Annotated in this window: 79 protein-coding genes, 1 other RNA gene and 2 riboswitches; of the genes, 23 read left to right on the plus strand and 57 right to left on the minus strand. The window is 41.0% G+C overall.

Annotated elements, in window-relative coordinates:
- Window positions 1-117: 117 nt before the first annotated feature.
- Window positions 118-594 (plus strand): response regulator, encoded by a 477-nt coding sequence (locus tag HMPREF9449_RS06340; protein ID WP_009136421.1) that lies wholly within the window; start codon window positions 118-120, stop codon window positions 592-594.
- A gap of 66 nt (window positions 595-660) precedes the next feature.
- Here the strand turns inward: HMPREF9449_RS06340 and HMPREF9449_RS06345 are convergent, their stop codons facing one another.
- The 7 genes from HMPREF9449_RS06345 to HMPREF9449_RS06375 all read right to left on the minus strand — a co-directional run bounded on the left by HMPREF9449_RS06345 (window position 661) and on the right by HMPREF9449_RS06375 (window position 12,239).
- Window positions 661-2,850: an alpha-galactosidase gene (locus tag HMPREF9449_RS06345; protein WP_009136422.1), complete on the minus strand. Its 2,190-nt coding sequence runs from the start codon at window positions 2,848-2,850 to the stop codon at window positions 661-663.
- Between the two features lie 160 nt (window positions 2,851-3,010).
- Window positions 3,011-3,682, minus strand: a complete 672-nt coding sequence (locus HMPREF9449_RS06350; protein ID WP_009136423.1) for a thiamine diphosphokinase — start codon at window positions 3,680-3,682, stop codon at window positions 3,011-3,013.
- Window positions 3,683-3,692: 10 nt separating this feature from the next.
- Entirely contained in the window at window positions 3,693-4,256 is a 564-nt protein-coding gene (gene pnuC / locus HMPREF9449_RS06355) for a nicotinamide riboside transporter PnuC (protein WP_009136424.1), read from the minus strand.
- A 41-nt stretch (window positions 4,257-4,297) separates the two neighbouring features.
- Window positions 4,298-6,586, minus strand: coding sequence for a TonB-dependent receptor (locus HMPREF9449_RS06360; RefSeq protein ID WP_009136425.1), 2,289 nt, complete (start codon window positions 6,584-6,586; stop codon window positions 4,298-4,300).
- Between the two features lie 25 nt (window positions 6,587-6,611).
- Window positions 6,612-6,708, minus strand: a riboswitch (TPP riboswitch).
- Between the two features lie 142 nt (window positions 6,709-6,850).
- Complete coding sequence (locus HMPREF9449_RS06365) at window positions 6,851-7,153, minus strand: hypothetical protein (RefSeq protein WP_009136426.1); 303 nt, start codon at window positions 7,151-7,153, stop codon at window positions 6,851-6,853.
- A gap of 237 nt (window positions 7,154-7,390) precedes the next feature.
- Window positions 7,391-10,930: a pyruvate:ferredoxin (flavodoxin) oxidoreductase gene (nifJ, locus tag HMPREF9449_RS06370; protein ID WP_009136427.1), complete on the minus strand. Its 3,540-nt coding sequence runs from the start codon at window positions 10,928-10,930 to the stop codon at window positions 7,391-7,393.
- A 130-nt stretch (window positions 10,931-11,060) separates the two neighbouring features.
- Window positions 11,061-12,239 carry an AAA family ATPase gene (locus tag HMPREF9449_RS06375; RefSeq protein WP_009136428.1) on the minus strand — a complete coding sequence of 393 codons (1,179 nt, stop codon included), beginning with the start codon at window positions 12,237-12,239 and terminating at the stop codon, window positions 11,061-11,063.
- Window positions 12,240-12,609: 370 nt separating this feature from the next.
- Here HMPREF9449_RS06375 and HMPREF9449_RS06380 point away from each other — a divergent pair, with 370 nt between their 5' ends.
- Window positions 12,610-13,803, plus strand: a complete 1,194-nt coding sequence (locus HMPREF9449_RS06380; RefSeq protein WP_009136429.1) for a C1 family peptidase — start codon at window positions 12,610-12,612, stop codon at window positions 13,801-13,803.
- 459 nt (window positions 13,804-14,262) lie between these two features.
- On the opposite strand, the gene rho is transcribed toward HMPREF9449_RS06380, so the two are convergent.
- The 5 genes from rho to HMPREF9449_RS06405 all read right to left on the minus strand — a co-directional run bounded on the left by rho (window position 14,263) and on the right by HMPREF9449_RS06405 (window position 22,268).
- Window positions 14,263-16,074, minus strand: a complete 1,812-nt coding sequence (gene rho / locus HMPREF9449_RS06385; RefSeq protein WP_009136430.1) for a transcription termination factor Rho — start codon at window positions 16,072-16,074, stop codon at window positions 14,263-14,265.
- Window positions 16,075-16,444: 370 nt separating this feature from the next.
- Complete coding sequence (locus HMPREF9449_RS06390; protein WP_009136431.1) at window positions 16,445-17,908, minus strand: glycoside hydrolase family 125 protein; 1,464 nt, start codon at window positions 17,906-17,908, stop codon at window positions 16,445-16,447.
- Window positions 17,909-17,980: 72 nt separating this feature from the next.
- Window positions 17,981-20,257, minus strand: a complete 2,277-nt coding sequence (locus HMPREF9449_RS06395) for a GH92 family glycosyl hydrolase (RefSeq protein WP_009136432.1) — start codon at window positions 20,255-20,257, stop codon at window positions 17,981-17,983.
- A gap of 297 nt (window positions 20,258-20,554) precedes the next feature.
- A complete protein-coding gene (gene rsmG, locus HMPREF9449_RS06400) occupies window positions 20,555-21,208 on the minus strand; it encodes a 16S rRNA (guanine(527)-N(7))-methyltransferase RsmG (protein ID WP_009136433.1) in 654 nt (217 codons plus the stop codon).
- Window positions 21,209-21,245: 37 nt separating this feature from the next.
- A complete protein-coding gene (locus tag HMPREF9449_RS06405) occupies window positions 21,246-22,268 on the minus strand; it encodes a lysylphosphatidylglycerol synthase transmembrane domain-containing protein (RefSeq protein ID WP_009136434.1) in 1,023 nt (340 codons plus the stop codon).
- Window positions 22,269-22,430: 162 nt separating this feature from the next.
- Between HMPREF9449_RS06405 and rsmA the strand changes: the two genes are divergently transcribed.
- The 4 genes from rsmA to menA all read left to right on the plus strand — a co-directional run bounded on the left by rsmA (window position 22,431) and on the right by menA (window position 27,062).
- On the plus strand, window positions 22,431-23,207 hold the full coding sequence (gene rsmA, locus HMPREF9449_RS06410) for a 16S rRNA (adenine(1518)-N(6)/adenine(1519)-N(6))-dimethyltransferase RsmA (protein ID WP_040611242.1): 777 nt from the start codon (window positions 22,431-22,433) through the stop codon (window positions 23,205-23,207).
- Window positions 23,208-23,231: 24 nt separating this feature from the next.
- Window positions 23,232-24,596: a magnesium transporter gene (gene mgtE, locus HMPREF9449_RS06415; protein WP_009136436.1), complete on the plus strand. Its 1,365-nt coding sequence runs from the start codon at window positions 23,232-23,234 to the stop codon at window positions 24,594-24,596.
- Between the two features lie 228 nt (window positions 24,597-24,824).
- Window positions 24,825-26,114 carry an arginine deiminase gene (locus HMPREF9449_RS06420; protein WP_009136437.1) on the plus strand — a complete coding sequence of 430 codons (1,290 nt, stop codon included), beginning with the start codon at window positions 24,825-24,827 and terminating at the stop codon, window positions 26,112-26,114.
- Between the two features lie 51 nt (window positions 26,115-26,165).
- Window positions 26,166-27,062, plus strand: a complete 897-nt coding sequence (gene menA / locus HMPREF9449_RS06425; RefSeq protein WP_009136438.1) for a 1,4-dihydroxy-2-naphthoate octaprenyltransferase — start codon at window positions 26,166-26,168, stop codon at window positions 27,060-27,062.
- 27 nt (window positions 27,063-27,089) lie between these two features.
- Here the strand turns inward: menA and ubiE are convergent, their stop codons facing one another.
- Both ubiE and HMPREF9449_RS06435 read right to left on the minus strand, forming a co-directional pair.
- On the minus strand, window positions 27,090-27,782 hold the full coding sequence (gene ubiE / locus HMPREF9449_RS06430; protein ID WP_009136439.1) for a bifunctional demethylmenaquinone methyltransferase/2-methoxy-6-polyprenyl-1,4-benzoquinol methylase UbiE: 693 nt from the start codon (window positions 27,780-27,782) through the stop codon (window positions 27,090-27,092).
- A 61-nt stretch (window positions 27,783-27,843) separates the two neighbouring features.
- The gene (locus tag HMPREF9449_RS06435; protein WP_009136440.1) at window positions 27,844-28,140 is read right to left on the minus strand and encodes a DUF3276 family protein; all 297 of its coding nucleotides are present in this window, start codon (window positions 28,138-28,140) and stop codon (window positions 27,844-27,846) included.
- A 256-nt stretch (window positions 28,141-28,396) separates the two neighbouring features.
- Between HMPREF9449_RS06435 and HMPREF9449_RS06440 the strand changes: the two genes are divergently transcribed.
- Window positions 28,397-28,612 (plus strand): hypothetical protein, encoded by a 216-nt coding sequence (locus HMPREF9449_RS06440; RefSeq protein ID WP_009136441.1) that lies wholly within the window; start codon window positions 28,397-28,399, stop codon window positions 28,610-28,612.
- A 141-nt stretch (window positions 28,613-28,753) separates the two neighbouring features.
- Here the strand turns inward: HMPREF9449_RS06440 and HMPREF9449_RS06445 are convergent, their stop codons facing one another.
- The 5 genes from HMPREF9449_RS06445 to trpS form a co-directional block, all read right to left on the minus strand.
- Window positions 28,754-29,233, minus strand: a complete 480-nt coding sequence (locus HMPREF9449_RS06445) for an S-ribosylhomocysteine lyase (protein WP_009136442.1) — start codon at window positions 29,231-29,233, stop codon at window positions 28,754-28,756.
- Window positions 29,234-29,289: 56 nt separating this feature from the next.
- Window positions 29,290-29,973 carry a 5'-methylthioadenosine/adenosylhomocysteine nucleosidase gene (locus tag HMPREF9449_RS06450; RefSeq protein ID WP_009136443.1) on the minus strand — a complete coding sequence of 228 codons (684 nt, stop codon included), beginning with the start codon at window positions 29,971-29,973 and terminating at the stop codon, window positions 29,290-29,292.
- Window positions 29,974-30,047: 74 nt separating this feature from the next.
- The gene (locus tag HMPREF9449_RS06455) at window positions 30,048-30,683 is read right to left on the minus strand and encodes an MBL fold metallo-hydrolase (protein ID WP_009136444.1); all 636 of its coding nucleotides are present in this window, start codon (window positions 30,681-30,683) and stop codon (window positions 30,048-30,050) included.
- A 73-nt stretch (window positions 30,684-30,756) separates the two neighbouring features.
- Window positions 30,757-31,335, minus strand: a complete 579-nt coding sequence (gene ruvA, locus HMPREF9449_RS06460; RefSeq protein ID WP_009136445.1) for a Holliday junction branch migration protein RuvA — start codon at window positions 31,333-31,335, stop codon at window positions 30,757-30,759.
- Window positions 31,336-31,416: 81 nt separating this feature from the next.
- Window positions 31,417-32,400, minus strand: coding sequence for a tryptophan--tRNA ligase (trpS, locus tag HMPREF9449_RS06465; RefSeq protein WP_009136446.1), 984 nt, complete (start codon window positions 32,398-32,400; stop codon window positions 31,417-31,419).
- Between the two features lie 462 nt (window positions 32,401-32,862).
- On the opposite strand from trpS, the gene HMPREF9449_RS06470 reads away from it, so the two are divergent.
- The gene (locus HMPREF9449_RS06470; protein WP_009136448.1) at window positions 32,863-33,207 is read left to right on the plus strand and encodes a DUF3276 family protein; all 345 of its coding nucleotides are present in this window, start codon (window positions 32,863-32,865) and stop codon (window positions 33,205-33,207) included.
- A gap of 36 nt (window positions 33,208-33,243) precedes the next feature.
- Here HMPREF9449_RS06470 and HMPREF9449_RS06475 read toward each other — a convergent pair whose 3' ends face one another.
- The 3 genes from HMPREF9449_RS06475 to HMPREF9449_RS06485 are packed head-to-tail and all read right to left on the minus strand — an operon-like array spanning window position 33,244 to window position 35,984.
- The gene (locus HMPREF9449_RS06475; RefSeq protein WP_040611244.1) at window positions 33,244-33,978 is read right to left on the minus strand and encodes a tRNA threonylcarbamoyladenosine dehydratase; all 735 of its coding nucleotides are present in this window, start codon (window positions 33,976-33,978) and stop codon (window positions 33,244-33,246) included.
- 52 nt (window positions 33,979-34,030) lie between these two features.
- On the minus strand, window positions 34,031-34,690 hold the full coding sequence (locus HMPREF9449_RS06480) for a TatD family hydrolase (RefSeq protein ID WP_009136450.1): 660 nt from the start codon (window positions 34,688-34,690) through the stop codon (window positions 34,031-34,033).
- 1 nt (window position 34,691) lies between these two features.
- A complete protein-coding gene (locus HMPREF9449_RS06485) occupies window positions 34,692-35,984 on the minus strand; it encodes an L-cysteine desulfidase family protein (protein ID WP_009136451.1) in 1,293 nt (430 codons plus the stop codon).
- Between the two features lie 402 nt (window positions 35,985-36,386).
- On the opposite strand from HMPREF9449_RS06485, the gene HMPREF9449_RS06490 reads away from it, so the two are divergent.
- Window positions 36,387-36,944, plus strand: a complete 558-nt coding sequence (locus HMPREF9449_RS06490) for an SPOR domain-containing protein (RefSeq protein ID WP_009136452.1) — start codon at window positions 36,387-36,389, stop codon at window positions 36,942-36,944.
- Here the strand turns inward: HMPREF9449_RS06490 and HMPREF9449_RS06495 are convergent.
- Both HMPREF9449_RS06495 and HMPREF9449_RS06500 read right to left on the minus strand, forming a co-directional pair.
- Window positions 36,881-37,873: a GSCFA domain-containing protein gene (locus HMPREF9449_RS06495; protein WP_009136453.1), complete on the minus strand. Its 993-nt coding sequence runs from the start codon at window positions 37,871-37,873 to the stop codon at window positions 36,881-36,883. The genes HMPREF9449_RS06490 and HMPREF9449_RS06495 overlap by 64 nt on opposite strands.
- 99 nt (window positions 37,874-37,972) lie before the next feature.
- Complete coding sequence (locus HMPREF9449_RS06500; RefSeq protein WP_009136454.1) at window positions 37,973-39,463, minus strand: sulfatase family protein; 1,491 nt, start codon at window positions 39,461-39,463, stop codon at window positions 37,973-37,975.
- Window positions 39,464-39,664: 201 nt separating this feature from the next.
- Here HMPREF9449_RS06500 and HMPREF9449_RS06505 point away from each other — a divergent pair, with 201 nt between their 5' ends.
- A complete protein-coding gene (locus HMPREF9449_RS06505) occupies window positions 39,665-40,222 on the plus strand; it encodes a manganese efflux pump MntP (protein ID WP_009136455.1) in 558 nt (185 codons plus the stop codon).
- A gap of 5 nt (window positions 40,223-40,227) precedes the next feature.
- On the opposite strand, the gene HMPREF9449_RS06510 is transcribed toward HMPREF9449_RS06505, so the two are convergent.
- The 4 genes from HMPREF9449_RS06510 to HMPREF9449_RS06525 are packed head-to-tail and all read right to left on the minus strand — an operon-like array spanning window position 40,228 to window position 43,854.
- Entirely contained in the window at window positions 40,228-41,061 is an 834-nt protein-coding gene (locus HMPREF9449_RS06510) for an SDR family oxidoreductase (protein WP_009136456.1), read from the minus strand.
- Window positions 41,062-41,063: 2 nt separating this feature from the next.
- Window positions 41,064-41,861: an SDR family NAD(P)-dependent oxidoreductase gene (locus HMPREF9449_RS06515; protein ID WP_009136457.1), complete on the minus strand. Its 798-nt coding sequence runs from the start codon at window positions 41,859-41,861 to the stop codon at window positions 41,064-41,066.
- A 6-nt stretch (window positions 41,862-41,867) separates the two neighbouring features.
- Window positions 41,868-43,073 (minus strand): NADH:flavin oxidoreductase, encoded by a 1,206-nt coding sequence (locus HMPREF9449_RS06520; RefSeq protein WP_009136458.1) that lies wholly within the window; start codon window positions 43,071-43,073, stop codon window positions 41,868-41,870.
- Window positions 43,074-43,092: 19 nt separating this feature from the next.
- Window positions 43,093-43,854 (minus strand): DUF1295 domain-containing protein, encoded by a 762-nt coding sequence (locus HMPREF9449_RS06525; RefSeq protein WP_009136459.1) that lies wholly within the window; start codon window positions 43,852-43,854, stop codon window positions 43,093-43,095.
- A 141-nt stretch (window positions 43,855-43,995) separates the two neighbouring features.
- Between HMPREF9449_RS06525 and ssrA the strand changes: the two genes are divergently transcribed.
- Window positions 43,996-44,393: a transfer-messenger RNA gene (gene ssrA / locus HMPREF9449_RS16205) on the plus strand.
- 92 nt (window positions 44,394-44,485) lie between these two features.
- Here the strand turns inward: ssrA and HMPREF9449_RS06530 are convergent.
- The 6 genes from HMPREF9449_RS06530 to HMPREF9449_RS16855 all read right to left on the minus strand — a co-directional run bounded on the left by HMPREF9449_RS06530 (window position 44,486) and on the right by HMPREF9449_RS16855 (window position 49,356).
- Window positions 44,486-45,523 carry a radical SAM/SPASM domain-containing protein gene (locus tag HMPREF9449_RS06530; protein ID WP_009136460.1) on the minus strand — a complete coding sequence of 346 codons (1,038 nt, stop codon included), beginning with the start codon at window positions 45,521-45,523 and terminating at the stop codon, window positions 44,486-44,488.
- Complete coding sequence (locus HMPREF9449_RS06535) at window positions 45,501-45,914, minus strand: hypothetical protein (RefSeq protein WP_040611245.1); 414 nt, start codon at window positions 45,912-45,914, stop codon at window positions 45,501-45,503. Before HMPREF9449_RS06535 ends, HMPREF9449_RS06530 begins: the two co-directional genes overlap by 23 nt.
- Window positions 45,898-46,311 (minus strand): hypothetical protein, encoded by a 414-nt coding sequence (locus tag HMPREF9449_RS06540; RefSeq protein WP_009136462.1) that lies wholly within the window; start codon window positions 46,309-46,311, stop codon window positions 45,898-45,900. Before HMPREF9449_RS06540 ends, HMPREF9449_RS06535 begins: the two co-directional genes overlap by 17 nt.
- A complete protein-coding gene (locus tag HMPREF9449_RS06545; protein WP_009136463.1) occupies window positions 46,295-48,871 on the minus strand; it encodes an NACHT domain-containing protein in 2,577 nt (858 codons plus the stop codon). Before HMPREF9449_RS06545 ends, HMPREF9449_RS06540 begins: the two co-directional genes overlap by 17 nt.
- 83 nt (window positions 48,872-48,954) lie before the next feature.
- Window positions 48,955-49,191: a hypothetical protein gene (locus HMPREF9449_RS16850; protein WP_232211410.1), complete on the minus strand. Its 237-nt coding sequence runs from the start codon at window positions 49,189-49,191 to the stop codon at window positions 48,955-48,957.
- 24 nt (window positions 49,192-49,215) lie between these two features.
- Window positions 49,216-49,356, minus strand: a complete 141-nt coding sequence (locus HMPREF9449_RS16855) for a helix-turn-helix domain-containing protein (protein ID WP_009136465.1) — start codon at window positions 49,354-49,356, stop codon at window positions 49,216-49,218.
- Between the two features lie 146 nt (window positions 49,357-49,502).
- Here HMPREF9449_RS16855 and HMPREF9449_RS17000 point away from each other — a divergent pair, with 146 nt between their 5' ends.
- The 3 genes from HMPREF9449_RS17000 to HMPREF9449_RS06565 are packed head-to-tail and all read left to right on the plus strand — an operon-like array spanning window position 49,503 to window position 50,551.
- Window positions 49,503-49,730 (plus strand): SymE family type I addiction module toxin, encoded by a 228-nt coding sequence (locus tag HMPREF9449_RS17000; protein WP_040611246.1) that lies wholly within the window; start codon window positions 49,503-49,505, stop codon window positions 49,728-49,730.
- Complete coding sequence (locus HMPREF9449_RS06560) at window positions 49,727-49,981, plus strand: hypothetical protein (protein ID WP_009136466.1); 255 nt, start codon at window positions 49,727-49,729, stop codon at window positions 49,979-49,981. Before HMPREF9449_RS17000 ends, HMPREF9449_RS06560 begins: the two co-directional genes overlap by 4 nt.
- A 3-nt stretch (window positions 49,982-49,984) precedes the next feature.
- On the plus strand, window positions 49,985-50,551 hold the full coding sequence (locus HMPREF9449_RS06565; RefSeq protein WP_009136467.1) for a hypothetical protein: 567 nt from the start codon (window positions 49,985-49,987) through the stop codon (window positions 50,549-50,551).
- A gap of 86 nt (window positions 50,552-50,637) precedes the next feature.
- On the opposite strand, the gene mobV is transcribed toward HMPREF9449_RS06565, so the two are convergent.
- The 8 genes from mobV to HMPREF9449_RS06605 form a co-directional block, all read right to left on the minus strand.
- Complete coding sequence (gene mobV, locus HMPREF9449_RS06570; protein WP_040611247.1) at window positions 50,638-51,957, minus strand: MobV family relaxase; 1,320 nt, start codon at window positions 51,955-51,957, stop codon at window positions 50,638-50,640.
- A gap of 181 nt (window positions 51,958-52,138) precedes the next feature.
- A complete protein-coding gene (locus HMPREF9449_RS06575; RefSeq protein ID WP_009136469.1) occupies window positions 52,139-53,023 on the minus strand; it encodes a toprim domain-containing protein in 885 nt (294 codons plus the stop codon).
- 168 nt (window positions 53,024-53,191) lie between these two features.
- A complete protein-coding gene (locus HMPREF9449_RS06580; RefSeq protein ID WP_009136470.1) occupies window positions 53,192-54,244 on the minus strand; it encodes an AAA family ATPase in 1,053 nt (350 codons plus the stop codon).
- A 3-nt stretch (window positions 54,245-54,247) separates the two neighbouring features.
- Window positions 54,248-54,550 carry a DUF3853 family protein gene (locus tag HMPREF9449_RS06585; RefSeq protein WP_009136471.1) on the minus strand — a complete coding sequence of 101 codons (303 nt, stop codon included), beginning with the start codon at window positions 54,548-54,550 and terminating at the stop codon, window positions 54,248-54,250.
- A 352-nt stretch (window positions 54,551-54,902) separates the two neighbouring features.
- On the minus strand, window positions 54,903-55,745 hold the full coding sequence (locus HMPREF9449_RS06590) for a hypothetical protein (RefSeq protein WP_009136472.1): 843 nt from the start codon (window positions 55,743-55,745) through the stop codon (window positions 54,903-54,905).
- A 5-nt stretch (window positions 55,746-55,750) separates the two neighbouring features.
- On the minus strand, window positions 55,751-57,028 hold the full coding sequence (locus HMPREF9449_RS06595) for a PDDEXK nuclease domain-containing protein (protein WP_009136473.1): 1,278 nt from the start codon (window positions 57,026-57,028) through the stop codon (window positions 55,751-55,753).
- Window positions 57,029-57,073: 45 nt separating this feature from the next.
- Window positions 57,074-58,366: a site-specific integrase gene (locus HMPREF9449_RS06600; protein WP_040611693.1), complete on the minus strand. Its 1,293-nt coding sequence runs from the start codon at window positions 58,364-58,366 to the stop codon at window positions 57,074-57,076.
- Between the two features lie 301 nt (window positions 58,367-58,667).
- Window positions 58,668-61,208 carry a glycoside hydrolase family 31 protein gene (locus HMPREF9449_RS06605; protein ID WP_009136475.1) on the minus strand — a complete coding sequence of 847 codons (2,541 nt, stop codon included), beginning with the start codon at window positions 61,206-61,208 and terminating at the stop codon, window positions 58,668-58,670.
- Window positions 61,209-61,527: 319 nt separating this feature from the next.
- On the opposite strand from HMPREF9449_RS06605, the gene HMPREF9449_RS06610 reads away from it, so the two are divergent.
- The 4 genes from HMPREF9449_RS06610 to gpmA all read left to right on the plus strand — a co-directional run bounded on the left by HMPREF9449_RS06610 (window position 61,528) and on the right by gpmA (window position 64,827).
- Complete coding sequence (locus HMPREF9449_RS06610) at window positions 61,528-62,598, plus strand: metallophosphoesterase (RefSeq protein ID WP_009136476.1); 1,071 nt, start codon at window positions 61,528-61,530, stop codon at window positions 62,596-62,598.
- Window positions 62,599-62,630: 32 nt separating this feature from the next.
- Window positions 62,631-63,020 carry a VOC family protein gene (locus tag HMPREF9449_RS06615; protein ID WP_009136477.1) on the plus strand — a complete coding sequence of 130 codons (390 nt, stop codon included), beginning with the start codon at window positions 62,631-62,633 and terminating at the stop codon, window positions 63,018-63,020.
- 19 nt (window positions 63,021-63,039) lie between these two features.
- Window positions 63,040-63,867 carry an alpha/beta hydrolase gene (locus HMPREF9449_RS06620; RefSeq protein WP_009136478.1) on the plus strand — a complete coding sequence of 276 codons (828 nt, stop codon included), beginning with the start codon at window positions 63,040-63,042 and terminating at the stop codon, window positions 63,865-63,867.
- A gap of 213 nt (window positions 63,868-64,080) precedes the next feature.
- The gene (gene gpmA, locus HMPREF9449_RS06625; protein WP_009136479.1) at window positions 64,081-64,827 is read left to right on the plus strand and encodes a 2,3-diphosphoglycerate-dependent phosphoglycerate mutase; all 747 of its coding nucleotides are present in this window, start codon (window positions 64,081-64,083) and stop codon (window positions 64,825-64,827) included.
- A 97-nt stretch (window positions 64,828-64,924) separates the two neighbouring features.
- On the opposite strand, the gene HMPREF9449_RS06630 is transcribed toward gpmA, so the two are convergent.
- Window positions 64,925-65,977 carry a class I fructose-bisphosphate aldolase gene (locus tag HMPREF9449_RS06630; RefSeq protein WP_009136480.1) on the minus strand — a complete coding sequence of 351 codons (1,053 nt, stop codon included), beginning with the start codon at window positions 65,975-65,977 and terminating at the stop codon, window positions 64,925-64,927.
- A gap of 300 nt (window positions 65,978-66,277) precedes the next feature.
- On the minus strand, window positions 66,278-67,045 hold the full coding sequence (locus HMPREF9449_RS06635) for a sulfide-dependent adenosine diphosphate thiazole synthase (RefSeq protein WP_040611694.1): 768 nt from the start codon (window positions 67,043-67,045) through the stop codon (window positions 66,278-66,280).
- A 58-nt stretch (window positions 67,046-67,103) separates the two neighbouring features.
- A riboswitch (TPP riboswitch) is annotated at window positions 67,104-67,202 on the minus strand.
- Between the two features lie 158 nt (window positions 67,203-67,360).
- Between HMPREF9449_RS06635 and HMPREF9449_RS06640 the strand changes: the two genes are divergently transcribed.
- From HMPREF9449_RS06640 to HMPREF9449_RS16570, 3 genes are read left to right on the plus strand one after another with little or no spacing between them, the layout of a single operon-like run.
- A complete protein-coding gene (locus tag HMPREF9449_RS06640; RefSeq protein WP_009136482.1) occupies window positions 67,361-67,675 on the plus strand; it encodes a YtxH domain-containing protein in 315 nt (104 codons plus the stop codon).
- Between the two features lie 6 nt (window positions 67,676-67,681).
- Complete coding sequence (locus HMPREF9449_RS06645; RefSeq protein WP_009136483.1) at window positions 67,682-68,119, plus strand: phage holin family protein; 438 nt, start codon at window positions 67,682-67,684, stop codon at window positions 68,117-68,119.
- Complete coding sequence (locus HMPREF9449_RS16570; protein WP_147640031.1) at window positions 68,043-68,405, plus strand: hypothetical protein; 363 nt, start codon at window positions 68,043-68,045, stop codon at window positions 68,403-68,405. Before HMPREF9449_RS06645 ends, HMPREF9449_RS16570 begins: the two co-directional genes overlap by 77 nt.
- Before the next feature lie 8 nt (window positions 68,406-68,413).
- Here HMPREF9449_RS16570 and HMPREF9449_RS06650 read toward each other — a convergent pair whose 3' ends face one another.
- The 11 genes from HMPREF9449_RS06650 to HMPREF9449_RS06700 form a co-directional block, all read right to left on the minus strand.
- On the minus strand, window positions 68,414-69,835 hold the full coding sequence (locus HMPREF9449_RS06650; RefSeq protein WP_009136484.1) for an NADH-quinone oxidoreductase subunit N: 1,422 nt from the start codon (window positions 69,833-69,835) through the stop codon (window positions 68,414-68,416).
- Window positions 69,836-69,892: 57 nt separating this feature from the next.
- Window positions 69,893-71,386: a complex I subunit 4 family protein gene (locus tag HMPREF9449_RS06655; RefSeq protein ID WP_009136485.1), complete on the minus strand. Its 1,494-nt coding sequence runs from the start codon at window positions 71,384-71,386 to the stop codon at window positions 69,893-69,895.
- Between the two features lie 60 nt (window positions 71,387-71,446).
- Window positions 71,447-73,342, minus strand: coding sequence for an NADH-quinone oxidoreductase subunit L (gene nuoL / locus HMPREF9449_RS06660; RefSeq protein WP_009136486.1), 1,896 nt, complete (start codon window positions 73,340-73,342; stop codon window positions 71,447-71,449).
- A 17-nt stretch (window positions 73,343-73,359) separates the two neighbouring features.
- A complete protein-coding gene (nuoK, locus tag HMPREF9449_RS06665) occupies window positions 73,360-73,668 on the minus strand; it encodes an NADH-quinone oxidoreductase subunit NuoK (RefSeq protein ID WP_009136487.1) in 309 nt (102 codons plus the stop codon).
- A gap of 22 nt (window positions 73,669-73,690) precedes the next feature.
- The gene (locus HMPREF9449_RS06670) at window positions 73,691-74,194 is read right to left on the minus strand and encodes an NADH-quinone oxidoreductase subunit J family protein (protein ID WP_009136488.1); all 504 of its coding nucleotides are present in this window, start codon (window positions 74,192-74,194) and stop codon (window positions 73,691-73,693) included.
- 42 nt (window positions 74,195-74,236) lie between these two features.
- Entirely contained in the window at window positions 74,237-74,710 is a 474-nt protein-coding gene (locus tag HMPREF9449_RS06675; protein WP_009136489.1) for a NuoI/complex I 23 kDa subunit family protein, read from the minus strand.
- 1 nt (window position 74,711) lies between these two features.
- The gene (gene nuoH, locus HMPREF9449_RS06680; protein WP_009136490.1) at window positions 74,712-75,788 is read right to left on the minus strand and encodes an NADH-quinone oxidoreductase subunit NuoH; all 1,077 of its coding nucleotides are present in this window, start codon (window positions 75,786-75,788) and stop codon (window positions 74,712-74,714) included.
- A gap of 61 nt (window positions 75,789-75,849) precedes the next feature.
- On the minus strand, window positions 75,850-77,472 hold the full coding sequence (locus HMPREF9449_RS06685; RefSeq protein WP_009136491.1) for an NADH-quinone oxidoreductase subunit D: 1,623 nt from the start codon (window positions 77,470-77,472) through the stop codon (window positions 75,850-75,852).
- Between the two features lie 57 nt (window positions 77,473-77,529).
- Window positions 77,530-78,087, minus strand: coding sequence for an NADH-quinone oxidoreductase subunit B (locus HMPREF9449_RS06690; RefSeq protein WP_040611250.1), 558 nt, complete (start codon window positions 78,085-78,087; stop codon window positions 77,530-77,532).
- Entirely contained in the window at window positions 78,078-78,428 is a 351-nt protein-coding gene (locus HMPREF9449_RS06695) for an NADH-quinone oxidoreductase subunit A (protein WP_009136493.1), read from the minus strand. The genes HMPREF9449_RS06690 and HMPREF9449_RS06695 overlap by 10 nt, the downstream gene beginning before the upstream one ends.
- A gap of 81 nt (window positions 78,429-78,509) precedes the next feature.
- A complete protein-coding gene (locus HMPREF9449_RS06700) occupies window positions 78,510-78,866 on the minus strand; it encodes a hypothetical protein (protein WP_009136494.1) in 357 nt (118 codons plus the stop codon).
- 204 nt (window positions 78,867-79,070) lie between these two features.
- On the opposite strand from HMPREF9449_RS06700, the gene fldA reads away from it, so the two are divergent.
- Together fldA and HMPREF9449_RS06710 are read left to right on the plus strand one after the other, a co-directional pair.
- The gene (gene fldA, locus HMPREF9449_RS06705; protein WP_009136495.1) at window positions 79,071-79,580 is read left to right on the plus strand and encodes a flavodoxin FldA; all 510 of its coding nucleotides are present in this window, start codon (window positions 79,071-79,073) and stop codon (window positions 79,578-79,580) included.
- 78 nt (window positions 79,581-79,658) lie between these two features.
- The gene (locus HMPREF9449_RS06710) at window positions 79,659-80,021 is read left to right on the plus strand and encodes a DUF2023 family protein (RefSeq protein ID WP_009136496.1); all 363 of its coding nucleotides are present in this window, start codon (window positions 79,659-79,661) and stop codon (window positions 80,019-80,021) included.
- Window positions 80,022-80,519: 498 nt separating this feature from the next.
- Here the strand turns inward: HMPREF9449_RS06710 and HMPREF9449_RS06715 are convergent, their stop codons facing one another.
- Both HMPREF9449_RS06715 and HMPREF9449_RS06720 read right to left on the minus strand, forming a co-directional pair.
- A complete protein-coding gene (locus tag HMPREF9449_RS06715; protein ID WP_009136497.1) occupies window positions 80,520-81,131 on the minus strand; it encodes a hypothetical protein in 612 nt (203 codons plus the stop codon).
- A gap of 104 nt (window positions 81,132-81,235) precedes the next feature.
- On the minus strand, window positions 81,236-81,631 hold a 396-nt coding region (locus HMPREF9449_RS06720), incomplete at its 5' end, for a hypothetical protein (RefSeq protein ID WP_009136498.1).

Consider the following 81,631-nt stretch of genomic DNA (forward strand, 5'->3'; position numbering starts at 1 on the left):
AAAAAACGTACCTTTGCTACCCCTATTAATGTAATAATACTGATTACTTTAAAAGAGAATGTGTGTGTGTAAACAAATTATAATTTTTCCGGTCTTTTCTATAAATGAAGCTCTTCTATGGCAATCCAAATGAACGACAATGAAAAATCTCTTTTCGTTTCTCCTTCTGAACAAGAAGCTGTAGAAAGCAAAATTGTATCCCCTATTTCAACCGGAGAAAACAAAACTTCTTCTTCCAAACCTGTTCTCCTGATTGCCGAAGACAATTCAGACAATTACCTGTTGTTAAAATGTATTTTACAAACAAACTTTCAGCTGATTCATGCCTGGGACGGCGAAGAAGCCGTAGAACTTTTCAAAAAACACCAACCGCAATTGATATTAATGGACATCCGCATGCCTAAAATGAACGGATACGAAGCTACTGCAGAAATCCGTAAAATCTCGGTTACGGTTCCCATTATTGCGGTTACAGCTTATGCTTATGCCCAGGATATTGAGCAAATACTGAAAAGCGGATTTAATTCCTATCTTTCAAAACCGATAAATATCGTCGGTGTAAAAGAAAAAATACAGGAAGTATTAAAAAAGTAAACTCCCTTTCAGATTCTCCAGAATTGATGAATTCCAACCCACCCCAAGCTAAACTATTCCTCTAATTTATTCTGCCGTAATCTCAATCATCCGGCTAGTAGTCGGTTGGGTGGTAAAAACAGCTAAACCGATTTTCATCAGATAATCTCCGGAAAATACATTTCCATTTTCTGAAAATTTCGATTTCTGTTCCGGCATAAGATTTATTTCCTCCACTCTGTACTGAAGGGCCGGATCCAAACCTTGCAGCCGGACCGGAAAAAGTTTTTCCCCGAAACGGGGGTGAATATTATAGGCATACAGCACTGCTTTTTTCTTATCTTTAGCCACATAAACCAAAGCAGCATGTTCTGTTTCATAGGGAGAAACCAACCGAAACAAATCCCCACCTAAAATAACCGGTTTCAGACGTTTAAAATTTGCCACGGCTTCCCGGCAGAATGCCTGTTCTGCAGCACTCCTATCTGCCATACTGATATCGAACCCCAGTTTCCCCATCATAGCGACATCTGTCCGGAATTTCAGAGGTTGTTTTCCCCAGCTGGTCACATGTGCACACAAAGTATTGGCCGGAAAAAACTGAGAAAACCCCCATTGGATAAATATCCGTTCTACGGGATCTGTATTGTCACTTGGCCAAAATTCCGTAAAATATTTCAACGCCTCATAATCACAACGGCCTCCGCCGCCCGAACACAACATCATCGGCAAATGAGGATACTTCACCTGAATACGCTCTAAAACTTTATATATCCCCCGTACATGATCTATATACAATTGAGATTGTTTCTCTTTCAAATAAGGGGAATAAATATTTGTAATCGGACTGTTACAGTCCCATTTAAAAAAGGCTATTTCCGGATGAGCTGTCATCAGCTTATCCACTACCCCGTAGACATAATCCTGAACCTTCGGATTACTCATATCTAAAACCAATTGATTCCGAAAATAATAGGTCTCCCGATTGGGCTGATGAATCACCCAATCCGGATGTTTTTCAAATAAATCGCTCTTCGGATTCACCATTTCCGGTTCTATCCAAATTCCAAATTTTACTCCGGCTTTTTCTGCTCCTTTTATCAAGGCTCCTATCCCATTCGGCAGCTTATCACGCATCGGTTCCCAATCTCCTAAACCGGCCTTATCGTGATTACGGGGATAACGATTTCCAAACCAGCCGTCATCCAATAAAAACAGATCTACTCCCAATTGCTTTGCTTCCTGCATCAAATCGAGTAATCTCTCTTCATTAAAATGAAAACCCGTACTCTCCCAGTTATTCAATAAAGTGAGGCGGTCTTTCTCTCCGTCTTTTACCTGATAACGACGGGCCCAATCGTGGAAATTACGACTGGCTTCTCCTCTTCCTTTTTCACTCAGGGTAAAGATAAATTCCGGCGTCTTGAATATTTCTCCCGGCTTCAGTTCATAAGGAGAAGCATAAGGGTTAATGCCGGATATTATACGTAAATTTCCCTCATTGTCCACTTCAAAAGTAAACCGGAAATTTCCGGTCCAGCCGAGGGTACCCAACAACACATTCCCCTGGTTCTCCGCTATCGGTTGTCCGAATCCCAATTGAAAAAACGGCGAAGTATGCATAGCAGCCCGTGAACCGAGTTTCGTATCCAGAACTTTCTTTCCGAAGAGCAGTTCCTGAGCATTCATCACGACTTCTTTCGCCCAGTCCCCGCTGAATTCCGTCAGATAATAATGCGGACTCTCAAAATAAAGCATAGCGGAAGCATAACGGAATAAAGTCACCGGCTTTTTTTCCTGATGCCGGATCTCCGTCCAGGTTTTGATAATATTTTCCTTTTTAAAAGTCCTGTAATACAGTTTCACTTCTATAGGATAGACGTCGTCCCTCAGTATAATACTCGTCTCGGAAACATTTTCATCTATTTTTCGTGTTTCAGAAGATACATATTTTAAAAGCGTCGTCATATTTCCGTCCTGATGGATAATCCCCAAAGCCGGTTCGAAATAATCCTCCATTCCCGAAGCCGGATAAGTTTCCCATCCCTGCTCAGCAATACGACTACCGGAACCGCCACGGGAAAAAGCCGGGAAATGTTGCATATCGGATTCGTTAAGCAAACGCGGTCCCAAATAAGACTGATAGAGCCGGCCATTAGAAGCCACCCGAAGGATCAAATCCGTCGCATCGGTCGATATTCTCAAAACTCCCTCCTCTGCATACGATCTCACGAATCCCGCACAAAAGAACAAAAATAATAGCAGCTGTTTTCTCATAAAACAAGGCTTTAGATTTACAGTTTAAACGACGATAAAGGACGACACATATCCTCATTCCACCTCATGAGGGCAAATATAATAATAAAGAATGAAGCAAACGATCTCCTTTTCGAAATCCCGGAAACAATTTCTAAAAATACAAAACCGACTTCCTTTTTTACTTTTCAACATTCGGGAAATTTTCTTTTTCAGCACCATACACCCGGTATACCCATAACCGCTTATCGGCATAAATCTTAAATGTTCCGGCCAGGGCCTCATTCAAAGTTCCCTGCCACCAATTGGTAAAGGCAGAAAGAGGATACACCAGGCCTTCCCCTGAAAGAGAGCGACAATCCCGGTTGAATACAGAAACCTGTTGTCCCGGAAAGCATTCAAATTCGGCATCTCCGCATACCGGCGTAAACAGTCCGTAATCGGTCAGCATTTGCACATCAGCCTGTGCCTGATAATCCGATAAAAGACTGATATTTCCCATCGTATGATCTTCCCGTTTTCCTGTCGCTCCTAAAATAAACAATTTTTTCCATCCTCTTTTCAAACAATACCGAAAAGCCTTACTTAAATCATTGGTTTCCTGTTCCGTTTCCCGATGAATCAAAGCGGCATAACGCTCCCGCAAGGCAAGATTCAGAGAATCGCCATCCCCTACAATGGCTTCAGGTTCCCGTCCCCATTGTATCAACGCCTCTGCAGCCCCATCACAACAAACAATTCGCCGGCAACGGTACAAAAACGACAAAGGTAAAGGATGTACCGGAAAACTCCCGTCGGCTAATATGACGGCTTCCGGTTCTGCTACCGTCTTTACTAAAGGATAATAATTCATCATGAACACTTTAAAATGAACGGACAATCATCTTCCGCCACTTCAGATAACCAAAGAAAGCGATAAAAGTATAAAAACCATATAAACCTGCATAAAAAGGCAAGCCTTTATACACATATAAGGCGCAACTCACTATATCGACCACTACCCACACCAGCCATTGTTCCGCCTGTTTATAAGCCAGCATCCACATGGCTGTAATACTCAAAGCTGTTGTGAGGCTATCCAACCAGGGAACTGTGCTATCCGTAAATCGAATCAACACCCAGGCAATCCCCAGAAACAAGAGAATAGAAACAGCGGTTAACGGTAAAATCTGCTTCAAAGGAGTGTGTATGACCGGCCGTTCTTTTTTTCCTCCAGCCCCTTTCAGCCACAACAGCCAGCCATAAATACCGGCTAGTAAATAATAAATATTGATTCCAAAATCAGCATACAAGCCGGCCTGGTAATATACCATCAAACTTAGAACAGGCATGATTATACCTGCCGCCCAAAGCCAGATACTGGCTTTATATTCGAACCAAAGGTAAAATAAACCGACAATCGTTCCTGTAATCTCTAACCAATCCATGCGATACAATTAAAAAGCGGAAACTCTTTTTCCCAGTTCTATTAAAAACGTAATGTTAAATACGCCAAAACATTGATCCCTGCATTGGGATAATAAGCCGCATCAGAAATAAGTTCCGGTTTCACGCCGGCCGGTTTTGTACCGTCTGTCGTCGGATATACTGCCGTACAACTAGCATAACCGTTACTCTCGTATTCCTCGTCAAACAGATTATAAACGGATATACCGAGGGTGACAGCCTTTGCCAAAGGCAATTGAAAAGTATAATTCAAATTCAAATTGTTTACGAAATAAGCCTCCAACATACATGCTTTATCTCCGGAATTATTCAGATACTGTTTACTCACATATTGCGATTGAAAAGAAGCATCCCATCCTTTACAATGAAAGGAAATCAGACTATTTCCCATAAAATCAGGAGAAAATGAAATCGGGCTACTTCCCAGATAACGGGTCGTCTGAGAAATTGTACCTTCTGCCGTATACAAACCCTCCCCGTTCAGATCCACATCGTTTCGATATTCGGTATAATGTTTGATCCGGTTCCGGCTCCAGGTAGCATTTACATCCCAACGAAGCCAGTCGGTAAAACGAACGCCAGCCGAAAATTCCGCACCTGCCCGATAACTCTCCTTTACATTTGCTGACACCGCTTCTCCGATCTCATTTAACTGACCGGTTAATACCAATTGATTCCGGTAATCCATATAATACAAATTTATACCGGCAGAAAACCGGGCCGAACGGAAAGCATACCCCCATTCATAATCCAACAAACGCTCAGCCTTGGGCAATTCCGTAAAAAAGCCATCCGTATAATTATTCCGGGTAGGTTCCTTCTGGGCAACAGCAAAGGAAGCATACATACTGTGCTGATCAGCTATCTGCCAGAATAAACCCGCTTTCGGATTAAAAAAATCAAACGTCTCATCCAGATCCAAAGGTTGCATCCGCCCGGCATTCCAATCCCATTTATCGTTCACTCCCCGAATCGTATAATGAATACGACGGTATTGCAAATCAGCATAGAAATACAAACGACGCACAATCTCATAATTTATACGTCCGTAAACATTCGCATCCAGCTTCCTCCCAGTATTTTCATAAAACTGGTGATCCGGAGCCAAATTCCCCATATAATTTTTCACCCATATTACCTTTCCGTCATGATCATTTTTATATTTATTGACTCCTCCTCCCAGCGACATCTGTAACTTATCCGAATGATAATTCAGGGAAAATACCATTCCTCCGAAATCACTCTCCACATTTTTCTTCCGCACCAAATCGCTCTTTTTTACAGGCTCCGAAATTCCCGGTATTTCATAAGGTTTCAACCCATATTCTATCAGGCTACGTTTGTTTTTATATTCCTGATAGTATCCCTTTCCGCGGGTATAATGAAAAGCAATATTCAGGTTCCACCCGGGACTGAAAATGTGATTAAAAAGCAATTGATAATGAGTTTGCCGATATACATCCAACTGATCTTTATAAAAACCGATTACCTCGCCCTCCTCATTTTCAATTTTTCCATTCGGATTGTAAGTACGGTTTGTATCCAAAGTTTCCCGGGGAATGCCATCCCAGGCGTGATAAGTCTCTTCCTCGCCACTGAAAGTGATCAATTTCAGAGTAGTATGATCTCCGTAATAACCGGCTTGCGCGAAATAGGATTTTAATTTAGCAGAAGCCCTGTCCCGGTACCCGTCACTTCCGATATGAGAAAGCCGCAAATCAAAAGCCCAGCGATCGTATAACAAACCCGTTCCGAGCTTTACCATCTCTTTCTGAGTATTAAACGAACCATAGGAACCGCTCAGTTCGGCAGAAGGATTTATAGCGGTATTCTCCGTCTGCATATTGATACTTCCTCCAAAAGCTCCCGCTCCGTTCGTAGAAGTTCCGGCTCCTCTCTGTATTTGAATATCCTGCAAAGAAGAAACCAAATCCGGAGTATTTACCCAGAAAATAGAATGACTCTCTGCGTCATTCATCGGTATTCCATTAGCAGTCACATTGATACGGGTTGCATCCGTCCCCCGGATTCGTATTCCGGTATAGCCGATTCCGGCTCCGGCATCTGTAGTCGTCAATACAGAAGGCGTCATTGTCAAAAGGAAAGGAATATCCAAGCCGATATTCTGCTTTCTTAAACTCTCCTTATCCAAATTGACAAAAGCAACAGGAGTCCGGGCCGTAGCCCGCGTAGCCAATACCTGCACTTCTTCCAACTGAACATGCCTCAAGGTATCCGCCTCTCCATTTTCAGCAATAGCTCCATAGCTCATCCCCAACAAAGCTATTGTTAATCCAATTTTTTTATTCATTTTCTGCTTTATCATAACAGAAAGGCGCACATCTGTTACATTTCCCTCCGCCGGCATTATCCGGAACAGGTTCAATGGGTATGATCTCAGCCCGTCGTGTTAAGGCACCCCTTCTGATGGTTAATAACGGCCACGAAGATAATCTATTTTCATGGGATTACAATATTCTCCCTTCCCTATTCTAAAAGTGTGCCCAAAGCCCCCTTTTCACTTCAGACACACTTCTGTTTAAAATATGTTAGCCCAGCAATTACTGTTCCTTTGTCAAAGCGTGACAAAGGCTGCTAATGCTCCGAATACGACCAATAACAAGATAATACCTATCAAAGAAATCACCAATCCTGCTATGGCTAATCCCCTCGGCGGCTTAAACATACCACAAGCAGAAAAAATAAGTCCCAGCAACCAGATAATCCAGCCTAAAAAGGGAACCCAACCTAAAAACAAAGCGATCAAAGCCAGTACAAAACCCGCTGTCCCCAACCCATTGGAACGGGGAACGGGTTGCTGATTAATGACAATCGTCTGTTTCGGTTGATCCTGATTTTTTGTTTCTAATACTTCCATAAACTTTTTTTATAAAAAATAATTGTTTCCTCGATGTATTCGAATTTACGAACGTTTTTTATTTATAAATCCTCTCATCTTATTTTTTACGTCAAACCCCGATAGAAGTTCAAATGTAATAAAAAAACTTATAGGTTGTATATTTATGTAAATATTTCTATGACTCTCCTCAAAAAGAAAGCCCGTCCCAAACCGGAAGCAGGTTTAGGACAGGCTTTTCTTGCGTCTCTAGAAAGATTATTGTTCGCCGTACTTCATTTCAGCATGACGTTTATATCCTTCATATCTCCATTTTGCATTTGCTTCTGTCATTTCGAACAGTTTTTCTGCATCTTCCGGAGCAGCTTTCACCAATGAGTTGAAGCGTACTTCCCCCATCAGGAACTCGCGGAACTTAGAATAATCCGGTTCTTTGGAATCCAGTTGGAACGGATTTTTTCCTTCTGCTTCCAGCAGTGGATTATAGCGATACAATTGCCAGTAACCGCATTCTACAGCCTTTTTCTCTTCTGCCTGTGATTTGCCCATACTGGCTTTTAAGCCATGGTTGATACAGGGAGCATAAGCGATAATCAAAGAAGGACCCGGATAAGCCTCTGCTTCTTTAATGGCTTTCATATACTGAGCTTGGTTCGCACCCATAGATACCTGGGCTACATAAACGTAACCATAAGATATTGCCATCATACCCAGATCTTTTTTGCGAACACGCTTTCCGCTGGCTGCAAATTTAGCCACAGCTCCTGTAGGGGTGGATTTTGAAGACTGACCTCCCGTATTCGAGTATACTTCAGTATCCAACACCAGAATGTTCACATCGTGTCCGCTGGCCAATACATGGTCTACACCGCCGTAACCAATATCGTACGCCCAACCGTCACCACCAAAAATCCACTGAGACTTTTTAGTGAAATAGGGTCTTAAATTCAATATTTCTTTAGCTACAGGAATACTTTCTTTTTCCAAAGCAGCAGCTAATGCATCACTGGTAGCGACGGTTTTTTCTCCATCTTCATAAGTTGCTATCCATTCATTTACGGCATTCTGAGTCTCCGAAGAGAAAGAATTGATATTTTCGTCCAACAACCTCTTTACTCTCTCTCTCAAGCGATTTGCTCCTTCAGCCATACCAAAACCGTATTCTGCATTATCTTCAAACAGAGAGTTTGCCCAAGCGGGTCCACGCCCTGTTTTATAATTCGTACAATAAGGTGTAGAAGGGGCAGAAGCTCCGTATATAGAAGAACAGCCTGTCGCATTGGCCACCATCATCCGTTCGCCGAACAACTGAGTGATCAATTTAATATAAGGCGTCTCTCCACAACCAGCACAAGCTCCGGAGAATTCGAATAAAGGCTGAATAAACTGAGAATTCTTGACATTGGTCGGTTCAACAACTTTCTTATAACCCACTTTTTTATCCATGTATTCCCAGCGTTCGATTTCTGCAGCCTGGCTTTCCAAAGATTTCATGATCAAAGCCTTATTCTTAGCCGGACAAACATCAGCACAGTTTCCGCAACCGGTACAATCGAGCGGAGATACCTGAATTTTAAACTTATAGCCAGCCAGTTCCTTACCAATAGCCGGTTTAGCTACCGTTCCGGCAGGTGCTGCCGCCAACTCTTCCTCTGTCATCAAGAAAGGACGGATAGAAGCGTGAGGACATACATAAGCGCACTGATTACACTGTATACAATTCTCTACCTGCCATTCCGGAACATTTACCGCAATCCCCCGTTTTTCGAACTTTGATGTACCACTGGGGAAAGTACCGTCTTCTCTGCCCAGAAAAGCGCTGACAGGCAGATCATCACCCTTTTGAGCATTCATGACGTCCACTACTTTGCGAATGAATTCCGGACGGGCTTCGTTCTGTGCAAGCATTTCATCCGGCAGATTTTTCCAGTCAGCCGGAATTTCCACCTTTATCAGATTTTCTTCCTTTCCTCCGGCATCAACAGCCGCATAGTTCATGTTGACAATCGCTTCTCCTTTCTTACCGTAAGTCTTCACAATCGCAGACTTCATTTCCTGAACAGCCAGCTCGTAAGGAATTACATTGGTAATTTTAAAGAAAGCACTCTGCATAATGGTGTTGGTACGATTCCCTAATCCTAATTCCTGCCCAATCTTCGTACCGTTAATAATATAAAAATTGATATCGTTGTCAGCCATATATTTTTTCATATGGTTCGGCAAATGCTTTTTCGTCTCTTCCGCATCCCATAAAGAATTTAACAGGAAAGACCCTCCTTTTTTCAATCCTTTCAATACATCATACTGATTGATATAAGCAGGCACATGACAAGCTACAAAATCGGGCGTCGTAATAAGGTAAGTGGAACGAATCGGTTCGTCTCCGAAACGCAGATGAGAAGCAGTGAAACCACCAGATTTTTTAGAATCGTATGCAAAATAAGCCTGACAATACTTGTCGGTAGCCCCTCCGATAATTTTAATGGAATTCTTATTTGCCCCTACCGTACCGTCAGAACCCAAACCATAAAATTTAGCTTCATAAGTGGTGTCGTGCGTTACCTTTACTTCTGCTTCCAAAGGCAGGGATTTGAAAGTAACGTCATCTACAATACCGACTGTAAATTGGTTTTTAGGTTCGTTCATGGCCATATTTTTATAAATGGCTATAATCTGTGCAGGAGTCACATCTTTAGAACCCATTCCATAACGTCCGCCAACAATCAGCGGTGCATTCGGCTGGCCATAGAAGATATCTTTCACATCCAGATAAAGGGGATCGCCATTTGCTCCCGGTTCTTTTGTCCGGTCGAGCACTGTAATCCTTTTCACCGATGCCGGAACAGCCTCCATAAAATATTTAGGAGAGAAGGGACGATATAAATGCACGGCAATTAACCCCACTTTCTCCCCTCTGGCCATCTTATAATCGATCACTTCCCGTATGGTATCGGTAATAGATCCCATAGCAATAATAATATTTTCGGCATCCGGAGCACCGTAATAGTCGAACGGACGGTATTTTCTCCCGGTGATTTCAGACATCTTGTCCATATAATAGGCGACAAGATCCGGAACGACTTCGTAAAATTTATTCGAAGCTTCTCTTCCCTGGAAATAAATGTCAGGGTTCTGAGCCGTTCCCCGGGTAACCGGAGTTTCGGGATTTAAAGAACGTTCCCGGAAAGCCTGCAAAGCTTCCATATCCACCAAGCTTCTGAGATCTTCCATATCCACAGCCTCAATTTTCTGAATTTCGTGGGAGGTACGGAAGCCATCGAAGAAACTGACAAACGGAACACGGGATTTAATAGCCGTCAAATGAGATACAGCAGACAAATCCATCACTTCCTGCACAGAACCGGAAGCCAGCATGGCAAAACCGGTTTGACGGGCAGCGTAAACGTCAGCATGGTCTCCGAAAATATTTAAAGCATGAGCTGCCAATGCACGTGCACTCACATGGAAGACACAAGGCAATAACTCCCCAGCTATTTTATACATATTGGGAATCATCAGTAATAATCCCTGAGAAGCTGTATAAGTTGTAGTTAAAGCTCCAGCCTGCAATGAACCATGAACGGCACCCGCAGCACCGGCTTCCGATTGCATTTCAATCACACGTACGGTTTCCCCGAACATGTTTTTACGTCCCTTGGCGGCCCATTCATCTACGTTCTCAGCCATAGGCGAAGACGGAGTAATGGGATAGATGCACGATACCTCACTGAACATATAAGCAATATGTGCAGCAGCAGCATTACCATCACAAGTCAAAAATTGTTTTTCTTTTGCCATCTTTATAAAATTAAATGAATCTTACTTCCATTGAAAACCGAAAGTGAGAAAAGGAAATAATAAATTTACTTTTTCCATTTCTACTTTCTGCATTCTCTGTTTATTATTTAATACTAATTCTATTTTTCTCTCAATATACAAATCCAGCCAACCATAAAGGAATAATATTTCCCTTTCCCCGTTCTGCCATATCCTCCATGACAATCCCTTCCCGGCGGTTTCTGCTCCTCTCTCCTTCCCGACAAACGTTTACATTATACGTTCCGTCAATCAGAAAATCAGCATTTTCCGAATAATTAATGCGGTGCACAGGGCACAATTGACTCAATAAAAATGTTTTATGCATAACCCCTGTATCCACTTCATCTAAACATACGGCATTCAACAGATTCGGGTTATGAATATACAATTTATTCGGTTTCCGCCCACTGTCTTCCCCGTCCTCCTCCGGTAACAATAAAGTAAGTAAACGGGCATTTTTCATATAATACAGATAATTCAATACGGTCGCCCGGGAAACCCCGATCTCACTACTCAACTTACTGATATTAACCGTACAATTCCCATCTCTGGCGACAATATAAAGTAATTTTTTGAGCTTAGTCAGGTACTTCAATTCAATTTGATTGTTATAGGGAATATCAAATTCCAAGGTCAAATTAATATTTTTTAAAAGATAATCGATATGCGATTTTTCCTCTAGATAAATCGGATAATACCCATAGCGAAGATAATTTCCGAAATAAGCCAGCGGACGGATACGACACAAAATATCATTTACAATCTTTTCGTGATTTTCTACAATCTCCTGAAAGGAAAATACCGGAAAATGGATACCGGTTTCCAATTCCAAAAATTCCCGGAAAGACAGCCCACTTAAATTGTACATCTCTACAATTCCTTTCAAATACTCATTCGATTTAACCCGTACAATAGAAGAAATCGTAAACACGATCTGCAGATCCGGAAAAGAACGGTAACAAGCCAATAACTCCTTATCCCAACCCGGATATTTATGCACCTGATCCAATAGTAAAACTTTTCCCCCCAATTTGTAAAAACGTTCGACAAAATGATAAAGTCCTTCAGCCGCAAAAAAAAGATTGTTGATGTTAATGTACAAACAAGAATTGTCTTCAGCATAATATTCCCGACAATACTCCAATAAAAAATTGGTTTTCCCCACTCCCCGGCTCCCTTTAATAGCAATTAAACGACCGTTGCGGTTGATCTCATCCGAAAGCCCCCGGCGTATCGCTGAAGTACGCTCCTTTAAAAGAGTAATATGTGTGCTGCGTAAACTATCCATTTTTCCTTTCTTGCCACGCAAATATAATAGAAAAACAGATAATTTGCAATATAGAGATTACAATTTTTATTCTAAATTATTATTTAGACTTATTACAAATTGGCTATAAACTAAAAATAGAGGTTGATAAACGGCATTTCCCAGCAGTACAAGGAAAAGTAACGAAAACGTTTACATGAATTTATAAAATAAAAAACGTCCGTAAATCCAAATACCAAGGTGGAACAATTATTTTTTTAGATATAAAACGTCCGTAAATCCAGATGCCAAGGCGGAACTATTACTTTTTAATAAAAAACGTGCCTTCTGCTAGTTAAGTTCTTCAATAAAGTTAGTACCTTGCCGAAATAAAATTTCAAATCTAACTTCTATGATAAAATCAGTATTTTTCAGTCTAGGGATTTTCTTGTCTTTAGGAATTTCCACCCTTTGGGCACAACAGAATGCCCCCCGTTCGGGTTATCAGTTTAAAGAAATTGCCGATCTAAAAGCGACGCCGGTTAAAAATCAGGCCAACAGCGGTACTTGTTGGTGTTATGCGACACTTTCTTTTCTGGAATCTGAATTACTGCGGATGGGCAAACCGGCTTACGATTTATCAGAAATGTATACGGTCCGGAATGCCTATTTTGAAAAAGGAATGCGTTATTTTCGTTTATACGGCAAAAATAACCTGAACGAAGGCGGACAAGCTCACGATGTGGTGGAGATGATTGCCAAATACGGGATTGTACCGGAAGAAGTATATCCGGGATTAGAATACGGTGTAGATCAGAACAACCATAGTGAAATGGTCAGCGGCCTGATTGGGTATATGTCGGGCATTACAAAAGCCAGAAATATCACCACAGCCTGGCCCAAGGCTTTGATGTCCATTATAGAAAGCTATCTGGGAAAAGCTCCGGAAAAATTTACTTTCCAAGGGCAGGAATATACGCCCCAAACTTTTGCTCAGGAATTGGGTATCCGCCCGGAAGACTACATTGAGCTCACGTCTTATGAGGCTTATCCGTTTTACGAACAGGTAGAGTTGGAAATTCCGGACAACTGGATGCACGCCCGTTATTATAATGTACCTTTGGACGATCTGATCGCCATTATGCAAAATGCCCTGAAAAACGGTTATACGATTGCTTGGGACGGAGATGTCAGCGAACAAGGATTCAGTCATGCTAAAGGTCTGGCCATTCTCCCGACCAACGAACCCCAAAATATGAGTGGTAGCGACCGGGCTCGTTTTGAGAAATTACCAGAAGCTGAAAAAAACAATCTCTACTCCTTCGTTGCCCCAGTGCCCGAAATGCAGGTAAACGATCAGAACCGGCAGAAAACATTCGATAAACGGAAAACGACAGACGACCATTTGATGCATCTGACCGGATTACTACAAGATCAGAACGGAACATACTATTATAAAACCAAAAATTCCTGGGGTACGGAAAGAAATCCGTTTGGAGGTTATCTGTATATGTCAGAACCCTATGTCAAAATGAAAACCGTAGCTATTCTCCTCCACAAAGATGCTATCCCGCAAAACATAAAAGAGAAATTAAAACTGAACTAACAGTATTCCCCCAATACCTCATTATTTTACACATTAGGGACGTGCCCTAATGTGTAATTTTTATATGTAAAAAAAATCGTTCTACCCACTTATCTGCATTTACGGACGTTATTCATAAAAAATAAATATTCCACCTACGGATATCTGTATTTACGGACGTTTTTTACCCTAACCCCTCAAAAGCGCCCCCTTTGCCTAAAGTTTCAAACCACTCTTACCTTTCCTTTCAGTTTCTCTCAAAACTCTGATTTATCTTTTCCCCAACAAAAAAGAAAAAACCCAGATTTCAATTAAATTCAAATTAATGCTTCTCTCCGACGCCGTTTATCGGAACTAAAATTTCCGATAAATTTTTCCATCAAAACGGAAATTCTTTCATCAGCGAATCGTCGGACGAGCTTTAATCCGGCATGAAATGCCATTAACTAAAATCTGAGTCTCTTCTTTATAGGATCTCCTCTATTGGTCGTTCATAGAGATGAGGAACTCTTCATTGGATTTTGTCTTTTCAAGCCGATCTTTTACAAATTCCATCGCTTCTATAGAATTCATATCGGTCAGGTAATTCCGGAGTATCCAAATCCGGTTTAAGACATTGGCATCCAACAACAAATCCTCACGGCGGGTACTGGAAGCTGTAATATCGACAGCCGGATAAATCCGCTTATTCGACAATTTACGGTCAAGCTGTAATTCCATATTTCCTGTGCCCTTAAATTCTTCAAAGATTACATCATCCATCTTAGAACCGGTTTCTGTCAGTGCCGTAGCCAAAATAGTCAAAGAACCACCGTCTTCTATATTCCGGGCTGCTCCGAAGAACCGTTTCGGTTTATGCAAGGCATTGGCATCCACTCCACCGGAAAGCACTTTTCCGGAAGCCGGAGAAACCGTATTATAAGCCCGGGCTAAACGGGTTATTGAATCCAGCAATATCACTACATCATGCCCACATTCAACCATACGTTTCGCTTTTTCCAATACAATATTGGCCACCTTTACATGCCGTTCTGCCGGTTCGTCAAAAGTAGAAGAAATAACCTCGGCATTCACACTGCGAGCCATATCAGTAACTTCTTCCGGACGTTCATCTATCAATAATATAATCAGGAACACTTCCGGATGATTAGCTGCAATAGCATTGGCAATCTCTTTCAATAATACCGTCTTACCGGTTTTGGGCTGAGCCACAATCAATCCTCTCTGTCCCTTTCCGATAGGGGCAAACATATCTACTACGCGGGTAGAAATGGTAGCCTTTCCATTTCCTGTAATATTGAACTTTTCATTCGGGAAAAGCGGCACCAAATGATCGAAAGGGATACGATCCCGCACGGCCTCCGGCGATTTGCCATTGATTTTTTCCACCTTGATTAAAGGAAAATATTTCTCTCCTTCTTTCGGAGGACGCACCGTACCTTCTACTGTATCCCCGGTCTGCAAACCGAAAAGCTTGATCTGACTCTGAGAAACATATATATCATCCGGAGAATTCAGGTAATTATAATCTGAAGAACGCAAGAAACCGTATCCGTCCGGCATGATCTCCAATACGCCCGCATTATTAATAATTCCTTCAAACTCATAATATTTATCCCTTTTGTCAAACTTCATTTTCCCGGGATTAGTATAAGCATTTCCGTTGCCGTTATTGGTATTTCCGCTTTCTTTTTCTTTACGTTCTTCCTCCTGTTCTTCACCTGTCTCCACCTGCATCGGAACTTCCGGTTGTATATTTTCTGCGTCAGAGGGATAATCGTAATCATTTTTTCCATATTCTTCCTCCGGTTCCATTTCCCCAAAATCCAAATCTTTTTCTAGGATATCCCTATGGGAAAAATGTACATTCTTCTCCTTGACGGGACGTTCTTGATAACGAGGACGTTTTTGTTCCTTGCGTTCCTGCGGACGTTCGGCCTGAACTGTCTCTTCAGCCACAGCAAGTGGTTGCTCCGGACGGACTTCTTCCCGTTTCACGTCTTCCCGCTTAGCAAATTTAGGTACTCCACCTTTGGAATCTCCCACCTTCTCTACTGAACGTACGACACGAACCCGAGGTTTACGTCCTCTCTTCCCAGCTCCTTCCGGTTGCTTAGCTGTTGACTCTGTGGCAGCAGGACGTATCTCAGCCGCCGCAATTGCTTGCTGATCCAAAATTTTATAAATAAGTTCTTGCTTTTTATAAGCTTCTATACGCTTAATGTTCAATTCCTTCGCAATTTGCCGCAACTCGGTCAGCAATTTGTCATTCAATTCTAAAATGTCGTACATATAACGATTTAATGGGTATTTAATTTTGTAGAAATATCACCTGGCATGAACCAGATGGAAATGAATATGGTACAAAATTAAGAATAAAAATTTTTATAACAAAATTGTTAATATCATTTCTCACTTTTAAAAGTTTAAAAATGCTTTATCACTGAATTTATGCTTTCTTTCGGAATTAGCCAATATTTTATAATCGAACTAAAGTTCCTAACGAATTCTCTTTTTATCAGCACGAAAGTTCTCCCCGCAAAAGTCAGAATGTCTTTGTCAAACTTGCTTGACAAACCATGTGTCTCTTTTTGAAAAACTTTTTATAACGACCTGTCTCTTTCGAATATTTTTCGTATCCGGCTATTGCACTTGCCAAACATCATTCATTTAAAAGAGCTATTTTTTTTATTTCGATTAATTTTAAGATAAGCTCTCCGAACAAGGTATTGGCCCAGGCAAACCAATGGCGGGTAAATTTTTCCGGATTATCTTTGTGAAACGATTCATGCATAAAACCGGTATCCCCGTCTGTATTCCGCAACATTTTTATACATTTCCGGATTTCGTCGTCTTCACAACTCGTCATCGCCCTCATAATAATGCTCATAGGCCAAATCATATCGTATCCGATATGAGGACCTCCGATTCCTTCTCCCGCCGTTCCGCGAAAAAAATAAGGATTATCCTTACTCCAAACCATACGACGAGTATTTTGATATATGGGATCTTTCAGGGATACGGTTCCCAAGTAGGGCATCGCCAACAAACTAGGGACATTCGCATCATCCATAAAATAATAATTTCCGAATCCATCGGTTTCAAAAGCATATACTTTTCCATATTTCGGATGCCGGACAACGGCATAACGCTGAACAGCCGAGTATACCTCTTTACTTAACAGCCGGCAGTCAGTAGCCAACTGACGGTTATTCCTTACTTTCTCCACTATTTCTGCCATTTGTCGCAAAGCCAGTACGGCAAATAAATTAGAAGGAATAAGAAAACCGAAAGTAGTAGCATCGTCCGAAGGCCGGAAGCAGGAAACAATTAAACCCACCGGGTTGACGGGATTTCCCCATCCGTCATTACTTAAAGTATCCAATTGCCGTTCTGTCTTCCGCTGAAATTTATAGGGTCCTCGGTCAACCTTTCGTTGTTGCTCCTTAAATGTCTGTACAATAAGAGTCATTGCCTTTTCCCAATCCCCGTCAAATACGGTCGTATCTGCCGTCGTCTTCCAATACTGATAAGCCAGGCGCACCGGATAACAAAGGGAATCTATCTCCCATTTCCGCTCGTGTATATAAGGCTTCATTTCTGTCCGGTCCGAAGCCCATTCACTGGATTCACTTCCATGCGTAAAACTGTTTGCATAACGATCCAACAAGATACATTGAGTCTGTCGCCGGATAACACCGGCTATTAAGAGACGCAAAGAGTCATCTTTTTTACACAAGGGTAAATAAGGCCATACCTGCGCCCCGGAATCCCGCAGCCACATCGCATTTATATCCCCCGTAATCACAAAAGTATCGGGCTTTCCGTCTACCATCTTAAAATCGACAGTGGTATCCAAGGTATTCGGGAAACAATTTTCAAACATCCAGCTCAGCTTCGGATCTTTCAACTGCTTTTTTACCTCCGAAATCGTCTCTTCTACGGCTTCTGAGGTGAAATGCCGCTCTCCGGCAGCTACCCGTTGGGTCTCAAAATTTTTTACAGAAATCTCTTCTGCCTCCAGCAGAGCCCCTTTTCCCATCAAACGCCCCAGAGGTGTAGCAGCCAAAGCAGTGGCAGCAAGAGCCATTCCCCCTTGCTTGATAAAATCCCGTCTTGTAACCATACTCTATTTTTCTTTGTTCAGACAACCTTAGAAAACGACTGCCTTCTCTCCGATCAAACTGTTTTTAACTATTTATTCACTGTAAGAATAGGGATATGCCTGTATCCCTATGCCCCTTTTCCGATCCGGTTTATTATCCATACGGAAATTCAATACTGCTCCTTTCTGTAAATCTCCGTACCTCAAATAATTTTTTCCATAAGTCTTTCCATTCAATTTCAACTCTTTGACATAAGGCGTATCTGCTCTATTATCCGAAGCCGTTATCACAATTTCCTTCCCATTTTCCAAATGAATCCGGGCCTTCCGTATCAAGGGCGATCCCAATACATACTGATCGCTCCCCGGACAGACTGGATAAAACCCCAAACTGGAAAACACATACCAGGCAGAAGTCTGTCCATTATCCTCATCCCCGCAATATCCATCCGGAGTAGGACGATACATTCGATCCATGGTCTGACGCAGCCAGTACTGGGCTTTCCAAGGTTCCCCTGCATAATTATACAAATAAATCATATGTTGAATCGGCTGATTCCCGTGAGCATAATTTCCCATGTTCATAATCTGCATTTCCCGAATTTCGTGGATCACTCCTCCATAATAACTGTCATCAAAGAGAGGAGGAACTTGAAAGACGGAGTCCAACATTCCCACAAAATTCTGATTTCCTCCCATCAAACGGATCAATCCTTGCACATCGTGGAAAACACTCCAGGTATAATGCCAGCTATTTCCTTCTGTAAAAGCATCTCCCCACTTCAGCGGATTGAAAGGAGACTGAAAAGTACCATCTTCATTTTTCCCCCGCATCAAATTGTGTTCCGGATCAAAAAGATGACGATAGTTCTGACTTCGTTTTAAGTATAGGTCTATTTCCGCCTGTGGACGTCCCAATTTTTTCCCGACCTGAGCAATGCACCAATCGTCATAAGCATATTCCAATGTACGGGCAGCACTCTCTTTTATTCCTACATTATAAGGAACATATCCCAGTTTATTGTAATATTCGTAACCATAACGGCCAGTAGATTTTATTTTAGGATGGCAACTGTTAGCGGTAGCCAGCATAGCTTCATACAGAGGTAAATGATATTCCCGGGGAGTAATGTCTTTTAAGATGGCATCGGATACCACAGAAGCGGAATTATTCCCGACCATACATCCTCTATGTCCGGGAGAAGCCCATTCTGGAAGGAAACCGCTTTCCTTATAAGTATTTAATAAACCCTCTTGAATCTTAGCATTCATAGCCGGATAAGCAAAATTCAACAAAGGGAAAAGACAACGGAAGGTATCCCAAAAACCGGTATCTGTAAACAGATAGCCCGGTAATATTTTTCCGTTATAAGGGCTGTAATGGATAGGCTTCCCGTCCGCCCCGTATTCGTAAAACATGCGCGGGAACAAAACCGACCGGTATAAACAGGAATAAAACGTACGCATCTGATCCAAATCTGCCTCGATTTCAAAAACGCCCAACACTTTGTTCCACACTTTTTCTCCTTCTGCTTTTACCCCATCAAAATCCAGCTCTCCCAATTCCTCCAGATTACGTTCCGCCTGTTCAAAACCAATAAAGGAAGAAGCCACCCGGGCATGTATTTTTTCGCCCCGACGGGTTTTAAATCCGATAATTGCCCCGACATGATTATCTGTCAATTCCTTCCCTTCACAAAGCTTGCCATCCTTCCATACAGCATAATATTCCAAAGGCTTATCCAATAAAATGACAAAATAATTTTTAAAATTCTGAGGTACCCCTCCACTATTGCGGGTAGTATAACCTATTATTTTATTTTCTTCGGGAAGAATACGAATATAGGATCCCCGGTCAAACGCATCTATCACAATCCGGCTTTCGTCGGATTCCGGAAAAGTCATCCGAAAAAAGGCAGCCCGCTCCGTAGGAGTAATTTCCGTTAGAATATCGTGTTCTGCCAGGTAAACGCTATAATAATAGGGTTTAGCGATTTCCGCCTTATGAGAAAACCAGCTGGCCCGTTCTTCCTCTGTAATTTTATTTCCCACGACGGGCATAATTGAAAACTGACCGTAATCATTAATCCAGGGACTGGGCTGATGAGTTTGTTTAAATCCTCTTAAGCGATAATGATCGTATACATACGCCCATCCATTTCCCATTTTACCGGTCTGGGGCATCCAGAAATTCATTCCCCAGGGACGGGCGATTGCCGGATAAGTATTGCCTGTAGACAACTGAATTTCAGAAAGTGTACCCATTAAAGGATTTACATAATCCGCATACTTTTTTTCGTGCGGGACAGCTCCCCACGTACCAGCCCCCCAACAAGCCAGTACTAAAAGTAAAATAAATTGTTTTCTCATTTACTTGAAGATTATCACATACTTTTTTAGAAAACGCTTAAAAATTTACATTTATAAACGTTTTTATCGATTCGTGAAGATAACGCCCTCTTCCGAAACCTCCAAATTTTATCTTCCCTTTTTATCTTTATACTTTAAAACCTTTTACAGCCTTGTCTCATAAAATAATCAAAAACCAAAGACCTATTTCTTCCGGAAATGTCAACTGCATTTCCGTCCCGACACAAGAGACCATTTTACCTTGTGGCAATTAAACTTTTCGGATATTCAAACATCAGGACGAGATCAAATACAGAATCAACACCTACCGCTGTCGCCGAAAGTAGTGGGATGTAAGAAAATTACTTTTTTGGTTTCAAAGAAATCTTCCTCAAAGAAGTCAGAAACCGGATAGATTCTTAAATCCGAAGCAAAAGGTCGGATTTCTTCTTCAAAATCGCCTCCCTTCAGGTATAAAATTCCATTGGGTAAAGTATTCCGGTCCGACCGGGCCAGTTTATCCTTTACCAAAGCGACGAAAGCCGGGAAGGCGGTCACGGCCCGACTGACGATAAAATCAAATTTTTCCGTTACATTTTCCACCCGCTTTTGTTCAGCCCTCACATTTTTCAATCCCAAGGCTTTTACCACTTCTTCTACAACTTTTATTTTTTTACCGATCGAATCTACCAGATAGAACTGCGTATCGGAAAATAATATTGCCAAGGGTATACCGGGAAATCCTCCTCCTGTCCCTACGTCCATCACCCGGCTTCCGGGAGAAAAGCGCATCACTTTTGCAATCGCCAGGGAATGCAATACATGATGAACATATAAATCCTCTATATCTTTCCGGGAAATGACATTTATCTTTTCATTCCATTCTCGGTATAGAGGGCCTAATCGTGCAAATTGCTCTCGTTGTTCTGTTGTAAGTTCAGGAAAATATTTACCAATAATCTCAAATTCCATGATTATGATTTATTTTATTCTCTTGTCCGGTCGTTTTTTATCTCTGCTTTTTAGGAGCTTTCTTTCTGGAGTCGGCATTGTATAGCGGCATCACCAACAAACACAAGGCTCCAACCACAATATAGAGTAAAGTCATCGTTCCGTGCGTCAACAGGGCAAATGTTTTACTCATACTCTCCACTCCTGGCGTATGAGGAAGATAAATCAACAAAGCGGCAATTACCATAAAATGCCAGGCTCCGATCCCTCCCTGCACCGGCGCTACCATACCATAACTGCTCAACACAAATATCGTTAAAGCCACCAAAGGCCCTAAACCGGAAGTAAATTCAAAACAAAAAAAACAGACATAAAACATAAGATAATAAAGCAACCAGATAAAAAGAGAATAAAAGATAAATAATCCCTTGTGCCTCACTCTTTTTATCGTCAATATTCCTTCTTTCAAGCCTTTTCCAAAACCTTTTAAGCGCTGATAAAAAGCCGAATGCCTCAGCAATCTCCACACCAGATAACAAACGGCCAGCAAACCGGCTAATACAAACAAAATCCAGCCGGAATGGAAAAGAGAGAGGAATTTATCCTCTATGCCTTTATTTTCCTCCAGAAAAAAAACGATTTGTTTGAATTGAGTCAAAATTACGACGAAAGTCAAACCCAATAATATCAACATATCGATCACCCGCTCTGTAACAACGGTTCCCAATAATTTTGCAAAAGGTATATCCTCATACTTACTCACCACTCCGCAACGGGTAAATTCTCCCATTCGGGGTAAAGCGATATTGGCAAAATAACCGATCATGACTCCCATAAAGCTATTTGCCAAACGAATCCGATAGCCCATAGAAGCCGTGAGCAATTGCCACCTCAGGGCCCGGCAAATATGACTCAATATTCCCATTCCAATAGCCACCCAGATCCAGGTATAGTCGACATCCTCCTTTAAGGCTTTTACCAAATCACTCCAATTCTGATCCCGGTATACCAACCAAAACAAAAAAGAGGTTATTCCCAGAAAAAGGAAAAATTTTATAATCCGTTTGTAAATAAGAGACATAAATACTGATTTTTTATCCAGGAAAACCGACCTGTCCGAAAGCCTTTTTCCTCTCCTGCTTCCTTTTAAGAATCATCCGGAACATACTTTTTCTCTCACAAAAGTATATAAATTAATTGAGGGGCTTTACAATTTTCGACCTATTTTATGTACTTTTGTCCCATGAGCATTGTAAAAGCAAAAAAAAGTCTGGGTCAACATTTCCTCAAAGATCAGAATATTGCCCGCAAAATAATAGACAGTTTATTACCTGTTACGGCTGAAGTATTGGAAATAGGACCGGGTATGGGTGTGTTAACCCGGCATTTACTGGAACAGGGAATTTTCGCTGTAAAAGCAATCGATATCGACCAGGAATCCATTGCTTATCTGCACAACGAATTTCCCTCATACCACGACAGGATTATCTTCGGTGATTTCTTGAAAACCGATCTCTCTGCTTGGTATTCGGCCCCTCTTTCTGTAATTGGAAATTTACCTTACAATATATCTTCTCAGATTTTTTTTCGTATCATCGAAAACCACCAGCTTGTCAGGCAGGTCGTTTGTATGATACAGAAGGAAGTAGCAGAAAGAATTACAGCGACGCACGGGAATAAGACTTATGGGATACTGAGTGTCTTTTTGCAGACATTCTACAACATCGAATATCTGTTCACAGTAAGCGAAAAAGTATTCGATCCGCCTCCCAAAGTGAAATCGGCTGTTATACGTCTTACCCGCAATGCGAGAGAACATCTGGAATGCGATGAAAATTTGTTTTTCCGGATAGTAAAAGCCGGGTTCAATCAGAGGCGGAAAACGCTCCGGAATTCATTGCGGCAAATACTTCCGCCCGGTTTTACGTCGGATGAACTGAGTTTACGTCCGGAACAACTGAGTGTGGAGGATTTTATCCGTCTGACTAGTGAAATCGGGGCATTCCAACAAAAAATATAATTTTAAATTTTAATCGTTCTTCATATGCATCAGTTTGAATTAACCCATGAATTTTTAAGTCGGCTGGAAGAATTAGTAGATGCCGGCAATAAGGAGCAGGTACAAGAGATGTTGCAGGACCTGCATCCGGCGGATATTGCCGAAATTCTGGAAGAACTGAATAATGAAAGGGCACAGTTCGTATTCCTTTTGTTGGATAATGAAAAAGGGAGTGACGTACTAGCTGAAATCGATGAAGAAGAACGAAACCGCTTTCTGGCGTCTTTTCCTCCGGAGATTATCGCCAAACGATTTATCGACAATATGGAATCGGATGATGCTGCGGATCTTGTGGGTAGTCTCTCCGATGAGCAGCAGCACGAGGTGTTGTCGCATATGGACGATCTGGAACAGGCAGGGGATATTGTCGACCTGTTGCATTACGATGAAGATACCGCAGGAGGTCTGATGGCCAAGGAGCTTGTCGTGGTGAATGAAAACTGGACCGTCCTGACCTGCCTGAGGGAATTGAGCCGGCAGGCAGAAAATATAGATGAAATTTACAATGTATATGTGGTAGACGACGATAATAAACTCAAGGGACGTTTGTCTCTGAAGAAAATGATTCTCTCTCCGACTTCTGCTAAAATCAGTAATTTGTACTACGAGGATATCACTTCCGTCAAAACCGACGAACCAGCAGAATCCGTTGCCCGCATTATGCAAAAATACGACTTGGTAGCGATTCCCGTTGTGGATTCGCTGGGACGACTGGTTGGCCGGATTACGATAGACGATGTGGTGGACGTCATTCGCGAAGAAGCAGAAAAAGACTATCAGATGATGTCCGGTATTACCCAGGATGTCGAAACTTCCGACAGTATCTGGTCGCAAACCAAAGCCCGGCTCCCCTGGTTGATTATCGCCCTGTTCGGAGGCATGGTCTCGGCTTATATGATTTCCCGTTATGAAGCGGAAATCGCCCTGTTTCCGGTCACAGCCATGTTTATCCCCGTGATCACGGCCATGGGAGGAAACGTAGGAATACAATCCTCCGCTATCGTTGTACAAGGTCTGGCTTCCAATTCTTTAAGTCTGAAAAACGGCTTCCAAAATATACTGAAAGAAATCGGCGGTGCTTTGATCAATGCCACCATCTGTTCTTCCATCATCTTTGTACTCACTTTATTTTTCGACCTGAATTCTCTGGCCATGCCCATTACCGTGACGCTTTCCCTGTTCATTGTCATCTTATTTGCCTCGGTTTTTGGTACGGCATTCCCGCTACTGCTCAACAAAATGCACATCGACCCGGCTCTGGCAACAGGCCCTTTTATCACCTTGACCAACGACATTATCGGACTAAATATTTATCTGCTTACCGGAAATGCTATTTTATCCTGTTTCTAACGAATAAAAGCATGACGGAAATGTTTTATGCTTTTTACATTCTTCTAAATTTGAATAATAAAGCTCGATATTATTCCGGCAAACGGCTAAAATAACCGTACCTAAGGGGTTCTGTGTGCATATTTATTTTCGTCAATTGCATAATTATAAGGTGTAATTATAAGGTTATTAGCATATTATACACTAATTTTGCGGCATTGATTTTAAAAGACAACTCAAAAATATTATATGGAAAAAGTAATTGAAGTAAATGTTCAATCGGAAATCGGAAAATTAAACGGAGTAATTATCCACACTCCTGGTGAAGAAGTGGAAAATATGACGCCGGAAAATGCCGAGAGGGCTTTATATAGCGATATTATCAATCTTTCTATCGCCAGGGAGGAGTATAAGCAGATCAAAGGTGTTTTATCAAAGCTGACCAAGACATTCGAAGTGAAAGATTTGCTCTGCAACATCCTGAAGGACGAAAAGATAAAAGCGGAAGTACTGAACCGGATTGAAAAAATCGAACCTTTTATCGGTGAAGAAGCCCCTAAAGGAAGTTTGAAAGAACAATTGATGGAAGAAGATGCGGAAAATTTATCCCGTATCCTCATCGAAGGGGTAGAAATGGTAAAAGATAATCTGACCAAATACCTGAGCAAGGATTGGTTCGCTATGCGTCCGATGCATAATTTATTATTTACCCGTGATGCTTCTATGAGCATCAACAATGAGGTTTTGATCGGACGCATGGCTAATGCTATCCGCGACCGGGAGTCGGTGATCATGCGTTCAATTTTCGATTTTACCCCGGAATTCAAAACGTCTACTCTGTCTCTTCCTGCTACTCCGGGAGCCACCTCCCGTATACAAACGATAGAAGGAGGAGATGTACTGGTAGCCCGGGAAGATATTCTGGTAATCGGGAACGGAGCCCGTACAAGTACACAGGCGATCGACTTACTGATGTATGAGTTTATCCGCCGGAAGAGCGAAAAGACACAGCATATTATTGTTCAGCAATTGCCCCATAGTCCGGAATCCTTTATTCACCTGGATATGGTATTCACCCTGCTGGATCGCGATAAATGTATGGTCTTCGAACCCCTGATCATGAATCCGGGAAGCTATCAAACCGTACATATCAAAATTCAAAACGGCAAATTACTCGGTATCCGGAGTGAAAAAAATCTGCTGAGTGCTTTGAAAAAACTGGGAATGGAACTGGAACCTGTGTTGTGCGGGGGTAGCGATGAGTGGAACCAGGAAAGGGAACAATGGCATAGCGGAGCAAACTTCTTCTGCGTAGGTCCCGGACAAGTACTGGGATACGCCCGGAATAATTATACCATGGAAGCGATGAATAATGCCGGTTTTGAAATTATCAAAGCCAACGACATTATTGACGGATCGACCGATATTTCCCGCTATCAGAAATATGTCATTACCATAGATGGTTCCGAACTTCCGCGGGGAGGCGGGGGAGCGCGTTGTATGACGATGCCCATCAACCGGACAAATATCGAATGGTAACCGTACAAAACATCAGGATTTACTTTAATTTTGCAACCACAAATAAGAGCGATGAAAAAATTAAAGTATTCTATCCGTAGTTTTCGTTTAAGAACTCTTCCCTTGTCTGTAGCCGGCATTATATTAGGTTCAATGCTGGCCGCAGGCGATGGTTTTTTTAATACCCCCGTATTTTGCCTGGCCATCTTTACCACTTTGTGCCTGCAAATTTTAAGTAATATTTCCAATGATCTGGGGGATGCTTTGAAAGGGACGGATAATGAACAAAGGGTAGGTCCTATCCGGGCTTTACAAGCCGGCGTACTGACTACCTGTGATTATCGGCGTTTGATCCGGATCTTCGCCCTGCTTTCGGTCATTTCCGGACTTACGTTAGTATGTATCGCTTTCCGTTCACTCACCTACAAAAGTATTTTAATGCTCTTCCTGGGAGGAACCGCCATCGTCGCCGCACTGAAATACACGATGGGGAAAAATCCTTACGGCTATCGCGGATTAGGAGATTTATTCGTATTCTTATTCTTCGGTTTATTAAGTACCCTGGGAGCTTATTTTTTAATGCGGCATTCGCTCGGAATCCTGCTGTTATTACCGGCTACGGCCCTAGGCTTTCTGACCACAGCTGTATTAAACGTCAACAACATCCGGGATATGGAAAACGATGCCCGTTGTGGGAAAAATACAATCCCTGTAAAAATAGGAGAAAAAAAGGCGAGAATTTATCATTGTATACTGATTTGCGGAGCTTTTATTTGCATGACATTCTACACTCTTTTCCACCCGAACGGAATAGGAGGTTTTCTGTTTTTTCTCTCCCTTCCGCTTTTCAGCATACACCTCTCTAAAATGCTCACTTTATCTGGGAAATCACTGGATCCTCAACTTAAATTTTTATCCATAAGTACGCTGTTGTTTGCCCTCCTTTCCGGAGTCGGACAAATTTTCTGAAAAGTTTAACTCCCGAGTTTAGAAAACTTATTTATGAGCCGTATACAAGCTGGCGATACCAAATGTCAACTTTTTTTGCGAGGGCTGCTGAAACCCGCAACGGGATAAAATCTCTAAGAATTCTTTCCCTTGAGGAAAACGGGAGACTGATTCAGGCAAGTAAGTATAAGCTCCTTTATTTCCAGACACCCAACCGCCGAGAACCGGCAAAATATGTTTAAAATAAAAACGATAGAGTTGTTTCATCGGAAAATGCTCCGGCATAGAAAATTCCAAAATGATGACTTTTCCACCTTTTTTTAAAACCCGGTGCATCTCTTTTAATCCCCATTCCAAATGTTCAAAATTCCGGACTCCGAAGGCTACGGTAATCACATCAAAATCCTGATCAGGAAATTCCATCCGCTCACTATCCCCGTATTGTAAAGTAATCTTTTCCTGTAACCCCATTCCCATTATTTTCCGACGTCCGATTTCCAGCATCTTTTCCGAAATGTCAATCCCCACCACCTGTTGCACCCCGCCCCGTACGGCAGCTATCGAAAAGTCTCCTGTCCCACAGGCAACATCCAACAAGCGTCCTTTCTCTTGTTCTGCAATCCGCTTTATAGCCACACGCCTCCACCTTTTATCTATATTCATCGACAAAAAGTGATTCAACCGATCGTAACTCGGAGCAATGTCATTAAAAATTCCTTTTACTGCTTCCTTTTTCGCCATGCCTTCACAATTGACCCGGGCAGAAACGGAAAAATCCGGTCTCCCTGTCGTTTCTGTTAAATTACGCGGGTAATTTCCCTTCCAAAGCTTCCTTCACTATCTTTACCGCTTCATCCAAGCCTTCTTTAAATTTCTCAAAATCTTCTTTGTATAAAAAAAGCTTATGCTTGGAATAACTTACGTTACCTGCATCATCATACTTTTTCTTACTCTCTGTGATCGTCAGGTAATAATCCCGATTACGGGTAGCCCTTACATCCAGGAAATAGGTTCTCTTCCCGGCCTTTACTACTTTCGAATATACTTCTTCCCGATCTTCCATCCTACCGGAAAGCTCATCATTTTCATATACTCCCATAAGACTGTTCATTAAGTTTCATGATTCAAATGTAGAAAAAAGCTAATAAACATATTGTTTTTTTAAGTTTTTTTTTCAGAAAAACAGTTCCGTCTTATCCAGAATAGCCGTATTTTTGTAAAAAGGAAATTTCTAAAGCCCTTTTTTAAAGACTGTCAGTATTCAGAGAACTACCTTAAACGGTCGGAGATAACCCACTACCGAGCATTCGGAGTGAAAATGGATTTTGAATAAGATACTCTAAATTGAAAAACAAATGCTAGTTAAAGTTTTTATCATCGTCCTTATTCTGATAGGATTAGCTTTAGTCGCCTTGAGTATCGGTATTTTATTAAAAAAGGGAGGCCGTTTTCCTGAAATACACATCGGCCGTAACCAACGTCTGAAAGACAAAGGGATCCATTGCGCAAATACCACCGATGCTTTGGAACGTGAAAACTACAAACCGGTAGATAATAAAACAGAGGAATAAACCGAACATCAAAAAGAATTCTCTCTTTTTCTCTTCCATATCTATATAAAAAAGGACTGCCTGCAAATATTTTCCGGCAGTCTTTTTCTTTATTTACCCTCCTATCAATAACCGGCAAAACCGGTTTCAATTTTTACCCAATCATTGCGGGTAAACCCTGTTTTTCTCCTCCATCTTTTCCAGCACTTCTTCCAGGTATCTTGCAGCTTCGTATTTAGCCATCGGTAGATCGTGCAACAAATAATTTCCACAATCCCGCGGAGCTGCTCCGGGAACTTCCCCTTCATAATCCCGTACAAAACGGAATGTTTCCCGCATCAATTCTTCTATATCCTGAGGCTGTAAATCTCCCCTTAGCAATAAATAATTTCCGGTAGCACATCCCATAGGTCCCCAATATACGATTTGATCTCCCCATTGAGGATGATTACGTAAAAAAGTAGCCGCCAGATGCTCCATTGTATGTAAGGCGCCCGCTCCAATAGCCGGTTCCCGGTTAGGTTCTTTCATACGGATATCAAAGGTCGTGATTACTTGATTCCCCATATTGTCTTTCCGGGAAACGTATATGCCCCGGAGTAAATGTTCATGGTTAATTGTAAAACTCGGAATTTTTTCCATTGTTATCCCCTGATTTTTATAGTTTATAAATGACGATAGGTTCTCAGCCACTATTCTTAAAGGGCCTTTAAAAACTCCCGGAAAACTTCAAAAGATTCCTGTGGAGCTGCTGTCCAAAAATGACGATATTGCAATTCGTGTTTCTCCACTCCCGGTGTATCACTAATCACCCGAAAACTGAGAAAAGGTACTTTTTCTAAATAACAAACCTGGGCCATAGAGCAAGATTCCATATCTACTGCCAACCCTTCGGGAAATTTATTCTTAATTGCCTCCAGCTCTGTCCGATCTGTAATAAACCGGTCACCCGTACAAATCAACCCGCCTGTCAGGTTTACAGGAGCCGGTACACTTAAAGCAGTACGATATAAATGAGGATCAGCTTCGTAATAAACCGGCATCCCCTGAATCTGCCCGTAAGCATTTTTTCCGCCACACCAGACATCGTGATATACAGTCCTCTCTCCCACGACAATATCCATTACCCCCAGGCAGCGGTCAATTCCTCCCGCCACTCCCGTGTTAATCACCGCATCCGGAACAAAATTCCGGATCATCTCCAATGTTCCCAAAGCAGAACAAACTTTCCCGATTCCACTTTTAGCCAGAACGACCGTTTTCGTCCCCGACCTTCCCTGCACAAACACCCGGTCTCCGATACAAGTCTCCCGTTTTTCTTCCAATAAATCGTGTATCAATCTGAATTCCGCATCCATAGCCACGATTACACCTATTTTCATATTTTTCCGATTTAGTCGATACGATTGCCGGATAAAAAACATCCGGAAAATTTTATTTCAGTTTTTCCGTTGGATCAAAAAAACGGATTATGTCTCTTTTCTTCTCCAATCGTAGTCATGGGACCATGCCCCGGAAGGACTTTCACTTGGTCCTCCAATACGAACAATTTAGCCCGGATAGCTGCCAATAATTGCCGGGAATCCCCTCCCGGAAGATCTGTACGTCCGATACTGCCGGCGAAAAGAGAATCTCCGCTAATCAACAACTTATCTGCATCGCTGTAGAAACAAAGTCCTCCCGGAGAATGCCCCGGCACAGCTATAACCATCAGTTCCGAATTTCCGAATCTGATAGTATCCCCGTCTTTCAGATAATGAGAAGTAACCGGCGGCTGAGCAATTCCGGATATTCCCAGATAAGCAGCATATTGCACCGCGTTCTTAATCAAAAAATCATCCTCCTGACTCGCCTGAGGAGCTAACCCGTACACGTCCTGAATAAAATTATTCCCCAGCACATGATCGATATGCAAATGCGTATTTAATGAACAAACGAGCTGTAACTGATTTTCCCGAACAAACTTTTTAAACGCCTCCCTTTCTTCCGAATCGAAACAGCCGCAATCAATAACAACGGCTTCTTTGGTTTCGTCGTATAATAAAATAGTATTTTCCTGAAACGGATTGTTGACGAATATTTTTACTTTCATATTTCCCTGCTATTGGTTTTAAACAAAGTTACAAAAATAACCCGATCTTTAGAAATAAACCTTCCTCTCCTCTCTAAAGTTGCTTCAGTGCCAATTTAATTAATTCTTCCACAGAGGTCACTTTTCCTCCGGCCAATATCTTATCAATCACCTTAGCTGCCTGATTTTTCACAAATCCCAGCATAACAAGGGCGGCCAAAGCCTCTTCTTTTAAAGTTCCCGAGGTAAATACAAATTCCTCCGTACTGCTTCCTACTCCCACCTTATCCTTCAATTCAATAATGACACGCTGAGCCGTTTTCAATCCAATCCCTTTTACACTCTTTATCGTATTCACATTCTCTGTCAGAACAGCATTGATAATTTCCCCAGTCGTCATGGAGCTCAGCATAACACTGGCCGTATTCGCCCCTATACCCGATACAGAAATTAATTGCCGGAATAAAGTCCGCTCCTCCCGGCTATAAAAACCATATAACAAATGAGCATCTTCCCGGACAATCAAATGTACATACAGGCACACTTCTTTCCCGGAAGCAATCTTCGAATAAGTATTTACCGAAATATGGACATAATATCCCACTCCGCCGCAATCGACGACGGCATAAGTAGGAGTCGCTTCGACCAAATAACCTTTTAAATATTCGTACATACTTCCTTATTTTTGCCTACTCACTTCAACCCTCCCCCTTCTTCTTCCTTTTCCTCTGTATCCGTCAGTACCCTTCAAATTCTATCTAAACCCGATAATATGCCTTACGTCATGTATCGTTTTTTCGGCACTGGCTCTGGCCTTTTCCGCTCCTTCCGCAGCAACCCGGTCCATATAAGCCACATCTTCTGAAATCGCCAATATCTTCTCCCGGATAGGAGTTGTAAAACGAATAATATCTTCTGCCAACTGTTTTTTCAAATCCCCGTAACGAATCTCACAGGCATTGTATTTTTCATTGAAATAATTATAAGTATCCGTCGAAGAAACAATCTGTAACATCCGGAATAAATTTTCAATGGGTTCCGGCTTTGCACTATTCGGAACAGTCGGCCCGCTATCCGTCACCGCTTTCATCACCTTCTTCCGGATCGTCGCCGCATCGTCAATCAAATAAATGGCATTTCCTTCCGATTTACCCATTTTCCCGGAACCGTCCAAGCCCGGCACTTTTATAGCCTCTCCTCCAAAAGAATAAGACTGAGGTTCTTTAAAAAATTCGACCCCATAAATCATATTAAAACGACGGGCAAACTTCCGGGCCATCTCCATATTTTGTTCCTGATCTTTTCCTACCGGTACTTTATCCGCTTTATGTATAATAATATCTGCGGCCATCAACGTCGGATAAGTCAATAAACCTGCATTTACATTATCGGGTTGCTTCCGGGCCTTCTCTTTGAAAGAGGTGACACGCTCCAATTCCCCCAGATAAGCATTCATATTGAGGTATAAGTACAATTCCAATATTTCCTTTACATCACTTTGTACATATATAGCCGCTTTTTGCGGGTCAATGCCACAAGCCAGATACTCGGCCAGGATCTTACGTACATTCGTCGTCACATCTCCGGGATGAGGATGAGTGGTCAAAGAATGCCAGTCGGCAATAAAGAAAAAACACTTATATTCATCCTGTAACCTTAAAAAATTCTTAACTGCTCCGAAATAATTTCCCAAATGTAAATTCCCTGTGGGTCGGATTCCGCTTACTACTATCTCCATTTTAATACTTTTATACGAAATTGTGTACAAAGATAATCTAATTATTGTAATGACGATAATTTCTGATGACTGCCTCCTTGAGAAATTTAATAAGTTTACAAAGGGTTTTAAGACCATCCCCCCATAGACTGTGACAAAAGCCAAACAAACAACATCTATCAATAAAAAATAGTCTTTTTTAAAATAGTCAAGCCTCCTTTTCAGAAGCCAGAGAAGCCGCACCTAATTTTATCTGTTTCATATTTTTAGTCCGAAGTTTATTTCTTTTCCCCCGGTTTGCCAAACCTGTAAATACTTTTTCTTTCGATTCTCTATACATTTTTCTTATAAAAAGAATAAAAATTCAGTATTTTTTCAGCTATATTGCTCTCAAACAGTAAAAAAAATTAAAAAAATGTTAGGGTTATAGTCTTTTTTTCCTACATTTGAAGCGCTAAAGTCTAATTAAAATTTTGTGCAATAATGGAAGGATACGAAAAGAAAGAAGGAATGGAAACGAATGATCGGGAAGAAATCTATTCCAAAGCAGTGAGAGCAGGGAAAAGAACTTATTTTTTCGATGTAAAAGCTACTCGTAACAACGATTACTATCTAACAATTACGGAAAGTAAAAAGAAATTTGACGACAACGGAACCCAAAATTTTGAAAAACATAAGATTTTCCTGTACAAGGAAGACTTTGATAAATTCAGCGAAGGGTTGGACGAAGTAGTAAATTATATTAAAGCTGCTATCGGCGGAGAAATCCCGACGAAAAGTACAGAAGCTCCCAAAAGCGAATTTGACGTAGATTTCGATCAGATCTGATACAAGAAAAACTTATAGAAAGATGCCTGGAATTTTTCAGGCATCTTTTTTATAGTCTTCTCCCAGCAAATCCCGGATAACGACAGAGGCAATAAAACATCCAAACAGAGGAGGCATGTAGGAAATCGTACCGACATTCGACTTTTTATTTTGGCTTTCGGTTAAAACAATAGCGGAGGGATCTGTAAATTCAGAAGAAAAAACCACCTTCACGCCCTTATAAACTCCTAATTTGTGTAAACGCTTGCGGAGCATACGAGCTAAATTACAATTATAACTCTTGGAGATATCCGCCACTTCAATTTTCGAGGGGTCCAGTTTTCCTCCCGATCCCATGGAACTCACTACAGGTAGACCTAAATGAACACTATGGTAAATCAGAAATATTTTAGGGGCCAGCGTATCGATAGCGTCCACTACATAATCGTAAGGAGCTGCTTTTAATACATCGATCATCTGCTCGTCCCGGATAAAATCGTTGATAATATGCAATTTGATCTCCGGATGGATATCCCGGCAACGCCTGGCCATTAAATCGGCTTTCGGTTGCCCCAGCATACTGTCTAGCGCCAGCAATTGCCTGTTTTTATTTGTAACCTCTGTCACATCTCCGTCAATAAGCGTCATTTCTCCCACTCCCGCCCGGCATAACTGCTCAGCAGCATATGCTCCGACTCCTCCTAAACCTGCCACCAGTACATGCGCCCTTTTCAATTTTTCTACACCTTCTTTTCCCAATAATAATTCCGTCCGGCTCAGCCATTCACTCATGAAATTTGTATTTAATGTTTGATTATGCCCTTCACTATTCTCTATCCTTCTTCTAAACTTCCCTTCTCCCGAATACCTGCTGAAAATTTCCATATACTCCGGTCTTTAACTCTTCCAAGGACATCTCCCTTATCCGAGCAGTCTCTTCGTATACTTTTTCAAGCGGGAAATCCGAATCGTCCGTCTCTATAAAAAGCCGATTCCGGGGAATGAATGAAAGAAAACGGGAAATATTAGATTGTTCGATAAACACTTTTTTCCCCACGGAGATATAAAATCCGTGTTCCAAAAGTTGCCCTAAAATTTCTTTGTTATTGTTATAGCCGTGAATGATCCATGCTTGACGGGGATGAAACTTTTTATACAGCGCCAGTAATTCAGGATAAGCCCTCACACAATGGATAATCAGCGGTAAACCGTATTTTTCCGACAACAGGATTTCCTGTTCCATCCATCTTATCTGTATTTCCATAGTAACTTCTGAATTCCGGTCCAGACCGGCTTCTCCTATAGCAACAATTCTACTTTCCCGGGCAAAAACTTCCAGTTGTACGATTTGTTCTTCCCCCCGGATATACAAAGGATGCAGGCCATAGGAACACAATTCCCCCTCCCGGCTTTCTTTTCCGTCGCTGATATCCAATATATAAATCTCTCCTTCCCGGCGATGGGTATGTATATTTACAAAAGCCTCCCCTCTTTCTTTCCACATTTTAATTCTTCCCTTCTTTCTGTGTCATAATTTCCAATATCGTCCGATCCGTTTGTTCCATACCCGCCGTACCAATCAGACCGACATTCCGGATGGTTTTCTCGATATCGTCTTCAATAATACCGTCGTTATTCGTCTTTATTCCCCGCATAGACAATAATGCTGCCTGTACAGCTGCCGATACACCGGAATATACTTTCAGAGCACATCCCTGTTTAGCACCGTCACACATCATCCCTGTCAGATTTGAACACATGGTTTTGATGGTATTGACCACCTGTTCGTAATTTCCGCCCATCAAATAAGTGATTGCTGAGGCAGAACCCGTACCAGCAATTAAAATCCCGCACAAAGCCGACAAATGCCCCAGATAATAATGAATATGAGCAGCAATCAGGTTACTCAACGCCAACGCCCGGGCCAATTGCTCCCGGGAAGAACCAAAACGCTCGGCAGCCACTACTACCGGCAATATAACGGTTATCCCCTGATTTCCGCTCCCGGAATTGGTCATAACAGGCTTTTCGCAACCGTCCATACGGGCGTCCGAAGCGGCCGTTGCCCATATCAAGGCATTATTCAACAAATCATCTTCCAACAATCCCTTTTCTATATTTTCTTTTAAAGTCCTCCCGATCTGCAGACCATAAGCGGCTTTTAAGCCCTCCGCCGAAATAGCCTTATTCATTTCAGCCCCTTGTAAAACAAATTCGATTTTCTCCAAAGCGATTTCGTGAATAAATGTCCAAATCCGGGCGATACTCAATTCCGGGCGATCTTTTTTGTCCTGACAAAGCAGAGAATATTCTTTCCGGAACAAAATCTCCCCGTTCTTTTCCACCCACACAATATTGGTATGAGCATGTACAATGACCGTCCGAACTACCTCTTTTCCTTTTCGGGCAATAGCTTCAGCATACAATTTATCCGGGGCGTCCTGCTTCATTTTTACTCTCACCTTTTGTGCCTCTACCAAACACCGGGCTTTTTCTAAATTATCTTCTTCCGATACGTCCTTCAACACTTCCAAACCGTATTCGCTTCTCCCACACACAGCACCCAAAGCTGCCGCAATCGGCAGTCCCGTCATCCCCGTCCCGGGAATCCCCACTCCCATTCCATTTTTGTAAATATTTCCACTTACCCATACTTCCAATTCTTCCGGTATGTCGCCCAATTCTTCCCGACAACGGGCACAAGCTAATGCACAGGCTACGGGCTCGGTGCATCCTAAAGCAGGAACAGCCTCCTGTCTTAAAATTTCAATAATCTGTTCATCTGTAACCTGACACATCTCTTTTATCCTTTTTGTTATTAGATGTAACAAATTTATTCGTTTTTGTTATAATTCTACCGAGCCCATTCAATATTAACTTTTTTTTACACATTAAATAAAAGAAACCGCCCCCACGCTTGTTCAGTAAGGTATCAAAACCATTAAGGTCTAAAAGATTTTCTCCTACAAATGAATGGGGTTTTAAATCTGATCAGCATAATCTTCTTTTGGCTGGCAAACTTACGATTCTGATAAACAGAGGGAAGTCAAGGAATTTTTATCCCCTCAATCCGCATAAGGCGAACCTGCTCCTGGAAAGGAATGCTCCTCATTCCTCCCCAGACACCTTTACCTTTTTAGAAAACCCCTTTGGACATTTTACTTTATTTTTCTATCTTCGTCGCAAATTACCCGATACCTATGTATAAATTTATTTTCATTCTCTTTCTTTTTTCGGGAAGTCTGGCGGCACAAATCGTTGAACCGGAAACGACAGACACCCTTCAGGTAGAAATTTTACCCGATATCTTTGAAAAATTAGCTCTTGTCGAAGACAATGGAGGGAAGGTTGAAATAAAAGAAAATGCTCCTGTAAACGAATTGACACGTATTCATATTCAGCAAAACCGCCAGCAAAAGACAGCAGCCGGTTACAGGATACAAATCTTTTCGGGTAGTTCGTACGACTATACAGTAGAACGGCTCCAACAAATGAAAACAGATTTTGAAACGGAATTCCCGGATATACCTGTATACCTCAACTATTTCGATCCCGACTTTAAAATCCGGGCCGGGAATTTTCGTTCCCGTCTGGAATGTATTCCGGTTTTAAAGCGTATCCGTTCCAAATACCCTGCCTGTTATCCGGTAAAAACAGATATCCCGATTCAGGATCTGAAAAAACTTTCCCAACCTCAAACAGAAGAAACAGAGGAATTGGAAGAAGAAAGTTCGTCCGACCCAAACCAGATATTCTGATTTTCTTTTTTTAAAGCTTGTATTTCTTCCGATAAGCGTTTTTTAAAATTCAAATATTCAGCTGATTCAGCCAGGAAGGGCCGGTGCGCCAAACTTTTGTTCAGCTTGTCAATCCGACGCATTAAATCGTAAATTCGTGGTGCAATCCAGGTATCCCGGAATTTTTCCCAAATGTATTCTATGGCTACAGAAGAAGGATGCAACATATCATCTGCATAAAAACGATAATCCCGCAACTCATCCATAAGAATTTCATAAGCAGGAAAATAATAAGTCTGCGGTACATACCGACACAATGCTTCCGTCGCCAGCAATAAAATAGCTTTACTCACCTGATTAGCATGCGCTCCATCTTTCCAATGCCGTATCGGACTGACTGTAAATATTACTTTTAAACGCGGATTTCTTTCCCTAAGGCCAGCCAGCAAAGGTTGATAGAGCTGTACAATCTCCTCTGCAGAAAGCCGGAAGCGTTCAAAATCCGTTCCCGGAAACTTATGGCAATTTGAAACAATTATTCCGGTGGCCCGATGCCTGTATACCCAAGCCGTTCCAAACGTGATCAAAAGATAGTCTGTCTGTTTTAAAAAAGCTGCTGCCTGGGCCAAATGGGTATTTATGCCCTGTAAACACTCCTCCTTCCCCAAAGCAGCAAAACTGCCGTGATGATAGAAACTCACCCATTTCCCTTGATTTTCCCACAAATCCTTTTCCGTAAAACGACGTCCTTCCTTCAACATTTTCAACACATTTGCCACCGACAAAGGATTATAGACAATCCCACAAGGATTTATCTCTGTCCTGAAACGGAAGTATTTCAGTTTCTGTCCGATATTTTCAGTAAAACACGATCCCATCAACAGCATCGAATTGTCGTAATCCAGTTGACAAGCAGAAGGTTCACATTTCACAAACGTCCGAAATTCCATCTTTTTTCTTTTAAAAAAGAAAGCCGCAAAAGCACTATCTTCAGCTACTTTCCCGGCTTTCTCCAAACAAAGATATGAAAAAACTCCTGATCCCTTTTTCTAATTCCGGGCTTTTATCGATTGAAGTTTTTCTGTCATTTCTCTTACTTTTTCCGGATATTCGGAAGCCAAATTGTGCTGTTGTGCTATATCTTCTTTCAAATTGTAAAGTCTGGCCTCTACGATTTCACCTCTGCGGGTAGTGTATTCCGGTATACACGCCCAGTCACCTTCTTTCAGCCATAAATCTATTCCATAGCCTTCCAATACCAGATTTTTTCTTCCCTCAGGAGATTTACCCAATAAAGCATCGATCTGATTCTCTCCATCTTTTACCTCATAGGAAGTATTCAATAAAGCAGCAAAAGAAGGGCAAAAATCGACCTGACAAATCAAGGCATCAGAAGTCGTACCGGCTTCTATTTTACCCGGCCAACGGACAATCATCGGGATCCGGGCTCCTCCTTCATAAGGATCACATTTCCATCCCCGGAAAGGACCAGCCGGTTTGTGATTTCCATTCATTTCCTCTGCCATATCCTGATAACCGTCGTCTAAAACCGGTCCGTTATCACTCGTAAAAATAACAATGGTATTCTCTGTCAGATTCAGTTCATCCAGATAGTTCAAAAATTCGCTTACACAATAATCAGCCTCTAATATGACATCCCCGCGAGGTCCTAGCTTGGATTTACCCGCAAACATAGCATTCGGTAAACGGGGAACATGCGGTTGGTGCAAAGCATAGTATAAAAAGAAAGGCTGCTGTTGATGTGCCTTCACATATTCCTTTGCTTCATCTAAAAAGACTTTATACATTTCTTCATCCACCCACAGTGCCGATTTTCCACCTTTCATGTAACCGATACGGGGAATCCCGTTTGTAATCGACATATTATGTCCCAAGCTCGGATGCATCCGGAGCAATTCCGGGTTATCTTTTCCTGTCGGCTCCCCGGGAAAATTGTGTTTGTAGCTCACTTCTATCGGGTCGTTGGGATCCAGATTCACAACCCGGCCATTTTTTACATATACCGTAGGCACCCGGTCGTTCGTCGCCGCCATGATATACGAATAATCAAATCCGATCTGATTCGGGGAAGGCGTAATCGGTTCATTCCAATTTACATTTCCGTTCCCTAAGCCCAAATGCCATTTACCTACTACTCCTGTAGCATAACCGGCCTGCTTCAGCATCTTGGGGAATGTAGGCATATCCTCTTTAATCAGCATAGGAGCATCTCCTGGCAATATGGCAGCTCCTACCCGCCAGGGATACATCCCGGTCAACATGGCAAAGCGACTCGGAGTACTCGTAGCAGAAGTACAATGCCCATTCATCTGCCTCAAACCTTCCCGGGCCAAACGGTCGATTCCCGGCGTTTGTATTTCCGTAGCTCCGTAACAACTGATATCCCCATACCCCAGATCATCCGCCATGATAACGACAATGTTCGGTAATTTTTCCGTCTTTTTGGCATTTCCTCCACACCCCGCTATTAAAGCAGCTAAAGGCAATGCTCCAAGTCGTAATAAATCAGTATTTTTCATAGGATTCCTTTTCATTCAAGTAAATCTAAATATTTTTAATATAGTCGTGAATTATTTGTAAAAATAGTCATAAAGTGAATCCTGTACAAATAATTTACTAATTTTTATTCAATTGTTTTAAAATTCGTTTTTATTTTTCCCTGTCCCCTTTTCTTTTGAATTCAGCATTTTTGATTATTTTTGTATACTCAACTGTATGTCATGGGATACGCGACGATTATTTTAATTGCACTAGGTCTTTCGATGGACAGCCTGGCTGTTTGCATCAGTGGCGGAATTTTTATGAAAAAATTCTGCATCCGGAAGTCTTTGAAAATGGCATTTATTATGGGAGGATTTCAAGGAGGGATGACTTTACTGGGCTGGGCTTTAGGCATTAATTTCAGCAAATACATTTCCGATTACGATCATTGGATTGCTTTTTTACTCCTCTCTTATCTGGGAGGTAAAATGATTTACGAATCTTTTAAAGCGGAAAGTTCTTCCTTTTCTTCTTTATCCGATAAAACCTTATTGACTCTGGGAGTAGCTACGAGTATCGACGCCCTGGCTGTTGGTATCAGTTTCGCATTTCTGAAAACAGGTATTTTCCTGCCGGTGCTGATCATTGCTTTTATTACATTCATTTTATCCCTGTCCGGAGTATGCTGCGGTTTTCATTTTGGAAAGATAAAATGGGTAAATGTAGAATTTATCGGTGGACTTATTCTGATGGGAATCGGGCTGAAAATTTTATTGGAACATACACTGGCTTGCTGAAGGGTTCACTTCTCTAAATATTTTTTCAATTTTCTTTCTGTCAATTCCCAAAGTTTTCCCCGGGCTTCCTGTGGTATGACATCTTTTGGCATTTTCCGGAGATGCCGGTTTATCCAAAAGCCTCCACTGACCGCCCTTCCCGCTTCCGATAATGCCAGATATAAGGAAGTTGCAGCTCCCCTTTCCGGACTTTTTATAAAAGGACGAAAAAAGAGATTGGTTAAAGGGTCAAACCAACGGTGCATCGTAATCATACCCGTGTCTACCACGCCGGGATCTACAGCATTAACAGTGATTTTTTCCCCCTCTAACCGCTGGGCAAGTTCGGCCGTAAACATCAATACGCCCAATTTAGAACGGCCATATATTTTAAAAAGTCCATAATTTTCAGCCGTTACGTCGAAAAAATGTTCATCTGTTTTACCCAGCCGATAGGTACAGGAAGAAGTATTGATAATGCGTCCTCCCTCTGCCAAAGCTGGAAGTAACAGATGCGTTAGCAACCAAGGCGAAGCATAGTTGACTTGCAACATTTGTTCCATACCGTCTTCGGTCAGGCCGAACTCCCGACACATGACACCTGCATTGTTTATCAAAGCTTCTATTTTTTCTCCCCCTTGTAATAGCCGAGCTGCAAATTCTTTAACCGAAGCAAAAGAAGCCAGATCCAGTTCCTCTATTTCTATTCCCGAATTTCCGCTTAAACTGACGATTTGTTGCCGGACCTGTTCCGCCTTCTGTCTGTTCCGGCAAGCCATTACAACCCGGCAGCCGGACTTTGCCAAAGCTTCCGTGATAGCTTTCCCAATACCCCCGTTAGCACCCGTAACAATATACATACTTATTTCTGATTCGTTTTAGGTAAAAGTCCGCTTTTCCGCATCGTCCACCTCACAAAACCCGCCGGCAAAAGTAAAAGCAAAGGCAAAAACAAATGATTTAAAAAACCCGGCATCCGCATAGCTCTTTCCCGGAACATCGCCCGGATCCCTTTCCGTGCCAACTTCCCGGGACGCATCATAAATCCCAAACGAATAGCCAATTTTTGCATACGCTCACTCAAATGATACAGATTGGTCGCCACACCTCCCGGACATAAGGTGGTGACACTGACTCCGGATCCGTATAGTTCCGATCGGAAAGCCCGCGAAAAGCTTTTCAGATAACGTTTGGTAGAAGCATACAAAGCGATTCCCGGATAGGGTAACCAGGCAGACATAGACGACATATTTAAAATATAACCCCGCCCCCGCTTTTTCATATCCGCTCCAAACAAACGACAAAGCATAGTAGGCGTCAATAAATGAAGCAATACCATCTTTTCTACTTGTGCGGATTTCTGATCCAACACTTCCCCGAAATAAAACATACCGGCATTATTGATCAGTACTTCCACTTCCAGGGATTTCTCCTGACAGTAAGCATAAAGCTGCCGGGCAGCTCCCGGCAAAGCCAAATCCAAGTATACCGGAAACACTTCTATTTTGTATTCTTCTTTCAACCACTGCCCTTTCTCCTGGATCGCCTGCTGTTCATTGCTCACAATCACCAGATTATATTTCCGTTCTCCCAATACTTTTGCATATTCAAAACCAATCCCGGAACTCGCCCCGGTGATAAGAGCCCATTGATTTTGCATATTTCTCTATTTTTTTAATTCCTTCAAAATCCGGGATGATAAATCAGACAAATGCTGATGGCAAGCCATTTCTCTGGAGTACATCCGGGCAATGCAATAATTGGTATGCTCACAGCTACAACGGGCATTTTCCTCTCTTTGCATCCGATTTACAAAATCTGGCTCGTTCAGTAAGGCCCGCGCCATAGACACAAATTCAAATCCATTATTCAACACTTCCTCTATCTTTTCCCGGGAAACCAAACCGCCTACGTATACCAAAGGTAATTTCAAATTTTCCCGAAATTTGACAGCATCCGGTAAAAAGTAAGCCTCTTCAAAAGGAGCATCCGGAATCATAAAACGCCCTACAGCCCTTACTCCCCATTTCAACCACCAACATTTCATATAATGAGTCATCGTATACAAAGGCATCCTTCCCCGCATCACATACATGGGAGCCTTACTCACAAAACCACCGCTCAAAATCAAAGCATGAGCCCCCTCTTTTTCCAAAGTACGACCGACTTCCAAGGTCTCATCCAATTCCATTCCCCCCTTAAAACCATCCCGCATATTCATTTTAACCAATACGGCAAGATCTCCTCCCGCAGCTTCCATGACTTCTCCCATGACTAACTTCATAAAACGCATCCGGTTTTCCAAAGTCCCTCCGAATTCATCTTTCCGATGGTTGGTATAAGGGGATAAAAATTGACTGATCAGATAACCGTGTCCGGCATGCACCTCCACGGCATCAAAACCCGCTTCTTTTACCAAGCGAACTGCCCGGCCAAAAGATTTAGCCATATCGTAGACTTCTTCTTTCCGCATTCCCCTAACCAAAGTAGGCGAATAGATATTAATGCCTCCAGAAGCCGATATCGGACGACAACCCGTCTGGCTCCTGTGGGACATATTTCCGCAATGCCCGATTTGAATAGAAGCCGCCGCACCCTCTTTGTGTATAGCCTCCGTGATTCTACGTAAGTCAGGGATAATTTCAGGCCGTAACCACAACTGATGCGGAAAAGATAAACCACTCCGAACGACAGCTGCGTATGCCAAAGTCGTCATACCGATCCCTCCGGCAGCTACCGACCGATGATAATCGAATAACATCCCAGAAGGAGCATTTCCGGGACACATTCCCTCAAATGCTGCCGCCCGTATCGTACGGTTACGCAAAGTCAGCGGACCGATTTTAGCCGGTGTAAATAGCTTTGAATCCATATATTTTCTCACTGTTTTATCAATATATAAATGGAATAATCCTCTTTCTTTTCCCCACTTGTTCCCCGAACATCTCCCGATACCTGTGGTAAATCCGATCAGCCCGGGGGATTAAATTAGCAGCAGTCCACCAGGCAAACACCGCTCCCGCCCACGACCAGGTCAATAGGGCAAAACCGCACCATTCGACAATCTCCCCGAAATAATTAGCCGAGGTCACATAACGGAAAAAACCGCCCTGAGGTAAATAATGTCCCGTATCTCCGGGTTTTCTCAAATGCCGGATAATGTAGTCCGAATGAATATTCACAATCATTCCCGCAAAAAACAAAAGACTCCCTATAATAAACTGAGGCGTCGTCAGCCAATCAAGCGTGTACCGATCCGCAGGAGAAAGATAAAATATCCACTCTCCCTGCATCGTCCCATTCAATAGATTGAAAAATATTCCCATACTCATAATCCCCAAAGGCATCTTACTTCTTCCTTTTAATAAAAAAGGATAAATAAAAGAACGCTGGAAATAATGTATTTCAAAAAACAGGAAAAATACCAAAGGAACACACTCCAACCGCCTGTCGGAAAAATACCAAAATCCCAACATCACCAAGAATACCGGTGCTTCCATCATCAACCAACCGATTTTATTGTTGATGGCTATCCCCCATTTTTTATCAAAAAATATACCGTAACCTGCTTTTACATAATAAAGAGCAATAAAAACCACCAAGGCAATTCCCGCCATAATGATCAAAAACCAACGAAAAGTCTCCGGATTCATCTTTTAAAATTTGTCCTAAATTACAAAAAATAACATATTCTTTCGTTTTCCCTTGTAAAATATTGGTATCCTTCCTTGTTTTTTAGCAAAAACCTTTCCTTTCTCCCTCTAAATAATTATCTTTGTAATTCATACCGATGAGGGGCAGACATGGCTTTGACAGCATGAAGAATAGGTATGTAAGCATGTCGGGAGCAGTGAAACGGCCCGTAAATCCCGGACACAAAACATTAATTGGCGAAGAAAATTACGCTCTTGCTGCCTAATCGAAGTATAGTAGAGGTGGCTTAATCTCTGTTCAAGGAACGGAGACAAGACATTCCGCCGGTGGTCCTACCTTATTCCGGCCGGCATACGGGGTGCAGTCAATATAAGGTTAGCCCGAGTCTGCTTCGGACAAAAGGCGAAAATTCAGAAGCTAAGCGATGGCTTGGGTGTCTCTTTCCGGACCATCGTCGAAAATCAATAAGCGACTAAGCATGTAGAAAGCATATGGATTCCGTGTTTGGACCAGGGTTCGATCCCCTGCTGCTCCACAATTAAGACTGATTTTCAGCTTTTTACAAGAATTACACCCAATTTTACACTCAGCTTTGTAAAATTGGGTGTAATTATTTAGACTGCTAAAAAATCAGCATAAATTAATACAATCTAAAAATTGACATCCTCCCTTACACTTTTGTTCATATTTACATGAAAAACATCTATTCTTTAATATTTTTTCTCTATGTTTTATAAAAGTTACGTCATTTTGCCATATTTCACGAATTGAGTTTCTTTTTAAATCACCATATTCATTAGTATTTACCATAAATGAACAGGGGTACATTTTCATATCTTCAGAAATAAAAGCCGAGAATCGTGCTGCCTCACAAGACTCATAAAATATATTAGAAACATCCATATATTTTAATATTCCCGAAATAGAACAACTATCAAACCCTATTTTAATATTACTTTTGTTACACTGTACCTGCTCAAAAAACAAGGGTAACAATAGTGACTTTTTCAATAAGAAATCATGACTTGAATTAACCGGTTTATAATTCAAAAATATTATTGCATTTATATATTTAAAAAAAGAAGGTGGATTTTTTAGCCACGAAATAGCCTTTTCGATAGTAAATTTATCCAACATAAAATGAATATTAATTTTTATTTTATATTGGGAAATAAAAAGTATCAAATCTTCCAACGATTCATAAGGCTCATAAGCACTTATTGCCAAAGCACCACAGAATTCTTTAGTAGCTTTCAGTATATTAGAAGTTAATCCTATACCATTGCTTGTATATGAAGGGACAATACCATGACTGACAGTTTCTTTAAGAATTTCTATAAAATTAGGATGTTGATTAGGATTTCCACCACCTAAAGCAACTTGCAAAACACCAATATTCTGAGCCTGTTGAATCACATCTACATAATCTTCAAAAATCATATGCTTCCCTTGAATGCTCGAATTTCTGTAACAAAATATACAACCTTTACTACAATAGTTTGTAATTGAGATATCAATCAATTCAGGACCTGATTTTGCCCAAAATGGCTCTGGAAATCCCTTATCTTCTATACGAACAAATAATCCTGTTTTCTTATTAAAAAGAGTGGAATAATGCTCGGCGGGATACTTCTTAATTACTAATTTACCATCCTGCATTTGACGCATCAATATAGAGTTCTTCAGTATCTATGATAAAAGCATCAGTACAAAAAAAACATTCATTAATATCACTATCACTATGAAGCCTTCCCATATATACTTTTTTACCAGTTTTCTCTGCCTCCAATATTTTATCTAATGTTCTTTGAGAAAATAGTTCTCTTATAAAATCTTCAAATGTTTTTTCCTTTCTCCATCTATCAGTATCTGCAAACTCTCGTATTGGAAATAAGTTATCTTGAAAAGAATAAAATAGATGTGTGTATATATTAGAAAAAATAGACTTGTCTTCTATTCCAACACTATTCATGAATTTTTTTAAATTAAAATCTCCATTACTTATTAAAATAAAACAAGTTGAAGAACTATTAGTCACAAAATCAAGCCTGATTTTCATTTTCGTTCAATAGTAATAAATTAATAAATTTATTCTCATTTTCTTCGGAAAATACTAAATCCATAAATCCTGTATCCCCATATGACAATACGTCGACATCAATAAGTATATAGTCTTTGTTTATTGCTTTCATTGACATAAATTCTTTAATTATTTCTTTGTCTACACAATATCTTTTTAATAGAAAATCTTCAAAATTATTGTACTCTACCTTATAATATTTTTCAAAATCGTGTTCTATGAATTTAGCTTCACTAAAAAGCCAATCATACATCCGAGAGAATAATTCCTCTGCCGAACTACCTTTTTTGACATTTATTTTATGCAAAAAGATTTGCTTAGTTAAACGCTGATTTACTAAAATCAACATTCGATATGAATCATAATTGTATTTCATGGTGCTCCATAAATTTATGAATTTCTTGAAGCAATCTATCACTTTTACAAAGCAATAAATATTTTAAATGCTTAATATTTCTATGCTTTGACCAATAATAATCATATAGTTTTCTTGCTTTGGAAGAAATTGGTGTTAGATATAAAACATATTGATAAAGATTATGTAATGAACATTCTATTTCAAAATCTTTCTCCTTCATAAATTCATAAAGTTTATCTATCAAATTGTTAAGTTCTTTCTTATTATGAGAAGAGTTAAAATAAAAATAAATATACTCATTAAATTGCTTATCAGTCAAATTATTAAATATTTCGAAAAGTAGGATAATGTTCAAATTGGGATACTTCCTATCATTCCATCTTCTATATGCAAGTTCGTGCCATATATACTCAGCACATTCTCTTGTTGATAAAAAAAGTTTTTTCAGCAATATTTTATCATCTTCTATAATATCTTCATCCTCTATTTCAAATACTTGATAAGGGAATATTTCTTTATACCAATCTTGATTTTTAATAAATAGAGATAATTCTTCATCATCCTTTTCCCTTTCCATAGAAAAAAGAAATTTAGAACAACCTTCCTTAATTCGCGAATCTTTATTTATATTACAATCAATGAAAGAAAAGAAATCTTCTTTTGAAGCATCATAGAATTCATTAACTAAATAGTCTGTTAATAAAAAGTCACGAAATTCATCAAATGTAAAATTTATATACTCTTTTATTGATATTATTCCAGTTTGTTCTTCTAAATCTTTTCTGACTAATATATTTTCATCTAAGAAACGTAAATACATATCCTTATTTTGTATATCTTTTTCTAAGATCGTATCCAACGGTATATTTTCATAAACCTTATTCTCAATCATATATTCTATTATACTCTTGAGAAATCTTCGTATATCAATATTCCCAAGTATATTATATTCCCCTTTATCATTCAGTCTTTTGTTGATTTCTTGCGACTTAATATTATAGTATTCTTTAAATAATTTTTCTTTACATATATGTGATAGCACTGTCAATTTTCTATGTTGATATACCTCAGTAAAAATCCTAAGTAACAAAAAATTATCAACAAGTTGTTCGTAAATTTCTTCATTAATGTGTTCTATTGTTACATCGAAATATTTACAATAGACATCATACATATACTTTTTACGATTCTCTTCTAAATAGGTGTTTAGACTCTTAATTTGTACTATCTTATCTTTAAAAGTAGCATTTAAAAGAGCACTAAAATTATTTTTAAAATATTCTGTACGACAAGTCAATATGATTTTAACACGATCATATTTTAAAACTTCAGAAATAAATATTTCTATATTTTGAGAAAATGTTCGGGGTTTACTATTCTCATTCAAACCATCTATCAAAAAAATAAAGTTGGTCCCTTTATTTTCACAAAAACTATTTATTGTGGACATAATTTCCTCAAAACAATAATTTGTTCCTGGGAATAAACGATTAGTTATTGTTTCATAAATATTCTCAGCATTTATTTCGTAACCTGTTAAAAAAACAGCAGGAATATCCCTTTTCAATAAAACATTCTCACATATATCACATAAAAAATTCGTCTTCCCCTGCCCAGCATCAGTTGTCAACAAAAGTATTTTTGATATAATATATTCAAAATCAATAATTTTTTTTTCAATCTTTCTTGAGGAATAATGTGAGGAGTTAGTCCTTAATCCATATAACTCCTCATATTTATTTTTCAAATATTCGATAGTATTCCTTATATTTTTTTCAAATTCAGTAAATGGAATTGCATTAATGTTTATATCCAAAATATTAGTATTAAACTCAAAAGATATTTCTTTTTGATGTAATTGATACTTTCTATTTATCGTATCAAAATTTAGTCTTTTAGTTTCATCAACTAATTTTTGAAAAAATATTGTAGGAGCTATAAAATACCTTACCTGATCTTTTAAAGAATCAGTTTCTATAAATGTTTCAGGAATATATTTTCCAGAATTTTTCTGTTTACTCAACTGATATACCACCTGTTCTCTCAGTTTAGTGATAATTTTATTAGGAGTTAATTCTGATTTATTGAGTTTATTATAAATATTATCAATTTTTTCTTCTATAATATTCAGTTTTCCGTATATTTCATATATTCTGTTCTTGTAATTCTCCTCTACATATAATTTCTTAAGTAGCAAATTATCACGTACTTTAGTCACAAATAACGTATAAAAACACTCAATTTCCTCTTTAGAAGGCTCAATTATATTAGGATTTTCTTTAAATATATTTTTATTAAATACGCTATTCTTCCCATCATTGAATAGTATATATTTAGAGAGAGTACTTATTGCTATTTGTGAATGATAAAAAGGATATTTATTCCCGTCTTTATGATAAGGATGCCCCTTCTCATATTCTTCTATTGTTTGTCCTATTATTTTATACAATTCTTTTTTAAAAGTTTTTGGTGGAAAAAACTTGTGCCATAACTTTTTTGTTAGTACTTCCTCGTTTAAGTAATATGAAAATACTAAGTCGGCAAGATAAATAACTACTGCAGTTGTTTCGACTATCATGAACTACATTATCGTATTTATAAAATAAACCATGTTTGCAAAATATAAGTTGCAAACATGGTCCTTATAATAAAAACAAATTATTATTTCTTATCCCTCAAAGCTTCTTGCAATAAGCTAACCTTTTCCTGCTCGGTTTTCAACATGCGTTCGTAAAGTTCAACAACTTTATCTATTGGGTTGAAAGTAGGATAATAGCTTATAGAAGTGGAAGTATCATGACTATTAAAAGTATTTGCAACAATATTAACTGCTGCTTCATCGGTCATATTTTTAAGGGCTTCTACCGGAATTTGTAAAACTGCCGCAACTTTATTCAACGTTTTTTCATCAATCTGCTCTTTCTACTCTAATTTAGAAAATGCCTGTTGTGTCATATCCAATTTAGCAGCAAGTGCTTCTTGTTTTACTCCAAGAATATCCCTGAACCGTTTGATATTCTTTCCCTGATGTACTTTAGGCATAATTACTGTATCAGCATCCATATATTAAGTTTTTAAAATTTGACAAATTAAAACGTCTGTAAAGATACGCATTTGTTGTTATTTACAACCACACAAGTTGTATTTTACATTCCACCGTTGTACGATACCTCCCCTATTCTTCCCTTCTTTGCAGCAAAATAACTTTCATGCAAAGTAAACAAAAAAATAGAATTAAGCCAAAAATACGGGCGAGGACTTTTACCATCACAGATTACCATTATCCGGTTAATTTCGGGCATGATACAAATTTTGTCCCCTTTATTCGTCTGCGGGGGAAATGGCTTAAGGAAGCCAGTTTTCACATCGGGCAGAAAATTAAAGTCTACATATTAAAAAACCGTTTGATAATAGTTCCTTATCATCGTAAACCATGAACTACTACGAAAATAAAATAGCTTACCTCATTTCTTTATTAATGCAGCTTAAAGCCTACGCACCACAGAAAGTAAATGATATGCTGGAAGTCGAAAAGATTGAAAGCTTCTTGGATAAACCGGAAATATCCGACCGCAACTGGGAAATAGAACGTCCCGGAAATCAGGTGTTCTTTCTGAATTATTTGAACGCTAATATTTCTGTTTGCGAAAGAATGTTAGAACTGCTAAAAGAAAAAACATCCAACTGACACATGGAAAAACAACAAAAATACAGCATTTATACAGAGGGACATTTTTTACAGAGTATTTCGCCTGCCGAACTCCGGATGATTCACTGCCTGATTAGCGATTTTTTCAATAAAGAGGACAAAATTCCGGTAGCCGGAAGGAAGGTAAATACCCATCCTGAAAACCGTATATTTATAGCCAAAGACATCTGTTTTGACAGCCGTACAAGGGATTTTCAAACAGAATACTCCATCTGCGTCGGTGATGATTCCCTAACAAATATATCAGATGGTGAATTAGTGAATCTTTACCTTACCCTTCAATCCTTTTTAATCCAATCCGAAAAATTTCCGGCTGAAATACAAAAGGAGAATTTAAACCCCGCAACAAAAGGCGAAGCGGGAGTTAATATAGAAATAACCCTCGAAACCATTGATAATTATTTGATACACCCTTGTAAGGATTCCCCCTATATCTCCAAACGGGTATGGCTCAAAGATAATCATATACAGCCGGAAAGCGAATACGGGCTATCCGTTGATAACGGAGCAATTGAAAATATGTCAAGGAAACAACTATCAGCTTTGTAGGAAAAAATAGGGAATCTTCTGAATAAACTCCAAACTGAAAATAAAAAATAACGGGAAGCCTTATTACTTCCCGCTTTAATACAGTTCTACATTTTAATCCCTCTGCGTTTATTCTGTTCTGCTGACGGAGTGTTAAGTTTTACCCCTATAGATTGTAATCCTTCATTCCGTTTCTTCCTGAACCAATCCGAATCATTCAGACCGTCAATAGTGAGCCGGAGTTCACCCTCCCTTTTGGGGTGTTTCTCTACTTGGGCAATGGATTGTTCGGTTTGAAAGTGTCTTTTAAATTCAGGTGAATATATTTTACCACCAAATTTCAGGGACTTAAAAGCAAGCAGCTTTTTAGTCGCTGCTTCGCTAAATCCTATCAGCCTGCAAAGTTTTTCAACCCGGAGAAATTCCCGGATTACCGGAAACAAATCATATATCTTTTTAAGTTCGTCCTTTAACCTGTCAAGAGCTTTCCGGTGTTCGGTTTCATTGGTCTGAATAGTGCGGTTTAAAGCCTTTACTTCTTCCTTTAGCCCCTTGTTTTCTGCGGTCAGGCGGTCGATTTCCTGTTGCTGCTGTTTTATCTTCGGGCTGCCTAACAAAGAACCGATTCCCTCGGCTGCTGAACTGGCTGCATTTACAAATGTACCTTTCAGGTTCTGGGCTTTGATTTCCCCTTTGATTCTGGACAGTTCCTTTTCCGCCTGTTCTTTGTTTTGCAGTAAAATGCCTATATTCTCCTGAATACTGTTGGATTGGTTTAGAAGGTCACGGTAATACTGCGAGGTAGTGACATGCCGGGCTTCTGAGCCTTCGATTCCCCTTTCCAGTCCGTAATACTGCATCCTTTCGGCGTAGCTGTCCTGATAGTGTTTCAGCTTTGCGCGATTCATGACATCATCGGCACAAAGACGGGCGTTTTCAGGATTCTTTTTTCTATACTTTTTCTTTCCTGCCTGCTGCTGTTCCGCTTTCGCTTTCCGCCTTTCTCCCTTAACGATGGGTACGAGTGTTGCGTGAATATGGGGTGTTGTTTCGTCCATGTGCAGGACGGCTGAAACAATATTTTCTTTCCCAAATGTTTCCTGTAACCATTTCAGGTTATCATCGCACCATTCGTCAAGCCGTCCATTTTGCTCAATGAGTTTCATATCCTGCGGACTGCCTGTAAGCAAAATGCGGATGGCGCGGACTTGGTTCTTCCCGATTTTACGGGTTAAACCTGCGGTGTCCAAACGGTGTTGTATAGCTTCTGTCCTGTTCCTTACTTCATCTGGGAAACGGATTAATTCCCGATTTAAATGCGTGCGTGACGGGTCAGCGTTTTTCGGGGAAATCGTGCGCTCGATATGGGCGGACATTCCGCTGTCCGTCCCGGCTGTTTTTTCCATGTGCAGGACTGCATATCCCATAGGTAAAGTGATTTTGTGGGTTAGTGATTCCAACGGCATCAGGGATGCCGGAAGGGATTCCAAAGGGGGTTACCCCGTTGGCTTATTGGGGCATTTTTAGCGGGAGTGAAACGGAGCGTATAGAAAATGCCCTAATAAGTTATGGCTTTTTGAAAAGCCATAAGGTGCGTGCGGTAGGGTATTACCGCCTTAATCCTTTGGATTGCTTCTTTTCCTGCTTGGGCTGTCTGTTCATCAGATAGTCGTTCAGGTCTTTATACCTTGCATAAAAGCCGGATTGGTCGGATAAGGATTTGCACACGGATTTCAGCCTTGCTGTTACCTGCCGTCCTGCCTCGTCATTGTCAAGGAAGGTATAAACTTTCTCCTGCGACCGGAGATAGTTTTCAGCTTTCGGGAGATTGGCGACTGAATTAAGAATCACTGTATTTTGCCGGAATTGGTTTATCCTTTTCATCGTCAAAAAAGAAAGAGCATCCACAAAACCCTCGAACACCAAACAGGCATCACCGCCAGCCTGAATGCCTGTAATATCCTTTGATGTACAACCTTTAAAATAGCGGTTTCTTAATTCATATCCGCCTGAATTGTTCGGAAAACCTACGGCAAAGTAAGGTTTTCCGTTTACCAAGTAATGGACTTCCTTACAATACTGCTTTACTGCTTCAATGCTGATGCGTCTTTCTTTCAGGTAGGCAATCAGGAACGGATTTTCAATAGATTGCACCCGTTCAACCGTTATGCCTGGCTTTTCTTCTTCCGGAACGGGACTTTTCCCCTGAAAAGAAAAAGACGGCATTCCCGGTAGCCTTTGTTCCAGTCGGCGGATAGCTTCGGGTAAAGTACATGCTTCCAACCTCATCACAAAGTCTATCATCGTCCCACCTTCGCCAGTACCGTAATCAATCCAAAGGTTTTTAGTGTAATCCACTTTCATACTGGCGTTGTGGTCAGCACGGAACAGGGAATGGTACATGCCGTAATAACCTTTATCCTTTACCGGATAAATGCCCTTATCCGTAAGATATTGTTTGATTGGTAACTGATTTAATATTTTCGTGTCCATGTTGTTTGTTTTAATTGGGTTCTTTTTTCTTTCACCGTCAGAAAAACTAACGGCATATAATAGCAGCTTGGATTTAAGGTTAAACCAAACCGGATAAGAGAGTAGAAAAATGGTTTAGTATGGTTTATGATATACATATCCGTCCTAAACTAAACCTTCTTTCCTCCGTCAGTAATGATAACCGGGATTATACCGATAAATTTTACCTTCTTTCAGAATCATCCACTTATTAGTGAGGAAGGTTTTCAGCAGCTTTGCCTTGTTCGTGCCGAAAGAATAACCTAAAACAGAATAAGCGTTTTTAAGTTTCGGAATAAGCAGCGCGTAAGTAAAGGTCTCTCCGTTTGCAAAAAGGCTTTCCAGTGCTTCGCGGTGTTTTTCTTCCGGTACTTCTTGGTAATCAAAACTTTTCGCTACTCCGGATTGCTTGGGCTGGTAGTCCTCCACCAATTCAGGTAAACTGTCGGCATTGATACGGAAGGCAAACGGTTCAAAATCTATATCCCGGATGCACATAGCGGTTACCGAACTGATATTTTTATCAAATTCATCTTTCGTCACCTGTAAAATTGTTTCGGCTTTGTTGTTGAGTTCCGTCCCCAAATGTCCGCGTGTGTTATCGTCCCCTTTATTCAGGTGTAAAACCGTATGAATATGAATCTGTCTTTCATCCGTCCCTTGCATCAGTTTTGTAATCAGGTCAGTTGCTTCACTTGGACTGTTGATGTCGTAAGCTAAATCCCGTACTCCGTCAATAATAACCAACCCTAAACCGTCCGTCTGATAAATGGCTTTTTCAATGATAGCCAAACGGATTTTAGGGGCATACCTGCGGAGTGAAAGAAATTCAAGCGTTTCAGGCTGTACGGTTGGCGGTAAATCTGCCAATAGCAAAATACGTTTCAGTACCCGTTTACAATGGAACGGGCTTTGCTCGGTGTCGATATACAGGATTCTACGTTTTCCGTCAGGAAACGAAGCCCTGTAATTTAATACCGTACCATTGGTCAAAGCTGCTGCTACAATGGTACAGATATTAAATGTTTTCTTGCTTTTTGCCTTTCCGGTAGATGCGCTGAAATTGCCTAACGTTCCGATAATGGATTCATCCACCCGCAAAACGATGGGCGGTATTTTCACCTCATCGGTTATTAACAGACGGGCTTGTTGCCATAATTCAGTTACATCTATTTCAGGCTCGGTCTTTTCTTTCTCTTTCATGGCTTATCTTCTGCCCCCTGTTTTGCGTCCGGCTAACTCAATGGCAAGTTCTGCATCAACAATGATTTTACGTCCGATTTGTGTAATAGCCTTGTCGATTTTTCCGCTTTGTTTGATACGGTTGGCGGTCGGCATACTGCAACCGAATAGTTTTGCAATTCCACAAATACCGTAAACATATTTTTTAGATGTGTCCGGTTTCAGTGGGGGCTGTACTGTCGGTTGTCCTGCGTTTTGCTGAAGGAAAAGAAATTCTTCCCCTGTCATTTGCCACAATGGTTTTTCTTTCAGGTCAGTAATATTCATAACTTATACATTTGTGTTATACTTTCGATTGCTGCGCAGTCAATCGGTAACGCAAATGTAAGCTCATGACAGGAGGAAGAAGTAGAATCGTAGTTTATTACAAAATTATATCCTGATAGTTAATGATATACAGAGATATGCTCTATTACGATTTCGTAATACGAACGTAGAAAAAATCAAAACGAATAATCATAGAACACCACCTTATATTCATTGGTAAGCGACTCACGTCTTTTTCTCTCAAAATTTTGTCCCATAGCTATATGGTAACGGGATTCAAAAAATGTCTTTATTTGAGGATCTTTGTTAGGCAAGAAATAATTATTATCTATTAGAGCAATTAAAAATATAACTAATTTTTTATATCCGGTTTACCATTTCCATGTACGGATTTCCAATGAAGTTCTGCATCCAGATATTTATTATCAACAAGTTTAGATTCTAAAAGAAGAAACTTTTCATACATCTTTGTTCTGAAAATCATATTCGGTTCTATTGTCAAAGATACCTGAGGCAAATTTTTCGTTTCTTCCTCCCCATCCTTCATTACTTTTTGTTTTTTCTCATCAGACCTTGTTCCTTTAGCGAGGTAGTTATTGACAATTTTATTAAATACAAGACTCAGGTTATATAGAGAGCCAAAGAGGTTTATAATATATTTTGATGATTTTCTTCGAAATTTTTCTTGTTTTTCATAAAGTGCAACCAATTTCTTCTGTTCTTCATCATGGGATATCTTTACCTCTTCCCTTTGTTTCCACAATCGTTCTTCCTCTTGTTGAGTATGTTCCCTAAAGCCTATCGAATCCAATCCCCCTTCGATACTACAAAGCTCTCTCCAATATTTTTGAACAACTTCTGATTGACATTTTATAGGGGAATCATACTCCCGCACAGCCTCCAAACAAACATCCATCACGTTTATTCCATCTAAACTCTCTTTTGCAGATTCATATTGCCGGATATTATCCTTTACTTCTGACTCAATGTTTTCCAATAATAATATATAAGTAGCTTTGTCCTTTTTAAGTACAAGGTCAAGCACCATTTTCTCAAACACTTTTACATCATGGTATTTATTCCAGAATTCGGTAATTAAACATTGTTCGGCATAACTAACCGTACCATTATTGACAGCATTTGTAAATATAGTGTTCAGTTCTCTATATTGAGGGAGAAAATCGGTTATAGGCATAAGTTTTATCTGTTTTCTTCTTCGTTACGTTCCAACAGCTGAGTTAATTCCTGTTCTACTTCTTCAATGGAAGGAAGAGTTGATTTTAAATCTTCGGGGACAGCTTTACTTAATTGATAATCACTAATTCCAATGGGTTGATTATAATTTGCTAAAGCATATTGAGCCACTATCTCATTTTTTCCTCTGCAAAGCAGTAATCCTATCGTTTTATTATCATTTTCACCCCTTAATTTATCATCTACCACATTGATATAGAAATTAAGCTGACCTGCGTACTCCGGTTTAAATGGAGTAGCTTTCAGCTCTATCACCACGTATGCATGAAGTTTTATGTTATACAAAATCAAATCAGCATAAAAGTCAGACTCACCAATCTGAAAATGTTTCTGACGGGCAACAAATGCAAATCCTGTACCCATTTCCAGAAGGTATTTTGTTACATGAGTCACCAGTTGTTGTTCTATATCCCGCTCGTCGGCACGGTCTTTCATCCCTGCCAAATCAAAAATATAAGGATCTTTCAGCAGGTAATTGGCTAAATCACTCTGCGGCTCAGGAAGCGTGACCGTAAAATTGTTTACTTTTTTCTCTTTAATCTGACGTTGAAATAAATCGCTCTTAACCTGAATGTCAAGGATATTGCTACTCCAGCCACATTCAAGTGTTTGCTTCATATACCAATATCTCAACCCTAATTTCAATTTACTATTCATCAAAACCACATGAGCAGCCCAATTTATGGACGCAATGGAAGAAGTTTTAAACAATTGTTCTAACTGCGCAAGAGGTTCTTGCGTAATTTCTAAAAGTGCGTTCTCCAGATTGTCTATCTCTAAACCATCCACTAAAGAATCGCCTGAGTAAATTTGCGCAAGAGGTTCTTGCGTAAATTCAAATTCGTTTAAAAGCCTTACAACAGCAACAACTTTCTCCACGGTCGGACACTCCATTTCCATATCAGCAGCAACCAACCGTCTCAGAACTTCAATGGGATATTGTTTAGCAAACTGACACATATAAGTCAAATTCCGGGAAGAATACCCTTTTTTATCAGGATATTTCGCTTTAATGGCATTTGCTGTTTTCGCTATAATTTTACTTCCCCACCTCAATCTGTTTTGATTATATATAATAAAATGCCCCACTTTCCAGTAATGTAAAAGTAATTGGACATTAGCAGCAGAAACTAATTTTATCTGTGCTTGCTCTATCTCTGCTCCAAGAATATCTACAAATGAATCAAATTCCCGTTGGTGTATTATATTTCCTATTTTATCCATTACTTTTCTTTTAAACTGATTCCGTCACAAAGGTAAACAGAAATATCATAACTGGTTAAATTTACTCATGGCATTGGCTTTAATATCATCTGCAATATCAATATAGGGTTTCATCGCTTTGTAATCACTGTGTCCTGTCCATTTCATAACAACATGAGCCGGGATTCCCATAGACAAGGCATTGCAAATAAAAGTCCTGCGTCCGGCATGAGTACTCAAAAGAGCGTATTTAGGCGTAACTTCATCTATACGTTCATTCCCTTTGTAGTAAGTTTCCCGTATGGGTTCATCAATTCCTGCCAGTTCACCCAATTCCTTCAGATAATCGTTCATTTTCTGATTGCTGATGACAGGTAAAGCCTTATCACCTCTGAAATGGACATCTTTATATTTTTCCAGAATAGCCCTGCTATGGTCGTTTAATTCAATGGTAAGGCTATCGGCTGTTTTTACTGTTGTAATCTCAATATGATCGGATTTCACATCACTACGCCAGAGGTTATAAGCGTCAGAATATCTCAGACTGGTAAAACAACAAAATAAGAATACGTCACGGACACGTTCCAAATATTGTTTTGTTGGCGGTATCTGATATTCCCTCAATTTCGTCAACTCTTCCCAAGTAAGGAATATTACTTTTTTCTGCGTATTCTTTAATTTAGGTTTAAAATTCTCAAAAGTATTATCCTTACAATATCCTTTCTTTATGCACCAACGCAAAAACCATTTAAGAAAACCGATTTGCTTTCCAATGGTCACATTCCTCATACCTTTTACCTCTCGAAGATAATTCACATAATTCGCTAACTTAGCCTCATCAAAAGCTCCAGGAGAAAGCGCAGGATCAAAAGCCATCAAGTGATTTTTCACAACGGACATTTTTTTATAAGTCGATATTGTCCAGTTGTTTTGAATACCGCACTCTTTCACAAATTCATCATAAACCTCTACGAAAGAAGCTGTTTCCTTTCTATCCTCTGTCGGTTCTATATTTACATTTTTTTTGTTTTTCTCATTAAAGAATTCCTTTATCTGTTCTGGTGTTGGAATATAACCCTGTACCTCAAACTCTTTAAAGATTTCCTGAATATCTGTATAATATTTCAATAAATCCGCATTAATTTCGGATGCCGTTTGTTTCAACTTATTGGTACAATTATTCTTTACCCGTTGTAATTTTTCATTCCACTTGGCTAAATCTATCCGATATCCAGTTGTAAATTCAATCCGGTGACCGGAATAAACAACACGCATTCGAATAGGCACATTCTCAACAATAAATTTCCCGTCTTTTTTTCGATTCTCTAAACAGAAGATAATATTACGCTTGATATTCATAGTCTGGGTATAAAAAGTTACACCCAAATCTACACCCATTTTTTAATATTAACAAAGATATTTTATTTTGCTTAAAAATGAAATTGTAATAAATTGGTTATTAATAGATAATTAGAGCATTTATGATATCACATGAACACAAAGGTGAGAGAGCCTGCTGCTCCACTTTTAGAAAAAAGCTACTGATTTTTCGGTAGCTTTTTGTATTCAGTAATGTCAAACTGAATGTCTTGTTTTTTACACAATAGGGCACGTCCCTACTGTGTAAATTATACAAAATTTGATTTTTTATACCTACAGGCTATTCTTTTTCTTCCCATCCTACTGTTTCCAGAAACCAACGACGGTCTGCTTCGCTCAGTTGTTGCTCTGTAAGGATGTGAGGCAATTGGCGATAATTTTGACGGAATTGTTCAATGAGTGTAGGAAAGCGTTCCGGGAAATACTCCAAAGCTACACTCGTAGATTCCAGTGTTCCCAAGGCTTCATTCAAGACTATGCCTGCATCCCGGAATTTTAAAGCACTGATAGCTTTGGATAGCCGCCGGAATTGCCCGATAAGACCGTCGTTTACTTCCGTCCGGGAGGCTGGATAACGAATTTGGACGACTTTTTCCTTCGCACACGATTTTTCCGGTAAAGGAATTACAAGAGCCAGTTCTTCTCCCAGATATTCGTACGCCACGGTCTGTCCGTTTACGGTAAGCTGTTCCGGAACGACAGAACCGAGGATTTTTATTTTAAAGGAGCGTTCTGCCGGCATATCCCGGTAATGTCCTTCCCGGGCCCCGATTGTAACCGTTAAATCCGGCCCCGATTGTTCTACAGACAAAGGAGTATAAGCATACTCCCGGGCATAATGTTTATCGTTTCCATTATCTTCATACATACGGAAAGACCCTTTCTGTCCGGGAAAAACGGTGAGGACGATTTCTTCATCATTTCTGCTCAGGTTTTCGACGCGATCGTACAAAGGAAGAATAGATCCGGCTTTTATATATACCGGATATTCCGCTAGCCCGAACGAACGTTCCACGATTTGCCCGCCTTTCAAAAGCGTGCCTGTAGACCATTCGTACCAATCGCTACCGCCCGGTAACCATACTTCCAGCTTTGCATAACCTTTCTGCATGGGTTCTACAATCGGAGCGATCAGGAGATTCTCCCCGAACATATATTCCTTTTCAAAACGGTAAGCTTCCTCGGATTCCGGATAATCGTAATACAGAGGCCGACACACAGAAAGGCCGTTTTCATAGGTCTCACGAGCCATAGTATAAAGATAAGGTACCAATTGATACCGCAAGAGCACAGCATTCCTCAAGGCCTCAAAATACTCGCCTTTAAAATTCCAGATCTCTTTGTTTAACACGGCATTTTTGGTTGAATGGGTGCGAAAGACAGGAGTAAATACACCGTATTGCATCCAACGGGTAAATAATTCCGGATCCAATTCCTGTTTATCCCCTTTTTTAAACATATGCCCTCCGATATCATGGCTCCAATAACCATATAATACATTCGATGCACAATTTGTAAAATAAGGCTGGAAAGCCAGAGATTTCCAGGAAATAATAGCATCTCCCGAAAACCCGATCTGATAACGGTGATTTCCGAGTCCGCCCCAACGATGATACAATAAAGGACGTGTGTCGCGCATACGTTCCATATCAGAGAAAAAGGCATAATTAATCCACCAGGTATTACTCAAACCCTCCACCTTTTTATCTGTCAGCCATTGTTGCCAATCCAGCCACCAGAAATCCACCCCTGCTTTCTCCATCGGCCGGAGCACAATATCAAATATGCCTTGCATATATTTTTTGTCAGATACGGTCCAGGGAAGAGTCGCCCCGGAAGCGGAATCTATCCCCATCCATTCCGCCATAGCCGGATATTGCTCTTCGTAGGCAGCTACACCCCCGGCCAGATGAAGGTTTAAAGTCACTTTCAACCCTCTATCTTTCAAATGTCTTAAAAATTTAACCGGGTCCGGAAATAAACGGCGATTCCACGTCCATCCGGTCCAACCGCCCTTTCCTTTTTCTGTGTAATGCCAGTCCATATCCACGACCAACACGTCCAAAGGAAGTTGGTAATGACGGAAATTATCGATCAACTGCCGGATTTCTTTATCCGAATAACTCCAGTAACGCGACCACCAATAGCCGAATGCGTAACGAGGGGGAAGCGGAACCTTACCGGCAAACAGGGTAAAATCTTTCAAGGCTCCTTTGTAATCATTTCCATAAGCCATAAAATACCAATCCTGTCCCTCTCCAGCCCCTCTTTTCTTGACCCAAGGCCAATCGGAATCATCAAATAGGAAATCAGCCGAATCATCAATCAATGTCCATCCATCCCTGGCCAAAAGCCCGTCCTCCAACGGCATTTCCTGGTTTTTATAAGTACTATAATTCCCATCATAACCATCCAATGTCCGGAAAGTTCCTTTCAGGTTATCTTTCTGTTGCATCCCGGGTTTCCAACAAAAAGGCTTTAACCCGTTTACAGCCTTTATCATCAGATTATCGGAAGTAAACTTACCGCTATGTTTTTTATATTTCACCTCCATTTTAGCCGTTTTTATAAGGACCCACTCTCCTTTATGGCAAACCTTATATTCCGGAACCGGTAAATTTCTCTGCACAACCACAAAAGAAGGTGCATCCACAAACTGTCCGGAAGGACTCCATTCCATACGAACCACCCCCTCTGCAAGCATTGTAAAGCGAACGTCCTTTTCCTGATAAACGATAGCATCCCGGGAAGAAGCGGCCTGTGTATAATTTTTTCCTCCGGTAAGAACAGATAATATTAAAAATAAAAAAAGATTTTTCATAGTTGAGTTCGTATATCGGTTCGCTCTCCCTCCTTTACCTCTCTCTGTTTTTGTTCTTCTCGTAAAAATAATAATTCTGTACAAAAAAACAAACCGTTTACAGCAGAATTCACGCCGACCGAAAAAGAGTCATTTAAATGACTTTTAAGACATTAAAAGACTATATCCCAAGAAAATAATAAGTTTTCAAATTCCTCTCTAGACCTATCCGGTATGCCCAAACAATTCCCGGCAAAATTCAAAACTTCCATTTCCGATAACCTCATTTAATTAAAAATTCCTATTACCTTTGAAAGATTCAATGAATAAAAATGATATCATGAAAAACCTGATTTTAATCTGTTTCTTATGCTTTTCCGGAATATCACAGGCACAAATTTATCCGGTCACCCCGACTCTTGAAAACGAAAATTCCTTTTCGATGATTTTGCTGCCTGATCCTCAATCTTATATTAAATTCGAAGCGAACCAACCTTTGTTTGAGCTTATGACCCGTTGGTGCGCTCTTAACCGGAAAAAGTTAGCTATAAAAGCCGTCCTTTGCACAGGGGATCTGGTCGAACAAAATGAATGGCCCGTACCGGATAACAGAAACGGCGACCAGACAAGTACCCAGCAATGGGAAGCGGCTGCCCGTTCCTTCAACTGTCTGGACAATCGCCTTCCTTATATCATTTGCACCGGAAATCACGATTACGGTTACGAGAAAGCGGAGAATCGCCTTTGTCATTTCCCGGAGTATTTCCCGGTAGAAAAAAATGCCTGCTGGAAAGACTGTCTGGTCAGCACCGCTAAAAATGCTTTTGAACTTCCGACTCTTGAAAACGCTGCTTATGAATTTGATACCGACACCTGGGGTAAAATTTTAGTCATCTCCCTGGAATTTGCCCCCCGGGAAGAAGCTTTGCACTGGGCTAAGAAATTGGCGGATTCCCCACGTTATAAAGCCCACAAAATCATTGTTCTTACCCATTCTTATCTGGAAATCGACGGGAGTATTTTTGAAAAAGAAAATTATAAAATGACCCCTGCCAATTACGGCAAAGCGATCTGGGACAAACTGATTTACCCGACTCCCAATATCGATTTGCTAATTTGCGGACATGCTTGTGAAATTACCGATTTAGAGGGAACTGTAAGTTACCGAGAAGATAGGAACAGTAAGGGAGAATATGTCCCGCAAATGATGTTTAATGCACAGACCGCCGACAAACAATGGTTCGGAAACGGAGGAGACGGCTGGCTACGGATACTGGAATTCATGCCCGACGGAAAAACCATCAAAGTAAAGACTTTTTCCCCTTTGTTTGCCGTATCCCCTACCACAGCCGAATTTGCCTGGCGTACTGCAGCATACGACCAATTCGATATCGTCATAAACAAAAAATAATCCGAATTCCCTTTTTAAATCATTGAATAAAAATGAAAATCGAACACATCGCTATTTGGGTTGACGATCTGGAAAAGATGCGGCAATTCTACAGAACTTACTTCAATGTCAGTTGCGGAGAGAAATACGTCAATCCGAAAAAACAGTACGCTTCCTATTTCCTTTCTTTCGGACCGGGTCAAAGTCGCATAGAATTAATGCATCGACCGGATATCGGCGAAAATACCGGAAAAAGAGGTTTTACCAAAGGACTGGCCCATCTCTCTCTTTCTTTGGGCAGTAAAGAAGCCGTAAACCAATTGACAGAACGTTTACGCAAAGCAGACTATACAATAGCCAGTGAACCCCGTACCACCGGAGACGGATATTACGAAAGCGCCGTTTTAGACCCCGAAGGTAATTATATCGAATTATTGGCATAAATATTTAAATTAAATATCCATGAAAATCAAATTTTCTTTCCTTGTTCTTTTTCTGTGTACATTATTTTATACTCTTTCTGCACAAAAGGTCGACACAATTCGCATCCTTTCTCCTTCAATGAAAAAAGAAATTAAAAATGTCATCATACTTCCTCAGGATTATGAAAAAAACAAAAAGCAAAGTTATCCGGTAGTCTATTTACTACACGGACACGGAGGCAGATACGACAGTTGGATAAAGGAAACCCAACCACGCCTTCCGGAATTAGCGACTGAATGGGGAATGATTTTTGTCTGTCCCGACGGATCCAACAGTTGGTATTGGGATAGCCCCGTCGATTCCAGCAGCCGCTATGAAACCTATATCAGTCAGGAACTAACCGATTATATTGACAAAAACTACCGAAGTATTGCTTCTCCGAAAGGAAGGGCCATTACCGGTTACAGTATGGGCGGTCACGGTGCTCTCTGGCTGGCCTTCCGTCATCCTGACCTCTATGGAGCAGCCGGTTCCATGAGCGGAGGAGTAGACATTCGTCCTTTCCCCCATAGTTGGCATATGAAAGACTATCTGGGTAGTTATGAAAAAAATCCGGAAATATGGGAACAACACACTGTGATCAACCAATTGCCATACAAAGCCCCAACGGGTCAACTGGCTTTGATCATCGATTGCGGTTCCAGTGATTTTTTCTATGAAGTAAACCAGAGATTACATGAAAAACTGCTCTACTATCGGATTCCGCACGATTACATCATCCGGCCCGGTTCGCATACCTTCAGTTACTGGAAGAATGCTATCGACTACCAATTACTCTATTTCAATAAATACTTTAAATCCTTATAAATAGGATTGGTACATACACCGAAAAAAGACGGTCTTTCTTCACTCTACAGCTTAGAAAAAAGAGCCTGTTTATTTTTTAATCCCGGCCTTCCCAACAAAAGGGTAAACCATTTAAACAGAAAATCGTATGTATTTCATAAGGTTGAGAAGAAAAATAAACGATTTGTAAAACCAGAATGAAGGCGGAAAACAAACTTTAAAAGAACAAGAAAGATGAAGAAATTAGTATTACTCCGTCACGGAGAAAGTACCTGGAATAAGGAAAACCGGTTCACGGGCTGGACAGATGTAGACCTGACAGAAAAAGGCACAGAAGAAGCAATCAAGGCAGGCAATTTGCTGAAAGAAAAAGGTTTTGTCTTTGAAAAAGCTTACACTTCTTACCTGAAAAGGGCTATCAAGACATTGAACATCGTATTGGACCGGATGGACCTGGACTGGATAGCGGTGGAAAAAACCTGGCGTTTAAATGAAAAACATTACGGTGCCTTACAAGGGCTGAATAAAGGCGAAACAGCGGAAAAATACGGAGAGGAGCAAGTAAAAATCTGGCGCCGCAGTTACGACATCGCTCCTCCGGCTTTACGGGAAGACGATCCCCGGAATCCCCGTCTGGATATCCGTTACATGGGAATACAAGGAGAACATCTGCCTTTGACGGAAGCCCTGAAAGATACGGTAGAGCGTAGTTTACCCTATTGGAAAGAAGTCATCGCTCCTAGTTTACAACATTTTGGACAAATTTTGGTTGTCGCCCATGGAAACAGTCTGAGGGGAATCATTAAATATTTAAAAAATATTTCCGACGAAGAAATTGTAACTTTAAATTTACCCACAGCTGTCCCTTATGTATTCGAATTCGACGACGAATTAAATTTACAACAGGATTATTTCCTGGGAGACCCGGAAGAAATCCGGAAAATGATGGAAGCAGTTGCCAACCAAGGCAAGAAAAAATAATCAAAGCGATACCCGCTAAAAACTAAAAAGTTGAACGTTTATTCAGCCGAAGAAACCCACTAACTTCAAGCAATATACAACGTTCAACTTTTTAATATTAAGCCAATTTTATACTGGTATCCAAGTATACGTCCTGTATCGCATTCAGCAGGCGTACGCCTTCACTGATGGGCTTCTGAAATGCTTTCCGTCCGCTGATTAATCCCATTCCGCCGGCTCTTTTATTAATCACCGCCGTAATGACAGCTTCCTGTAAATCGGTTTCTCCATGGGATTCTCCTCCCGAATTAATCAAACCGGCCCGGCCCATATAACAATTCGCAACCTGATAGCGGCACATATCGATGGGATGATCGCTACTCAATAAAGAATACATCCGGGGGTCGGATTTCGAAAAATGCAAAGCGGTAAAGCCTCCGTTGTTCTCGGGTAGTTTTTGTTTGATAATATCGGCTTCTATTGTAACCCCCAAATGATTTGCCTGTCCAGTCAGGTCAGCAGCTGTATGATAATCTTTATCGTCTTTTTTGAAACCCGGGTTCCGGAGATAGCACCACAAAATAGTAGCCATACCTTTTTGATGGGCGTATTCAAAAGCTCTGGCTATCTCTATAAGCTGCCGACGGCTTTCCGGAGAGCCGAAATAAATCGTTGCTCCGACGGCCACTGCACCTAAGTTCCAAGCCTCATCGATGGTTCCAAATAAAATCTGGTCGTATGTATTCGGGAAGCTCAGCAATTCGTTATGGTTAATCTTTACAATAAAGGGTATTTTATGGGCATACTTACGGGCTACCGATCCCAATACTCCAAACGTAGAAGCCACAGCATTACACCCGCCTTCTATAGCCAGACGAACGATATTCTCCGGATCAAAATACAAGGGATTCGGAGCAAAAGAAGCACCAGCCGTATGCTCTATCCCCTGATCCACCGGTAGGATGGAAAGATAACCGGTACCGGCCAGACGTCCGTGCTGATAAAGGGCATGAAGACTATTCAACACGGGAATACTGCGGTCGGAAGGTACCCACACCTCGTCTATAAAATGAGGGGAAGGCGCATGGATCAAATGTTTATCAATCGTGGTACAGACATGCTCCAGGTAATATTCCTGTTTGTCTCCTAACAATTCCGTAATTTTACTCATATACTTTCTGTTTATAACATTTATTAAAAAACCGATATAAACATTTTACGAAAAGTCCCGGAGAATGGTTTAAAACAAACGAATCCTTTAAATTCCCTTAAACTATACCACAGCAAGATTTAAAAGCACCTCCCTGCAATTCAGGTAGATAAAAATTTATGCCCGATCGGGAAAAGAAAAATAAAAAATGCTCTATCCAAACAGGGAGAACAGATATTCCTCAAATGGACAGAGCATTTTATAAATGAGTCAACTTCATCCTTAACAGGCCACCGACTTAATAATTTATGAATTTACGGCTTATTGCAAAGCTTCAAGGATGAGTTCAGCTGTTTTTTTACCGGACATCAGCATACCGCCGAAGATGGGCCCCATGCGAAAACTGCCGCTGACCCCGTTGGCCGCCATTCCGGAAACATACAGACCGGGATAGACTTCTTTGGTATTTTCCACTGTCGTCCGTTCTCCCTCTTCCACCGATAATGATCTTTCTCCGATAACGTCTCCGGTAGGAGTGTTCAAGCGAATGCCATTTTTACGGGCTACCGTCCGGGAAACCTCACAATCATGCCCCGTACCATCCAGAACGGCTTTAGCCATAATAGTCAGCGGATCCACATGCATGCCTTCCCGCTGTACAGGAGCCCAGTTGACCACCACACCGGCTACCCGTTCGTTCTTAAATACGACATCCTCTACGGTATAACAGTTGAAGAGCGTCGCTCCGGCTTTGGTAGCCTGATAAATCAAGGCAGAAGTCGTATGGACAGAATCCATGACATAGGTTCCCTGCTCGTAAGCCCGGTAAGAAACGCCCAGTTCCCGGACAATGGGCATAGCTTCCTCCTGTACAATAATATCGTTAAACATCATAGCTCCGCCCCACATTCCGCCTCCGGGAGCCAGTTTCCGGTCGAACAAAGCTACCTTTTTACCGGCTTTCGCCAAATAATAAGCAGCTACCAAACCAGAAGGCCCTCCTCCCACAATAGCTACGTCTATATCCAAATTATTCTTCAATTTGGCAAAATAGGAATCAATAATTCCTCGGGATACAATTTTTTCCATGTGAAAGAATTTTGTGATTAAATAATAATTGTGCACAGAAGCAGCTTTGCTTTCAACAAGCTCTTTACCTGCATTCCCTACGCCGGCATTATCCGTTTCAGGTTTGATGGGTATAATCTCAGCCTGTCCCGAGTACAAGCACCCCTCTATGCTAAAGTAACGCAAAGTTAATATTATCTGGACAAGATCAAAAGTTTGTGTAAAATATCTTTGCAATTCCTAACAGGTCTCTAATCTTCCTAAAATTATATTAAAAGCTAAACTTTTCTGCCTTCTGTATCGTTGATAGGGTATCAAACTTAAAACAACAAAGTCATGAGAAACGAAGGTTCACATTTAATGTCAGGCATGCTATTTGGTGCTCTTATCGGAGCATGTGCCACTTATTTGATTATCAAAAACAAAGGGACAATCAAAAGAGAATTGGAAGAAGTTAGCGAAAAAGTAAAAGACGGTGTTCACGAATTCGGTCATAAAGCCAAAGAAAAAGCTGAAGAATTCGGCGAAAGAGCCAAAGAAAAAGCCAATGCATACGGTGAAACAGCTTATGAAAAAGCCAACAAAACCGCTGCTTCTTCTGATTACAAAAGCCAGAATTTAAACAATCCCTCAACAGGAAAAACCTATTAAAAAGGTATGGGAAAAGAACCCGAAAAAATTCTGAATGAATTTAAAGAACGACTTTCTTCTTTTATCGGATTGAAAATCGAGCTCTTTAAGTTAAATGCTTACGAAAGGGTCGCGAGGATTATCGCGATCCTTTCGCACAGCCTTATCCTGATGTTACTGGCTCTTTTTGCCGTACTGTTTCTTTTCTTTACCCTGGCTTTTTTCCTGGGGGAGGTGCTAAACAGTATCTCATTAGGATTCCTGATAGTAGCAGGAATTTACATTCTCCTGTTCATTATCGCCTATTACAGCAAAAAGAGCATTCAGATCGGTATTATGAATATCGTAATCGGTGCTATACAAGAGAAAGAAGAAGAAGATAAAGACGATGGAGACGACACAGAAACAACCCACAACAGTCCGTCAGAAACACCTGACTCCACTGCAGGAACTAATCGCCACTAAGCTGGAATTACGCCGCCAAAGCCGCCTGGAGGAAAAACAAGTCCGCGAACAATGGCAGCAGATACGGCACCATTCTGGACAGCTCATTTTTAGCGGTATAAGCAATATATTTTTCCCTCACCGGAAAACAAAAGCCGAAAAGTTAGAGGCAGAAAAACCTCATTTCTGGAAACATGTTACCGACAATCTCCCCTATTATCTGGCAATTGTCCGGGAAGGCCTCTCTGTCACCTGGTATCTCGCCCGTCCCTTCTATTTACGCTGGCTGATGAAACGTAAAAAATAACGTATTCGCTATAATCCGAAAGCTAAAAGCGAAATCCGGTCGTATATCATACTGAAGATACCCAGTGCCAATACGCCCAACAAACAGGCGATCAGGCTTACCCGGGTATAATTATCGGAACGGAAAGTTGCTATCGGCGACTCATTCGAATTGATAAACATGGCTTTTACAATCAGCAGATAATAATAAAGGGAGAGAATGGTATTGACTAAAGCCAGTAAAACCAACAGATAAAACCCTTCTCCCGCCGCCGACATAAAAATAAAGAACTTACTGAAAAAGCCGGCAAAAGGAGGAATCCCCGCCAAGGAAAACAAAGACAGCATCATGACGATGCTCAAACGGGGATTGGTCCGGTATAAACCGTTATAATCCTCCATACGTACTTTTCCACTGCGCTGTTCTATAATGGAAATTACCCCAAAAACACCTAAATTGGAAAAAAGATAGACCAATACATAATAGACTAAAGCACTCATTCCCTGAGCCGAACCGGCAATAACTCCCAACATGAGATAACCCGCCTGAGAAATGGAAGAAAAAGCCATAAATCGCTTTAAATTCTGCTGACGGATGGCAAAAAGATTGGCAATGCTAATCGTCAGGACGATTAGACCATAGAGCATCATTTGCCATTGTTCCACAATCGGAGCGAATACTTTTACCAAAATCATCATCAATACAAATACAGCCGATCCTTTCGAAATCACCGATAAATAAGAAGTAACACTCGTCGGTGCTCCTTCATACACATCTGCCGTCCACAGATGAAAAGGCACTAAGGAGATTTTAAATCCCATACCGGCAAAGAAAAAGACAAAAGCCATGATCTGTAACGGGCAACCGTCAATTCCTGCAGGAATATCTTCAAAATACAATGTCCCCGTCGTTCCATAAATCAGAGAAATCCCATACAGCATTAATCCCGATGCAAAAACGGCCGAAAGTATGTATTTGGCACCGGCTTCTGCAGAATTATGCTTGTATTTGTCGAAAGCTACTAAAGCGGCCATCGGAACGGAAGCCGTCTCCAGCCCGATAAAAAACAGTAAAAAATTACCCGAGGAGATCATAAAGTACATTCCCAATAAAGTAGAAAGCGTCAGCACATAAAATTCACCCCGTTTGATAGAAGTACTCTCCCGGCTCAACCAATTTCGGGCTTGCATAAAAATAATTAACGTCCCTACATTCAGGATGGTCTTTACCACCGACAGTATAGGAGAATTGATATACATGCCTCCAAAAGCCTGCCCGTCGGGCATTGGATCCAAATGAATCAACGTATGTACGGCCATCAGCACACAAGCCGTTAGCTGAAAATAACGGCGGATTTTACCCGTACAAAACAAATCGAAAAGTAATAAAAGTACCATCACTAGAATCAGTGATATCTCTTCTTTCAAATACAATAAATTTCCGAAATCCATAACCTTAATCCTTCCAAACGTTCATAACTTTTCCGTCCTCTCTCTTTCCCTGCTATTTTATTTTGCCAATTGTTCCACAACTGTAACCATGCTATCGCTAATCATATCGGATATCCATAGAGGAGCCAGCCCTACAGCAGCAACAGCCAACATCAGTCCGATGACAGCCAGGCGTTCATCCCAGGTGGCATCTTTTAATTGCTGATGAGCCGGATTGACTACACTTCCATACAATAATTTTCCGATCACCCTCAATATATATACCGCTGTGATGACGATAGAAGTAGCCGCCAGAATCGTCATGACCCGGTGAAAGGTATCCGCCTGTTCAAAAGCACCTACAAAAACAGTCATCTCCGCCACAAAACCACTTAATCCCGGTAATCCGAGGGAAGCCAGTCCGGCGATTACATATCCGACACCCAAAAAAGGAATAACACGCATCAAACCGCCCATTTCTGTAATCAAACGGGTATGAGTACGGGAATAGATCATGCCGATCAAAGCAAAAAACAAAGCCGTCATCAATCCGTGCGACAGCATCTGTAGCACAGCTCCCGTCATAGCCGTCTGGTTTAACATCAGAATGGCAAACAATACCAAACCGCAATGGCTCACAGAAGAATAAGCATTGATGTATTTCAAATCCTTTTGTACAATAGCGCTGTAAGCTCCATACACCACACTGATACCGGTCAGAAGGATAAAAATCCAGGACAATTCTTTAGCAGCTTCCGGCATCAGGTAAATAGCTACGCGAAAACAACCATAGCCTCCGAGCTTCATTAAAACTCCCGCATGCAACATGGAAACGGCTGTCGGAGCAGAAGCATGCCCATCCGGTGACCAGGTGTGGAAAGGAAATAAAGCTCCCAATACGCCAAAACCGATAAATGTCAAAGGAAAAAATAATCGCTGAGCTTCCATCGGGATCCTATATTGCGCAATTTCCAATAAATTCATGGTGTAAGTTCCCCCAGCCGGAGCTGAATGGAAATAAATACCCAAAATCCCGACCAAAAGAAAAGCCGATCCTCCCATCAGCATCAAAGTCAGCTTCATCGCGGCATATTCCTTCCGCCCGCTCCCCCATACACCAATCAACAAATACATCGGAATCAAGGCAATTTCGTAGAACATAAACATCGTAAATAAATCGATGGAGATAAAAAAGCCGAAGACGCCCGTTGCCAACAGGCAAAACCACATAAAATATTCCCGCTGCTGCATCGCCATCCGCCAGGAGGCAAATGTTCCGGTAAATACGATCACAGCCGAAAGCAAAAGCATAACTACGGAAATACCATCTACCCCCACAGCATAGTGAATATTGAAAGGAGCAAACCACAAAACATCCGCCCGAAATAACATTTGAGCGGTATTTCCGGCACTTCTTTCTCCCAGATACATAATGGTCAACATCACAGCCAAGGCAAGTAAAGCCGTGGCACCTGCGACCATAACCGCCCGGATTTGCTTCAAATTTCCGGCCAACAATAACCCCAGCATCATGACTACCGGTATCCCTACAAATAAAGATAAAAAATTCATCCTTTTCGATTTTAATAAATTCGTTCTTTTTCCCTCATTCGCTTCTCAAGTCCTGTTGTCTTATAAAAAGACCATCCACACGACGATCAATAAAGTCCCTATCAGGAAAACAAAAGCATATTGCTGTATTTGCCCCGACTGTAAGCCCCGTATGCAGTAAGCTACTTTTTGAGTCACCGTCGCCGTCAGGTTCATAGCTCCGTCTATCACATGTCTGTCAAACCAGGCAATTCCCTGAGAAATACCGGCAAAAATGATTCGTTTGGTAATAAATAAATATAAATTGTCTATATAAAAACGATGGAGGGCAGCCCGGTAAAAACCCCCGAAAGCCGTCGCCATCTTTGCCGGCAGGACTGAAGCTTGCCGGTAGAACCTGAAAGCTATTCCGATAGCCACACAAGCCAAACCGACACTGGACAAAGCGACTTTTCCATCCAGGTGTATGGTATATTCCACCCCGTCGCTGCTGACAAAATTTCCGAAAGGAATAAACCCGGCAAAGCAAGTGACGAATGCCAGAAATAAGAGCGGAGCCGTCATACTGACCGGAGCCTCGTGCGGGGTATGTTCGCGCTTTGCTTCAGCTCCCCAGAAGATATTGTAATACAAACGAAACATATAAAAAGCTGTCAATCCCGCAATTCCACTCATCAGTACTCCCATCCAGGGACTAAATAAAAAAGCAGCAGTCAGGATTTCGTCCTTACTGAAAAAGCCGGAAAAAGGCGGAATACCGGAAATTGCCAGACAAGCCACTAAAAAAGTAATATGGGTCACCGGCATATATTTTCTCAAACCTCCCATCGCCGACATTTCATTACTGCCGATGGTGTGTATAATCGCTCCGGCGCAAAGAAAGAGCAAGGCCTTAAACATCGCATGCGTAAACAGGTGAAACATACCGGCAACGTATCCTAAGCCGGCATGTCCTCCCATGCCACTTACCCCCAAAGCAACCATCATAAATCCGATTTGCGAAATGGTAGAAAAAGCCAATACCCGTTTGATATCGGTTTGCACACAAGCAACCACTGCAGCATAAAGGGAAGTAAATGCCCCGACAATAGCGATCCCAACCAGTAGCTCCGGCGCCGCTTCAATATACAAAGGAAACAGACGGGCTACCAAATAGACCCCGGCCACAACCATCGTTGCCGCATGAATCAAAGCCGAAACCGGCGTGGGTCCTTCCATAGCATCCGGCAGCCAGATATGAAGCGGGAACATGGCTGATTTCCCGGCCCCTCCGACAAAGATAAGTCCCAAAGCCCAAGCAATGACCGACCCTCCTAAAAAAGTTGCCCCGGAAGCCGATGCACAAACATTTCCGGACATTAATTCCGTAAAATTAAAGGTCTGCGTATAAAACGAAAGCAACAAAATCCCGATCAAAAAACCTAAATCAGCAAAACGGGTTACGATAAAAGCTTTTTTAGAAGCGGCAATGGCAGCGGGCTTGGTATAATAAAAACCGATGAGCAAATAGGAAGATACTCCCACCAACTCCCAGAAAATATACATTTGAAAAATATTGGTAGCAACCACCAGTCCTAACATAGAAAAAGTAAACAGAGAAAGGAAAGCGTAATAACGTTGAAATCCCCGTTCTCCTTTCATATATCCCAAGCTATAAATATGAACCATAAGCGAAACCGTCGTAATGACAACCAGCATCATCACCGAAATAGGGTCGAGTAATATTCCCAGCTCGATCTGCAAATTTTCTGTGAACCGCAGCCATTCCAAATGAAAAACCGTTTGGGGAAGCCAAACTCCACCGCTCCGTCCAGCCCCAAAATACCGATAGGCCGTCACATAAGCCAATACGGTAATTACGGTTAACCCCAAAGTTCCTAACCTTCCGGCCGTGCGGTGAGTCATATACTTTCCGCCTATTCCCAACAGCATGAACATCAACATCGGCAAAACAAATATCAATACGGCACTTTCCATAACAACTAAATTTCGTTTTAATGTTTCATTTTATCCAATTTACTTACTTGAATATTTCGGATATTCCGGTAAATATTGATAATAATAGCAATGGCTACAGCAGTTTCCGCAGCAGAAATTCCGATCGCAAAAAGAGTAAAGAAAAACCCTTCCAGCTGCCCCGGAAACAGATAACGGTTAAATACCGCAAAATTGATATCCACAGAATTCAGTATCAATTCAATAGATATCAAAATAGCCAGTAAATTCCGCCGGTAGAAAAATCCGAAGATTCCGGCGAAAAACATAATGGTACTCACCACCAAATAATACTCCATATGTATCATACTACCTGTTTTAAATTCGTATTTAACCTCTTTTCCGGGCAATCATGATTCCCCCGATAATACAAGCCAACAACAATACACTGATGGCTTCAAAAGGAAGCATATACTGATATTTCTCTGTCCCCAACAACGCAAAACCGATGGTCTTCATATCTATCTCTCCCGGCACAAAACGGGAAACCGGAAAAGTATGATTCAACGTGATAAAAATACACAGAACAGCTCCTGCAAGGGAAGCGACCAGACCGGCAAACAACTTACTTTTCGGTAATTTGGTTGCAATTTTATCTCCGTCTGGGCTAGTCAGCAAAATAGAAAACACATACAGGACAATAATACCCCCTGCATATATGGTCAGCTGAACAGCCCCCAGGAAAGAATAATTCAACTGAAAGTAAATACCTGCCGTCCCGAATAACACAAACAACAGATAGGTGGCCGACCTCAAGATCCGCTGAGTCGTAACAGTCAACACCGAAAAGACCACAATTACAGCAGCTAAAATATAAAATACGACTATTTCCATCTTTTTATTTTTAAATTTCTATGATTTTCGGCAAAACCCTTTTTACACTCCCTTCTTTTCCAGCACAGCACCTTCGTGATTGAGTTGTTTTACTAATTTTTCCCGGGTAAAGACGGCATTTTCAAACTCGGTCCCAAACCTCAAAGCCCCTTGAGGACAGCTGACTACACACAACTGACAAAAAATACAACTTCCCAAATCGTATCGGTATGCCTTTAATATCTTCCGTTTTTTCCCATTTTCATCGGTCACAAATTCCGACTGAATTTGTATGGTCCCGTTCGGACAATTCATCTCACATATCCCGCAGGCTATGCACTTGTGTTCGTTCTGCCCGTTGTGAATCAACTCTAAAGTCCCCCGGAAACGATCGTACATTTTCAGGGTAGCCCGGTTTTCCGGATAACATTCCGTCGTCTTTCTGGTAAAAAACTCCCGTAAAGTAACCTTCATACCGGTCAATAAGGACCCTAAACCGCTGAATAAACCGCCGAAATAAGTATTTTTCTGAACCATATTAAAAATGTAAATCAAAAACCACGACAATGACCATCAAAAACATATTGACCAAATTAATGGGCAGCAGATATTTCCATTCCAACGTCAATAACTGGTCTATCCTTAAACGAGGAAATGTCCACTTAAACCACATGATTATAAAAATCAACCCTCCTGTCTTCCCGAAAAACCAGATAATAGAAGGAATAGCATCCATTATGGCATTAAATCCGTTCCAGCCTCCGATATGCAAAGGCATCCAGCCTCCCAAAAACAAAGTGGTAGCCATTCCGGCCACAATAAACATATTCAGGTATTCCGCCAGGTAAAAAAAACCGAAATGCATACCTGAATATTCCGTATGATAGCCGGCCGTCAATTCCGAATCCGCTTCCGGTAAATCGAAAGGTCCCCGGTTCGTTTCCGCCGTTCCGGCAATCAAATAGATGATAAAAGCGATAAAAGCCGGGATATGGCCTTTAAAAATAAACCATCCGTCTGCCTGATTGGCCACGATCTGCGACAACTGCATCGTATCGGTAAAAACGATAATTGTCAATATGGACAATCCGATAGACAATTCATAGCTGATCATCTGTGCCCCACTTCGCATAGCCCCAATCAGGGAATATTTATTATTACTCGACCACCCCGCCAACAAAATGCCGACAATTCCCATCGAAGAAACCGCCATAACAAAGAAAGCACCTACATTGAAATCGATGATTTCCAAGCCTTTGGCAAAAGGCAGGCAACTGAATGCAATGACCGAAGCAATGATGACAATATAAGGAGCCAAATTGAATAAAAATTTATCGACATGATTGATGGTTATCAATTCTTTGGTCAACATCTTGATCATATCGGCCACACTCTGAATCAAACCATAAGGTCCTACCCGATTCGGACCCAGGCGGCATTGGAAAAAGGCGCAAACCTTCCTTTCCACATAAATCAATACCAAAGCGATCACGGCATACCCCACCAGCAAACACAACCCGATGAGAATAAACTCTGTCAGGATAGCCCATCCCTCCGGCAAAAACGACCGCAACAACTGATCCACCCAATGCGTAACCACTGAAAAATCAAACATATTCTTTTCTTTTAGAAAGTTATTTCTCTCTTTTTCTAATCTCTCATATAGCAATCAGCTCCTAACGATCGATGTCCGGAACGACATAATCCAGCGAACCGCCAATCGCAATCAAATCCGCAATTTTATTCCCGCTTGCCAGCGTATCGACCACAGACACTAAGGGCAATCCCGGAGAACGGAATTTCATACGATAGGGATTCTTCTCGCCCCGGCTTTCGATAAAAACCCCGAACTCGCCACGGCTGGCCTCAACGCTGGAAAAATAACTTCCCTCCGGCAATTTAAGAATCGGTTTGGTTTTCACGGCATACGCCCCTTCCGGAATAGCATCGATCAATTGTTCCAAAATACGAAGCGATTCCCGTATCTCGTCCAACCGGACTTTGTAGCGGCCGAACACATCTCCGTCTTCTCTGACGATCTCTGTAAACGCCACCTTTTCATAAACACCGTAAGGATGTACTTTTCGTACGTCACAAGCCCAACCGGAAGCTCTTCCGGAAGGTCCCGTAACCCCAAACGAAATAGCCTGCTCCCTGGTCAATACCCCTATTCCTTTCATCCGCTGCCGGGCAATTATATTTCCCGTAAAAACCTCATCGTATTCCTTCATCATCGGAGGCAAATAACGGATAAAATCTTTTACACCTTTGACAAAATTCGGATGTATATCGGCCATCACTCCTCCGATGACATTATAATTCATAATCAGACGTCCTCCACAAGTTTCCTCCAACAGATTCAATATCTTTTCCCTGTCCCGGAATCCATAGAAAAAAGCCGTCAAGGCCCCCAAATCCATACAGAAGGTGGACCAAAACAACAAATGCGAAGCAACACGGGTCAACTCGTCCATAATAGTCCGGATATAGACAGCCCGTTCGGGCACTTCCAGTCCCAAGGCCTTTTCAATACACATACACAGAGCATGCCGGTTCTGATGGGCCGACAAATAGTCCAGCCGATCGGTTAAAGCCAGCGTCTGCGGATAAGTCATGCTCTCGCACATTTTTTCGATTCCCCGGTGAATATACCCGCAATTGACATCTACTTTCTTTACGATTTCCCCTTCCAGAGAAACCCGGAAGCGCAACACACCGTGGGTAGCAGGATGCTGGGGACCAATATTGACGACATATTCCGAATCCTTAAACACCACATGCTCTTTTTCCTCCACAATACCGTCTTCCTGAGCCTCCAATACGGGAGTGACGTCCAAGGTTTCGTCGCTCTCCAGACGTACCGGATTCACAGTGTCACCGGTATCGTAATCTTTTCGCAAAGGATATCCCACCCAGTCGTTCCGCAAAAATAAACGGCGCATATCCGGATGATTGATAAACCGGATTCCGAAAAAATCGAAAATCTCTCTCTCATTCAGACCGGCTGTAGCCCATAAATCATAAACCGTAAATAATTCCGGATTTTCCCGGTCGAAGGCTTCTGTCTTTACTACCAAATTTTCTCCGGAAAGGGTGGAACGGAAATGATAAATGACTCCTAACTTTTCTCCCCAATCCATTCCTGTCATACAAACCAGATAATCAAACCCGAAATCGTTCCGCAGCTGAACAGCCAATTCGCGGAAAGCTCCAGGCTCTATCTTTAGCGTCAATATTTCTCCCCCTTCCTCCACTGCTTCCGGAATCCGCTTCTCTATATATTCTTTCAAATTCTCCATATACTACATTAACAATTTATCCTCTTCCTTTTGCAGGAAACAGACAGTTTCCGGAATTCACTCTTTTTTCTCTTTCCGGTTTACCTCTCCCAGGAACTTCTGTACTTTAATCTTACGCTGTAATTGCATCATCCCATATAACAAAGCTTCCGGCCGGGGAGGACAACCCGGCACGTATACATCCACCGGCAATATGGTATTTACACCTTGAACCACATGATAAGACTTCCGGAATGGTCCTCCGGAAATAGCACATCCCCCCATGGCAATAACGTATTTCGGCTCTGCCATCTGATCGTACAAACGCCTTAATACCGGGGCCATCTTGTGTACAATCGTTCCAGCCACCACAATTACATCCGCTTGCCGGGGACTGGCCCGCGTCACTTCAAACCCAAAGCGGGCGAAATCATAACGGGCCGCTCCCACTGCCATAAACTCAATGCCACAGCAACTTGTCGCAAACGTAAGCGGCCATACCGAATTCGAACGTCCCCAATTGATAAGGTCGTCCAGACATCCCACCACAACATTCGTTCCGGACGCCCGAAGCTGCTCCAGATATTCATTGTCCTTGAAGTCCTCATACTTCATCGATTTTACAGTTACTTCCATTCCAAGGCTCCTTTCTTCCAAGCATACGCCAATCCCAATATCAATACGATCATAAAAAACAAGATACAATACAATCCGTCTACCCCCGTTTCCTTCACAATGACAGCCCACGGAAACAGATAAACCGTCTCCACATCAAACATCAGAAATAAAATGGCAAACAGATAATAGCCGACTTTAAACTGCATCCAAGACTTTCCCCTAGTCGGAATACCACACTCATAGGCCTCTCCCTTCTGACCATTATAAGAACGGGGCGAAACCAAACGGGCTACCCCCAAAGCAATCGCTACTAAAGCAATCGCCGTAATCAACACAACGACTAATAACGTAAAGTTCATAAAAATAATTTTAAATCCGCAGAATGATTTGACTACAGAATATGAAAAAATATTTCCGAAAGAAAAAGATAGAATATAAAACTAAACGACAATTTTACAGAGCCTATATACATAATAAGCCGTCGAATCAGCATAAAAAGAAGTAAGAGCCGACTCCTTAAACAGGCATAAAACCAACGCTGCCGTCCGGTAATCTTTCCGGTTGGCCGCTAACCAAATATAGGATTTATAACTCGAAGTAAAATGATTTATATCCAAAGTAAGTTCTCCGCAGGCATTCTCCCAAAGAAAAGAAAAAGCACCGTATTCTGCACCTGCCGATTTTTCCCATGTTGCATTTTCCGCCTCCTGGCCGGAATCGACAACAATCTCCGTCTCTCCAACTCCTAACAGCAGGGGAAATAATATCAACAGCCCATATCGGATAATTTGCTTCATAAAAACAATTGAAGACGCAAATATAAATTTTATTTATAAATTAAAAAATATTTTGGTTGAATCAATTTGAGCAAACGAGTGCAGACAAAAATAAAAATTTTCCCCATTCACGGTGAATTCCGCTCCCGGAAACTACAACATTAAGGGATTTTTTCACGTACATTCTCCTAGTAATTTTGTCATGAAATCAAAACTAAATATCCAATGAAAAAAACCGGAATATTTTACGGTTCCACCACCGGAACAACCGAGAGCCTAGCCAAACAAATCGCCACTTTATTAGACGTGGCCGATGCAGACATTTACGACGTAGCAAATGCCGAAGTAGCCTCTGTCAATGCCTACGAAGTATTGATATTAGGCAGTCCCACCTGGGGATTGGGAGAATTACAGGACGATTGGTATAGTTTCCTCGATAAACTGAAAAAAGTCAATCTGAACGGTAAAACAGTTGCCCTTTTCGGTTGCGGCGACTCCTCCTCTTACGACACAACGTTCTGTGATGCTATCGGAATTATTTACGAAGAATTACAGAACAGCGGCTGTACCTTTTGCGGAGATGTCGATACCGAAGGATATATCTTCAGTGACTCCAAAGCCGTTGTCAACGACCGATTTGTAGGTTTGGCTCTGGACGAAATAAATGAATCCGACCGAACAGAAGAACGTCTGAATCACTGGATCCAGCAATTGAAGCAAAACTGCCTGCAGTAAATTACTCATTTTTTATTGATTAATAATTGTAAACCGGATGTCTTTGCCATCAGACATCCGGTCCTAAAACAAAACACCATGCCCGACAACTGCATTACCTCCGGAGAAATAAAAATATTTTTGCATCATATCTATGAACTGCAAAAAGGAGTCAGAAACATGGCGCTATGTACCCTGAATACTGCCGATGCCGATTTTGCTATAAAACGTCTCCAACGACTGAATATTTCCTTTTTTAAACAAGAACTCGGGAATAGCAATATCAACCTCTTTTTCGGCAAAGAAGAATGTATACAGACCGTCCGATTGATCATCAACCGTCCCCTCAACTGCCTTAGTCCGGAAGAAGATTTTATCATCGGTGCCCTCCTCGGTTACGGTATCAGCCAACAATGCCAACGCTATGCCGCCCGCAAAACCGCTGTATTGAAAACCGCCTGACTCTAAAATGTCAGGATATACAAAAGATCGGACATTATTTATACCGGATAAAAACCGTCGGATTATAATTTTTTAATTTTTCCCCTCTTCCTACAAATAAAGTTTTCTTTTTGAAAATCCGATACTCCTTCCTCAAACAGACTGATACCTTACAAATTGACGAAAATTATATCCTGATTTATATTTTTTATCAGAATTGCAATCTCGTCAATCAAAGGAAGGAGAGAGCCGCAAACCAAGATTTCCCATCAACTCCTCTGTTCAATAATTTTATCTGATACTTTGCTCCGGAAAGACTTATCTAATTAAATAATCTCATTTTTTAACTTTTTAAATAATTTTTATATATTTATACAATACATAACAAACCTTTGGTTCGGGTAAAATTTTCCATTGATTCGTAAAATGAACGTTTTATCCCAAAAGAAGTTTCGTCTATCCGGCTCGAAAGGTTACTAACAGAAAGTCTGAAGGACTTTATGGATCAGGCTTAAAAAGCTACTCACTGCTTACCAAAGAACTTTTTAAACCAACCTCAGGAAGTTTTTCTTTACGAAGAACACCTGGCACTCCCCAATACATATCATCGGGATTTTCCCAAAATTCCACATTTAAACTAGGATTCTCCTCTGCCCTACAAGTATCTCTTTTATTCAAAATAAAATAATAACGACTTTCACGTACCAAATCCCGAATAAATTCACGGGTAGAAGTATAATGATATTTCTTATAAAGGGTATCAAGCTTTATAAATCCATAACTATACTGTCGGGTCTCTAACGTATTTGGTTCTAAAATCAGTGAACAATATGCTGTACATAGTTCTAAAGTATCCGACTGAAAAACACCAAAACAATCAAAACCATCCCTTTCACTCGGAGGAGGGGGCGGAATTTGTGGCATATAGACACATATTACATTGTCGCTCCGATTGATAACGGTGATTTCCAAATATACATAACCGATATAATTGATTGTATCTTCAGGATAAACCGGACAATAAGCCCTATCTACAGTGATCCGGACGCTATCCTTTAACGGCTTTGACGAAGTTATTTTATCCCCCCTCCCAAACAAACTAAACAAAAGAAATAGAAATATACTTTTCATTTTTACTAATATTTTGAAATCATCCTCTATTCGATACGAGATAAAACAGGTAAAATATTCCTCTCCTATTTTCAAAACAGAAGAGGAATAAGAAAAAAGCCTTATTAGTCACGAAGTTTCTCTTTGCGAAGCGGAAGGGTTTTCATCCATTCTCCTTCTTCTACCCATCCATCTTCTCCAAAATATCCTAAAAATTGGATTTCTAAGGTCGAATCGGATTCTACCATACAGGTATCACGACGATCGAATATAAAATAATAACAGCTTTCACGAACCAAATCCTGCAAAAATTTTTGAGGAGAAGGATAACCGTATTTTTCATAAAGCGTATCTAACTTTCCATTACCATAGATATATTGGCGGCTCTCCAAAGTATTCGGTTCTAAGATCAGTGAAGAAAAAATCGTACCTAATTCCAACGTATCGGAACGAAATATTCCGTAACAATCAAAACCATCCCTTTCACTCGGAGGGGGAGGCGGGATTTCCGGCATATAAAC

The organism is Odoribacter laneus YIT 12061 (assembly GCF_000243215.1).
Classification (GTDB): domain Bacteria; phylum Bacteroidota; class Bacteroidia; order Bacteroidales; family Marinifilaceae; genus Culturomica; species Culturomica lanea.

Bases quoted from the DNA above. Each gene is read 5' to 3' on its own strand.
- HMPREF9449_RS06340 (WP_009136421.1), top strand. From the start codon at position 118: ATGGCAATCCAAATGAACGACAATGAAAAATCTCTTTTCGTTTCTCCT.
- HMPREF9449_RS06345 (WP_009136422.1), bottom strand. From the start codon at position 2,850: ATGAGAAAACAGCTGCTATTATTTTTGTTCTTTTGTGCGGGATTCGTG.
- HMPREF9449_RS06350 (WP_009136423.1), bottom strand. From the start codon at position 3,682: ATGAATTATTATCCTTTAGTAAAGACGGTAGCAGAACCGGAAGCCGTC.
- pnuC (WP_009136424.1), bottom strand. From the start codon at position 4,256: ATGGATTGGTTAGAGATTACAGGAACGATTGTCGGTTTATTTTACCTT.
- HMPREF9449_RS06360 (WP_009136425.1), bottom strand. From the start codon at position 6,586: ATGAATAAAAAAATTGGATTAACAATAGCTTTGTTGGGGATGAGCTAT.
- HMPREF9449_RS06365 (WP_009136426.1), bottom strand. From the start codon at position 7,153: ATGGAAGTATTAGAAACAAAAAATCAGGATCAACCGAAACAGACGATT.
- nifJ (WP_009136427.1), bottom strand. From the start codon at position 10,930: ATGGCAAAAGAAAAACAATTTTTGACTTGTGATGGTAATGCTGCTGCT.
- HMPREF9449_RS06375 (WP_009136428.1), bottom strand. From the start codon at position 12,239: ATGGATAGTTTACGCAGCACACATATTACTCTTTTAAAGGAGCGTACT.
- HMPREF9449_RS06380 (WP_009136429.1), top strand. From the start codon at position 12,610: ATGATAAAATCAGTATTTTTCAGTCTAGGGATTTTCTTGTCTTTAGGA.
- rho (WP_009136430.1), bottom strand. From the start codon at position 16,074: ATGTACGACATTTTAGAATTGAATGACAAATTGCTGACCGAGTTGCGG.
- HMPREF9449_RS06390 (WP_009136431.1), bottom strand. From the start codon at position 17,908: ATGGTTACAAGACGGGATTTTATCAAGCAAGGGGGAATGGCTCTTGCT.
- HMPREF9449_RS06395 (WP_009136432.1), bottom strand. From the start codon at position 20,257: ATGAGAAAACAATTTATTTTACTTTTAGTACTGGCTTGTTGGGGGGCT.
- rsmG (WP_009136433.1), bottom strand. From the start codon at position 21,208: ATGGAATTTGAGATTATTGGTAAATATTTTCCTGAACTTACAACAGAA.
- HMPREF9449_RS06405 (WP_009136434.1), bottom strand. From the start codon at position 22,268: ATGTCTCTTATTTACAAACGGATTATAAAATTTTTCCTTTTTCTGGGA.
- rsmA (WP_040611242.1), top strand. From the start codon at position 22,431: ATGAGCATTGTAAAAGCAAAAAAAAGTCTGGGTCAACATTTCCTCAAA.
- mgtE (WP_009136436.1), top strand. From the start codon at position 23,232: ATGCATCAGTTTGAATTAACCCATGAATTTTTAAGTCGGCTGGAAGAA.
- HMPREF9449_RS06420 (WP_009136437.1), top strand. From the start codon at position 24,825: ATGGAAAAAGTAATTGAAGTAAATGTTCAATCGGAAATCGGAAAATTA.
- menA (WP_009136438.1), top strand. From the start codon at position 26,166: ATGAAAAAATTAAAGTATTCTATCCGTAGTTTTCGTTTAAGAACTCTT.
- ubiE (WP_009136439.1), bottom strand. From the start codon at position 27,782: ATGGCGAAAAAGGAAGCAGTAAAAGGAATTTTTAATGACATTGCTCCG.
- HMPREF9449_RS06435 (WP_009136440.1), bottom strand. From the start codon at position 28,140: ATGGGAGTATATGAAAATGATGAGCTTTCCGGTAGGATGGAAGATCGG.
- HMPREF9449_RS06440 (WP_009136441.1), top strand. From the start codon at position 28,397: ATGCTAGTTAAAGTTTTTATCATCGTCCTTATTCTGATAGGATTAGCT.
- HMPREF9449_RS06445 (WP_009136442.1), bottom strand. From the start codon at position 29,233: ATGGAAAAAATTCCGAGTTTTACAATTAACCATGAACATTTACTCCGG.
- HMPREF9449_RS06450 (WP_009136443.1), bottom strand. From the start codon at position 29,973: ATGAAAATAGGTGTAATCGTGGCTATGGATGCGGAATTCAGATTGATA.
- HMPREF9449_RS06455 (WP_009136444.1), bottom strand. From the start codon at position 30,683: ATGAAAGTAAAAATATTCGTCAACAATCCGTTTCAGGAAAATACTATT.
- ruvA (WP_009136445.1), bottom strand. From the start codon at position 31,335: ATGTACGAATATTTAAAAGGTTATTTGGTCGAAGCGACTCCTACTTAT.
- trpS (WP_009136446.1), bottom strand. From the start codon at position 32,400: ATGGAGATAGTAGTAAGCGGAATCCGACCCACAGGGAATTTACATTTG.
- HMPREF9449_RS06470 (WP_009136448.1), top strand. From the start codon at position 32,863: ATGGAAGGATACGAAAAGAAAGAAGGAATGGAAACGAATGATCGGGAA.
- HMPREF9449_RS06475 (WP_040611244.1), bottom strand. From the start codon at position 33,978: ATGAGTGAATGGCTGAGCCGGACGGAATTATTATTGGGAAAAGAAGGT.
- HMPREF9449_RS06480 (WP_009136450.1), bottom strand. From the start codon at position 34,690: ATGTGGAAAGAAAGAGGGGAGGCTTTTGTAAATATACATACCCATCGC.
- HMPREF9449_RS06485 (WP_009136451.1), bottom strand. From the start codon at position 35,984: ATGTGTCAGGTTACAGATGAACAGATTATTGAAATTTTAAGACAGGAG.
- HMPREF9449_RS06490 (WP_009136452.1), top strand. From the start codon at position 36,387: ATGTATAAATTTATTTTCATTCTCTTTCTTTTTTCGGGAAGTCTGGCG.
- HMPREF9449_RS06495 (WP_009136453.1), bottom strand. From the start codon at position 37,873: ATGGAATTTCGGACGTTTGTGAAATGTGAACCTTCTGCTTGTCAACTG.
- HMPREF9449_RS06500 (WP_009136454.1), bottom strand. From the start codon at position 39,463: ATGAAAAATACTGATTTATTACGACTTGGAGCATTGCCTTTAGCTGCT.
- HMPREF9449_RS06505 (WP_009136455.1), top strand. From the start codon at position 39,665: ATGGGATACGCGACGATTATTTTAATTGCACTAGGTCTTTCGATGGAC.
- HMPREF9449_RS06510 (WP_009136456.1), bottom strand. From the start codon at position 41,061: ATGTATATTGTTACGGGTGCTAACGGGGGTATTGGGAAAGCTATCACG.
- HMPREF9449_RS06515 (WP_009136457.1), bottom strand. From the start codon at position 41,861: ATGCAAAATCAATGGGCTCTTATCACCGGGGCGAGTTCCGGGATTGGT.
- HMPREF9449_RS06520 (WP_009136458.1), bottom strand. From the start codon at position 43,073: ATGGATTCAAAGCTATTTACACCGGCTAAAATCGGTCCGCTGACTTTG.
- HMPREF9449_RS06525 (WP_009136459.1), bottom strand. From the start codon at position 43,854: ATGAATCCGGAGACTTTTCGTTGGTTTTTGATCATTATGGCGGGAATT.
- HMPREF9449_RS06530 (WP_009136460.1), bottom strand. From the start codon at position 45,523: ATGCGTCAAATGCAGGATGGTAAATTAGTAATTAAGAAGTATCCCGCC.
- HMPREF9449_RS06535 (WP_040611245.1), bottom strand. From the start codon at position 45,914: ATGAAAATCAGGCTTGATTTTGTGACTAATAGTTCTTCAACTTGTTTT.
- HMPREF9449_RS06540 (WP_009136462.1), bottom strand. From the start codon at position 46,311: ATGAAATACAATTATGATTCATATCGAATGTTGATTTTAGTAAATCAG.
- HMPREF9449_RS06545 (WP_009136463.1), bottom strand. From the start codon at position 48,871: ATGATAGTCGAAACAACTGCAGTAGTTATTTATCTTGCCGACTTAGTA.
- HMPREF9449_RS16855 (WP_009136465.1), bottom strand. From the start codon at position 49,356: ATGGATGCTGATACAGTAATTATGCCTAAAGTACATCAGGGAAAGAAT.
- HMPREF9449_RS17000 (WP_040611246.1), top strand. From the start codon at position 49,503: ATGCAAAGTAAACAAAAAAATAGAATTAAGCCAAAAATACGGGCGAGG.
- HMPREF9449_RS06560 (WP_009136466.1), top strand. From the start codon at position 49,727: ATGAACTACTACGAAAATAAAATAGCTTACCTCATTTCTTTATTAATG.
- HMPREF9449_RS06565 (WP_009136467.1), top strand. From the start codon at position 49,985: ATGGAAAAACAACAAAAATACAGCATTTATACAGAGGGACATTTTTTA.
- mobV (WP_040611247.1), bottom strand. From the start codon at position 51,957: ATGGGATATGCAGTCCTGCACATGGAAAAAACAGCCGGGACGGACAGC.
- HMPREF9449_RS06575 (WP_009136469.1), bottom strand. From the start codon at position 53,023: ATGGACACGAAAATATTAAATCAGTTACCAATCAAACAATATCTTACG.
- HMPREF9449_RS06580 (WP_009136470.1), bottom strand. From the start codon at position 54,244: ATGAAAGAGAAAGAAAAGACCGAGCCTGAAATAGATGTAACTGAATTA.
- HMPREF9449_RS06585 (WP_009136471.1), bottom strand. From the start codon at position 54,550: ATGAATATTACTGACCTGAAAGAAAAACCATTGTGGCAAATGACAGGG.
- HMPREF9449_RS06590 (WP_009136472.1), bottom strand. From the start codon at position 55,745: ATGCCTATAACCGATTTTCTCCCTCAATATAGAGAACTGAACACTATA.
- HMPREF9449_RS06595 (WP_009136473.1), bottom strand. From the start codon at position 57,028: ATGGATAAAATAGGAAATATAATACACCAACGGGAATTTGATTCATTT.
- HMPREF9449_RS06600 (WP_040611693.1), bottom strand. From the start codon at position 58,366: ATGAATATCAAGCGTAATATTATCTTCTGTTTAGAGAATCGAAAAAAA.
- HMPREF9449_RS06605 (WP_009136475.1), bottom strand. From the start codon at position 61,208: ATGAAAAATCTTTTTTTATTTTTAATATTATCTGTTCTTACCGGAGGA.
- HMPREF9449_RS06610 (WP_009136476.1), top strand. From the start codon at position 61,528: ATGAAAAACCTGATTTTAATCTGTTTCTTATGCTTTTCCGGAATATCA.
- HMPREF9449_RS06615 (WP_009136477.1), top strand. From the start codon at position 62,631: ATGAAAATCGAACACATCGCTATTTGGGTTGACGATCTGGAAAAGATG.
- HMPREF9449_RS06620 (WP_009136478.1), top strand. From the start codon at position 63,040: ATGAAAATCAAATTTTCTTTCCTTGTTCTTTTTCTGTGTACATTATTT.
- gpmA (WP_009136479.1), top strand. From the start codon at position 64,081: ATGAAGAAATTAGTATTACTCCGTCACGGAGAAAGTACCTGGAATAAG.
- HMPREF9449_RS06630 (WP_009136480.1), bottom strand. From the start codon at position 65,977: ATGAGTAAAATTACGGAATTGTTAGGAGACAAACAGGAATATTACCTG.
- HMPREF9449_RS06635 (WP_040611694.1), bottom strand. From the start codon at position 67,045: ATGGAAAAAATTGTATCCCGAGGAATTATTGATTCCTATTTTGCCAAA.
- HMPREF9449_RS06640 (WP_009136482.1), top strand. From the start codon at position 67,361: ATGAGAAACGAAGGTTCACATTTAATGTCAGGCATGCTATTTGGTGCT.
- HMPREF9449_RS06645 (WP_009136483.1), top strand. From the start codon at position 67,682: ATGGGAAAAGAACCCGAAAAAATTCTGAATGAATTTAAAGAACGACTT.
- HMPREF9449_RS16570 (WP_147640031.1), top strand. From the start codon at position 68,043: ATGGAGACGACACAGAAACAACCCACAACAGTCCGTCAGAAACACCTG.
- HMPREF9449_RS06650 (WP_009136484.1), bottom strand. From the start codon at position 69,835: ATGGATTTCGGAAATTTATTGTATTTGAAAGAAGAGATATCACTGATT.
- HMPREF9449_RS06655 (WP_009136485.1), bottom strand. From the start codon at position 71,386: ATGAATTTTTTATCTTTATTTGTAGGGATACCGGTAGTCATGATGCTG.
- nuoL (WP_009136486.1), bottom strand. From the start codon at position 73,342: ATGGAAAGTGCCGTATTGATATTTGTTTTGCCGATGTTGATGTTCATG.
- nuoK (WP_009136487.1), bottom strand. From the start codon at position 73,668: ATGATACATATGGAGTATTATTTGGTGGTGAGTACCATTATGTTTTTC.
- HMPREF9449_RS06670 (WP_009136488.1), bottom strand. From the start codon at position 74,194: ATGGAAATAGTCGTATTTTATATTTTAGCTGCTGTAATTGTGGTCTTT.
- HMPREF9449_RS06675 (WP_009136489.1), bottom strand. From the start codon at position 74,710: ATGGTTCAGAAAAATACTTATTTCGGCGGTTTATTCAGCGGTTTAGGG.
- nuoH (WP_009136490.1), bottom strand. From the start codon at position 75,788: ATGTTTGATTTTTCAGTGGTTACGCATTGGGTGGATCAGTTGTTGCGG.
- HMPREF9449_RS06685 (WP_009136491.1), bottom strand. From the start codon at position 77,472: ATGGAGAATTTGAAAGAATATATAGAGAAGCGGATTCCGGAAGCAGTG.
- HMPREF9449_RS06690 (WP_040611250.1), bottom strand. From the start codon at position 78,087: ATGGAAGTAACTGTAAAATCGATGAAGTATGAGGACTTCAAGGACAAT.
- HMPREF9449_RS06695 (WP_009136493.1), bottom strand. From the start codon at position 78,428: ATGAACTTTACGTTATTAGTCGTTGTGTTGATTACGGCGATTGCTTTA.
- HMPREF9449_RS06700 (WP_009136494.1), bottom strand. From the start codon at position 78,866: ATGAAGCAAATTATCCGATATGGGCTGTTGATATTATTTCCCCTGCTG.
- fldA (WP_009136495.1), top strand. From the start codon at position 79,071: ATGAAAAAAACCGGAATATTTTACGGTTCCACCACCGGAACAACCGAG.
- HMPREF9449_RS06710 (WP_009136496.1), top strand. From the start codon at position 79,659: ATGCCCGACAACTGCATTACCTCCGGAGAAATAAAAATATTTTTGCAT.
- HMPREF9449_RS06715 (WP_009136497.1), bottom strand. From the start codon at position 81,131: ATGAAAAGTATATTTCTATTTCTTTTGTTTAGTTTGTTTGGGAGGGGG.